Origin of the sequence: Pseudomonas sp. BS3767, from assembly GCF_900099665.1 — a bacterium.
Classification (GTDB): Bacteria; Pseudomonadota; Gammaproteobacteria; order Pseudomonadales; family Pseudomonadaceae; genus Aquipseudomonas; species Aquipseudomonas cerasi.
Map to the genome: position 1 here is coordinate 1 of NZ_FNCX01000006.1, position 115,343 is coordinate 115,343.

Consider the following 115,343-nt stretch of genomic DNA (forward strand, 5'->3'; position numbering starts at 1 on the left):
GCTTGCAGGCAGTTGGAGTCGTCCGGCTCGACGCCGATCACCCTGATCTCCGGGCGCAGGTATTTCACATACGCCGCGATACCGGCAATCAGACCACCGCCCCCGACCGGAACAAAGATCGCATCCAGCTGGCCCGGTTGCTGACGAAGAATTTCCATCGCCACAGTGCCTTGCCCGGCGATGGTGTCGGGGTCGTCATACGGATGGATGTAGACGAAGCCCTGCTCATCGACCAGCTTCAGCGAGTAGGCCAGCGCTTCCGGGAAGGAATCGCCGTGCAGCACCACGGTGGCACCCCGCGAGCGCACACCTTTGACCTTGATCTCCGGCGTGGTGCGCGGCATGACGATGGTCGCCTTGATCCCCAACTCGCGTGCCGCCAGCGCCAGGCCCTGGGCATGATTGCCCGCCGATGCCGTCACCACGCCCCGTGCAGTCTGCTCTGCGGGCAATTGCGCGAGCTTATTGTACGCGCCGCGAATCTTGAACGAGAACACCGGCTGCAGGTCTTCGCGCTTGAGCAGCACCTGATTGCCCAGCCGTTCGGACAGCTGGCGAGCGCCTTGCAGCGGCGTTTCGATGGCAACGTCGTAGACGCGGGAGGTGAGGATTTTGCGCGCGTAATAGTTGAGCAGATCGTGCGGGCCCTGGCTCATCGCATCGCCTCTTCATACGTGGTGCCTGGATACTCGGCGAACGCGCGCGGCAGATCGATAATCAGGTCCAGAGTGGCGAGAAGGGCAATAGAGCGAGGGATGGCGATCATGTCTGACTCCTGATTCGGCAATGGTTGCCCGGGAGACAGAAGAAACCCGCCTCCAGGGCGGGTTTTTTGCAAACGTCGGCTAACCCGCCATGACTGGAATGACGGTAATAATAATCTGGCCGAGGTTGTGCTTGATGAGGTTCATGAGCAGGAGGTTAGGTCGACACTGGCATGCAAGTCAATAGCGCCCGTCCGCTAGAGAGTTGAGGGGAGTGCTGAATCGGCCGCGGTCTTTTTCGTCTGTTTGACAGGAATCAACATTTTTATTTCACATTGGCACTTTAATGTTGATCTTGCGGTCAGTTATTTCAGCTTTGATTATCACCCCCACTCACTCAGCCAAGAGGGCGAAGAAATGGACGAATACCAGGAAGAACTACTTGAATACCGTGCATCGGAACTGGACCCGGTAGAGCCTGCCGACGACGCTACCGAACTGTGAACGGCTTCATGCGCTTTGACGCTGGCTGCGGCGGAACTCTCCCGGAGTCTGCCCGTTCCAGCGTTTGAAGGCGCGTTGAAAGGCTTCGGCAGAAGCGAATCCCAGCAGGTAGGCGATCTCCCCGAACGCCAGTTCAGTGTCGCGAATATAAGTCATCGCCAGATCGCGCCGCGTGTCATTGAGCACTGCGCGAAAGCATGTACCTTCCTCGGTCAGCTTGCGGCGCAGCGTCCAGGTGGGCAGTTTGAGTCTTGCCGCCACTTCCTCCAGATCCGGTTCACTTCCGCCGTTCAATAGCGGCCCCAGCAATTGAATGATGCGTTCACGCAGGCTGCGGGTGCGGGTCTGTTGTTCCAGTTCGCTTTCGCACAGCTGCAACAGGTGCCGCCAGGTACTTGGGCAATGGTCCGGGTTGCGTAATGCCAGGCTGGTCTGATCCAGACGCAGTTGATTGGTCGCCGCGCCAAACACCATCGGGTTATCACTCAAAGCGGCGTACTGCGCGGCATAGTCAGGCGCTTCGAATTCGATCTCGATGCGTTGTGCGCGCAGTTCTGTACCTGCCAGCGTCGAAAGCTGAGCCAGCCAGCCACCTAGAATCGAGTCCACCACAAACCTGTTGTAAGCGTTATAGGGGCTGATCGAATAGAAGCGCATCCAGGCGCCGCCGGCATCCTCGTGGAAACTCGACTGGCCGCGATAATTGGAACCGTACAAGGGCTCAAAGCGAATCAGCGTGCGCGCCGCCTCGCGCACGTTGGGTGCCTGGGCCGCAGTGATACCGGCCAGACCTGCCTGTGCAAAACGACTGAGCTGGCCCATGCGCAACCCCAGCCCGGGCTGGCCGGTCAGTTGGATGGCGGCATGCCCCAGGCGCATGTAGCGCGGGATCGATAGCCGCGCTCGCGCCTGGCTCAGGCGAATCGGGTCAAGACCGTACTGCTCCAGCAGCGCGTCAGGGTTCCTGTCGAAACTGTTGACCGCATCAGTCAGGCTCTGGATGAAACCCACCGACAGATCACCGAGGCGCAGCGTCAGGGTCGGCATCGTCAAAGCCAGAGGTTGATCAGGCGCGCGCCGCCAGTGGCAGCATTTTCCTGCTGCGGCTCGGCGATCGTTTGCCCTGCGTGGCTGGCAAAACTTTGCCCGGCCACGCCCTGATTCCAGAACTGTCCGCGCATGAATACACTGATTCCGGCCTGCGCAGTGCTTTGCGGAGCACGGCCGGTCAATGTCAGGTGATGCCAGGCTTCGCCCTCACTAGGCGTTTCGTTCGGCACGTCGATGTCTGAGTGCCGAGGCTTGCGCCACGGTTGGGACCAGGCGGCCTTGCCGATCACAAAGGCCGGCACCGCAATCAGTTGTGCACCGCTCTGGTTCAGGCGCGCGTAATTCTCCGGGTACCAGCTGTCGCTACCGATCAGCACCCCCAGACGCCCGGCCGGGGTGTCGACCACATACAACGGTGCGTCGCTTGCCGTGTGCACATAACGCCTCTGATAGCGCTCGGCGTACAACTGACGCTGCGGCTGACCGAGCGGCAGGCCATCGCTGCCAAATGTCAGGCTGCTGTTATACAGGGCGCCGCTGCCGACTTTCAGCTGACCGCCTTCGACACTGGGATCGGGCAGCACAATTGAACCGGCTACCAGTGTGACGCCGAACTCTCTGGCCAGCCCGCCAAACAGTGTCTGATAGTCCCGCGCCATCGATCGGGCCTTGATCCGCAGGTGGGCGTCATCCAGACGGTCCCGGCCTTCGGCCCGCAGCACCGCTTTGATGAATTGCAGCGGGTTGCTCCACGACAGCCAGTCCATGGCCTCATCCAGCGTGGCAGCTTGATAGAGCTGATCCTTCTCGCCACTGGCGAACAGCCAGGTGCCGATATGTTCCGGCAGTACCACCACCGTTCGTGGGTTGATCAGGCCATTTTCACGGGCCTGTTGCAGATAAGCGGCGAGCTTGCGGTGCAGTCGCTCAATGTTCTGGTAATCAGTCGGAAACAGCTCGGGCTCGATCCCCAGCAGATTGCCGCGTTCTCCGGGCTGGCCTTCATTGATGGCCAGACGAATGCGCAGATCGGACAGGTAGTGACCCGCCGGGCGTTGTCCGGTCCAGATTGCGTAGCTGACAAGGCTGGCAATACTCAGCAGGACCAGGCAGATGGCGAAGAATTTGCGCATAAAAAGATCGAATGACGGCCATCGGGAAATTGTCGACTAGGGTAGGGCGGCGTCGGGCGCTTGCCAAGTGCCACTGCGCGTTTGGATCAATAACTTGTCACTTTCGGTCATTGAGTGTGTGGCGGGATGCGTCTTTACTGTTGCCCATGAACCAGAGGACCCGCAGAGGTCCTTGCTATTCCGTGATTGACTCGATGGAGCTTCGCCATGACTGCTGCTCATTATCCGCACCTGCTGGCCCCCCTGGACCTGGGCTTCACGACCTTGCGCAACCGCACCCTGATGGGCTCGATGCACACCGGTCTTGAAGAGCGGCCGGGCGGCTTCGAGCGCATGGCGACCTACTTTGCCGAGCGTGCCCGCGGCGGGGTCGGGCTGATGGTCACCGGTGGCATCGCGCCCAATGAAGAGGGTGGTGTCTATGACGGCGCGGCGAAGCTAACCAACGCTGAAGAAGCGGAGCACCATCGCATCGTGACGCGTGCGGTGCACGAGGCTGGCGGCAAGATCTGCCTGCAGATTCTCCATGCCGGTCGTTACGCCTACAGCCGCAAGCAGGTCGCGCCGAGCGCCATTCAGGCGCCGATCAACCCGTTCACGCCGCGAGAGCTGGACGAAGAGGGCATCGAAAAGCAGATCGCCGATTTCGTGACCTGTTCGACGCTGGCGCGCAGTGCCGGTTATGACGGTGTCGAAATCATGGGTTCGGAAGGCTACTTCATCAATCAGTTCCTGGCCGCGCATACCAATCACCGCACCGACCGTTGGGGCGGCAGTTATGAAAACCGTATGCGTCTGGCGGTCGAGATTGTCAGGCGCGTACGTGAGGCGGTCGGGGCACACTTCATCATCATCTTTCGCCTGTCGATGCTCGATCTTGTGGAAGGCGGCAGCAGTTGGGAAGAAATCGTCGAGCTGGCCAAGGCGGTCGAGCAGGCCGGAGCGACCCTGATCAACACCGGTATCGGCTGGCATGAAGCGCGCATTCCGACCATCGCCACCAAGGTGCCGCGCGCCGCGTTCAGCAAGGTCACTGCCAAGCTGCGAGGCTCGGTGAACATCCCGCTGATTACCACCAACCGGATCAATACCCCGGAAGTTGCCGAGCGCATTCTCAGCGAAGGTGATGCGGACATGGTCTCAATGGCTCGTCCGTTTCTGGCCGATCCCGAGTTCGTCAACAAGGCCGCTGCGGGCCATGCCGAACGCATCAACACCTGCATCGGCTGCAATCAGGCGTGCCTCGACCACACCTTCGGCGGCAAGCTGACCAGCTGTCTGGTCAATCCGCGTGCCTGCCACGAGACCGAGCTCAATTACCTGCCCACCCTGCAGGTCAGGAAAATTGCCGTAGTGGGCGCCGGGCCTGCCGGTCTGGCCGCCGCAACGGTTGCCGCACAGCGCGGGCATGAGGTGACGCTGTTCGATTCGGCCAGCGAAATCGGCGGCCAGTTCAATATCGCCAAGCGCGTGCCAGGCAAGGAGGAATTCGCCGAAACCCTGCGTTACTTCCGCAACAAAGTGCAGGAGACGGGTGTTCAGTTGCGCCTCGGCAATCGGGTAAAGGCCGCAGACTTGCTGGGCGCAGGTTTTGACGAGGTGATTCTGGCGACCGGCATCGCGCCGCGCACACCGGCCATCCCCGGTATCGATAACCCCATGGTGTTGAGCTATCTGGACGTCATATTGCAGCGCAAGCCGGTCGGGCGCCGCGTGGCAGTGATAGGTGCGGGTGGCATCGGTTTCGATGTGTCGGAATTTCTCGTGCATCAAGGCGTGGCCACCAGTCTGGATCGCGAGGCTTTCTGGAAAGAGTGGGGCATCGACACGACCTTGCAGGCCCGCGGCGGTGTCGCCGGAGTCAAGCCCGAAGTCCACGCGCCGGCACGTCAGGTGTTTCTCTTGCAGCGCAAGAGTTCCAAGGTCGGCGACGGCCTGGGCAAGACCACCGGCTGGATTCACCGCACGGGGCTCAAGAACAAACAGGTGCAGATGCTCAATGCCGTGCAGTACCTGAAAATCGACGATGCAGGGCTGCATATTCGCATTGGCGAAGACGGCGAGGAAAAGCTGCTGGCGGTGGATAACGTGGTGATCTGTGCCGGGCAGGACCCGTTGCGTGAACTGTATGACGAACTGCTCAACGGCGGGCAAAGCGTGCACCTGATTGGCGGCGCGGACGTTGCCGCAGAGCTGGACGCCAAACGGGCCATCGACCAGGGCTCACGTCTGGCCGCCACCCTGTGACAGACAATGCCTGATTCAGGGCTTCGCGCCGCAGCCTGCTGATCGACGAAGACCCTGAAACGGCTTGTCTGTAGACTGCGGCGCATGATGCTTGACGCCCTCGGCTGGCAACCCACTGCCCCCTTGGAACGCTTGAACCTGCCCTGGCTGCAAGACGCCGGGGTCGAGGTTGCGATTCTGCGCCTGGACCTTATCGATGCGCTGATCAGCGGCAACAAGTGGTTCAAGCTCAGCGAGCACCTGAGCCTGGCAGTGGACTCGGGTGCCGAGGGGCTGATCAGCCTCGGCGGAGCGCACTCCAATCATCTGCATGCCCTGGCCGCGGCAGGCAAGCGCTTCGGTTTCCCGACGGTCGGCCTGCTACGTGGTCATGCCCAGCAGACGCCGACGGTGCTCGATCTGCAGGCTTTCAATATGCAACTGCACTGGCTGGGTTACGCCGGCTATCGTGAGCGGCATGCTGCTGGCTTCTGGTCGACCTGGCAGTCCCGCTATCCCGGTCTTTATCCGATTGCCGAAGGCGGTGGCGGGCTTGCTGGTGCTCTGGGTTGCGGTCGATTGCGGGCAATGCTCGAAGAGCAACTCGGGCATCTGTGTTGGGGCGATTACCACGGATGGTGGCTGGCGGCAGGCACCGGTACCACGCTGGCCGGCTTGCTGTTGGCAGAGGCGGGCGTTCGTCCGGTGTATGGGGCGATGGCTGTGCCCGAGGATCACGGGGTCGCGCAAAACATTATCGCGGTGCTGAGTGAGGCGGCTGGTGCGCAGGCCGACGCCAGTACGTGCCTGCCTCCCAACTGTGTTCTGCTTGATGCCAGCCGCGGCGGTTTTGCCAGAACCGACGCGGCGCTGCTCGATTTCATTGCCGCCTGCGAGGCTCAGAGCGGCATACCCCTGGAACCACTGTACACCGGCAAGGCGTTGCTGGCCCTGCATGATGAGGTGCTGGCCGGTCGTTTCGCGCCCGGCACCCGCCTGGTCTTCGTCCACACCGGCGGCCTTCAGGGGCGGCGCGCGATGGGCCTGTAAACCACGTGGCAGAGCCTTTGGCACGAATTCTGCGCAGTTCGATGGCGAGACGTCGGCCCTGACTACGTGGATGACACTTCTGGAGAGGGGCATCCGGGTCGCTGTCTCGATAATCGATCCATTCCAGATCAAGACGTCGAGGCCAGTCATGACAACTCCTACCGTAGAGCAAGTCGATCCTGCCACGCTGAAAAAAGTCATCGTCGCTGCGGCCATCGGCAACTTTGTCGAGTGGTTCGATTTTGCTGTGTATGGCTTTCTGGCAACGACGATCGCGCTGCAGTTCTTCCCCAGCGGCGACAGCAGTGCGGCGTTGCTGAAAACCTTTGCCGTGTTCGCCGTGGCCTTCGCCTTCCGACCGCTGGGCGGGATTTTCTTCGGCATGCTGGGTGACCGGATCGGGCGCAAGAAAACCCTGGCGATGACCATCCTGCTGATGGCCGGTGCTACCACACTGATCGGCCTGTTACCGACCTATGCTGCGATCGGTGTGATGGCGCCGGTGCTGCTGACCATCATTCGCTGCGCGCAGGGTTTTTCGGCCGGCGGGGAGTATGCCGGCGCCTGTGCTTACCTCATGGAGCACGCCCCGCGCACGCAACGTGCCTGGTACGGCAGTTTCGTTCCGGTCTCGACGTTCTCCGCATTCGCTGCTGCGGCAGTGGTGGCCTACGCGCTGGAGTCATTTCTGTCGACCGAGGCGATGGGTAACTGGGGTTGGCGTCTGCCGTTTCTGATTGCTGCACCGCTGGGGCTGGTCGGGCTGTACCTGCGCTGGAAGCTCGATGAAACCCCGGCGTTTCAGGCGGTCGCTCAAGAACACGCTGTTGCCCATTCGCCACTCAAGGACACCTTGCGCCATCACGCGGCGGCGATGTGCTGTCTGGGCGCATTCGTGTCGTTGACGGCGTTGTCGTTCTACATGTTCACCACCTATTTCGCGACCTACCTGCAAGTGGCCGGTGGGTTGAGCAGGGCAACGGCGCTGCTGGTCTCGTTGATCGCTCTGGCCTTCGCCGCCGCCCTCTGCCCATTGGCCGGTGCCTATTCGGATCGGGTAGGGCGCCGGGTCACGATGGCAACGGCCTGCATTCTGTTGATGATCGTGGTGTTTCCATCATTCCTGATGGCCAGCTCCGGCTCGTTCATCGCCTCGATCATCGGCGTCATGCTGCTCGCCGTGGGCGCAGTGCTGTGCGGCGTGGTAACGGCCGCACTGCTGTCGGAAACCTTTCCCACCCGTACCCGCTACACCGCCTCGGCGATCACCTACAACATGGCCTACACCCTGTTCGGCGGCACCGCGCCGCTGATGGCCACCTGGCTGATCAGCATGACCGGCAGCAACCTGTCGCCCGCGTTCTACCTCATCGTAGTTGCAGCGCTGGCAATGGCCGGCGGCATGGCCCTGCCGGAAACCTCGAAAATCTCGTTGCATGATGTGCCTGTTGCAGGTGAGGAGCCGGTGGTGGGGTCAATTGCCTGAGTGCGGGAGTGGTGCGTTAAAACCCGCAGCCTCTGCTGCAAGCGCTTTTCAACAGCGAAGGAACCCGACGAAGTCGGGCCGGAAACGGAGCTGGGACTTTGCTTGCTTTGGTCCCTCAAAGTAAGGCGCCGTAAGGGCGCAAAGGTGACCTGAGCCAAACACCAATCCTCCTGACATCACAGAACCGCCGTGTGACGCAGAGCGTCACGAACTGCATTACCACGCGGAGCGTGGGAACGAGAATCCGAGTCGAACTTCAATCCGCCTGATGTCACAGAGCCGCTGTGTGACGCGGAGCGTCACGAACTGCATTACCACGCGGCGCGTGGGAACGAGAATCCGAGTCGAACTTCAATCCGTCTGATGTCACAGAGCCGCTGTGTGACGCAGAGCGTCACGAAAGGTATTTCCGTCAGCAAAAACGCAACAAAACGTGGCACAGTCGCCCCGAAAAATGGCACATTGGCGCGCCCCGATACGCGTGACACATCTTGTAATCATCCGTACCGGGCGACCCGCGAACCCTTTTACGGATAAATACCATGGCGACCAGTGCTCCGCCCGCGACGGCGAAGGCCTCGACCACCTCCCAAGCCAGCCCGCTGGTGATGCGCATCATCGGTGCCGTCGCCCTCGCGCACCTGGTCAATGACCTGATTCAAGCCATCCTTCCGTCGATCTACCCCATGCTCAAGGCCAGCTACGACCTGAGCTTCACCCAGATCGGCCTGATTACCCTGACCTTTCAGATCACCGCCTCGCTGCTGCAGCCCTGGGTCGGTTATTACACTGACCGCCATCCCAACCCGCTGGTACTGCCCGTCGGATCGATCTGCACGCTGATCGGCATCGTGATGATGTCGGTGGTCGGCAGCTTCCCCTTGATCCTGCTGGCCGCTGCATTGATCGGCATCGGCTCTTCGACGTTCCATCCGGAAGCCTCGCGTATCGCGCGACTGGCCTCCGGTGGTCGCTACGGGCTTGCGCAATCGACCTTTCAGGTCGGTGGCAACACGGGCACGGCGTTCGGACCATTGTTGGCAGCGGCGATCATCATCCCGTTCGGCCAGGGCAATGTCGCCTGGATCGGGCTGTTTGCGTTGTTCTCGCTGGGGCTGCTGTACGCAATCAGCCGCTGGTATCGCGCGCACCTCAATCTGTTCAAGCTCAAGGCCGGTCAGGCCGCGACTCATGGTCTGTCCAGAAAGCGTGTGATTGCCTCCTTGGCAGTGCTGGCGTTTCTGGTGTTTTCCAAGTTCTTCTACATGACCAGCCTGACCAGCTATTTCACCTTCTACCTGATCGAGAAATTTGACCTGTCGGTCGCCAGCTCGCAGTTGCACCTGTTCCTGTTTCTGGGCGCCGTGGCGGCAGGGACCTTTTTCGGTGGGCCGATCGGTGACCGCATTGGCCGCAAGGCGGTGATCTGGTTCTCGATTCTTGGCGCTGCGCCGTTCACCCTGGCGCTGCCCTACGCCGATCTGTTCTGGACCAGCGTACTCAGTGTGATCATTGGCTTTGTACTGGCCTCGGCGTTTTCCGCCATCGTGGTCTACGCCCAGGAGCTGGTGCCTGGCAACGTGGGCATGATTGCCGGGCTGTTCTTCGGCCTGATGTTCGGCTTCGGCGGCATCGGTGCTGCCTTGCTTGGCTATCTGGCCGACAGCCACGGCATCCTGTTCGTCTACACGCTGTGCTCCTACCTGCCGCTGCTCGGCATCCTCGCGATTCTTCTGCCTCGGACCAAATAATGCTGATAGCAACGCTGATTTTCCTGTTCACCATCACGCTGGTCATCTGGCAACCCAAGGGCCTGGGCGTAGGCTGGAGTGCCGTACTGGGGGCAATCCTGGCGTTGCTGACAGGCGTCGTGCATTTCAGTGACATCGCTGTGGTGTGGGGCATCATCTGGAATGCCACGGCGACCTTCATTTCGCTGATCATCATCACGCTGCTGCTCGATGAAGCCGGTTTCTTTGCCTGGGCAGCGCTGCATGTGGCGCGCTGGGGCAAGGGTAACGGACGCCGTCTGTTTGCCCTGTTCGTGCTGTTCGGCGCGCTGGTGTCGGCCTTGTTCGCCAACGATGGTGCCGTGCTGATCCTCACCCCGATCGTCATTGCCATGATGCTGGCGTTGCGCTTTTCGCCTGCCTCGACGCTGGCGTTCGTCATGGCGGCCGGTTTCATCGCCGATACGGCCAGCCTGCCGCTGGTGGTCTCGAACCTGGTGAACATTGTGTCGGCGGATTACTTCAAGATCGGTTTCAACCGTTACGCAGCGGTCATGGTGCCGGTGAATCTGGCCAGTGTCGCCGCCACCCTGGCCGTGCTGATGTGGTACTTCCGTCGGGACATTCCCGCCGAGTTCGAGCCCGAGCATCTGGACAAGCCGGAAACGGCTATCCACGACCGCGCCACGTTTCTGGCCGGTTGGGCGGTGTTGCTGATTCTGCTGGTGGGCTGTTTCGCCCTTGAGCCGCTGGGCATCCCGATCAGTGCGATCTCGTCAGTGTGCGCAGTGTTGCTGCTGGGCATCGCCGCCAAAGGGCATACGATCAAGACGCGCAAGGTGATGAAAGAAGCACCGTGGCACATCGTGGTCTTTTCGCTGGGTATGTACCTGGTGGTCTATGGCCTGCGTAACGCCGGGCTGACCGATTACCTGGCCAATCTGCTGGACTGGTTCGCGGGCTATGGTATCTGGGGCGCGGCGATGGGCACCGGTGTGATGACCGCGTTCCTGTCTTCGATCATGAACAACATGCCCACGGTACTCATCGGGCTGCTGTCCATCGACGCAAGTCATGCCAGCGGCGCCATCCAGGAAGCGATGATCTACGCCAACGTGATCGGCAGCGACCTCGGCCCGAAAATCACCCCTATCGGCAGCCTGGCCACGCTGCTCTGGCTGCATGTCCTGGAGCGCAAGGACATCACTATCAGCTGGGGCTATTACTTCAAGGTCGGCATCGTCCTGACCTTGCCTGTGCTGCTGGTCACACTGGCTGCGCTGGCATTGCGGTTGAGTTGAGCGGATGACGGGTGTCGGTCCAAGCTGTGTAAAAACTACTGCGCTCGGCAATACTGCTTTAAAAACAGGCGAAAAATGCTCATTTGGAACACCTAGAGTCGGTCGCGACCCCGGCCGTTTTCGCCTGTTTTTGCCTTGTCTTGCCTTCGCTCGTGACGTTTTTACACAACCTGGGCCAGATTCGGCCACAGGTCCGACACCAGAAACAGCCGCTCGGCTTCCTCCCAATTGCCCTCTGCATTTTCCCTGAGGCGCACCAATAGCTGCGCCGGGGCCAGCGGGTCGAGCTCACTCAGCCAGTCGTGCAACTGCTGATCGCTCCACGCCTGGTTGTAGAGTGCCGGCGCCAGCCAGGCATGGCGCGGCAAGGGCTGCCAGCGTCCCGGCTGGCTTTGCGCAAGGAACGACTGCCAGTCACGCTGGTGCAGCCAGCGACCCTTGAGGTGCTGCGGATGAATGCCGGCAGGGGATTGGCATGAGCCTGGCCACGGGTACAACAGATAGCCGCCCAGCCACAACCGTGCATTGAACGCCTCGACCCCCAGCGCTGCCAGCGTCGCCCGGCTTTCCGGACGTGCGGACATTGGCAACTGATGCTGGCTCAGATGGGTCAGCTTGCGGTCCAGCCGGTCCTGACAGCCAGGCCCCAGCCAGTGCGCCGGATCGCGGCCATCGCCGTCCTGCGGCCCGAGGTAGAGCTTGATCGCCAGTTCGACGTGGTGCACGCCTTCACCATCCCGCAACAGCATGTCCAACTCGCCCAGCGTCTGATTGCCAAGCCTGATGGGCAGGTTGGCGGCGATTATTTCCACCCCCGGTGCATGCTGCACGGCGAATTGCCAGAGCCGTTCGTAATAGCGGCCCAGTCTTCGTGTGCTGGCTTGCGCCAGCCAGTCTTCCAGCGGACGGCTGTCGTGGTCCAGTTGCCAGAGAAAATCCGCCAGCTGCTGTGGGGCTTTCACCCAGTCGCTGCCCGCCAGTGGATGGCGTTGCGGCCAGGGTGCGGTTTCAAGCATGGGCGGGGCGAGGATCACCCAGGCAAGGTCGCGCACTTCGGAATGCCGCAATCGGCGGGGGAGATCGATCAGGCCGGGGAATAGAGTCATGCGCCGAGAATAGCGTGAGTCGCCACCGACAGACAGCGTGTTCGGCAAGCGGCCGGTGCGCACGGGTATTTTTTGCTTCGCAGACAACACATGACGTACGACGTGCGACGGGATGATCATCGAATAAAGAAAGGTTATCGAAAACTATCAGTGGCCTTCTCTTTGTGCAAACTGTCATTCATATCCAGTATATTGTTTGCGTCAAACAATTCAGGCACTGCTCAATGATGTTCATTGGCCGGTCTGTCTCAATTGTGGTCACCTGGTGGTGAACGTCATTCAATCAGTCGGTCGACTCGTGGGCTGCCTAATATAGGCAGTCTTCATGCGGCGGATATTCGACTCGGCAAATCGGATGCCTGGAGTTTTCTATGAACGGTGATATGCAGGCCCGGATAAAACAACTGCTCTCACCCGCCATTGCCCGTGTGCAATGTATTGCCATCGTTTGTTGGCTGGTTGTTCTGTCGGTCACGCCGTATCTGCAATTCGGTCTGCCGGAAATGCTGCTGACCCTTGGCCTGCTGGGGGCGTGCGCCTGGCAATACCGCGCGGTCGACTTCAGAGTCTGGCGATGTATGAGCATGACATTCGTGATCATTGTGGCACTGTGCTTTTCAAGGGCGGGCCATTTGCGCACCGGGATGGACATCAACTGGTCACTCTCGGTCGCCGTGATGATTATCCTGTGTTCGACATTGTTAGTGGTGTATACACGGGATTATCTTCTGGTCGCGGTACTCGCCTGGTGTATTCTCTCTCCCGCTCAAGGACTGGACACGGACAGTGTCGCGACTCTGTTCATGACACTGTTCTTTATCACGTCGGTCAGTCTGGGCAGTGTGATGAATCACACTTACACGCGCACACTTCGTACGGTATTGAGTCTGGAACATCAGTTTCGCGAACTGTCGCTGACCGATGACCTGACCGCCATATTGAATCGCCGGGCACTGATGCAGGCACTGGATAAACATGTGCTGAATAACTCCGCGGGTTATTTTCTGATGCTCGATATTGATGACTTCAAAACCATCAATGATCAATTTGGCCACGACGCCGGTGATCAGGCACTTCGCGTGATGGCTGGCTGCCTGCAAAAGACTGTGGGCAGTCTCGCCTTCGGACGCATGGGCGGAGAGGAGTTCGGCGTGATCCTGCCAATGTGCAGTGAAGATGAAGCTCGGGAATATGTGCTGAACCTGCTGGACTGCATCAGAAAATCACTCGCTGTCAGCCCGCTGACCTGCAGTGCCGGGCTGGCCGACATCCCAGCGGCAGTGGACAGCTCGGAAGTGCTCAAGACTGCCGACATCAATTTGTATCAGGCCAAGCGGGGCGGCAAGGACCGGGCATTCTGGCGAGGTGCGCAGATAGGCGGCCATCGAGCGGGCGGCGTCAGTGTGGAATGCGATAAAACCCGCGCTCTGACACGGTAGGCAGGCATCGGACTCTAGCGTGCTGCCCATACCCTGTTGCAAGGTCCGCGAAACCCTTTTTAAACCCCGGTTTGCTGCTGTCAGGCCCTTTCGCCCATAATCACGTTTTTAAAGTCGTATCGAACCCGCAGCAGGAGCCTCATGGAGCAATTTCGCAATATCGGCATCATCGGTCGCCTGGGCAGTGTTCAGGTGCTCGAGACCGTTCGCCGACTCAAGAGATTCCTGCTGGACCGCCACCTGCACGTCATTCTCGAAGAGACAATCGCCGAGGTCCTGCCCGGTCATGGCCTGCAGACCTCATCGCGCAAGATGCTCGGCGAGGTCTGCGACATGGTCATTGTGGTCGGCGGCGACGGCAGCCTGCTGGGCGCAGCGCGGGCGCTGGCCCGGCATAACGTTCCGGTGCTGGGCATCAACCGTGGCAGCCTGGGCTTTCTGACCGACATCCGTCCCGACGAGCTGGAGGTCAAATGTGCCGAAGTGCTCGACGGGCATTACCTGGTTGAAAACCGCTTTCTGCTCCAGGCCGAAGTGCGTCGCCACGGCGAGGCCATCGGTCAGGGCGATGCGCTCAACGACGTGGTGCTGCACCCCGGCAAGTCCACGCGCATGATCGAATTCGAGATCTACATCGACGGTCAGTTCGTGTGCAGTCAGAAGGCCGACGGCCTGATCGTCGCCACGCCGACCGGATCGACGGCCTACGCGCTGTCTGCGGGCGGGCCGATCATGCACCCCAAGCTCGACGCCATCGTCATCGTGCCGATGTACCCGCATACCCTGTCCGGGCGGCCCATCGTGGTCGACGGCAACAGCGAGCTGAAAATCGTGGTGTCCAAGGACATGACCATTTACCCACAAGTGTCGTGCGACGGTCAGAATCACTTCACCTGTGCACCGGGTGACACCATTACGGTCAGCAAGAAACCGCAGAAACTGCGTCTGATCCATCCGTTGGATCACAATTATTACGAGGTCTGCCGCACCAAGCTCGGCTGGGGCAGCAAGCTCGGCGGCGGGGGCGATTAATGCTCGATCCGGCGCGTGGCTATGATCTGATCGGTGACGTGCACGGGTGTGCCCATACCCTCGAGCACTTGCTGGAGCTTCTCGGTTACCGTCTGCAGGCTGGCGTTTGGCGCCATCCCGAGCGCATCGTCATCTTCCTCGGCGACATCATCGACCGCGGCCCGCGCATTCGCGAATCGCTGCACATTGTTCGCGACATGGTTCAGGCCGGTCAGGCGTTGTGCATCATGGGCAACCACGAGTTCAACGCGCTGGGCTGGGTGACGCCGGCCCTGTCCGAAAGCGGTCACCAGTTCGTGCGCGAGCACACCCCGCGTCATGCGCGGCTGATCGGCGAGACCCTGGCGCAGTTCGAGCAGTATCCGGATGAGTGGAGCGAGTTCGTCAATTGGTTCTACGAGTTACCGCTGTACCTCGATGCCGGTCGCTTCAGGGTCGTGCATGCCTGCTGGGATGCGACCCTGATCGATCCGCTGCGTGGCCTGCATGGTACGGGGTGTATCGACAAGCATTTCGTCCAGGCATCGGCAGTACCCGGCAGCTTCGCCAGTAATGTCTTCAATCGTCTGCTGCGTGGCACCGACATGCGTCTGCCGCACGGCCTGACCCTGACTGGCGGTGATGGACTGACCCGCGAATTCTTCCGCACCAAATTCTGGGAGGATGATCCGCAAACCTATGGCGACGTGGTCTTTCAGCCGGACGCCTTGCCCGAAGGGGTTGCCAAGACGCCGCTGTCCACATCGGAAAAAAACGCGTTGCTGCGGTATGGCATCAATGAGCCGCTGCTGTTTGTCGGTCATTACTGGCGCAGCGGCATCCCTGCGCCCATCCGGCCTAACCTGGCCTGTCTGGATTACAGCGCCGTGCTCTACGGCAAACTGGTCGCCTATCGGCTGGACCAGGAAACACAAATCGATCCGGACAAATTCGTCTGGGTAGATGTGCAGCGTCCCGAGGTTTGAGAATGAGTCCTGTAGCTGTCCTGCGCTTGCCGCTGAGCACCGACCTGAGCGGTTTTATCAGTTTGTTGCTGCGCTTGCAGATTCCTCACCGAGTCAGTGAAGAGGCTGGCGAGCAAGTCCTGTGGGTGCCGGACGCGCCGCGACTGGTCGAAGAAGTGCGCGAGTTGTACACGCGCTTCCCCGAAGGCGACGAGCACGTTCAACTGGCGCAAGACACCGTGAACTCCACCTACAAGCCGCCCGGCCTGATCGAGCAGTTACGCAGCAGTCCGGTGACGGCCCTGGTGTTGCTGGTCACCTTGCTGGTGGCCGGCTTGACGCTGCTGGGCGATAACCTTGAGGCCGTCCGCTGGCTGACCTTTCAGGATTTCCGCATCAATGGCGAGTACGCAACGTTTCTGCCATTGTCCGAAAGCCTCGCGTCCGGGCAGTGGTGGCGCATCATCTCGCCCATGCTGATCCACTTCGGCATCCTGCACCTGGCCATGAACGGCATGTGGTTCTGGGAGCTGGGGCGGCGGATTGAAATTCGTCAGGGCAGCCTGTCGTTGCTGTTGCTGACCTTGCTGTTCTCGTCGGTCTCAAATTACGTGCAGTACCTGTTCAGCGGCCCAAGCCTGTTTGGCGGACTGTCCGGCGTGCTGTATGGCCTGCTCGGGCATTGCTGGATTTTCCAGATGCTGGCGCCCAACCCGGTCTATCGCCTGCCGCGCGGGGTGTTGATCATGATGCTGGTCTGGCTGGCGCTGTGCCTGTCCGGGCTGGTGAGCATGCTCGGCTTCGGCGAGATCGCCAACGGTGCGCATGTCGGCGGGCTGATCATCGGTTGTGTCACCGGGCTGCTGGGTGGTGCGATTGCACGCCGCAAGGCCTAGAATTACCCGCTATTTTCTGGAGTGCGCCATGTCGTCTTTTATAGAAATGATCGAAAACATCACCCCGGATATCTACGAGAGCCTGAAACTGGCTGTGGAAATCGGCAAATGGTCCGACGGTCGCAAGCTCACTCAAGAGCAGCGTGAACTGTCCCTGCAGGCGCTGATCGCCTGGGAAGCGCAGAACCTGCCGGAAGACCAGCGTACGGGCTACATGGGGCCGCAGGAATGCGCCTCGAAATCGGCCCCGGTGCCCAATATCCTGTTCAAATCGGATGCTATTCATTGATCGAAATTGGTCGCGGAGCAGTCAACAAAATGTCGGCGCGTCAGGATGACACGTCGTGTGTGCAATACGCTTTTCGCCTGGGCGACACCGAGATAGCAGTCAACCCGCTGATCGGCAAGACGCTGCGTCTGGAGTTTCTCGGCGCCATTCATTGCAGTCATTGCGGGCGCAAGACCAAGTCCAGCTACAGCCAGGGTTACTGCTACCCGTGCATGCTCAAGCTGGCGCAGTGCGACCTGTGCATCATGAGCCCGGAAAAATGCCATCACGACCAGGGCACGTGCCGTGATCCGGCGTGGGGCGAGCAGTTCTGCATGACCGATCACATCGTTTACCTGGCCAATTCGTCAGGCGTGAAGGTCGGTATTACCCGCTCAACGCAGTTGCCGACCCGCTGGCTGGACCAGGGTGCAAGCCAGGCTCTGCCGATCCTGCGCGTAGCAACCCGCCAACAGTCCGGCTTCGTCGAAGACCTGCTGCGCAGCCAGGTGGCCGATCGTACCAACTGGCGTGCTTTGCTCAAGGGTGACGCCCAACCCGTCGACCTCAAGGCCATTCGCCAGGAGCTGTTCGACAGTTGCGGCGCAGGGCTGCTGGGATTGCAAGAACGATTCGGGCTGCAGGCCATCCAATTGCTACATGACGCCGAGCCTGTCGAGTTTCGTTACCCGGTCGAGGCGTATCCGACCAAGATTGTCAGCTTCAATCTGGACAAGAACCCGATTGCCGAAGGCACGCTGCTCGGGATCAAGGGCCAATACCTGATTTTCGACACCGGCGTGATCAATATTCGCAAGTACACGGCCTATCAGCTGGCCGTGCATTAGTAGAAGGATTCCAGCATGCGCACCGAGCAACCGAAAATGATCTACCTGAAGGATTACCAGGCTCCCGAGTACCTCATCGATGAGACGAACCTGACCTTCGAACTGTTCGACGACCACTCGCTGGTTCACGCGCAACTGGTTATGCGCCGCAACCCCGAGCGTGGCGCAGGCCTGCCGCCGCTGGTGCTGGATGGTCAGCATCTGGAACTGGTCTCGGTCAAACTGAGCGATGTCGAGCTGAGTGCTGCGGATTATCAGCTGACCGACGATCACCTGACCCTGCACCCACAGGCTGAAAGCTTTACGGTCGACAGCACCGTGCGCATCCATCCGGAATCCAACACCGCGCTGGAAGGGCTGTACAAGTCCAGCGGCATGTTCTGCACCCAGTGCGAGGCCGAAGGCTTCCGCAAGATCACCTATTACCTCGACCGTCCTGACGTGATGAGCAAGTTCACCACCACCGTCAGCGCCGACAAGCAGGGCTTCCCGATCCTGCTGTCCAACGGCAACCCGGTGGCCAGCGGCGAAGAAGAGGGTGGTCGGCACTGGGCGACCTGGGAAGACCCGTTCATGAAACCGGCCTACCTGTTCGCGCTGGTGGCCGGTGATCTGTGGTGTATCGAAGACACGTTCACCACCATGAATGAGCGGAATGTGACCCTGCGTATCTACGTCGAGCCGGAAAACATCGACAAGTGCCAGCACGCCATGACCAGCCTGAAGAAGTCCATGCGTTGGGACGAAGAGACCTACGGTCGCGAGTACGACCTGGACATCTTCATGATTGTCGCGGTCAACGACTTCAACATGGGCGCGATGGAGAACAAGGGCCTCAACATCTTCAACTCCAGTGCCGTGCTGGCGCGTGCCGAGACGGCGACCGATGCCGCACACCAGCGTGTCGAAGCGATTGTCGCCCACGAATACTTCCACAACTGGTCGGGCAATCGCGTGACCTGCCGTGACTGGTTCCAGCTGTCGCTCAAGGAAGGCTTCACGGTGTACCGCGACGCCGGTTTCTCGGCCGACATGAACTCGGCTACGGTCAAGCGTATCCAGGACGTTGCCTACCTGCGTACTCACCAGTTCGCCGAGGACGCAGGCCCGATGGCGCACGCCGTGCGTCCGGACAGCTTCATCGAAATCTCCAACTTCTACACCCTGACCGTGTACGAGAAGGGTTCGGAAGTGGTCGGCATGCTTCACACCCTGCTGGGTGCTGAAGGCTTCCGCAAGGGCAGCGATCTGTATTTCGAACGCCACGATGGCCAGGCCGTGACCTGTGACGACTTCATCAAGGCCATGGAAGACGCCAATGGCGTCGACCTGACCCAGTTCAAGCGCTGGTACAGCCAGGCGGGCACGCCGCGTCTGGCGGTCAGCGAGTCGTACGATGCTGCGGCCAAAACCTACAGCCTGACCTTCCGTCAGAGCTGCCCGACCACACCAGGCCAGCCTGGCGATCAGAAGCAACCTTTCGTGATCCCGGTTGAACTGGGGCTGCTAGACAGCAAGGGTGGCGAAATTGCCCTGCGTCTGGCGAACGAAACGGCGGCGACCGGCACCTCACGAGTGTTGTCGGTTACTGAAGCCGAGCAGACCTTCACCTTCGTCGACGTCGCGGAAAAGCCGCTGCCTTCGCTGCTGCGCGGCTTCTCAGCGCCGGTCAAGCTGAGCTTCCCGTATGACCGCGACCAACTGATGTTCCTGATGCAGCACGACAGCGATGGTTTCAATCGCTGGGATGCCGGTCAGCAGTTGTCGGTTCAGATATTGCAGGAACTGATCGGCCAGCATCAGCAAGGCCAAAAACTGGTCATGGATCAGCGTCTGATCACTGCACTGGGTACCGTGCTGGCGGATGATGACCTGGATCAGGCGATGGTCGCGGAAATGCTCTCGTTGCCGGGCGAAGCTTATCTGACCGAAATCAGTGAAGTGGCCGACGTTGATGCCATTCACGCTGCTCGCGAGTTTGCCCGTCAGCAACTGGCAGAGGGGCTGTTCGATGGGCTGCTGGCGCGCTATCAGGCCAACCGTGAAGTGTCGAAGGTCACGCCTTATGTGGCCGAAGCCGCGCACTTTGCCCGTCGTGCCCTGCAGAATATCGCGCTGTCGTACCTGATGCTGAGCGGCAAGCCGGAGGTGCTGGCAGCCACCATTGATCAGTTCGATACCAGCGACAACATGACCGAGCGCCTGACTGCGCTGGCCGTGCTGGTCAATTCACCGTTCACTGCCGAGCGCGACAAGGCGCTCGCGGTGTTTGCCGAGAACTTCAAGAGCAATGCTCTGGTCATGGATCAGTGGTTCAGCGTCCAGGCGGCGAGCACGCTGCCAGGCGGCCTGCAGCGTGTGCAGGAATTGATGAAACACCCGGCCTTCAGCATCAAGAACCCGAACAAGGTGCGTGCCCTGATCGGTGCCTTCGCCGGGCAGAACCTGGTCAACTTCCACGCGGCTGATGGCTCCGGCTACCGCTTCCTGGCGGACCTCGTGATCGAGCTGAACGCGCTGAACCCGCAGATCGCTTCTCGTCAATTGGCACCACTGACCCGCTGGCGCAAATACGACAGCGCCCGTCAGGCGCTGATGAAGGCCGAGCTGGAGCGCATCCTCGCCTCCGGCAAACTGTCGGCGGACGTGTATGAAGTGGTGAGCAAAAGCCTGGCTGAATAAGGGTTTGTGCTGTGCCTATTGCCTGAACTGCGTGGGTGATAAAGGCGCTGTCTGCTGATGCGGACAGCGCCTTTTTTGATTTGTGTGCCAATGCTCAAAGCGCTCATCGCAATGCGCCCATCTCGTGGGAGCGAGCTTGCTCGCGAAGGCGATGGTTGCAACGCCTCTGTCCGTGGATTGTACTGGCACCTTCGCGAGCAAGCCCGCTCCTGCAGAGACTGGCGTTTATCCAGTTACCAGCGTTTCAGCCATCCGGTTTTCAGAATTCATCTCGTGTTGTGTAACGACGATAAGAATTCACTCCTGAAAATCTCACATGTGATGCGTATCTATCTTCAGAAACATCTGATACGTTGCTTACCTGATTCACGGCCAGCAGCAAGGGGAAGCGCCAATGCCTCGTAAAACCCAGGGCGATAACGCAACGGTCCCGGCCAAGGTGTCCAAGAGCTCCACTGATTACATGCGTGAAATGCGCCTGCGGCTCAAGGAGGCGGGGCTGGTGAAGCGCGAATTCTGGATCCGGCCGGAAAATGTCGATGCCTTGCGGGGGATCGAAAAAGCTTTAAGACAGCCCTTTCTGGGCGACAGAATAAAACTGGAGGACTTCATGACCGAGAATACCCACTGGACCATCAGCTCTCTGCAGAAGGCACTCAGCGAACTGGAACTGGTGACGAACGGCAAGATCGAGCTCGATGTGACCGAGGGCGATGCTTCGGGAATCAGGCTGACCATGGCCGACTACGGCGACCTGCCGATCTACATCGCCGTGGAAGGCGAGCAGATTCTCGCCGATGCGACCTTGATCGAAGTGAACAAGATCAAGAACGTGCAAGCGTTCAACGACGTTGTCCTGCGCAGCCGCGACCTGTTTCCGCTGTCGTCGGTCGGCATCGAAAAGCTGGGCGGCGGTCAGGAAGTCTACTGCCTGTTCGGTGCACTGAGCGCGGCCTCTTCGCTCACTGTAATCGTGCAGGAAATCCTCACACTCGCGGACAACGTGATCCGTGCGGCCGATGCTTTTGAAGATCATTTCATCTACTGAACAGCGCTGTCAGGCGGAGAACATTCATGACTACAAGTATCTGGAAAAAACTGGTGACCGCTGTTCGTGGCGGCGCTTCCGAAGTGGGCGAGTCGATTGCCGACGCCAATGCCATCCGCATTCTGGACCAGGAAATCCGTGACGCCGAGAACGCGCTGGTCAAGGCCCGCGACGGGCTGATCACCATCAAGGCCAAGCACAAACTCTCGGCGCAGCGTCTTGAAGAACACGCCACCAGCATCGCCAACTGGGAAGGTCGCGCCCTGCAGGCCCTCGATAAGGGTGAAGAAGCGCTGGCTGTCGAATGTGCAAACAAGATTGCCGAAATCGAAGCCCTGCGTGATCAGGAGCAGGAGCTGGCCGATCAGTTCAGCAAGCAGGTCAACCTGCTGCAGGATCAGGTGATCAAGGCCGAGTCGCGAATCAAGAGCCTCAAGCAGCAGGTCGAGATGGCCAAGGCCCGTGAAACCGTGCAAAAGGCTCGCGTTGCAACGGCCACCGCAACCGGCGGTGCCAGCGGCGCCGTGGAAACCGCAGTGGGTTCGCTGGCACGTCTCAAGCAGCGTCAGGACGAACAGGATGCCAAGCTCGAAGCGGCTGAAGAACTGGCCAGCCAGTCCAGCGGCAGCGATCTGGAACGTCGTCTGCAGGATGCCGGGATCGGCGCCAAAAGCGGCGGTGCGCAGGATGTACTGGCGCGCCTGAAAGCCAAAAGTCAGACGCCGGCTCAGTAAGCGCTGCAACAAGGTGGACGAGGGTAGTGCATGGCGTTTTCCCGACGACTCAAGGTCATCCTCGTCCTCTCGGCCGTGTTGATTGCGGTACAGGCAATCAACTCGGTCACCGACAACAGTCTGGTCCATTTCGGTATCATGCCGCGCAGCTTCATCGGGTTGCGCGGCATTGTGTTTGCGCCCTTTCTGCACGGGTCGATTCAGCACTTGCTCAGCAATCTGTTGCCGTTCATTGTGCTGAGCTGGCTGGTGGCGACCGAGGGTGTCAGGCGTTATGCATGGGTCGCCGGGCTGATCTGCCTGCTGGGCGGGCTGCTGGTCTGGAGCTTCGGTCGCAGCAATATCCATGTCGGCGCAAGCGGTCTGATTTTTGGTTTGTGGGCTTATCTGCTGGCGCGTGCGTGGTATCAGCGCAGTATCGCCAGCGTGCTGATCGCGCTGCTGGTGCTGGCCGCTTACAGCGGGTTGGTATTCGGCTTCGTTCCGGTGGCCGGCGTGTCGTTCGAATCACATATCGCCGGTGCAGTTGCGGGCGTTTGTGTGGCCTGGCTGATGCATTCCAGGGCATTGCTGGCGCAGAAGTGAGCCAGTCTAATGCGCGGCGGCAGTGCGCCTGTTGCGCTTGAAGAGCGTTATATATCGTCACCCGTCACTGCAAGGAAATGGATTATGAGTTGGTTCAAACGGGCCATGGGCCTGGAAGCCCCCAAGGCATCAGGCCGGGACGGCGTACAACCGGTCAGCACGGTCAGTCCGCTGGGGCTGGCGTCCGGACGCATGCTGTGCCTGGACAGTTCACTGAAGCTGTTGCTCGACGGTCACTCGGAAGTGGTCGTTCCGGGCGATGAAAAGGTCTGGTCCGTAGGGCATATTGATCTCGGCCAGTCCATGGCACTGCATCGTTTTTACCTCGATAACGAGGACTATTTTCTGCAAGTGGTCAGCGACGGCCCCAATCCGGAGGACGTGCAGGACATCATCCTGTTCGGCTACTACAGCGCCGAGCCGATCACCAGCAAGGATGAATTGCTGCGCCTGACCGGGCCATCATCGAAGATCGGCCTGCCGACCTACGAGCACGATGGCGAGGTCTTCGAGCGGCAATGGGGGACTTCCCCTGGCCAGACCGAGCTGACGCCGCTCGATGAAGACATTGTCAGTCCCGACGCGACTTATCGTGTCAAGCACCTGAGCATGCTGTACGCCCGCGAAACGGGACTGATCAACCGCCGTGAATTTCTGCTGTTTTCCGTAGAGGAAGACGAGGAGGGCAGCATCACGCTCACCACGGCGGTCGGCATAACGCTGCAATCCACTGATATCAACGTTCTTTGACAAGGAAATCCTCATGATCGACGCGCTGCGTATGTCGCTCAATGCCACGGCCGTGTTTGGCTTCGTCCTGTACATTCTGGTGGCGGTCATCCTGTTCGCGCTGTTCCAGTTCATCTACAGCCGGATCACCCCACACAAGGAGTTTGCGCTGATTCGCGAGAACAACAGTGCCGCCGCGCTGGCGTTGGGTGGTTCGCTGATCGGTTTCGCGCTGCCGGCCAGTAACATCATCAGCTACAGCATCAGCATTCTGGACGTGATCGTCTGGGTGGTGATTGCCGCCATTGTGCAGCTGCTGGCGTTCGGCGTTACCAGTCTGGTGCTCAAGGGCCTGTCGACACGCATCGCCAAGGGCGAAATGGCAGCAGCCATCTATTCGGCCAGCGTCGCGATCAGCGTCGGTCTTCTCAATGCCGCCTGCATGACCCCGTCGGTCTGACGGCAGCCTTGAACAAGGAGACTCACGATGAGACGTAGTTCAGTAAAACTGGTACTCGCCGGTGCACTGCCGCTGGCCCTTGCCGGGTGTGGCCCGTCCGAGAAAAAGGACACCGTCAACGCCAAGGCCAACTTCAGTTCGGTGCAGGAATGCGTCGATGCCAAGGTGCCGGTGAATATCTGTTCGGATGCCTACATGCAGGCGCTGTCCGATCATCGCCGCATTGCGCCGACCTATGATGACAAGGCGTCCTGCGACGCGGACTTCGTACCGGATTATTGCCAGGTCACCTCTGACGGCAAGTACATGCCCAAGCTCGGCGGCTTCGAACTGGGCTTTTCCGGGCAAGTGCCGAAAGAGGCACTGGACCGTGCCAATCAGGAAGTCAACCAGTCTGCTCCGGCAGGCATGAGTGGCACCACCGGGCTGATGGCCGGGCTGCTGATCGGCAATCTGCTCAGCAACGGCTTCGGCAATAACCGCTATTACTCGCAGCCCATCTACCAGACGCGCGATGATCGAGGCGGTTATTACAGCTCGTCGCTGCCCAGTCAGATCGATCGCGGCAAGACCTTCGGCCGTTCCACCCAGGCGCAATCCAGCCCGGATCGCAGCTACGGCAGGAGCACCCTGGGGCGCAATCTGGGCAGCTCTGGGTCCGGCTCGTCTTCGGTGTCATCGACCATCTCGCGCGGCGGCTTCGGCAGCCAGGCTTCGGCACGCAGTGGCTGGGGCGGCAAGAGCAGCAGTGGCAGCAGCAGTTTCGGAGGCTGACGGTTCGCGGCATGAAAAAGATCAGCATCGAGGAACGTCCGGACTGGCGCACGACCGCCGAACGTCAAGGCTTCAACTTTCACACTATCGACGGCGAGCGTTACTGGGACGAGCGCGGGTATTACCTGTTCAGCGAACAGCAGATTACCCGCGATCTTGAAGCGCCCACCCGGGAACTTCACCAGCTGTGCATGGACGCCGTGGCGCGCGTGGTGGACAGCGAAGCGCTGCTCCATCAACTGGCGATTCCGGAAGCGTTCTTCGACCTGATCCAGACCTCGTGGAAGGAGGGACACCCGCATCTGTACGGGCGCTTCGATTTTGCCTACGACGGTACAGGCCCGGCAAAGATGTACGAAATCAATGCCGATACGCCGACCAGTCTGATGGAAGCCGGGGCGGTGCAACTGCTCTGGCTGGAAGAGCAGATGGCGCGCGGCGTGTTGCCTGCGCATGCCACCCAGTTCAACTCGATTGCTGAGGATCTGGTTCGGGCCTTTGCCGAGTTTTCCGGCACGAGTCCGTTCTACTTTTCGGCGATGTCCGGTTCCATCGAAGACCGGGGCACTACCGATTTCCTGCGGCGTATGGCAGCACACGTCGGCATCGATGCGAGGCATATCGATATCGAAGACATCGGCCTCGGCGCTGATGGGCGTTTTGTCGATCTGGACGGGCGCTGGATCGAGCGCTTGTTCAAACTGCACGCGTGGGAGCATATCTTTCACGAGGAATTCGGCCAGCACGTGTCAGCCAGCGGCACTCAGTTTGTCGAACCCGCGTGGAAGGCGATTCTCAGCAACAAGGGGATTTTGCCGTTGTTGTGGCAGTTCAACGAAGGTCATCCGAACCTGCTGCCTGCGCATGTCGACCACGAGCCGAGCAAAGCGCTCCCCAAAGGCTGGGTGCGCAAACCCTACTTTTCCCGTGAGGGTGCCAATATTGAAATGCGTACGCCCGGCGATCAGGTCATCTCGGTCGATGGGCCTTATACCGATGCGCCCTACATTCTGCAGGCGTACTCGCCGCTTCCGCGATTTGGCGACAGCTACACGCTGATCGGCTCCTGGATCATCGGCGATCTTGCGTCAGGGATCGGTATTCGTGAAGACGACAGCCTGATCACCAAGGACACCAGCCGCTTCCTGCCACACGTGGTTATCGACTGAGCGCTGCCTGTCGTCACCCGGTGTTACTGGCTTGAAGCACGTAACACTCTTTTTTGTTACCACACGTTCATATACCCGCCAATAAGCCGCCATAACGAGCGGCCTTGTTAGTATGCTGTCTGACAATCAAACAGGCGGTGTCGTTGTTTTTAATTCTGGTCATAACGCGGGAGCACGTCGTTTCAGATCTGTACCTTATATAAGTTGTGATCTGTTCTTTATTGCCTGTTGGCATTCACGTTGCATTACTGTGGGCCATTCCGGGTGCCTGCTTCATGAATGTTTAACAGCGTGTTGTTCATTCTTTTTTATTTTGTGAAGTTTCCTACGGACGTATATCCGATAGACAAACTATTCGCGGGAAGAATACGTGGGTCACTCGGTCTGCCTGTCAAACAACTGTTTATTGGCCGCGCGTCAATAACCGGTGTCGCCCTGACAAAACGCTGTTTATAGCAGAACTATTACAGGCCAGGACGCCATACATGCGTCCCGACGTGGCCATGCAAGGAGAGCCCACATGCTCATGAAACAACTGCTGGGCGGCGCGCTGACGCTGCTGTTCGCGATCAACACCTGCCAGGCAGTCGATACCACGTTGCTCGGGAGTCGTTTGACCCCGCTGGGAGGCGAGATGGCAGGTAATGCCACGGGGACCATTCCGCCCTGGACGGGCGGAATCACCCGGCCCCCGCCCGGATACAAGGGCTCGGGCACTCGGCATGTCGACCCGTATACCGCTGACAAGCCCCTGTTCACCATCACTCACGCCAATATGCAGCACTATCGCACGCGCCTGACGTCTGGGCAGGTGGCGATGTTCGAAACCTACCCCGACAGCTACCGGATGCCGGTATACCCCACGCGACGTTCCGGATCGGCGCCGCAATGGGTGTACGACAACACCCGCCGCAATGCGCAGAAAGCCCGATTGATCGGCGGTGGCAATGGTTTTGTCGATGCCTACGGAGGCATTCCATTTCCGCTTCCGGAAAAGGGCATTCAGGCCGTGTGGAACCACATTGCCCGGTATCGCGGCCATTATGCGGTGCGACGTACTTCGGAAGTTGCGATACAGCGCGACGGCAGTTTCAAGCTGAACACGTCGCGTCAGGAAGTGCTGTTTCGCTTCTATGATCCTGCGGGCAGCTTTGCCAGTCTGGATAACGTGCTGTTCTATTACCTGTCGTTTACCCAGTGTCCCACGCGTATGGCCGGTTCTGCCGTGCTGGTCCATGAAACACTGGACCAGATACAGGAGCCGCGGCAGGCGTGGACCTACAGTGCGCGGCAACGTCGGGTACGCCGCGCGCCGAGTCTGGCTTACGACATGCCGATCCCGGCCTCTGAAGGCTTGCGTACGGCTGACGACACCGACATGTTCAATGGCTCGCCGGATCGTTACGACTGGAGGTTACTGGGCAAACGCGAGATTTATATTCCCTACAACAACTACCGCATTTCCAGCCCCGACATTACCTATCGGCAATTATTGCAGGTGGGTCATCTCAACCCGGCCTATACGCGCCATGAACTACATCGTGTATGGGTGGTGGAGGGCACGCTCAAACCGACCGCGCGTCATGTCTACTCAAGACGCACGCTGTACCTGGACGAGGACAGTTGGCAGGCCGCAATCGTCGATCAGTACGATGCCCGGGGGCAGTTGTGGCGCGTCTCCATGGCGTACCTGAAGAACTACTACGAACTGCCGACGACCTGGTCTGCTCTGGACGTCTTCCATGACCTGCAGGCCCGGCGTTATCACGTACAGAACCTCGACAATCAAGAGCCTGGCACCAGTGATTTCTCTCAACCGGCGCCCAGCGTGAACGCCTTCAAACCAGCGGCCTTGCGGCGCAGAAGCATTCGCTGACCGGCGTCTGGGCAGTCTGCGCGATCAACCGTCGTGATGATCCATCAATCACATTCAGCGCGCTTAACAAAAGATAACGACATGTCGATTGTCAGGCATTTGCAAAGCTGCCTAGGATGGCTGAGCTTCCAGACAGGTAACGCCATAGCGCTGCGGGCGTCGACATCGATACGAGTTGTCCGGCACCCACACCCGATAACAGCCACCTGATAATAATAAGAGCGGAAAAGTCCATGCGTGAGTCTTTCCATCGTCGCACCCGGTTATGCGCGGGCATGTCCCTGGCTGTCGTTGCGTCATCCCTGTTTGCGCTGCCAGCCATGGCCGGTTCCGAGGCGCTAGCCACTGCCGTTGCTGCAGACGCTCCTATTTATGCCATCGAGTCGACCAAAGCCTCTCGCACGTTGTTGCTGGACGTCGCCCATGCGGGTGCGCGGCTGGTCGCGGTGGGTGACCATGGGCATATTCTGCTTTCCGATGATCAGGGCAAGACCTGGAGTCAGGCTCGTGTGCCTACCCGGCAGTTGTTGACGGCCGTGTTTTTTGTGGATGAACAGCACGGTTGGGCGGTCGGTCACGACGCGCAGGTACTGGCCAGCAGCGATGGCGGCAAGAGCTGGAGCAAGCAGTTCGAGGACTTGAAGCGCGAGGCTCCGCTGCTGGATGTCTGGTTCAAGGATCTCGACAACGGTTTGGCCATCGGTGCCTACGGCCTGCTGCTGAGCACGGCCGATGGCGGGCAGCACTGGGAAGATGTCAGCGACCGGCTGGACAACGAAGACCAGTACCACTTGAACGGCATCACTCAGGTCAAGGACGCCGGCCTGTTCATCGTCGGCGAAGCGGGCAGCATGTTTCGCTCCCGCGACGAGGGGCAGACCTGGGAGAAAATCGACGGCCCGTATCAAGGCTCGTTATTCGGTGTGATCGGCACGGCACAGCCGTCCACGCTGCTGGCCTATGGTCTGCGCGGCAATCTGTTTCGCTCCAGCGATTTTGGTGACAGCTGGCAGCCCGTCGAACTGAAGGGTGCGCGCGGGCCGATCGAGTTCGGGCTGGCAAGTGCCACGCTGCTGGCCGATGGCTCGCTGGTGCTGGTCGGCAATGGCGGCAGTGTCATGCGCAGCACCGACGACGGTGAAACATTCGCGGTCTTCAATCGACCTGATCGCATCTCGCTGGCCGGGGTCACTGGCAATTCTCAAGGCAATCTGATTCTGGTCGGGCAGGGCGGCGTTCGCCTCACCTCGCCGACGGGCGCCGATACCACCCAACAATAAGACCTTTCAGGGCGGGGATATTCAGGCATGAACACGCACCAGCACGCGCAAGATCCGGATGACAAGGCAACCTTCCTCGAACGCCTGATTTTCAACCATCGCCCGGCAGTCATCATCCTCTGCCTGCTGGCCAGCCTCTTTCTGTTCTGGCAGGCCACGCAGGTGCGGCCTTCCACCAGTTTCGAGAAGATGATTCCGCTGTCCCATCCGTTCATCCAGAACATGATGGAACACCGCAACGATCTGGCGAATCTGGGTAACACCGTTCGTATCTCGGTAGAGGCCAAGGAGGGTGACATCTTTTCCAAACCTTACATGGAGACGCTGCGTCAGATCAGCGACGAGGTGTTCTACATTCCTGGCGTTGACCGTTCTGGCCTGAAATCGCTGTGGAGCCCGAGCGTACGCTGGACCGAAGTGACGGAGGAGGGCTTTGCCGGAGGCGAAGTGATTCCGCAGAGTTACAACGGTTCGGATGAGAGTCTGGATCTGTTGCGCAACAACATACTCAAGTCCGGACAGGTCGGGCGGTTGGTGGCCAACGATTTCAAATCCAGCATCATTGATGTGCCGTTGCAGGAGTCCTACCCGGATCCGGCAGACCAGGGCAAGTTGCTGGCGCTGGACTATCAGCAGTTCTCGCACCAGCTTGAAGAGAAGATCCGCGACAAGTATCAGGCGCAAAACCCGAACATCAGGATTCACATCGTCGGCTTCGCCAAGAAAGTCGGCGACCTCATTGACGGCCTGTTCATGGTGGTAATGTTCTTTGGCATCGCCTTTCTGATCACGCTGGTGCTGTTGATCTGGTTCACCCGCTGTCTTCGCAGCACCATCGCCGTGCTGATCACCACCTTGATTGCGGTGATCTGGCAACTTGGGCTGATGCACGTCGTGGGGTTCGGTATTGACCCGTACTCGATGCTGGTGCCGTTCCTGATCTTTGCCATCGGCATTTCCCATGGTGTGCAGAAAATCAACGGTATCGCCTTGCAATCCAGCGAGGCCGACAACGCCCTGACCGCTGCAAGGCGGACGTTTCGTCAGCTGTTTCTGCCGGGCATGATCGCGATTCTGGCCGATGCGGTCGGCTTTATCACGCTGCTGATTATCGACATCGGGGTGATTCGCGAGCTGGCCATCGGCGCTTCCATTGGTGTGGCAGTGATCGTGTTCACCAACCTGATCCTGCTGCCGGTGGCGATTTCCTACGTGGGCATCAGCAAGCGGGCGATCAATCGCAGCAAGCAGGATGCGGTGTCCGAGCATCCGTTCTGGCGCTTGCTGTCCAACTTTGCCAGCCCAAAGGTTGCGCCGGTCTCCATTGTGCTGGCGCTGCTGGCCTTCAGTGGCGGGCTCTGGTACAGCCAGAACCTGAAGATCGGCGATCTGGACCAGGGCGCGCCGGAGCTGCGTCCCGATTCACGCTACAACAAGGACAACGCGTTCATTATCAGTCATTACTCCACCAGTTCGGACGTGCTGGTGGTGATGGTCAAGACGCCACCAGAAGGTTGCTCGGCCTATCCAACCATGTCAGCGATCAACGAACTGGCCTGGAAGATGGAAAACACCCAGGGCGTGCAGTCGGCCATTTCGCTGGTGACGGTGTCGAGACAGATGATCAAGGGCATGAACGAGGGCAACCTGAAATGGGAGAGCCTGTCGCGTAACAAGGATGTGCTGAACAACTCCATTGCCCGCGCCGACGGCCTGTACAACAACACCTGTTCGCTGGCGCCCCTGCTGGTGTTCCTCAACGACCACAAGGCCGAAACCCTCGACCGGGCGGTGCATGCAGTGCAGGACTTCGCCAGGCAGAACGACACGCCGGACCTGCAATTTCTGCTGGCCGCCGGCAACGCTGGTATCGAGGCCGCGACCAACGAGGTGATCAAAAAATCCGAGCTGACCATTTTGATTCTGGTCTACCTCTGCGTGGCAGCGATGTGCATGATCACCTTCCGCTCATGGGCCGCCACGCTGTGCATCGTCCTGCCACTGGTGCTGACCTCGGTGCTGGGCAACGCGCTGATGGCGTTCATGGGCATCGGCGTCAAGGTCGCGACCCTGCCGGTTGTGGCGCTGGGCGTGGGCATCGGCGTCGATTACGGCATTTACATCTACAGCCGCCTGGAAAGCTTCCTGCGCGCCGGTCTGCCGCTGCAGCAAGCCTATTACGAAACCCTTAAGTCCACCGGCAAGGCCGTGCTGTTTACTGGTCTGTGCCTGGCCATTGGCGTGTGCACCTGGATCTTCTCGGCAATCAAGTTTCAGGCCGACATGGGCCTGATGCTGACCTTCATGCTGCTGTGGAACATGTTCGGCGCACTGTGGCTGCTGCCCGCGCTGGCACGGTTTCTAATCAAGCCGGAGAAGATGGCGGGGAAGGTGGGCAATTCGCTATTTTCACATTAAGACACACATGAGGTTATCCAGCCTCTTCTTGGTGAAGTGTCTTCGCTCTGTGCCGAACGTTTCGCAACGCGCGGCTGCTTTTATTGATCGGCTTGTGTCAGGTCAAGGTTGCCTTGCCCTGTAAAAGGGGGACAGCGGGATGAGAGAAGGGGCGAAGAATAGAGTTTTTAGGGTGATAGAGTTAAAGTTTTTATGAGACGCCTATCAGAACTATCAAGGTATTGTTCTGTGGGGTGGAGCTGTTAGTGTGCGGCTTAATAAGATGTCGTAAGAAATACTATAATCGCGCACAGTGAGTATCAGTGTGCAGGCAAAGTGCCGGTATTCAAAGTCTGAGAGTTACTTAAGTTGCGTGAAGGGTGGGGCGTAGTTATCATGAATTGCATGGGCTTCTCACTTGAGAAGTAGCCATTTCAAATGGTTCATGGAGTAGGATGATGGCACTTTCATTGCGCAGCGATATGTTTGGCCATGAAAAAAGCACCGGCAGACAAAAGCTGGAATGGGAGTTCGAACAGAGTGCAAGTGAGCGGGGTGTTCATCACTATGCCTATTTTTTTTATCATCACACGCCAGCCTTACAGCAACATGGCTTTGTTCTGGTCAGCGGTCCGGAGGCAGGGGAAAAGAACAGTCATTGTGCGGAGCGGCAGGACGTAGCGGATACGGTTCGGGGCGTTGCTTGCTCTCAGCCACTATTTACCGGGTTACTGAACAGGCCTGTATCATCAAATGACCGTGGCGAAATGATCGACGCCGGTACCACCTCTGACGGGATGACGGCGTTCTACCTCGGCGAAGAGAAGGCATTCAGTTTACTTCGGTTTGCAAATAAAGAAGCCGGAACAGGGAATGCGCAAGGCGAGTACAGTCTTGCGACGGAGGTGAAGTCGCTGGTTCGTGAGTTTCATCATAAGTTGACGGGCCTGGTCATGGGCTTGAATGAATCGGACGAAAACTTCACTATCACGGACCGTGAAAAGGAAGTGTACATCTGGACGGCAATAGGCAAGACCTGTAATGAAATTGCCGTCATTCTAAATATATCCAAAAGAACCGTGGATTTTCACATTTCCAATGTGATCTCGAAGTTGGGTGTCCGAACCAAACTTCAGGCTTGCATACAACTGACCAAGATGGGCATTTTGTAAGGGACGGTGCTAGCCTTGACGACCGCCCTGAGTGGCAGGTCGCAAAGGCCATTAAAGCGTTGAGTGAGCCTCGGCTCTTTGTGCGCGATTCCGATACAGCGCGGGTTCGATCGGAATACTTATTGACAACCTGCAGTGGAACGCGACGGCTACCGGTTATCGCCTGTTGTTGCCTGCGTACCTTCGCGCGTCGACTGCTCGTACCGCGCCTGATGCGCAGTGTTGTGCTGAGAATGACGTTTGTTTTGCAGGCGATAAATGTTCAGTATCTGGCGTATGACCGATTGCCTGTCGCGACGACCCGAGATGATGCCACCCTTGACCTGATTGACTGCAGCATAGCTCGGGTCCTGCAAAAGAACGCAGTGCGCCTTGTACAGATTCCAGTAGGGGATGCCTGCAAACAAGTGATGAGTGAGATGCAGGTTGTCTCCATGCATGCCGATAAACAGCCTCTCCCACCAGGAGGGGAAACGGTTGCGGGTGATACGCAAGGCCTCCCGTTCCTTGCCGAACAATCCAAAATGTTCAGAAACCTCTGACAGCCAACCGATGACCTGAAAAGCCGTGAGGTAAGGAACGAGCCAGAACATCAGGTAACCGTACAGGCCTGTGGTGGCGTAGAACAACGAGAATAAAACAGCGTGTACTGCGATGAGGGTCAGCGCTTTGCGAGGGGACTTGAACAGTGCGCCCAACCGATGAATGACAAGGTAACGCAGGTAGCTGAATATATTCAGGAGCAGCACGGTTTTAAGCAGATGGTTAAACATGAAGTCAAACCGATCTACGGTCGCCTGCAGTCCAGAATCGATATAGTAACGGTAGTCCGGGTCTTTGTCGGCGTCACCGAGATGATGGTGATGCAGGTGCACGTGCGAATGTCGATAAGCTTCGTAATCCTGAAAGATGGGTAAGCCGGTTAGATAGTGGCCAATGGCATAACTTAGGGAACGGCTTTGAGTCAGGGTTAAATGGGCTGCTTCATGAACAAGGGAGGCGAGTGCGCGTTGCCTTGAACCGATAATTAGCACGCTGAGGGGATAAGCATACAACGACCATTGGGTGAGTGCGACAGCGGAAGCAATGACAATAATATCCCCCGACCAACCCAGTAGCCATCGCCAGTTATTCTTTTTGTAAAGACGCATGAGTTCAAATTTGAGTGCATCGTTACAGTGAAATCTTTGGACGGTTTGCATCGTTTACCTCGACAGGTTGTGCTCTGCAATGCGTTGTTATTAGGGCGTTATATAGACTAGGAAGGTTGGGGGGGCTGCGTAAGCTGTTATTTTTCACAGGTAGACGGTTACAGGGTGTATGTGTTTTTTTTGAAAGAAGTCAATCGTCGTTAACAAAATCTCTTGCATCGGTTTTTTTACGAGGTTGATGTCACCTGATTAATATGTTACCTGAGGCCGTCATGAACAGTTTTGAGAAAAATAATACCGCACCGTCACGCTCTCAAGATCTCGCTAAGCGGGCCGGCGTACAGCATATAACCGGTACGGAAGGGCCACTCTCCATGTCTCAGGAACAGGCCTGGTTTCTTGAGACGTTAGTACCAGAAAGTATCGCTTATAATTTTCAGGCCATGCTGAATATTCGCGGCGACCTTGATATCAACGCGCTTGAACTGGCGCTGAGTATGGTGGTTGAGCGTCATCAGTCACTCTCCACTGTTTTCGATGAGGTTGACGGGGAGCCACGGCAAACTATTCAGGACGCCTGGCCCGTGAACATCCCGATCGTTGACCTGTCTGCCAGCAGTGAAGCGGTACGGCAGACCTACATGAATTCTATTATAAAAGCTGAAATAGCCCAGAAAATCCAAGTGGCGAAACTTCCGCTGATTCGATGGGTGCTGTTCAAATTCAGTGACCAATTCCACTCATTGCTGCACATCGAACACCACCTCATTCATGACGGCTGGTCATTTCGGCTGTTTCTCAAAGAGCTCAATCATTTTTACAACGAACAAAAGGGCCGTGTTAATCAAGAGCCCCTTGAGCCGGTGATCCAGTTTATCGATTACTGCCAATGGGAGCGCGACTGGCTGGATTCGGCTCAAGGTCGTCAAGGCCGAGACTTCTGGTACGGTCGTCTTGAAACCTGGCCTGCCTACACGCATTCGCCGTTTCCTGCACCGAAGGGTGGGCAAGCGGCGTTGGATTTTGTCGGCAGTTCCGTGTCGGTACCGTTGCCCGGTGGGTTGATCAGCGCACTTCAGGCGTATGGCTCGAAGAATAAATCCACCCTGTTCGAGACTATGTTTTCACTGTTTGCCTGTGTAGTAGCGGCGCGTTCGGGTCAGACGCAACAACTGATCGGTACCGCCGTCGCCAACCGCGACCTGCCGGGTATCGAAAACACCATCGGTATGCTGGTCAACATGTTGCCGCTGCGCATCGACATTGACGCGAACACGCCCTGGGCACCTCTACTGGCAGCCGTGAAAGAAGAAATCCGCACGGCCTGTTTGCAGTCGCATGTGCCGTTTTCCACCATGGTTGCCGATCTGAGCCCGGAGCGTTTAACTCAGCAGTTACCTTACATTCAGGTTGCTTTCAGTTTTCATAACTCCATGTCCCGCACCCTGGACTTTGCGGACATTGATGTCGAGGTGGTGGAGGGCTTGGCAAACGGTTCTGCGAAATTCGACCTCAATGTCATTTGCGTTTTCGATGACGAGGTTAACCCGGCCGCTGGCGGTCGTTTCATGCTTGAGTACTCCACCGCTGTCGCCAAAGAGGCAGATGTCGTAGCGCTTATGGATGATTTCCTCCACCTGGCAAGCGCCTGGCTCGAGCAACCGGCAGAAAGCCTCGCCAATGTACGCAAGTCTGCTGTCCTTGCCGCAGGCGGTACTTCTGTCAGTCCTGGCGTAGAGTTCTGGAAACAATCTCTCGACCTCGAAGCCTCGGGTCTTCTGGCTGACCATGCGCTTAATCGCGTTGTCAGCGGGCCACTTGTGCGTCATGAAATCCCATTGTCGGATGAAAGCCTTGCACGCCTGTTTCAAGCGTGTGAACAGCGCCGCATTGAACCTGAAGTAGCGCTTTTTTCTATCTATGCCATTGTCATGGCACGTTATGGCGGGCATCAAACCGTCGTGGCTGGTCTGGGTACCGCTGCCGATGGACAGCGTCTTGCCACACCGTTGCCACTCAAGCTGACGCTCACTGCGCACGATACATTTGCCGATGTCTTCCTGCGCACACAACAGCACTGCGAGCAGGCTCGTCAGTGGCACGCATCTTCCGCACAGAGCCTGGAAAAAGCGCTCGATGACAGTGTTGCGGCATCGGGAAGAGCGCCACAGTCATTAATACAGTCGGTATTCTGCAACGGCCTGTCCGCGCGTGCAGAGCAGGGAAGTGCTTCGGGCAGTCTGCATCCGCCCATCGAATTCGTCCTGGACCGTTCCGGCACAAAGGCTTCGTTGTCACTCGGCTATGCCGCTGACCTGTTCACTCAGGAAACAGCGACATCAATGGCCGGGCATTATGTCCAGCTGCTGGAAAAGGCCGGTGAGTCACTTGACGAGACGTTGGCACAAAGCCTGTCGGCCCAGCACCAGGCTGCCATTCAGGCACAGTGTGAGGGGCTTGCTTCGACCTACCCTGAAACGTCCCTGCACGCCATCGTCGAGGCATTTGCGGCTACACAGCCCGAAGCCATCGCTGTGCGGTGCGGGGAGGCAGTGCTGACGTACGCTCAGCTCAATGAGTCCGCCGACAAAATTGCCGACATATTGCTTCGCAAGGATGTGCAGCCCGGTGATGTCGTCGGTATCTGCATGATGCGCTCCGAGTGGCAGGTTGCAGCGCTCTTGGGCGTACTCAAAGCCGGTGCGTGCTACCTCTCGATCGACTGTGCGTCGCCTGCCGAGCGTCGTGACTGGCTGCTGGAAGAGGCGGACGTCAAGTGGGCACTGATCGATGAGAGTGCTCCGCCTCTACGTGATGCAACCTCAACGCTGTTGATCGGGCAATTGTTGACTGAGCAGGATGACCTGCGCGTGTCGCCACTGGTCAAGCCTGTCGTCAGCGCCGATGCTCACTGCTATTACATGTTCACATCGGGTTCCACAGGCACTCCGAAAGCCACTGCCAGTACCCACCGCGCGGTCGTGAGTCTGGTCAAGGGGACGGACTATATCGATATCAATGGTGACGACCGCTTCCTGTTTTTCGCGCCCCTCGCCTTCGATGCATCGACCTTTGAAATTTGGGGTGCCTTGCTGAACGGCGCGCAGTTGGTGGTTCAGCCTGGAGAAGCCGGCGGGCTGGATGACCTGGCACACACACTGGAAAGCCAGCAGGTCAGCGTACTCTGGCTGACGTCCGCATTGTTCCAGGAAATGGTCGATCAGTATCCTCATGCGATGGCTGGCGTCAGACATGTAGTGACCGGCGGTGACGTTGTTTCACCGCAAAGCATGCGCAGTTTTCTGGCACAGTCCACCGGGACGCTCACCATCGGGTACGGCCCTACTGAAGGTACGGTGTTTACCACTGCCTACAGCATGGACAAAGTCGAACAAGTGACTGACAAGCCTCTGATCGGATGGCCAATTGCACAGGCCGATGCCTACATCGTGGATGTTTTCGGGCAGCTTGCCGAGCCAGGTGTTCCAGGAGAGTTATTTATCGGCGGCACAGGTATCACCGGCGCCTACCTCAAGCGTCCGGAACTGAGCCAGGAGCGTTTTGTGACACTGAAGAGGTTCCCCGGCAAAACTCTCTTCCGCACCGGTGACCTGGCGCGCTGGACCCAGAGCCGCGGTATCGAGTTTCTGGGGCGCAGTGACAGCCAGATCAAGATCCGTGGCTTGCGCATAGAGCCTGGTGAGGTTGAGCAGGCGATACGTCAATTGCCTGGTGTCACGGCGTGCTCGCTGATTCTGCGCACACTGAATCTTGATAAGCAACTCGTTGCCTTTGTCAGTCTGGACGGGACCATTGCACTGGATGAACAACAGATTCGTGTAGCGCTAAGGGATCGCCTCCCCGACTACATGGTGCCTTCCGAAGTGCATGTGATCGAGCAACTGCCGGTCAATGCGAGCGGCAAAGTCGACAAGCGTGCATTGCTTGAACTGGCGACTCAAAACGGCCGTGCAAGAGTCACCAGCGAGCGACCGTCGACGGCTCTGGAAAAATCCATTGCCGAGGTCTGGGCGCAAATCCTCAATGTGCCGGAAGTGGGTAGAAACGAAGACTTCTTCTCCATCGGCGGGCATTCGCTGGCCGGCATGCGGATCATGTCGCGGCTGAGCAAGCAATTCGGCAGTCGTCTGTCGCTGAATCTGCTCTTTGAGTATCCCAGCGTCGAGACGCTTGCAGGTGCTATCGAGCGCTCGACCGAGCCGTTGACCGCCTGACCGCCTGACCGCTTACCGGCGCGTGGTGGGTAGTAAAAATACCCCCGCGCGCTTTCTCGCCTCTCAGCCCCCCAATTTAACCCGTCCTCGCAGCGACATCGTTCGCTGTCGAGGTGGAGATGGTCATGTCCCAAAAAAAAACGGTCACTTCAACCACCGGATCCGCTGTCAGGAGTCCGACCCCGGCAGCCCGGGGGTTTCTGAATTTATCGCCTGCGCAAAAAAGCCTCTGGTTCATGCACCAGATGGAAGATGCGAGCGCCACATACAATGTGCCTTTCGCGCTGCGCATTGACGGGGCGCTGGATTGCGCAGCCCTTGAGCGGGCGGTGGACAGTGTCTATCAGCGCCAGACTGCACTGCGCTATCGTTTTCCCTGTATCGATGGGCAACCGGTCATTCGCCTTGTCAACGAGCAACTGTTGACTCGCAAAGTTGACCTGCGAGCCGAGCCGGACAGCGAAGCTGCGCTGAAAGCGTTCGAGCAAAGCGAAGCCCGTTATGTTTTCGATCTTGAGCATGAAGCGCTTCTGCGCGCGACGTTGCTGTACTGTGCGACCGACGAGCATGTTCTGTTGATCAATGTTCATCACATCATTTTCGACGGTTGGTCGATGCAGATCTTCCTCTCTGAAGTGGCCTCAGCCTATTCGGCGCTGGTGCAGGGCAGCGAGGTGAACGTCGAGCCGTTGAACTTCGACTTTGGCGACTATTTAAGTCTGAGCCCATCGAGCGCTGAGCGAGATCCCGATATTGCTCACTGGCAGCAGCGATTGGCCGGTGCGCCTCCGGTATTGCCACTACCGCTGGATGACAAGCGTCCTGCCGTTCAGCGTTACGCGGGGCAGCGTTGTCATTTTCAAGTGCCTGCAGCCGTCTCGGACGCGCTGAAAAAACTGGCCAAGGACTGTCGCGTCACGCCCTATATGGTAGGGCTTGCGGCTTTTTCCGTGCTGCTGTATCGCTATACGCAAGAGGCGGATCTGGTCATCGGATCGCCGATGTCGAATCGGCAATCCGCTGATCTGGAAGGCGTGATCGGTTTCTTCGTCAATACGCTGCCAAACCGGATCGATGCATCGGGTTCTCCTTCTTTCGTCGAGTTGCTCAAAAGAGTTCGCGCCTCGGTGCTCGATACATTCGAGCATGCCCATGTGCCTTTCGATCAGATTGTCGAGGCCATTCAGCCCCCGCGCTCTTTGAGCCATGCGCCGGTGTTTCAGGTGCTGTTCGATATGGCCAACGAGGATTTTTCGGTCGAGCTGGAAAACCTGCGCACTCGCGTTTATACGCTCGACTCCTGCACCGCCAAATATGACCTGAGTCTGACCCTGGCACTGACTGCGCGCGGCATGAGCGGCGCGGTCGAGTATGACACCGCATTGCTGGATGAGACCGCAGTGCAGGGGATGATCGATAGCCTGCTGATCATTATGGAGCAGGTGTCGCGCAACCCGGACGGGGCTATTGACGATTTTTCGCTGTTGTCTGACGAAGCCGTGGAGCAGGCGCTGCGCTTGGCTAATCATCAGCCGGCAGCGCCGCAAGCGCCTTTTGCACCTTTCCATCAGTGGTTCAAATGCAGTGCCGCGCAGTGGGGCGAGATGGATGCGCTGATTTATGCGGACCGTCGATACAGCTATGCGCAACTTGATGCAGAGGCCCGGGTACTGGCGGGTCATCTGCATGCTGCCGGTGTTCGTCATGGTGACCGGATCGCGGTAGTGCAACGCTATGGCCCAGAGGTCATCGTCGCGTTACTGGCGGTGCATCAGGTGGGCGGTATTTATGTGCCGCTCGCAATCGACGATGCGCGTCATGCGGATCTGCTCAAGGACATCGAGCCCAGACTGGTCCTGACGCTGCGCGCCTTTCAGAAGCAACTGCAGGACTATCCGTGCCTGCTGCAGGATGATTTGCCGCAGACCACCGGCACGCTGCTCGAGAGCGAATTCGAGGGGCGCAACACGCAACCGGAAGACATCGCCTACATCATTTTTACCTCCGGCTCTACCGGTCGTCCCAAGGGCGTCAGTGTCTCTCACGGCAGTTGGGTAAGCCTGCTCCAGGCCTTGGAGCAGACTTACGGTCAGACCGAGCCGGGTGTTACTGGCATTTTGCAAATGGCCAATTTCACGTTTGACGTATTCATGAGCGATGTCGTCCGCGCGCTGGCGGTTGGCGCGCGGTTAATCATGTGTCCTCGGCAGAGTCTGGCTGACCCTGAACGACTCTATGAGCTGATCACAGCTGAACGGGTGACGTTGCTCGAGTTCGTGCCTGCGGTCCTGCGGCAGATGATTCGTTACCTGGAAGAGACCGCACGGCGTCTGGATACCCTGCATACACTCACCTGCGGTGCGGACGTGTGGTTTGTCCACGAGTATCGGAAAATGCAGACGCTGTGTGGACCGCATACCAGGGTTGTCAGTGTTTACGGAGTCACCGAGGCAACCTGCGAAAGCGCCACGTTCGAGCCCGATGCAGGGTGGTATGACTCTGAGCGCAGCTTGCCTATCGGCGGTCCCTTGCCTAACACCTCCCTGTACCTGGTCGACGCAACGCTGAATCTGGTACCGCGTACTGTCCCCGGCGAATTGTTGATTGGCGGCGGCGCGGTGGCGTCCGGTTACATGAATCGCCCTGAATTGAACGAGAAGAGCTTCCTGACAGGTTCGTTCTCGGCCAGCGGACGGTTTTTACCTGGCATCGGCAAACAGCGGTTCTATCGCACCGGTGATTTGTGTCGGCACATGCGCGACGGCACCATCGAGTTTTTGGGCCGCAGTGACAACCAGGTCAAAATTCGTGGCTTCCGCATCGAGCTGGGTGAAGTCGAGAGCGTACTCGCCGACCATCCTGATGTGAGTGAATGCGCGGTGGTCACCCGTCAGTCACCAGGTGCCGAGGCCGAACTGATCGGTTATGTGCAAACCCGCGCTACAGCGCAGCAACTCAATGCCTACCTTGGCGAGCGTCTGCCAGGCCATATGGTGCCGCGCCTGTTGGTAGTCTTGCCAGCACTGCCTTTGACCGCAAATGGCAAGATCGATCGCAAGAGCCTGCCTGAGCCCGATTGGGCGCAGGACTCACGCGCTTATGCCGCACCGCGCAACAGTCTGGAAGAACAGCTTGTCGAAGACTGGCAGCAACTGCTCAATGTGCCGCGTATCGGCATTGACGACAATTTTTTCGAGAGTGGCGGGCATTCTCTGCTGGTCACTCAAGTCATTGCGCACATCAAAAAGCGCTTTGGTGTGGCCCTAAGTATTGCAAACCTGTTCGAAGGGCCCACCGTCGCTCAGGTCGCCGAAAAGATCATGCTGAATATGATCCAGATCGCCCAAGGTGCCAATGTCGCTTCCAGGCCTGCCGCGATCGGACGCAGTAGCGGTATCGAGCGCCAACGTCTCTCGTTTGCGCAACGCCGTCTGTGGTTGACCCAGCACAGTGAGCCGGGCACCGCTTACAACATGCCGGAAATATGCCGTCTGACCGGGCAACTGGATATTCCTGCGCTGGAAGGTGCATTGAATCTGTTACTTGAGCGTCATGAAGTCTTGCGCACGCATTTCACCTGCGAGCTTGAAACGTTTGTGGACGCTCAGGGCCTTACGCAGAAAGAGCCGCTGGTTGTGACAAGTCACGCTGACAGCGCGCGCGTACCGTTCAGGCAGCAAAAAATCGCTCGCGAAGCGCTCTCGGTCACACTGGAGCGGGAGGTGCACACGCCGTTCTTGCTGGACAAGGAACTGCCGATACGCGCGGTGCTTCTGCAGACCGCTTCGGATGAATATGTGCTGTGCCTGACCTTGCATCACATTGCCTACGATGGTTGGTCGAGTGCCTTGCTGCGTCAGGAACTGGCAGCATTTTATCGGCATTTGACGCAAGGTGAGTGCCTCAGGCTTAGCGCACTGGAGGCTCAGTATCAGGACTATGCTGCCTGGCAACGAAATCAACTCGAAAGCGGGGCGTTCGAGGCTCAGCTAGACGCCTGGAAGGCTTCGCTTAAGGACTTGCCGCCGCCTCTGGTACTGCCTGTGCGTTCCAGCCCGCGAGCAGGAAATCCGCTGGCCGGCGACTACGTTGCGCTGACTCTTCCTGGCGATTGCTCGGCAAGGCTCGATCAGCTTTGCCTGCGTCTTCAATGCACGCCGGCCATGGTCATGCACGCCGCGTTCGCGCTGCTATTGCATCGCTACACCGGGCAGGACGACATTTTGATCGGCATGCCATTCTCGGGAAGGGACCATGATGAAAGTGCGAACCTGATCGGGTTCTTCGTTAACCTGCTTCCGTTACGGCTGCGTTTGCGAGGCCCTCTGCGTGTGGCGCAGGTTATCGAGCAGAGTCGCCAGGCCCTGCTTGCCGCCGAGGCAAATCATTCGGTGCCGATCGATTACCTGGCGCAAGTGCTCAACCCGCAGCGGCTGCCCGGCAAGCATCCTTTTTTCCAAGTGGGTCTTGTGGTGCAGAGCACGACGGCCGTACCGCTTACCTTGCCGTATGTGCAATCGGAAGAAATTTCTCTTGCCTCCACTGAGGTGAAGCTGGACCTGATGCTGGAGTTGCGTGCTGTTAAAGGCGAAGGGGTGAGTGGGGTATTCAAATATCGGACGTCACTGTTCGAGCGCTCCGTCATTTCGGGCATGGCAGAGCACTTCCAGTGCCTGCTGGAAAATATGCTGGCCAATGCCGAGCAGACCGTTGCTCAGGTGAAGATGCTTCCTGCAACCGAACATCAGAGGCTGATCAGCCAGTTCAACGACACGTCACGCGACTTCGGCGACGGCGATATCGTCAGCCGTTTTGAACAGCGTGTACGTCAGACTCCGCAGGCTATGGCCCTTCAGTTGCAACAACGCTGCTGGACATACGCGGAACTGGACCGGTTAGCCAACGGCATCGCGCACGCGCTGATAAAGAAGGGTGTGCAAGCGGGTGAGCACATCGGCCTGTTCACTGGACGGCATCCCTATCTGGTGGCAGGCATGCTTGGCATCCTGAAGGCGCGCTGTGCCTTTGTCCCCTTGAATCCGCAGGATTCGATGGAAGGTGCGCTGGGCTACATGATCAAAGACGCAGCATTGCGCCGCGTGGTGGGTCATCAAGGCTTGGCACACGAGCTTGCGGCTTTGGGGCTGGAGACGTTGCTGGTCGACGACTTCGAAGGTGCCGAGGGCGAATGGTCTGCTCCGGCCTGCCAGCGTGAGCCTCAGGATCTGGCCTATATTCTTTACACCTCTGGCTCGACCGGGCAGCCCAAGGGGGTGATGGTTTCGCAGCGCAATATCGATAACACCGCGAATGCATTTGCGCGAGCGCTGGAACTGAATGCTCAGTCGCGACAACTGCAGTATTTTTCGCCTGTCTTCGACGGGGTCTGTGGCGAGGTGTTTCCGGTACTGATCAGCGGCGCTACGCTGGTATTTGCCGCCTCTGAACAGCTGCTTCCGGGGCCGGATCTGGTGACGCTTCTGCGCGAGCAACGTATTACTCATCTGCAGATCACGCCGACGGCCCTGCGCTTGCTCCCCCATGCCGAGCTTGCCGAGCTGAAAGTCATTATCAGCGCCGGTGAGGCCTGTCCGGCGAACGTCGCCCAGACCTGGGCAACCGGCAGACGTTTCCTCAATGGTTACGGTCCGACCGAAACGACGGTGTATGCATCTGCCCAGGATTACTGGGATGAACGAGGCGCCTTGGTATTGCGGCCTCTGGACAACGTCAGAATGTATGTTCTGGACCCGTACCTGAACCCTCTGCCCTGCGGTGTACCCGGCGAGCTTTACATTGGCGGGAACGGGGTGGCACAGGGTTATCTGAATCTGGATGAGCGCACTGCGCAAGCGTTTCTTCCAGACCCATATGGTGTTTCACCCGAGGCGCGGCTGTACCGCACTGGCGACTTTGTGGTTCGTCAATTCGATGGAAGCCTGAGCTATGTCGGGCGTATCGATAATCAGGTGAAGGTTCGCGGTTTCCGCATTGAACTGGGCGACGTCGAAGCGCGCTTGAACGCGATAGTCGGGCTTGAGCAGGCGGTCGTGGTCGTTAAACAGGATGACCACGAGCACAAGATCCTGGTGGGGTATTACGTCGGCAAGCCGAGCATTGCACAGGTGCGTGCAGAGCTGGCGAAAGTGCTGCCGACACATATGGTGCCGGAGCGTCTGATCTGCTTGCCCGAACTACCGCTTAGCCGTACTGGCAAGGTCGATCGCAAGGCACTCGAAAACCTCGTTGATCAGCGCGCGCAGGAAGGCACTGCGGTCGGTAAGATGCCGACCTCTCCTGCGGTCGTCAGGCCCGCTGGAAAACGCCTGCACAACAAGGTCAGAAAGATCTGGCAGGAAGTACTCGATTGTCAGGAAATCGATTCGGACGACAATTTTTTCGATCTCGGTGGCCACTCGTTACGCATTGTCGAGACGCAAAAACGTTTGAGCGAGCTTTTGCAGGCGCCCGTGGCCATGACAGACCTTTTCGAATACCCGACGCTGCGTGGTCTGGTCGCTCACCTGGAACGCTTGCATGGGCCGCTGCCGGAGGTTCGCCAAGCCAGCGAGGCATCACCTGCCATTGATCCCGGAAATCGTACGCTGGCGGTCGTCGGCATGGCCGGGCGCTTTCCGGGCGCCGCTGACCTGAGCGAGTTCTGGCAGAACCTCACCGAGGGGGTGGAGTCGACCCTTTATTTCAGTGACGAGGTCATGCTCGCGCATGGCGTAAGCCCTGATCTGCTGGAGCGTGCCGATTTCGTCAAGTGTGGCAATCGTCTCGAGGATGTCGACAAGTTCGATGCCGAGTTCTTCGGCTTCTCACCTCGTGAAGCCCAGTTGATGGATCCTCAGCAGCGCATCTTTCTTCAATGCGCATGGACCGCTATGGAAGCCGCCGGTTATGGCGGTTCTCTGAACGATTTGCGCGTAGGCGTATTTGCAAGCGCGAGCACCAGCCATTACTTGCTTGATCACGTTTACCCGAGGCGCCAGGAGCTGCAACTGGAGAACATCCAGTGGCTATTGGGTAACGGCCGCGATTTCATGGCGTCGCGTGTGGCTTACAAACTCAATCTCGCCGGACCTGCGATTACCGTCGAGACGGCTTGCTCCTCCTCACTGGTAGCGGTCCAGATGGCTTGCGAAAGCTTGCTGCGGGGCGAGTCGGATATGGTGATCGTCGGCGGTGCTTCCGTCGAAGCTCAATACTACGGTTACCAGGCGGCACCGGGCAGCATCATTTCCGCCGATGGCCATTGCAGGCCTTTCGATGCGCAGGCCAGCGGCACCACAGGTGGCAGTGGTTGTGCAGTGCTGGTCCTCAAACTGGCTGACAGGGCAATCGAAGATCGCGACCATATTCATGCCTTGATCAAGGGCGGGGCGGTCAATAACGATGGCTCCAGCAAAGTCAGTTATACCGCGCCCAGTGTTCACGGGCAGGCCCAGGTGGTGAGCGCCGCGCTCGATGCAGCGAATATCAGTGCAGACTCCATTGGTTATATCGAGGCGCATGGCACCGGCACTCGCCTGGGTGACCCGGTAGAAGTCCGTGCGTTGACGCAGGCCTATACCAGCGCTTTGCCAAATTTCACGCCGGGCTTTTGTGCCCTCGGTTCGTTGAAGAGCAACATCGGTCATCTTGACGCGGCTTCAGGTGTCGCCGGGCTGGTCAAGGCCATACTTGCCGTGCAGCACGACGTCCTGCCTGCAAGCCTTAACTTCACGCGAGCCAATCCCGAAATTGATTTCAACGACAGCCCTTTTTATGTCAACACGACGTCCCGACCCTGGCCGGCTACGGCCTCGCCACGTCGGGCAGGCGTCAGCTCCTTCGGCATCGGCGGGACCAATGCTCATGTCATTGTCGAGGAGCCTCCGCAGCCGTCAGTGCGCCCGCATGACGATAGCGATTGCTGGTACATACTGCCGTTCTCCGCACGTACCGCTACAGCGCTGGACCATCAGCGTCGGCAACTGATCACCTGTCTGCAGAACCCGGTGGCCGATATACGCGATATCGCCTTCACGCTGGGAGAGGGCCGCACACGATTTGCCTTCAGGGACAGCGTTGTCAGCCAGAGCATTGCCGGAGCCTTGCACGCGCTGCAGACACCTTCGTCCACAGCGCTCATGGAGCGCAGACAGGACCGTCCGATCGTGTTCATGTTCTCCGGGCAGGGTAGCCAGTATGAGGGAATGTTCAAGGGCCTCTACGGCAGTGAGGCGGTATTTCGACAGACAGTTGACCGCTGCACGGTCATATTGAAGCGTTATGGCGTCGACATTCTGGCCAGTCTATACCCGCCAGCGGGTGGCGATACAGCCAACAGTCTGAGCCGTACGGAAATCGCGCAACCGGCACTTTTTGTGGTCGAGTACGCGTGCGCCCTGTTGTTGCAAAGCCGCGGTATCCACCCGCAGGCGCTGATAGGCCATAGCCTTGGTGAACTGGTGGCAGCCTGTTTTGCGGGTGTCTACAGTCTGGAAGACAGCTTGAAGCTGGTTGTCGAGCGGGGCCGCCTGATGCAACGTCAAGCTCCGGGTGCGATGCTTGCCGTTGGCCTCTCTGAAGCAGATTGCGCGCGCTTTCTGGGGCACGGCGTGGAGCTGGCGGCCGTCAATGGGCCGCTGCAATGTGTTCTTGCCGGTGATTTTGAGGCCATTGCGCGGGTCGAGCGACAACTGGCCGAGGAAGGGCTCGTGGGGCGTGTACTGGATACCTCGCACGCTTTTCATTCCCGCATGATGGCTCCTGCTGCGCACGCGTTGAGGGCAGTTGTCAGCGGGTTCTCTGTTCAGTCTCCGACTATCGCGCTCGTGTCCAACCATAACGGTGGCTGGTTCTCGATCGATTCGAGCAGCCAAAGTGATTATTGGGCGTCTCATCTGCTCGATACCGTGCGCTTTTCTGACGGTATCGCGCTGCTTGCCGACGAACTGGAAGACCCGATTTTTCTCGAAGTCGGCCCGGGCCGTGCTCTTCAGAGTGCACTGAAATCCTATGCTGAGCCCTTGTGCGTGCTTGGTTGCACTCGGCATGCACGGGACAGCCGGTCGGACGAGGCGGCGTTGGCGGAAGGCATCGCGTCATTGTGGAGGCAGGGAGCAAGTTTCGGTTGGGCGCAGGCCGCAGGGTGTACAGACGGCGCACGCGTGCCGCTGCCGACTTATCCGTTTGCGCGGGACAGCCACTGGATCGAGGCTGCCGGGACGGTTTCTTCCGCGCAGCACAAGCAACCGTTGTTCCTGCATTGGCAGCGCGTGCAGGGTAACCGTCGGCAGTTCCGATTGAGCCTGTCGCCACAACTCTGGCTGGTGGACGAACATCGCGTTTTCGAAGGAAAGCCAGTGCTTTCAGGCACCGGATGTGTCGAGCTGGTACGCAATGCCTACGCGCGTATGGAAGGCATCGAGTTGATCGAACTGAGTGACGTTTACTTCCCGACCCCTCTGGTTCTGGAAGATGAGCAGGCCTCGCAAAGCGTGCTGATTACATTCAAGGATCACACCGAGAGCACTGAGTTTTTCCTCGAGTCGGTATCGGACGATGGTAACGCTCCGCAGCAGCACAGAATGCTGCACGCGCTAGGTTTCATAAAACGCCACAACCGGGAGCGCCTCGTACTAAAAGGGCTGATGCAGCTTCAGTCCGACCATACTGACTGTCTTGCCGATGAAGTCGAACATGCGGCATTGAACACGCGTCTCGGCTTGTTCGGGCCTCGCTGGAAGTGCTTTCGTTCGATCTGGCTCGGCCAGGATGAGGGGCTGGCGCTTCTGGAACTGGATCAGGTGTTTGCCGCTGACCTTGAGCGCTTTGCGCTGCATCCGGCGTTGCTCGACATGGCGACTGGTTTTCTCTCGATCATGGAAAACAGCACCCGCAGATTACCGTTCCATTATCAGCGCCTGACTATTCATGCACCACTGCGCTCCCGGCTTTACAGCCATGCACGGCGAGTTCGCAGCAATGTCTATGATGTGCAACTGTTCGAAGTCGATAACGACGGCGGAATCGGTGCTCTGCTGGCCGAGGTGATCGGCTTTACTTTGCGCGATGAGCGAGTGGCACCGGACGCGCAGCGCACCGAGCCCTTGGACTGGTGTCAGGTACCAGCATGGCGGCCGGCATTGCCTCCCAGGGGCGACTCGCCGTTACAAGGGCCCTGGCTGGTTGTCACGCGTGGCGTTGCAGCCGATAACAGCATTCTCGCTGCGCTACCGCCGGACAGTGTCTGCATAGGCGATGCAGGTGATTCTGGCGCTACGATCGCGACAATTGCTCGCGGCGACGCACAGGCATATGGACAGCTGTTTAATACACTGGCGACGCAAGATGCCTTGCCGAGCCAGATCATTTACATGGCCGGTAAGACGCAGCTTGCGGAAGGCGAGCACGCCGCCATTACGCTGTTTTCCGATCTTATGGTGTTGGTACAGGCATACATTCCTCATGCGATAAACACCACTGTTCTGTCAGTGGTGACCGAAGGTGCCTGCCAGGTGGATGACGATGAGCCGGTCAACAGCTGTGTAGCAACCTTGTCTGGTGTGGTTCGTACACTTACTTGGGAGCTGCCGCAGATACGCTGCCGTCATTTTGATCTGCCGCTGGCCAACGCGGCCGAGAATGAGATGCTACTGCTTCAGGTACTCCAGCACATCGATCCCGATCAGGCTTCTCCGCTTGCGCCGACTCTGGCCTTGCGCAAACAGACGTTGCATGAACCTTGCCTGCGAGCGCTGCAAGTCTCGCAACCTTCACTGCACTTCAAGGAGGGCGGGACCTACGTGGTTACCGGTGGTCTGGGCGGCATGGGGCTGGCGCTGGCCAGTCATCTGGCTGCGAAGGTAAAAGCTGTCACCTTAGTCCTGATGTCCCGTTCGGCGACGGTCAAGGATGAGGTCGGGCAAGCGCTGCAGGCGATGGAACAGCAAGGCGCGCGGATTCAACACGTGGCGGTCGATTGTGCTGATCGTGAGGCTTTCACTGCTGCGCTTCAGCAGGTCAGGCTTCAGCATGGGTGTATCAGTGGGGCGATACATGCCGCAGGTGTGCAAGCCAGCGGTCTCATCCAACTGAGCCAGGCAAATGCATGGGCACAGGTGATGGGCAGCAAGGTGGTTGGCACCGATGTGCTGATAGAGGCTTTGCGCCAGGAGCCTGTCGATTTCATATTTCTGTGTTCGTCGCTGGCGTCGGTGCTCGGGGGGCTTGGTCAGGCGGATTACGCCGCTGCCAACGCCTATCTGGACTCCAGGGCGCAGGCCTGTCGTCAGGAGGGCATGCCTGTGGTTTCGCTCAACTGGGATGCATGGGCGCAGGCAGGTATGCGTGTTGCCTATGACAGTGCGCATCCCGAGCAGGCGCCGATTGACGATGTGCGGGGGCTGACCAACGCAGAAGGTTGCCAGTTATTCGAGCTGGCTCTGGCGCAAAACACTGCTCAGATCATCGTGCACAAGGCGCAGGATCTGCAGCAACTGATCGATCAACTGCAGCGCGGCGGTGCGACGTCGGCGGGCCGGGCAACACCGCTGTTCGACTCCGGTGCCGAGCGTGTTGCGCCACGCAATGCTGTGGAGCAGGAAGTCGCGCAGTTGTGGCAAGAGCTGCTGGGCGGTGATATGCCGGGTGTGCTGGATAACTTCTTCGATCTGGGCGGGCACTCACTGTTGGGGTCCCAGCTGATTTCGCGGATTCGTTCGCGCTTTCAGCAGTGCCTGACGTTGGCCGAGTTCCTTGATGAACCGACCATCGAGCGAATCGCCCGTTCATTGGACAGTGTCGCCGAAGATACGCCAATCGACGCCGATGAAGCCGCCGTACGTTACTGTCTGGTGCCGGTGCAGCGAAACGGCGAGGGGAGACCATTCTTTTGTCTGCCGGGCATGGGCGGCAACGTCAATCAGGTGCTTGGGTTGGCCAAGGCCATGGGCGCGCAACGGCCTTTCTACGGTCTGCAATGCCTGGGGCTCGATGGCAAGGCTGAGCCTCACCTCAGCGTCGAGGAGATGGCCGAACACTATATTCGCTGCATGAAGTCGGTTCAGGCGCATGGGCCTTATCTGCTGGGCGGCCATTCACTTGGCGGAAAAGTGGCGTACGAAATCGCCAGACTGCTTGAAGCACGTGGCGACCAGGTGGGTTTGCTGGCGCTGTTCGACTCGGCAGCCCCTCCGTATACGCAAATGCAGGTGCCTACCGATGCTCAGGTGTTGGGTTCGCTGCTGAGTATCTTCGGGCATTACTTCGACAAGCCAATCAAGCTCAGCCGCGAGGAGTTGCAGGCGCTCGAGCACCTGGGTGACGAGGAAAAGATCCGCTATCTGAAGGACACGCTGGAAAGTCACGGGTTGCTGGATGCGCGTGGCGATGAGGGAAGCATTCGGGGGCTGTTCAACGTGTACAAGGCTGCTGCCGCCTTCGGCATGCGCTATGACCCGCCCAAGGTTGCGCTTGATGCCTCACTGGTACTGTTCAGGGCGGTCGACTCGATGCCCTCCGGTATCAACCTGCCCGAGATCCGTGACACGGATGCCTGGGGCTGGGAGTTGTTCAGTGCGGCAAAGGTAAGAACGGTCGATGTCTCTGGGGATCACTTTACTTGCCTGTCCGTCCACGCCCAGCAAATTGCCGATGTGTTGATCGGGCAACTTGCCGAGTGTGATCGATAACCCGTCGTTGCGGAACATGGCGAGCAGGCTCAACGCCTGCTCGCCTGCATTAATCAGTCTGAGGTCTACATATGTCTGGAGGTTACTCAAAAGGTGAAACTCGCCCACCCATGCGCTTCATTCTTCTGATATTGGGGCTCGATGTGCTTGGTATCGGTCTGGCGATTCCTGTCATGCCGACGCTGATCGCGACTATCTGGCCATCGTCTACCGAGCATGTCTCGTTGGCGCTGGGCGTGGCGCTGACACTTTATTCGGCGATGCAGTTTCTGTGCGCGCCGCTGCTGGGGGCGCTGAGCGACTGTCATGGGCGCCGGCCGGTATTGCTTCTGGCGCTGGCCGGCATGTGCCTGGGCAATCTGATGGCTGGCTTCGCCGGCAGCCTGACGGTCTTGCTGATAGGCCGTGCCATCGCAGGAATCACTGCCGCCAATATCGCCACTGCGATGGCCTATATTGCGGACATCAGTGAGGGTGAGCAGCGCACGCATTTCTACGGTGCAGCGGGCAGTGTCATCGCCATAGCGCTTGTTTTCGGCCCGGTCATAGGCGGGGGGCTTGCGTCTTACGGGCCGCACTTGCCCTTTCTGGTCGCTGGCGGCCTGGCGGCAATCAACCTGCTGTATGGCTACATGAGGTTGCCGGAAAGCCTTGCGGCCGAGCATCGGCGCGCCTTCGAATGGCGGCGAACCAACCCGTTTGGCAGCCTGCGAGGACTATGGGGTACGCAAGGCCTGCGCCCGTATCTGCTGGCTGCGACGTGCTCCTGGTTCGCCTACGGGATATTTCAAAGCTGCTTTGTGCTGGCCAATCAGATGCGTTATGGCTGGAGCATGCTTGAAGTGTCGTACGCATTGGCGGCGCTCGCCCTGGGCATGGCGTTCGCGCAGCGCGTACTGGTACGCAAGCTGACGCCAATCATGTCCAACCAGCGGATAATCGTTACCGGTTATGCCTGTTGCTTACTGGGTTATGCTTTCTATACGGCCGCTGCAAGCGTTTGGCTGACGTTGGTGGGAATGTGTTTCCATGCTGTCGGGCTGATTGCCGAGCCGGCGTTGCGTGGTGAGCTGTCGCGTCATGCCAAGGCAGGGCATCAGGGCGAGCTGCAGGGGGGGCTGACATCCCTGCTGAGTCTGGTGGGCGGTGTAGCGCCAGTGATTGGCGCTCTGATCTTTTCGGGTAACGTCGGCTCGGGCGAGCATTTTCTGTGGCTGGGCGCCCCGTTTTTGGTCAGCCTGTTGATGTACGTGCTGGCGATAGGATGCATCCAGAGGGGGAGAACATCAGCCGCCTGAAACGGTTGACCCTCAAGCTGGAAACCCGTCAACCGCCGCCCAGGACTACACTCAGCGCATTGCGCGCATCGTCCAGTTGCACCAGCGAAGCATGGCGTGCGCCCAGTGCGTCGCGGTTCTGGATGGCGGTGAGGATTGCCTTGTGACGAGGCATGGCCAGTTCGTGCAGATTGGGACGCTTGTTGGAGTATTTGAGCGCCTCGCGTAACGCCAGTGACAGCATGTTGCACAGGTGTGCCAGCAGGTCGTTGTGGGTGGCGTCGGCGATGCGGCTGTGGAAGTCGAGATCGGGTTGCAGCAGGTCTTCCGGCGTCGGTGCGGCTTCCATGCGCAGATAGGCTTCGTGGATCGACTCGATCTCTGCGTCGGTGGCATGCTGCGCGGCCAGTGCGGCAACCGCTGGTTCGATGACCGCGCGTACGCTGGTCAGCAGGTTGAAGAAATCATTCTGCGGCGAGCTTTGCATGACCCAGTGCAACACGTCCGGGTCCAGCAGATGCCATTCGCGGCGCGCCTTGACCACTGTGCCGACACGCGGACGCGAATAAACCAGACCCTTGGCCACCAGAACCCGTGTCGCTTCGCGCAGGACCGGGCGGCTGACGGCGTACTCTTCGCAGAGCAGCGCTTCGGCAGGCAGCTTTTCGTCAGGCTTGAAACGGCCGGACACGATTTTCATGCCCAGTTCCTGGACGATGCGCGCGTGCATGCTTTTTCGGTCGGAAGGCTTTCGATAATCCATGGGAACGCAGTGGGGTCCTGGCGGTGATTGCTGGGCATCATACCATCGCGCAACGATTACGGCGGCCATCTGCGTCAGGCGGCCGCCGTTTCGTTCAGTGCGAGTGACGAGGGACTTCGGCGCCCCTGCAACCGACCAGGAAGTCGAAATCACAGCCCTGGTCTGCCTGCATCACCCGGTCTACGTACAGTTGACGATAGCCACCGAGCAACAGCTGCTGCGGTGCCTGCCAATCGGCGAGGCGCGCCGCCAGTTCGGCTTCCGGGATGTCCAGATGCAGACGTCCGCCAGCGCAGTCCAGCTCGATCCAGTCGCCTTCCTTGACCACCGCCAGCGGACCGCCGGCTGCGGCTTCCGGCGCCACATGCAGAACCACTGTGCCGTAAGCCGTGCCGCTCATGCGCGCATCGGAAATACGCACCATATCAGTCACGCCCTGTGCCAGCAGCTTGGCTGGCAAGCCCATGTTGCCGACCTCGGCCATGCCCGGATAACCTTTGGGGCCGCAGTTCTTGAGCACCATGACCGAGTTGGCATCGATGTCCAGATCCGGGTCGTTGATCCGTGACTTGTACATCTCGAAATTCTCGAACACTACTGCGCGGCCACGGTGCTGCATCAGCGCCGGGGTCGCGGCCGAGGGCTTGAGCACGGCACCCAGTGGTGCGAGGTTACCGCGCAGCACGCAAATCCCGCCGTCGGCGCGGATCGGGTTATCCAGCGCGCGGATCACCTGATCCTCACCATAGATCGGTGAGTTGCAGGTGTTTTCGCCGATGCTCTTGCCATTGACGGTCAGGGCATCCGGGTTGGGCAGCAGCTTGGCCTCGTTCATGCGCCGCAGCACGGCGGGCAGGCCGCCAGCGTAATAGAACTCTTCCATCAGGAAACGCCCCGACGGTTGCAGGTCGACGATGGTCGGCATGCCACGGCCCATGCGCGACCAGTCATCCAGGTCCAGATCGACGCCGATGCGTCCGGCGATGGCTTTCAAGTGGATGACGGCGTTGGTCGAGCCACCGATGGCCGCGTTGACCCGGATGGCGTTTTCGAATGCAGCCTTGGTGAGAATCTTCGACAGACGCAGGTCTTCGCGGACCATGTCGACGGCACGCATGCCGGACATGTGCGCCAGCACGTAACGCCGCGAATCCACCGCCGGAATGGCCGCGTTGTGCGGCAGCGAAGTGCCCAGCGCTTCGGCCATGCAGGCCATGGTCGACGCCGTGCCCATGGTGTTGCAGGTGCCAGCCGAACGCGACATGCCGGCTTCGGCGGAGAGGAATTCATCAAGGCTGATGGTCCCGGCCTTGTAGGACTCGTGCATCTGCCAGACGATGGTTCCGGCGCCGATGTCCTTGCCTTCATGCTTGCCGTTGAGCATCGGTCCGCCGGTGACAACGATGGCGGGGATGTCGCAACTGGCAGCGCCCATCAACAGGGCAGGGGTGGTCTTGTCACAACCGGTCAACAGCACGACCCCGTCGATGGGGTTGCCGCGAATCGCTTCCTCAACGTCCATGCTCGCCAGGTTGCGGGTGAACATTGCGGTAGGGCGCAGGTTGGATTCGCCGTTGGAAAACACCGGAAACTCCACCGGCCAGCCGCCTGCTTCGATCACGCCACGTTTGACATGCTCGGCGATCTGCCGGAAATGCGCGTTGCAGGGGGTCAACTCCGACCAGGTATTGCAGATGCCGATGATCGGCTTGCCCTGAAACTGGTGGTCGGCAATGCCCTGATTCTTCATCCAGCTGCGGTACATGAAGCCATTCTTGTCGGCGGTGCCAAACCACTGGGCAGAACGGAGGGTCGGTTTTTTATCGGAGTCAGACATGATCGGCTCTCTTATTGTAAGACTTAATGGCGATACTGCTGGCTAAGGTAAGCCTAAAAAACGCGTATTGGAAGAGTTGTCAGTTTAAATAGTATTACTATATAGTCGGTCGTAGACGAGGGATCATCCTGGCGCATGTGCTGCGTTATTCAGCCCCCAGGCACAGAGGCGATCCCCGCAGGTTCCATAACAAAAACAATGGGAGACCGCCTACATGAGCCAGGAACTGCGGCTTATACGCCGCATTACGTTCAAACTGATTCCTTTCCTTATCCTGCTGTACCTGATCGCTTATGTAGACCGCTCTGCCGTGGGCTTTGCCAAGCTGCACATGGGCGCGGACATCGGTATCGGCGACGCCGCCTACGGGGTGGGTGCCGGACTGTTCTTCATCGGTTACTTCCTGCTGGAGATCCCCAGCAACCTGATGCTTGAGCGCTTCGGCGCACGCCGCTGGTTCGCGCGGATCATGATCACCTGGGGCGCGATCACCATCGGCATGGCCTTCGTTCAGGGGCCGCACAGCTTCTACGTGATGCGGTTTCTGCTGGGGGCTGCCGAGGCGGGCTTCTTTCCCGGTGTGCTGTACTACATCACCCAGTGGTTTCCGGTGCGCCATCGCGGCAAGATCCTTGGCCTTTTCATCCTCTCGCAACCCATCGCCATGATGATCACCGGGCCCGTTTCCGGCGGTTTGCTGGGCATGGACGGCATACTCGGTCTGCATGGCTGGCAATGGCTGTTCATCGTCATCGGCACGCCAGCGATTCTGCTGACCTGGCCGGTGCTGCGCTGGTTGCCGGATGGTCCGCAGCAGGTCAAATGGATGGACCAGGCCGAGAAGGACTGGCTGACCGGTGAGCTGAAAAAGGACTTGGAAGAATACGGCCAGACCCGCCACGGCAATCCGTTGCACGCCTTGAAAGACAAGCGTGTGTTGCTTCTCGCGCTGTTCTATCTGCCAGTGACCTTGAGCATCTACGGTCTGGGCCTGTGGCTGCCGACGCTGATCAAACAGTTCGGTGGCAGTGACCTGACCACCGGCTTCGTGTCATCGGTGCCTTACATTTTCGGCATCATTGGCCTGCTGATCGTGCCGCGCAGTTCCGATCGCCTCAATGACCGTTACGGGCATCTGGCCGTGCTCTATGTGCTGGGTGCCATCGGCCTGTTCTGCAGCGCCTGGCTGACCATGCCGGTGGCGCAGCTGGCTGCATTGTGCGTCGTGGCGTTCGCGCTGTTTTCCTGCACGGCGGTGTTCTGGACCTTGCCGGGGCGGTTCTTCGCGGGTGCCAGTGCCGCAGCCGGTATCGCGCTGATCAATTCGGTCGGCAACCTGGGCGGCTACATCGGGCCGTTCGTGATCGGTGCGTTGAAGGAAATCACCGGCAGCCTGGCATCGGGCCTCTATTTTCTGTCGGGCGTCATGGTCTTCGGGCTGCTGCTGACCGGCATCGTCTATCACGTGCTGGAGCGCAAGCATGTGCTGCCAGTGTCCGACTTCGCGGCGAGTGCCAAGGCGAGATAGGTTTTCAGCGGCCCATTATCTGGAAGGAGAATTTCATGCGGTTAGTACAGTTTGAATTGAGCGACGGTCAGCGCCGGGTCGGTCTGGTCGACGGTGATCAGGTGCGTGAGGTCCAAGGTGTCGAAAGTGTTCGCGAGCTGGCGCTGGCGGCAATCGAGGCGGGTTCGGCTCTGGCGCATCAGGTCGAGCAGCGTGGCGTTGGCGAGACGCACGACTATTCGCAGTTGCTTGAGGAGTTGCGGATCCTGCCGCCGCTCGACCATCCTGATCCGGCGCACCTGCTGGTCAGCGGCACCGGGCTGACCCATCTGGGCAGTGCGTCGGCACGCGACAAGATGCACCAGCAGTCCGGCGACGAAGCCTCGATGACCGACACCATGCGTATCTTTAAATGGGGCGTCGAAGGCGGCAAGCCGGCAGCGGGGCAGGCCGGTGTTCAGCCAGAGTGGTTCTACAAGGGTGATGGCAGCATTGTCGTGCGCCCCGGACATTCGTTTTCGCTGCCGCCCTTTGCCGAAGATGGCGGGGAAGAGCCCGAGCTGAGCGGCCTGTATGTGATCGGTCATGACCGCAAGCCTTATCGCCTGGGCTTCGCCATCGGTAACGAATACTCCGATCACGTCATGGAGCGTCGCAACTACCTGTATCTGGCGCATTCGAAACTGCGCGCCTGTTCTTTCGGTCCGGAGTTGCGCGTGGGCGACTTGCCGCAAAGCCTGTCGGGCACCAGCCGGGTCTGGCGCGACGGCAAGGTGCTGTGGGAAAAAGAGTTCCTCAGTGGCGAAGCGAACATGTGCCACAGCCTGGAAAACCTTGAATACCATCACTTCAAGTACGCACAGTTCCTCAGGCCCGGTGACGTGCATGTGCATTTCTTCGGCACCGCGACGCTGTCGTTTGCCGATGGCGTGCGCACCCAGCCGGGCGATCGTTTCGAGATCAGTCAGGCCGAGTTCGGCAAGCCGCTGGTCAACGGTTTGGCACCGAGCGAGCCGGTGTTTCAGCCGGGCGGCATCGGCAAGCTGTAAGCGCAGTCCCTGTTTGATTGCTCACCGTGCCAGCGCTCGGCGCTGGTACGGCTCTACTTGCGCTCCGACTGTATCTACGCCTGCCTTTTGCCCTATCATTCGCGCTTTTGCTGGCCGGATGAATTTCATGACTACCACACCCACCACACTGCTCGCCGCACTCGAAGCCACCACCATGCTGGAAATCGACGGGCTGCACGCCTGGGACTTCTCTCTGGGCGAGGAACTGAACGTCGAATGCATGGACGGCCGTGAGCGCAAGGTATGGCGCTTCACCAAGGCGCAAGTCGATGCTGCGACCTTCGATGAATCCCTGCAAAGCTGGGTGATCAACGACGGCAACGCCGATCACCGGATCATCTGCCTGGATGCCTTCACCCCTTCCGATGAAGATGATTCTGCGCAGGATTGAGTAAATGCGGGCTGGCGCTGTCATAGACCCCGACAGTGCCGTAACAGGCATCAATAACTTCGATAACAAGGGATGCCCCCATGCCCCATAAATTTCTGCCGTGGCTGGCGATTGCCAGTGCCATGAGCGCATTTACCTTGCAGGCCCAAGCCATGCCCGATACTGAATTGCTGATAGGTTCCTACACGCAAGGCAAGAGTGAAGGGATCTATCGTTTTGCCTTCGACAGCAAAACCGGGATGATCGGCGCCAAGCCGCTGCAAGTGGTCAAAGCCGAAAACCCGTCGTGGCTGACCGTCTCCAGAGACCAGCGCTACCTGTTCGCGGTCAATGAAAATGGTCCCGGACAAAAAGACGTGGTCGGTAAGGTCAGCAGCTTTGCGATCGACCCGAAAACCCGTCAGATCACGCCGATCAATCAGGTTCAAAGCCGTGGTGAAGAACCGACGCACTCCAGCCTGAGCTACGATGGCCGTTACCTGTTCGTGGCCAACTACGCCGTAAACCCCGACCCGGGCGGTGCGCTGACCGTGGTGCCGGTGGGCAAGGACGGCAAGTTGAGCGAAGCCGTTCAGGTGCTGCCGCTGGGTCCTGGAAGCAAGGTCAACAGTGAGCGGCAGATGTCGTCGCATGTGCACCTGGCCGTGCCGACCCCGGATGACAAGTACGTGGTGACCGCCGACCTGGGCGCTGACAAGCTGTTTGTCTATCAGTATGACGCCAGCCAGGCCAAGCCATTGCAGCCAGCCAAGGTGCCGTTCGTGCAGTTGCCGGGCGGCTCCGGACCCCGGCATACCCTTTTCAGTGGGGATGGCAAGCATGCCTGGCTGGTGCTGGAAATGACCGCCCAGGTCGCAGTGTTCGACTACCATGACGGCGGCTTCAAGCAGACCCAACTGGTCGACATGAAGAACAAGGGCGTGGAAGAGAAAAACGGTGGTGGCGCCTTGCACACTTCACCGGATGGCAAGTTTCTGTACGTGACCAATCGGGGTGACGCGAATCAGGTCGTGGTGTTCCGCATCGATCAGGCCAGCGGCAAGCTTGAAGAAATTCAGCGTCGCTCTCTGGAAGGCAAGGAGCCACGCGAGTTCGCTTTCGATCCGACCGGCACGTTCATGCTGTTCGCCAATCAGAAAAGCAACCAGATCGTGACCGTACGCCGTGATCCGCAGAGCGGGAAGATCGGTGAAACGGTGCAGAAATTCGATGCCGATGCACCTTCGTACCTGCGTTTTCTGAACGACAAGTAAGCTGCCCCGGCTCCAGCCCCCAAGATACAAGGGCTGGAGCCGTTATCATTCTTGATGATATGGGTTAGTGCTACAAAAGATTTCTGCTGAACCACCCTCGGGCGTAAGTTTGAGTCACGGCCATAACGGTCAGGACTTCAAACCAGCGTACAGACAGACAAGAGGGGTGACCGACATGAATTTCAATCTTTTCTCCATCATCGCTGCATCTGCTATCTCGGCAAGCGTCGCTCTTCCGGCCAGCGCCAGTGTCGAAGTGAACGACAAGAAAGCCCATGCGACTCAGACGTACACAACCAAATACCTGCAGCAGAGCGCTAATTTCTACGCAGCGCTGGACCACAAATCTGCCCAGTGATTGATCAGCCGTCACGCTTTCGCGAGCATGTTCGCCCACACAGGTCCCTGCGACTTACTGCCCAATGCGTGGCAGACCATGCACGGAATGTCAGGCGAGCCTGTTCGCGAAAGCGCTGGTGGCACAACATTCAGGAGGCGGACGCAGAGCGTCCAGAACGGCATTCCCACGCGCAGCGTGAGGAACGATAGTCAACTGCCGTGCCTCACGTTCCGCGTCGCAGGTCCCTCAGTTGCCCACCTCGATTGTGCTCAATCCATTGCCCTGACGACGTACCTTGATCTGCACCGGGATTCGTTCGTGCATTTCTTGGACGTGGGAAATCACGCCGACCTTGCGGCCCTGCGCCTGCAAGCCGTCGAGGGCGTCCATCGCCAGTTGCAGCGATTCCGGATCGAGGCTGCCGAAACCTTCATCGATGAACAGTGACTCGATGCGCAAGGTGCTGGATGCCATCGAGGCGAGGCCCAGCGCCAGTGCCAGCGAGACGAGGAAGGTTTCCCCGCCGGACAGCGAATGAACCGAGCGTAGTTCGTCGCCCATTTCCGTGTCCATGACCAGCAGACCGAGCATGCTGCCGCCGCGTTTCAGGCGGTAACGGCGCACCAGTTGCCTGAGCTGCGCATTGGCATGGTGGACCAGCAGGTCAAGGTTGTAGGCCTGGGCGATTTTGCGAAACCTGTCGCCTTCTGCCGAGCCGATCAACGAAGCCAGACGTGCCCAGCGCAGGTATTCGCTGTTGGCGTCGGCGATGCGCGTCTGCAGTTCGCTGCTGGCGTTGCGGCGGCGCTGATCTTCACTGAGCTCGGCACGCAGGTCGGCGCAGTGCTGCTCACTGAGCGCCGACTGTTCATGGGCCTGTTGCAGCGATGCTTCCAGTTGCGCACTGTCGGTCAGATCACTGTGTTGCGCCTGATGCTGTTGCAGGCGCTGATCGCGTTCCTGCAGCAATACTTTTGCCTGCTCCAGCGCCTTGTCGGTGCTACTCAATTGCACACGCAGTTGCTCGATATGTGCGTCGTCGTAGGTCAGCAGGGTGTCCAGCGCGCTATCGTCCAGTTGCGGATGCTGAGCGCGCCATTCGCTGATCTGCACATCAAGTTCAGCCAGTTCCTGTTGCAGGGCCTGCTGCTGTTGCTGTTCGGACTTTAGCTCGGCAGCCAGTTGAATCAGTTGATTGTGGATATCCTGCAGCGCCTGCGCCGCCAGACTTTCTGCCTGTCTGGCCTGTTCGATAGTCTGCTCCAGCGCCTGTTGCCATTGCTCTGCGCTGGCGTGGTCGCCCAGCAGACCGGCAAGTGTCTGCTGACTGTTATGCCGTTGCTCGCCGAGCCGGGTGACTTCCTGCGCCAGTTCGGTCTGGCGGTGCACGCGAGTCTGCTGCTCGACCTGCTGCTTCTCGATCTTCTGCTGACGCTCGGTTTGCTCCTGCTGCTCTTCGTGTTGCTGCTCCAGCTGATCGAGACGCTGTGTCACCTGCTGTTCTAGCTGCAGCACGGTCGCCGATGCATCGCTGCGCAGACCTTCAAGCACCTGGGGCGATACCAGCGGCGTGAATGCCGTCAGTTCTTCTTCCAGCCGCTGCCCGTCGACCTCCAGTTGCTTGAGCTGCTCGGCAACATGGCCCGCAGCGCTCTGGCTGGCTTCGCTCGCCGCCTGCAGCTGCTGCTGCAGGCGTGCAGCGTCTTTTTGCAGGGTCAGCAAGGCTTGCTGACGTTGCTCGTCACGGCTGATGACTTCGCTCAGTTGACTCAATTGCTGGCTCAACCAGCTGTCGCGCTTCTCGGCGTCGCGGTCGAGTAACTGGGCGGCGAGGGGATGTGACTCCAGGTCCGGTGCCAGGGCCTGATGGCGCGCGTTGAGCTGTTCGTGCTGACGCAGCAGCTCTTTCTGCCGGGCGATCACGCCACCGACCTGCTCACGCAATTGATTGCGTTGCTCGGTCAGCAGGTCCACGGCTTTCTGCGCGCTGGCCTGCTCGTTGTCGTCGTGTTGCGTGAGGCTTTCGAGCAGCGCCTCTGGCTGATGCCAAGGGTGTTCGATGCTGCCGCAGACCGGGCAGGGCTGGTCGTCCTGCAACTGCACGCGCAACTCCTCGACACTGGCGCTGCGGGCGAGGCGCTGGCGCTCCAGCAGCTGCCGGGTAACGGTCAGGGTCTGCTCGGCGACGGTCAGTTCATCACGAACGCGAAGGCCTTCGCTGTTGAGCTGTTCGCGTTGCTGCTGGGCGCTCTGCTGTTGCTGGGTCAGCTCGGCAAGTTGCCGGTCGACGTCCTGCTGACTGGCCCACAGACGGGCCAGCTCCTCGAAGGCACGCTGCTGTTTGCGGTTGTCCTGCAACAGGCTGCCGAGGATCTGCACCTGTTCGGTCACTGCCTCCACTTCGCAATCGGCTTCGCGGTACAGCAACTCCAGCGCGCTGCGTTGCTCGGTCAGCTGCTGATCGGCAGTGTTGGCACGTTGCTGCAGGGCAGGCAGCTCGCTGTGCCCGTGCTTGAGGCGATTGGCGATCAGCGTGAGGGATTTCAGGCGGTCACGCCACGCGTTCCAGGCCTGAGCCAGTGGCGCCAGTTCGCTGCTGTGCTGCAGTTGCCCGGCAATGCGCTCCAGACGTTGAGCCACCTGCTGTTGCTGATCGAGCAGGGTTTGCAGGCTGGTCTGGCCCTGGATGCAGAGCTGCTCGCTCTGCTGGTGCAGGTCGGACGCCTTGGCCATTTCCTGGGCCAGGTGATTCAGGGTGTTCTGGGCTTCGAAAGCCTGCAGCAACAGCGGTTTGGCGCTGCTGTGGGCTCGCTGGGCTTCCAGCAAACTGGCCTGCGCCTGAGTACGGTGGCTTTCCAGCTGTTGCTGCTGGTCGTGCAGCGAGGTCTGCTGTTGCTGATGCTGGCGAATCTGTTCAGCCAGCGGATCAAGCTGAGCATTCAGCGTGACCCGACGCGCGAAGCGATGACGCTGCAGGCCCAGGCGTTCCAGCTGGCCGAGGGTCTGGCGTGCTCCGCTGTGGTCGTCCCAGACCTGTTGCGCACTGTTCAGGGCTTCCTGGGCAGCGAGCTGTTCGTCACGCAGACGGTGCAGCTCGGTGAGCCACTGCTGTTTGATTTCCAGTTGCCGTTGCTGTGTCTGATGGGTCTTGAGCTGCTGCTGCGCGTCGCTCAGGCGTTGTTCCAGTTCAGCCAGCAGTTCCGGGGCCAGCGGGATGATGTTGCTGGCCTGCGCAGTCAGGGTTTTCAGGGCGTCTTCGGCTTCCTTGCTTTTGCTGTACGCGCGCCGACCTAGCTGGCTGTAGATCGCAGTGTTGGTGAGCTTTTCCAGCAGCTCGCTGCGTTCCTTGTCATCCGCCTTGAGGAACGCGCTGAACTCGCTCTGGGCAAGCATCACGGCGCGGGTGAACTGCTCGAAGTTCAAGCCCAGGCGATTTTCGATCAATTGCTCGAATTCGCGTTTGCTCTGGTTGCTGAGGATTTGCTCGCTGTCCAGATCGGTGAGGGTCTGGCGGCTGGCCTGCAGTTTTTTGGTCGCATTGTCGCGCGCGCGATTGGTTTCCCAGCGCGCGCGATAACGCCGCTGATCGATGCCGATGAAGTCCACCTCGGCGTAACCGCTGCCCGTGCCGCGGCGCAGCAGGGTACGTGGGTCGCTGGTGGTGATGTCGCCATCGATGTCCGGGACCTTGGACTGGCCGATATTGCTCAGCCGCGGAATCGCCCCGAACAGCGCCAAACACAAGGCATCGAGCAGGGTGCTTTTGCCCGCGCCGGTAGGACCGGTGATGGCAAACAGTCCGGCGCTGGCCAGCGGCTCGGCAGTGAAGTCGATTTCAAAGGGGCCGGCCAGCGAGGCCAGGTTTTTCAGGCGAATGGCGAGGATTTTCATGGCAGCTCGCTCTCCTGCTGGACTTCGCGCAGCAGCGTGGCGAAATCGGTCAGCGTCTGCTCGTCGACCTCGCTGCCGAAGTTGTCCTGCCAGGCACGGCTGAACAGTTCCTGAGGCGTGAGCTGGTCCAGTTCGATCAGCGTGGCGTCACCCTCGCTGCCGTCCGCGCTGCCTTTGCCGGCATATTCGGCACCGATGCGTACCAGCCGCACGGCCTTGCCCTGTAGGGCGTTTTCGATCTGGTTGCGCAGGTCCGGCTGGGGTTCATCCAGGCGCACGCGCACTTCCAGCCACGGCTGGCGGTCCGGGTCGGCGAGCAGGTCGATGTCCGGCAGCGCCTTGAGCTGTACCAGCAGGTCGGCCAATGGCGCAGGCCCGAGGCGTTGCAGGTTGACGGCGCGAGGGATGAACAGCGGCTCGACACTGGTCAGCGTCTCGCCGTCGCAATTGATCTCCAGAATCTGGTGCTGATAGCTGATTTCCGAAAAGGACAGCGGGATCGGCGAGCCGCTGTAGCGAATGCGCTCCTCGCCGTTGACCCGCTGCGGTTTGTGCAGATGGCCCAACGCAACATAGGTGATGCTCGGCCCGAACAGGCTGGCCGGCAGGGCTTCGGCGTTGCCGATGATCAGGCTGCGTTCGGAGTCTTCCGAGACCGAGCCGCCTGCCATGTGGGCGTGGCTGATGGCGATCAATGCCTGACCGGGCTGGCGCTTGAGGTCAGCCGCCGCGATCAGCAGCTCATGCACCCGGCCGATGCCACGCAGGTAGTCATCGCCCAGGGTCGGACCGGTGACTTCGGCGGGACGCAGGAACGGCAGCGCCAGGCACCAGGCCTTGATGTCGCCATTGGCGTCCGGCAACGGCAACAGCAGGCGTTCGGCATCCAGCACGCCATCGTCCAGCCACATTACCCTGCCCAGCGCGTGGGTACGCAAGCGGCGCATCAGCGGGGCGGGAAGTTCGATACGCGAGCCGGAGTCGTGGTTACCGGCGATCATCACGATGGTCAGCAGCGGCTGCTGCTCGTGGGCGTTGACGATGAAGTCGTACAGGCGTTCCTGCGCTTTGACCGGCGGGTTGACGGTGTCGAAGATGTCGCCCGCGATCAACAGTACATCCGGTTTACGGTCGGCCAGACGGGCCAGTAGCCAGTTCAGGAAGCAGGCGTGTTCGAAATCCCGCTCCTGGCCGTGCAGGTTCTGACCCAGGTGCCAGTCAGAGGTGTGAAACAGACGCATTGGTTTACCTTGTCGTATAGGGGTGTTGCCTGAGCTGCATCCTTATTTGGGATACAGCGGCGGCAACCCGGCATCACCTGCCGGGTCCTGAATATGTTCGGCGGCGGGCAGCTTGCGCACCGCGCGCCAGAGGTCCCCGCCCAGCCACAGTTTGCCGGTTTCGCTGTACAGCGCACCGTTGAGACCGTCCAGGGCATCGGACAGCGGCACGAAACGCGCGGCCATTTCGGCCAGGGTTTCCGGTTGCTGGCGTGCCCAGGCGTCGAGCGCCTGACGGGTGCCCTGCGGATCATTGGCCAGGCAGGCGCGTTTGAGGTCATCGAGTACGGTACGCGGGCTGGGCCCGGTCTGCACGGCCCGGGCGATTGCCGGCTGTCCACGGGCGCGCCACCACAGGCCGAAACCGAGCAGTGTGGTGCAAAGCAGCAGCAATGTGCTCATCTGCCACGGCCAGACTGGCGGACCGATCACGGTCACGCCGCTCATGTCGTTGTTCACCGGGGTGTCCACCGCCAGACCGGGGTTGCTGCTGATCTGCAGGGTGCGCGCGGGCAGGCTGGTGTGCTCCAGATGATCTTCGCGGGTATTCCACCAGGTCACTTCAACCGCAGGCAGGTCGATTGCCCCGGCGCGGGCTGGCACCAGGGCCTCGCGTTCTTCGCGCGTGCCGATCAGGCCGCGTTCGCTGGGCAGGTTGCGCAGTTGTGGCTGATCCGGGTAACGCCGCAGGCCAGGTACTTCTGTGGGCGGCAGAGGTGGCAGCTGCGCGCCGGCCAGCCCTTCGGCCTTGAGCGTCAGGGTGCGGGTCAGCGAATCGCCGACCTGCGTAGTGCCGGGCTCCGGGCTCCAGCTTTCTTCCAGGTTGATACTGCGTGCCGGCAACCAGGCGACATCGGCCGGGTAGTCGGCAGGCTTGGGCTTGACGGTCAACGGCACTTCGGCGGACTTGACCCGCACCGATCGGCCCGGCTGAGGGCCGAACGGATTGCTGTCCTGGGCTTGCGAACCCTCGGCAGGCGTCTGCACCAGCGTGGCGCTGAACACTTGCGCCGGTATCTTCAGCACGCCGCTCTGCTGCGGGTAGATCGCGTAGCGTGTCTCGATGACCCCGTGGCGCACACCGTTGATCAGCTTTTCGTAAGTGCGCGAGTCACCGAGTTTTTCGACCCGTGCGTCCGGCACTTGCAAGGGGCTCAGGCTGCTGTCGTCGAACAGCGACACCGAGTGGTAGACGCGCAGGGTCAGCACGGCCTGGGCCTGAACATACACGCTGTCCTGATCCAGGCTCGCTTCAATAAAGATCGATGCCAGATGGTTGCCTTGCTCCTGGGGCTCGCTCTGCAGGACCTGCAAGGTCAGCGGCTGGCTTTTCAGCTCGCCCAGTTGCAGCGACGGAATCAACACGCTTCCTGTCTCGCGAGGCAGCAGGGTGACAATCCAGCGCGTCGTTGCCTGGCTGCTGCCATCCAGGGTTTTCAGGCTGTTGAGCTGGCGCGTGTCGCGCACCTCGAAACTGCTTTCCAAGGCGCTCATGTCCGGCTTGCCGAACTGCGTCACATCGTCGGTTTCCAGCGTCAACTCGACGGTTTCCCCGGCGTTGAGGCGCGTGCGGTCAACGCTGGCGGTCAGTTGCGCAGCCTGCAGCGACAAGGTGATCAGGCTCAGCAGCAGGCCGATCAATAAGGTGTAAACGCGACTCATCGGGTCTTTTCCTGATGTTGCTGTTCGTAGCGAAATTTGCGCCGCAACAGTTCGCCCGGATCATCCGGAATCTGCCTCAGCCACTGCTCCAGCTCCTGACGCCGCTCGCCGGTCATGGGGCTGTCGGCGGACTGAAGCGGCGGGCGGGTGGTCTGTTCGTCGTCCGTCGACTCGCCCGAGGTGGCCTGGCCGCTGCTGTCCGGCGGCAGGCTTTCGCTGGTGCCGGGTTGATCCGATCGGGACGGGTTCTGCTCGGCGGGTGATGCGCTGCTATTGGGATCTTGCGACGCCTGCTGACCTTCTTCGCCCTGATCGGCCTTGTTCTGTTCGTCCTGGGCAGGCTTTTGCTCTTCGGTCTGATCCAGCAGACTTTGCACCAGTGCCCGATTGGTTTGTGCCGCAGGGAAGTCAGGCTGCCGGTCCAGAGCCTGCTCGTAGGCATCCAGTGCCGCTGCCAGCTCGCCGTTACGGGCCAGCGCATTGCCACGATTGTAGTGGTCGGCGGCGCTGTTGCCTTCGGCAAACTGCCGGGCGGCGCTGGCGTAGTCTTGCGCCTGGTACAACGCCACGCCTTTCCAGCGCGAGTCTTCGAAGCGTTGCGCAGCTTCGGCTGGCCGGTGCTGTTCCAGCAACCGCTGGCCCTGTTGATCGGGACGCAGCCACAGGTCCTGAAACTCGAACGCCTGGCTGTTCTGCGGAAACATGAATATCAGCGGCAGGCAGAACAGCCAGCCGCGCCGACCGGCCAGTGCCGCGATGAGCAGCAGGGGCAGCAGCAACCAGTGGCCCTGGTCAGCCCAGGTGTCGAGTTGCACGACCTGGCCGTCGCGGCTCATGTGTCGAGGGCTGGCCAACAGACCAAGGCTGCGCAAGTCCTCTTCATCGCCGCGTGCCTGGCGATAGCTGCCACCGACCTGATCGGCGAATTCGTTGAGGCTGGTGCTGTCCAGGCGCGGGACCAGAATCGCACCCTGATCGTCCTTGAGCAGGCTGCCGTTTTCCTGTGTGACCGGCGCGCCTTCGGGCGTGCCGACCCCGAGGATGAGCAGTGGCGGCGATTGCCCGCGCAACGCGGCACGGATGCCCTGACGTTCCTGTTCGCTCAGCGACGAGGTGATCAACAGAATCCGCCCCTGACCCAATGCGCCCTGTTTGAGCAGGTGCAGCGCTTTCTGCACGGCCAGATCGGCGCGCTGGCCGGTCACCGGCATGATCGACGGTCTGATGGCTTCCAGCAGGTTGTGGCTGGTGACCAGGTCATCGGACAGCGGCACCAGGGTATGTGCGCTGCCTGCGTAGACAACGACGGCGGTCTGCGCATCGCTGCGCTTTTGCAACAGGTCCAGCAGCTTGCGTCTTGCCTGTTCCAGACGGGTAGGGGGCGTGTCGGTGGCGAGCATCTGTGGGGTGAGTTCGAGAATCACCACCAATGGATCGACCGGCTTCTGGCTGATCTGTTCGACGCGCTGCCAACTGGGGCCCAGCAAGGCGAAAAGGGCCAGCAACCAGGCGAGCCCCAGCGCGACCCATGGCAGTTTGCTGTTGCTGCCGCGCCCACCGTTGAGCAACACCTCGTGAAAGTGAGTGGGCAGCAGCATTTGCCAGCGTCCGGCGCGTTTCTGCCGGTGCCAGAGTCGCCAGATCAGCAGCGCCAGCAGTGGCGTGATCAGCAGCCATTCCGGGCGAAACCAGTGCGGCCAGAGCCCGCTGATCATCGCGACCTCCACAGGCTTTTGCAGCGCTCACGCCAGTTGATGGAACGCACCGCCGTCAGTAGGCGTTGCAGGGCGTTGTTCGGCCACAACTCACGCAGCACCAGCAGCACACTCAGCAGCAGGGCTGTCGCCAGTGGCCATTGATAAAGCGCTTGCGCCGGACGCGCCTGGGTGGGCTGCTGTGCCACCGGCTCCAGGGCATCGAGGGTGGCGCGGATTTTTTCCAGTTGGTCGCCATCGCGCGCGCGGAAATACTGGCCACCGCTTAGGCTGGCGATTTCCTTGAGTGTCGGTTCGTCCAGATCAAGACTGGGGTTGAGGCCAAGTACGCTCTGCAGCGCGTCCTTGTCAGGGTCCGAGCCGATGCCGATCGGGTAGATTTTCACCCCTTCTTCGGCAGCCAGGCGTGCGGCGGTGATCGGATCGATCTGACCGGCGTTGTTGGCGCCGTCGGTGACCAGCACCAGCGCACGACTGGTGGCCGGACGCATACGCAGACGTTTCAGGGCCAGCCCGATGGCATCGCCCAGTGCGGTGTTCTTGCCTGCAATGCCTATCCTCGCCTCGTCGAGCCAGACCCGCACAGTGCGGCGGTCATAGGTCAGTGGCGCCTGAACAAACGCCTGGGTGCCGAACAGGATCAGGCCGACCCTGTCGCCCTTGCGGCCTTCGAGAAAGTCACCGAGCAGTTGTTGCACCAGCACCAGCCGGCTGACTTCATCGCTTTTCCATTGCATGTCCGGGTAGTCCATCGAGCCAGACACGTCGACCGCCACCAGCAGATCGCGGCCGCTGGCAGCCACCGGCAGCGGCTCGCCCAGCCACTGCGGTCGCGCCGTGGCGATCAGCAGCAACAGCCAGATCAGCAAGAACGGCGCACGCTGTCTCCACACCGGCAGATTGGCTTTGGCGCGGCGACCGCTCAGGCCTTCGAGTTCACTGAGAAAGCTGACCTTGAGCGCGGGCTCGCCGCTGTCGGCCATGGGCAGCAGGGCGCGCATCAGCCACGGCAATGGCAGCAGGGCGAAGACCCACGGCCAGGCGAACTCAAACATGTTTGCGGATCCAGGTATCGACTGCCTGAGTCAGGCCGGTGATGGCCTTGTCGTCCAGTTTGCACTCGGGCTTGTAAGCGCCTTCAACCAGAATCATCCAGCGCGTCAGGCCGGCCGCCGGGCAGCGATTGTCGAGGAACGCCAGCCATTTGCGGCCGTTAAGGGTATGGCTCTGGCTGTGTGGGTAGTGGTTACGGCACAGGCGCTTGAGCAGGCCGTTGATCTGCTGCAGCCAGGCACCGGCCGGCGCGCCGTCGTAGGGTTTCGGCAGGCTGGCCAGTTCCGCCAGCGCGGCGAGGCGAACCGGGTCCAGCGGCTGTTCGCTGCGCACGTTGCGGGCCTTGGCCGGCAGCAGTTTGCGCAAGCGCCACAGACCCCAGCCCGCCACGGGGATCAGCAACAGCAGCAGCCACCAGCCCGGCGCAAGCGGCCAGAAGCCGACGGCTTCGGGCGCAATCAGCGGCTCCAGCTGATCGAGGGGATTCATTTGCGCTTCACCGGACGTCGCGCGTTGAGGTATTCGCGCAGTTGTTCGACGAGCTCCGCCTGGGTACTCAATGGCATGAGCAATACCCGCAGCTTCTGCGCCAGCAACTCCCAGCGCGCCGTGCGCTCCTCGCCCTGTTGTCGGTAGGCGCGGCGCAGTTCGGGGTTGAGGGTGTCGATTTCGAGTTGCGCGCCGCGTTCGGCAAAGCGCAGCAAACCGGCAGCGGGCAGGGCGCGGTCCAGTGGGTCGGAAAGCGGCAGCAACAGCAGGTCGCTGTGCCGTGACAGCAGGCTCAGTTGTTGTTCGGCGGCATCGGACAGGGCGCGCTCGTCGCAGAGGACGATGACCAGACTGCCGGGGCGCAGCACTTCCCGTGCGCGACGCAGCGCAGTGCCGAACGCATCGCGGTCTGGCGGAATCTCGGTATGCAGCGACTGATTGACCCGCACCAGCCGGTTGAGCAACTGCAGCAGGCTTTGTTTGCTGCGTCGCGGCTTGATCTCGTAGTGTTCGTTATCGCCGAACACCAACCCGCCGACTCGGTCGTTGTGTTCCAGCGCCGCCCAGCCGATCAGCGCGGCCGCCTGAGCCGCGAGTACCGACTTGAACATCAGGCCGGAGCCGAAGAACAGCCGTCGGCTCTGTTCCACCAGAATGAAAATGGGCCGCTCGCGTTCCTCATGGAACAGCTTGGTGTGCGGCTCCTGCGTGCGTGCCGTGACGCGCCAGTCGATGCTGCGCACATCGTCACCGGCCTGATAGACCCGCACCTGATCGAAATCCACACCACGCCCGCGCAACTTGGAATGGTGCAGGCCGATCAGCGGGCTGCGTTGGCTCGGGGTGGAAAACAGCTGCACTTCCCGCACCCGATGACGCATCTCGATCAGCTCGCTGAGGCTGACGCGGATGCCCGGCTGGGGGATCAGGTAGGGTTGCATGGGGTCAGGCGACGGCCACGACGTCGAGGATGCGCTGAATCACGCGATCCTGATCGATACCGGCCGCTTCGGCCTCGAACGACAGGATGACCCTGTGGCGCAAGACATCGAACAGCACCGCCTGAATGTCTTCGGGGCTGACGAAGTCGCGTCCGGCCAGCCAGGCATGTGCACGGGCACAGCGGTCCAGCGAGATGGAACCCCGCGGGCTGGCACCGTAGGCAATCCATTCGGCCAGTTCAGGGTCGAACTTGGCCGGGGTACGGGTGGCCATGACCAGTTGCACCAGGTATTCCTCGACCGCATCGGCCATGTACAGGCCAAGAATTTCCTTGCGTGCGGCGAAGATCGCCTGCTGGCTGACGCGACGCTCCGGCTTGGTTTCGCCGTTCAGGGCTTCGCCACGCGCCTGTTGAAGGATCTTGCGTTCGACGGCGGCATCCGGGAAACCGATCTTGACGTGCATCAGAAAACGGTCGAGCTGGGCTTCGGGCAGCGGGTAGGTGCCTTCCTGCTCGATGGGGTTCTGGGTCGCCATGACCAGAAACAGCGGCGACAGGTCGTAGGTGCTGCGCCCGACACTGACCTGCCGTTCGGCCATGGCTTCGAGCAACGCCGACTGGACCTTGGCCGGCGCACGGTTGATTTCGTCGGCCAGCACCAGGTTGTGGAAGATCGGCCCTTGCTGGAACACGAAGCTGCCGGTTTCCGGGCGATAGATCTCCGTACCGGTGATGTCGGCAGGCAGCAGGTCAGGGGTGAATTGAATGCGGTGAAACTGGGCTTCGATGCCTTCTGCCAGCTCCTTGATGGCCTTGGTCTTGGCCAGGCCAGGAGCGCCTTCGACCAGCATGTGGCCGTCGGCAAGCAGAGCGATGAGCAGGCGTTCGATCAGCTTTTCCTGGCCAAGGATCTGCGTTGAAAGAAAAGTTCGCAGCGCAATCAGCGCTTCACGATGTTCCATCGGTGACGGTTCCTGGCAGGGCGAACAGCGGTGTCTGGTGACTGCTGAGCTGGGGGCGATACTTTAATCCATCCAGGCAGGTATCGACTAACGACTACCGCGTTTTTTATTGCATTTAGAGAAGTGCCTGTCATTTATGCAGGTATTGTCCTACATGATCCATAGGTATCCATGTAGGAAGGCTGGCTATGGCCCTCGGAACCACGGCGTCAGAGTCGATAGAAGTCCGCCGCGTTTTCCCACAGCGCCTGACGGGCGCCGCTTTCGCCCAATGCGTCGATCAACAGTTCGATATCGTCAGGCCTGAAGGGGCGGGGTGCGCGGGTCGACGGCAGGTCGGTCCCGAACATCAGGGCATTCGGGTTGGCGGCGTGGATATCCCTGAGCGCCTCGCGCACCGGAAAGTCAACACGCCCGAAACCACAGGCCTTGACCCGAACACCGTGCTCGGCAAGTCGCAGGAGCACGGGCAGCCCTTCGGCACTCAACCCCAGGTGATCGATGCTGATGGCAGGTAGTTTGCGCAGGCGTGTTTCGATGGGCGCCAGTTCTCGCGAGTCGATGTACAGCTCGGAGTGCCAGCCTGCGTGTTCATGGACACGCAAGGCCAGTGCCTCCAGCTGGTCGAGCTGCTCCGAGCCGCCGCGCTTGAGGTTGAAGCGCAAGGCGCGCACGCCTGCCGCGTTCAGGTTGTCCAGTTCTGCATCGGTGACGCTGGCGGGCAATTGCGTGACACCGACGAAACCCGGTCCCAGCAGGCACAGGGCCTGAAGAAGATATCCCTGATCAAAGCCCTGAAAGGAACCGGACACCACCGCGCCGCCCTGAACGCCCAGCGGCTGGACCGTCGCAAGGTAGTCAGCGACACCGAACGGCTCCGGCAGATAGCCGTTATTGGCGATCAGCGGGAAATGCGGGTCGATGATGTGGCAGTGGGCGTCGAAAATGCGGTTCATGACACACTCCTGTTCGGCGAAGTACTCACTCTAGCGCTTTTTTGATCATCAGCTGATTGTGCTGGTGTACTCACCGACGTTTTCGAGAATGACCTGTAACGTTTGGTGAACGTCCTGCAACTCGCCTGCATCGGTGGCGTGGAGAATTTCGTACTGATGGTGGCCATCGAGCTGCTTGGCGTCCTGCGTGTCGATTTCCACCAGCAGGCGCTCGGCACTGAAGGTGACTTTCAGGCTGGACACACTCAGTGACTTGTCGTCGCTGACGGTGATTTCCACTTCGTTCTCGTCCGGGAAGCGGGTCAGGGAAAACAGCATGCCGTTTTCTGCGTGGCAGCAGAGCAGTGCCATATCGTCATATTCGTCGTCGCACGGGTTGGCGATGAGGCTGGCGGTCTTGATTTGCATGGGGGGCTCCGGGTCTGTCCAGGTAAGGCGTGAGTGAATTTTGCCAGTCCCGGGCAAATAATGTCGGGCGATATTGGCACCATCGTGCGCAGTGTATCGCGACCTGATGACCGAATATGTCGCAGCCTCGTAAGCAGTGTGCGCTCAGCTCTCGTTAAGCTGCGTGACGGACAAGTGGTGTACGGTGTCGGGTGCGCGTAGCGTTTTTTCACTCCAATGTACAAATGTGACTACCCTGACACGGCGCGCGTTACTACTTTAGCTTTACACTCGATCAGGTGATGCCCACGCGATTGGATGCAAGGGCACCCCGGTTTCAACACCTTCTTCAAGCCTCCCCAATAAAAGCCAAAGCGGAGTACCACAGATGGCGTTCTTCACCGCAGCCAGCAAGGCCGACTTCCAGCATCAACTGCAAGCGGCACTGGCTCAGCACATCAGCGAACAGGCACTGCCACAAGTGGCGCTGTTCGCCGAGCAATTCTTCGGCATTATTTCCCTCGACGAACTCACCCAGCGGCGGCTTTCCGACCTGGCAGGCTGCACCTTGTCCGCATGGCGCCTGCTGGAGCGTTTCGAACATGCTCACCCGCAGGTCCGGGTCTACAACCCCGATTACGAGCGCCACGGCTGGCAATCGACTCACACTGCCGTTGAAGTGCTGCATCATGACCTGCCGTTTCTGGTCGACTCCGTCCGCACCGAGCTGAACCGCCGCGGCTACAGCATCCACACCCTGCAGACCACCGTGCTGAGCGTGCGTCGCGGCGCTGCTGGCGAATTGCTCGAGCTGCTGCCCAAAGGCACCGCCGGCGACGACGTGCTGCAGGAATCGCTGATGTACCTGGAGATCGACCGCTGCGCCAACGTCAGCGAGTTGAACGTGCTGGCGCGCGAGCTGGAGCAGGTGCTGGGCGAAGTACGCGCTGCCGTCGAAGATTTCGGGCCGATGAAAGCGCGTCTGCACGAGCTGCTGGCCAGTATCGATGCCAACGAGTCCAACACCGACGTCGAGGAAAAAGCCGAGATCAAGGTCTTCCTGCAATGGCTGGTGGACAACCACTTCACCTTCCTGGGCTACGAAGAGTTCGAAGTGCGTAACGACGCCGAAGGCGGCCAGTTGGTCTACGACGAGTCGTCCTTCCTGGGGCTGACCCGACTGCTGCGCCCTGGTCTGACCCGCGAAGAGCTGCACATCGAAGACTACGCGGTGAAATACCTGCAGGAACCGGTGCTGCTGTCGTTTGCCAAGGCGGCGCATCCAAGCCGCGTGCACCGTCCGGCGTACCCGGATTACGTTTCGATCCGGCAGATCGACGCGTCGGGCAAGGTCATCAAGGAATGTCGTTTCATGGGCCTGTACACCTCGTCGGTGTATGGCGAGAGCGTGCGACAGATTCCGTACATCCGTCGCAAGGTCGCCGAGGTCGAGCGTCGCTCCGGTTTCGACGCCAAGGCGCACCTGGGCAAGGAACTGGCGCAGGTGGTCGAAGTGCTGCCACGTGACGACCTGTTCCAGACGCCGGTGGACGAATTGTTCACCACGGTCATGTCGATCGTGCAGATTCAGGAGCGCAACAAGATTCGCGTGTTCCTGCGCAAGGACCCGTACGGGCGTTTCTGCTACTGCCTGGCCTATGTGCCACGCGACGTGTACTCCACCGAAGTGCGCCAGAAGATCCAGCAGGTCTTGATGGATCGCCTCAAGGCCAGCGATTGCGAGTTCTGGACGTTCTTCTCTGAATCGGTGCTGGCGCGGGTGCAGTTGATTCTGCGCGTAGACCCGAAGATCAATCTGGAGATCGACGTCGCCCAGCTGGAAAACGAAGTCATTCAGGCGTGCCGTTCGTGGAAGGACGACTACGCCAGTCTGGTGGTTGAAAGCTTCGGTGAAGCGCACGGCACCAATGTGCTGGCCGACTTCCCGAAAGGCTTCCCGGCTGGCTACCGCGAGCGTTTTGCGGCGCATTCGGCAGTCGTCGACATGCAGCACGTACTGAGCCTCAGCGAAGCCAATCCGCTGGTGATGAGCTTCTACCAGCCACTGGCCGGTGGCCGCCAGCAATTGCATTGCAAGCTGTATCACGCCGATACACCGCTGGCCCTGTCCGACGTGTTGCCGATTCTGGAAAACCTCGGCCTGCGGGTGCTGGGCGAGTTCCCGTACCGCCTGCACCATGCCAACGGTCGCGAGTTCTGGATTCATGATTTCGCCTTCACTTACGGCGAAGGTCTGAACCTCGATATCCAGCAGCTCAACGACACCCTGCAGGATGCGTTCGTGCACATCGTGCGCGGCGATGCCGAAAACGATGCGTTCAACCGTCTGGTACTCACCGCCGGCCTGCCGTGGCGCGACGTGGCACTGCTGCGTGCCTATGCGCGCTATCTGAAGCAGATTCGTCTGGGCTTTGACCTGGGTTACATCGCCACCACGCTGAACAACCACACCGACATCGCCCGCGAGCTGACGCGTCTGTTCAAGACCCGGTTCTATCTGGCGCGCAAGCTGGGTTCCGACGATCTTGACGACAAGCAGCTGCGTCTGGAACAGGCGATTCTGACTGCGCTGGACGACGTGCAGGTGCTCAACGAAGACCGCATCCTGCGTCGTTATCTGGACCTGATCAAGGCAACCCTGCGGACCAACTTCTATCAGGCCGATGCCAACGGGCAGAGCAAGGGCTACTTCAGCTTCAAGTTCAACCCGCGCCTGATCCCCGAGTTGCCCAAGCCGGTGCCCAAGTTTGAAATCTTCGTTTATTCGCCGCGTGTCGAAGGCGTGCATCTGCGCTTCGGCAACGTGGCGCGTGGCGGCCTGCGCTGGTCGGACCGCGAGGAAGACTTCCGTACCGAAGTGCTGGGCCTGGTAAAAGCCCAGCAGGTGAAGAACTCGGTCATTGTGCCGGTAGGTGCCAAGGGCGGCTTCGTGCCGCGTCGCCTGCCGACCACCGGCAACCGCGACGAAGTGCAGGCCGAGGCAATCGCCTGCTACCGCATCTTCATCTCCGGGCTGCTGGACATCACCGACAACCTCAAGGAAGGCGCGCTGGTGCCGCCGGTCAACGTCGTGCGGCATGACGACGATGACCCGTATCTGGTGGTGGCCGCCGACAAGGGCACGGCGACGTTCTCCGACATCGCCAACGGCATTGCCATCGATTACGGCTTCTGGCTGGGTGACGCCTTCGCTTCCGGTGGTTCTGCCGGTTATGACCACAAGAAGATGGGCATCACCGCCAAGGGTGCCTGGGTGGGCGTACAGCGTCACTTCCGTGAACGTGACATCAATGTGCAGCAGGACAGCATCAGCGTGATCGGTATCGGCGACATGGCCGGTGACGTGTTCGGCAACGGCCTGCTGATGTCTGACAAGCTGCAACTGGTCGCAGCGTTCAACCACCTGCACATCTTCATCGATCCGAATCCGGACCCGGCCAGCAGCTTTGCAGAGCGTCAGCGCCTGTTCAATCTGCCGCGCTCGTCCTGGACCGACTACGACACCAGCATCATGTCCGCTGGCGGCGGGATCTTCCCGCGCAGCCTGAAGAGTATCGCCATCACCGAACAGATGAAGGCGCGCTTCGATATCAAGGCCGACAAGCTGACCCCGACCGAACTGCTGCATGCGCTGCTCAAGGCGCCGGTCGATCTGTTGTGGAACGGCGGTATCGGCACGTACGTGAAGTCCAGCGAAGAATCGCATGCCGATGTGGGCGACAAGGCCAACGATGCGCTGCGCGTCGACGGCAACGAGCTGCGCTGCAAGGTGGTGGGCGAGGGCGGCAACCTGGGCATGACCCAGCTGGGCCGTGTCGAGTTCGGCCTCAATGGCGGCGCGACCAACACCGACTTCATCGACAATGCGGGCGGTGTGGACTGCTCCGACCACGAAGTGAACATCAAGATCCTGCTCAACGAAGTGGTGCAGGCCGGTGACATGACCGAGAAGCAGCGCAATCAGTTGCTCGAAAGCATGACCGATGAAGTAGGCCACCTGGTGTTGGGCAACAACTACAAGCAGACCCAGGCGTTGTCGCTGGCAGCCCGTCGCGCTTACGAGCGGATTGCCGAATACAAGCGTCTGATGAGTGACCTGGAGGCGCGTGGCAAGCTTGATCGTGCCATCGAATTCCTGCCTGCCGAAGAGCAGATTGCCGAGCGGATTGCAGCCAAGCAGGGCTTGAGTCGTGCCGAGCTGTCGGTGTTGATCTCGTACAGCAAGATCGACCTCAAGGAAGCGTTGCTGGAATCCCGTGTGCCGGATGACGACTATCTGGCGCGTGATATGGAAACCGCGTTCCCGCCTTCGCTTGGCGCCAGGTTTTCCACAGCCATGCGCGGCCATCGTCTGAAGCGCGAAATCGTCAGCACGCAGATCGCCAACGATCTGGTCAACCACATGGGCATCACCTTCGTGCAGCGGCTCAAAGAGTCGACCGGCATGAGCGCTGCTGCGGTGGCCGGTGCCTACGTGATCGTGCGTGACATCTTCCACCTGCCGCACTGGTTCCGTCAGATCGAGGCGCTGGACTACAAGGTTTCGGCGGAAATCCAGCTGGCGCTGATGGATGAGCTGATGCGTCTGGGGCGTCGAGCCACGCGCTGGTTCCTGCGCAGTCGTCGCAATGAACTGGACGCTGGCCGTGACGTGGCGCACTTCGGTCCGCACCTCGCTGCACTGGGCCTCAAGCTTGACGAGCTGCTGGAAGGGCCTACCCGCGAGATGTGGCAGACCCGTTATCAGGCGTATGTCGAAGCCGGTGTGCCGGAACTGCTGGCGCGCATGGTCGCCGGTACGACACATCTGTACACGCTGTTGCCGATCATCGAAGCCTCCGACGTGACCGGGCAGAACGCTGCCGATGTCGCCAAGGCGTACTTTGCCGTTGGCAGCGCGCTGGACATCACCTGGTACTTGCAACAGATCAGCAGCCTGCCGGTGGAAAACAACTGGCAGGCGCTGGCGCGTGAAGCGTTCCGTGACGATGTCGACTGGCAACAGCGGGCAATCACCGTGTCTGTTCTGCAGATGGCCGACGGTCCTTCGGAAATCGACGCGCGTCTGGCCCTGTGGCTGGAACAGCATGCTCTGATGGTCGAGCGCTGGCGTGCCATGCTGGTCGAACTCCGTGCGGCAAGCGGTACGGATTACGCGATGTACGCGGTTGCCAACCGCGAGCTGCTGGACCTGGCCATGAGCGGGCAGGGCATCACCGTGTAATCGGGCTGTAAAAGTTGTACCCATAAAAAACCCGCATCGAAAGATGCGGGTTTTTTTGTCTGCTCGACGCGTTCTGTAAGTCGATTACAGCGCCGACAGATGCTCGTAAAGAATCGTTGCACCGACCACGATCAGTACGATACCGCCAACGATTTCAGCGCGTTTGCCGACCATGGTGCCCAGTACCCGGCCCAGCATCACGCCGATGGTGACCATGACGGTAGTCGCCAGGCCGATGGCCAGGGCGGCAACCACGATATTGACGTCGACAAATGCCAGGCCTACGCCGACCGCCAGTGCATCGATACTGGTGGCGAATGCGGTGACGGCAAGAATCCAGAAAGAATGCTGCCCCGGCTTTTCCTGCTCTTCGTCATCGTCTTGCTTGATGCCGTTGTAGATCATGTGCAGGCCGAGCACCAGCAGCAGAGTGAAAGCGATCCAATGGTCCCAGCTCTCGGCGAAGCGCGCAGCCACCTGGCCGATACCCCAGCCTATGACTGGCGTGATGGTTTCGATGGCGCCGAATATGAGGCCCGTGCGCAATGCTTCGAGAAAGCGCGGTTTATGCAGGCTTGCTCCTTTACCAAGGGCCGCAGCAAAGGCGTCCGTGGACATGGCAAGCGCGAGAAAGAGGAGGGAAATCGGATTCACGGTTATATCCAGTCGGGCTATGAGTCAACGACGCAACCACACGCCCGACTTTAGGCATGGATGCATCGTTGGTCTCGCCAACCAGAAGGTGTTCGCACCACGGCATGCTGCCGAGAATGTTGATGCGAACGCTCTGTGACCGGAGTCAAGAGCAGGCTACTCCCCAACAAGGGCCGCCACTATAGCCATGTGAATGTGAAAAATATATGTACGTGTTCGATTGAGGGCAAAAAAAACCCCATCGCGAGGATGGGGTTCTTATGGTGCCTGCTTTCGTGCTTACACTTGAACGGCCGGGATGTTGGCGTTCGCAGCGGCTTCACGGAACTCGGCGATCTGATCGAAGCTCAGGTAGCGGTACACGTCCGCTGCCATGGTATCGATCTGGTTGGCGTAGCTCATGTACTCTTCGACCGTCGGCAGACGACCCAGAATAGACGCAACGGACGCCAGCTCGGCCGAGGCCAGATAGACGTTCGCGCCGTCACCCAGACGGTTCGGGAAGTTACGGGTCGACGTCGACACTACGGTCGAGTTCGGTTCCACGCGTGCCTGGTTACCCATGCACAGCGAGCAGCCCGGCATTTCCATGCGCGCGCCAGCCTTGCCGTAGATGCCGTAGTAGCCTTCTTCGGTCAGCTGGTGAGCATCCATCTTGGTCGGCGGCGAGAGCCACAGACGCGTCGGCAGCTGGCCCTTGACCTGATCCAGCAACTTGCCCGCAGCGCGGAAGTGGCCGATGTTGGTCATGCAGGAGCCGATGAACACTTCGTCGATCTTCTCGCCCTGTACCGAAGACAGCAGGCGGGCATCGTCCGGGTCGTTCGGCGCGCAGAGCACAGGCTCCTTGACGTCGGCCAGATCGATTTCGATGATTTCGGCGTACTCGGCGTCCTTGTCGGCTTCCAGCAGCTCCGGGTTGGCAACCCAGGCTTCCATCGCCTGAGCACGACGCTCCAGAGTGCGCGGATCACCGTAGCCCTGTTCGATCATCCAGCGCAGCAGGGTGATGTTCGAATTCAGGTATTCGATGATCGGTTCTTTGGCCAGCTTGATGGTGCAACCGGCAGCCGAACGCTCGGCAGAGGCGTCGGACAGCTCGAAAGCCTGCTCGATGCTCAGGTTGTCGAGGCCTTCGATCTCCAGGATGCGACCGGAGAATGCGTTCTTCTTGCCTTTCTTCTCTACGGTCAGCAGGCCAGCCTGAATTGCGTAGTAAGGAATGGCGTGAACCAGGTCGCGCAGGGTGATGCCAGGTTGCATCTTGCCCTTGAAGCGAACCAGGATCGATTCAGGCATGTCCAGCGGCATGACGCCCGTTGCAGCGGCGAACGCCACCAGGCCGGAGCCGGCCGGGAAGGAGATACCGATCGGGAAGCGGGTGTGCGAGTCGCCACCGGTACCGACGGTGTCCGGCAGCAGCATGCGGTTCAGCCAGCTGTGGATGATGCCGTCGCCCGGACGCAGAGAAACGCCGCCGCGGGTCATGATGAAGTCAGGCAGCGTGTGGTGTGTCTTGACGTCGATAGGTTTAGGATAGGCTGCGGTGTGGCAGAACGACTGCATGACCAGGTCGGTCGAGAAGCCCAGGCACGCCAGGTCTTTCAGTTCGTCGCGAGTCATCGGGCCAGTGGTGTCCTGGGAGCCGACGGTGGTCATCTTCGGTTCGCAGTAGGTGCCCGGACGAACGCCCGCTACGCCGCATGCCTTGCCGACCATCTTCTGCGCCAGGGTGTAACCCTTGGTGCTTTCGGCTGGCTGGTCAGGGGTCTTGAACAGGTCGAACTCCGGCAGGCCCAGTTCGGCGCGCGCCTTGCTGGTCAGGCCGCGGCCGATGATCAGCGGAATACGGCCGCCAGCGCGGACTTCGTCGAGCAGCACCGGGGTCTTCATTTCGAAGGTGGTGATGACTTCGTCGCTGTCGTGCTTGCAGACCTTGCCAGCGTAGGGGTAGACGTCGATCACGTCACCCATGTTGATGTTCGAGACATCGAATTCGATTGGCAGAGCGCCAGCATCTTCCATGGTGTTGTAGAAGATCGGAGCAATTTTGCTGCCGAAGCAGAAACCGCCGGCACGCTTGTTCGGGACGTAAGGGACGTCGTCGCCGAAGAACCAGAGTACCGAGTTGGTTGCCGATTTACGCGAGGAACCGGTACCGACCACGTCACCGACGTAGGCAATCGGGAAGCCCTGACCGCGCATTTCTTCGATCTGCTTCATCGGGCCGATGGCGCCCTGGACGTCAGGGACGATCCCGTCACGGGCCATTTTCAGCATGGCCAGTGCGTGCAGCGGGATGTCTGGACGCGACCAGGCATCAGGGGCAGGGGACAGGTCATCGGTGTTGGTTTCGCCGGTGACCTTGAAGACGCGCAGGCTGATCTTGTCGGCCAGCGTCGGACGCTTCTTGAACCACTCGCCGTCGGCCCAGGACTGCAGGACAGCCTTGGCGTGGGCATTGCCGTTCTTGGCTTTTTCGGCCACGTCGTGGAAGGCGTCGAACATCAGCAGGGTGTGCTTGAGTTGTTCGGCAGCGACTGGCGCGAGGGTGGCGTCGTCGAGCAGTTCAACCAGGGTGACGATGTTGTAGCCACCTTGCATGGTGCCGAGCAGTTCGGTAGCGCGTTTTTTGTCGATCAGGGGAGAAGTGGCTTCGCCCTTGGCCAGGGCAGACAGGAAACCGGCCTTGACGTAGGCAGCTTCGTCAACGCCTGGCGGAACGCGATTGGTGATCAGGTCGACAAGGAAAGCTTCTTCGCCAGCCGGGGGATTCTTCAGCAGCTCGACCAGGCCTGCAGTTTGTTCGGCGTTAAGCGGCTGGGGCACGATGCCCTGGGCGGCACGCTCTTCGATATGTTTACGGTAGGCTTCAAGCACAGTATTAACCCTCATCAGTGGTCCCAAATGGGTGTCCGGGACGCTCATCCAGAAATCGCCCGTACCCACGCAAGGCTTATTGAGCCTTGTTGGCAGGGTAGCGGTGATTCCTAACAGAAGCTGTTTTCAAAGTTTTACGCCTGCAGGGCGGGGGGGAGTGGCGGTCGACACGGCCATTCGTGATGAGGGAATGGCCTGTCGACGCCGCACTGCGGGATTAACTTGACTGTGCTCGTGACGCTTTGAAAACAGCTTCCAACGGACATTGGCGCCTTAAAAGGCTCGCTGATTCTACGCCAAAACTTTGCCGAAGGTAAGTTAGCCCCTACATCTTCGGGGGTGAACTTGCTTAGACAAAGGGCTAACATGAGCCCCTGTTTCGCCTTCCCCAGTCCTGCCTGACATGCCCGATTACATTATCAAAACCCCCTGCGTCGGCCTTTGCTCCACTGTTTACGGGGATCTGGTGTGCCGTGGCTGCAAGCGCTTCCACCACGAGGTCATCCACTGGAACGGCTATAACGAGGATGAAAAAAGAGCGGTCTGGCTGCGTCTGGAGCAACTGCTGGTCCAGGTGATGACTGCCAAGCTCGAAGTCTTCGATGCCGACAAGCTGCGTGCGCAGCTGACCCAGCGCAAGATCCGCTTTGTGCCACACCAGTCCGAATACTGCTGGGCTTACCAGTTGATCGCCCGTGGCGCACGGGTCATCAGCCAGGTCGAGGCCTACGGTTTCGTGTTGTTGCCGGAGTTTCGCGACTGGACGCTGCCGGAACTGCGCGATGCCATCGACCGCGAGTTTTTCCTGCTCTCCGAGGCGCACTATCAGCGCTATATCGCGCCGGGCTTTCTGCGCGACGCATTCGGCGCCTGACAAAACCGGCATGCTTTTGTGTCGCGAGGTACCGTGGCTCCTCGTATAATGCGCGGCCGTGCCTCTCCGTCATTCTGTGAGCCTATGTACCCGATCCCTGAAATCGAAGCCTTTCTGCTTTGCCGCACCCCCGACAGCTGGGTCCAGGCCGCGCTGCGCAATCTGGACATCCTGCTGATCGACCATGCGAACAACGAGAAGAAGGCCGCCGGGGCTGCGTTCCAGTTCATGTTTCAGTACAACGACAAGTTCGACCTGTTGAGCAAGATGTCGCGTCTGGCCCGGGAAGAGCTGCGCCACTTCGAGCAAGTCATCAGCATTATCAGAAAGCGCCAGATCCCCATGGCCAACATCAGCTCGGCCCGTTATGCCGGAGCGCTGCGCAAGCTGGTGCGTAATCACAACCCCTACCGGCTGACCGATGCGCTGATCGTCGGTGCCATCGTCGAGGCTCGTTCCTGTGAGCGATTCGCCGCGCTGGTGCCGCATCTTGACGAAGAGCTGGCCAAATTCTATGGCGGTCTGCTGAAGTCCGAAGCGCGGCACTTTCAGGACTACCTCAAGCTGGCTTACAGCTATGGCGACAAGGCTGATGTCGATGCCAAGATCGAGGAGATCCGTCTGGCCGAGCGTGAGCTGATCGAAAGTCCTGACGAAGAGTTCCGCTTTCACAGTGGCGTCCCTGTCGCCGCCTGATTCCTCTCGCACGTCCGCCCCCCAAAACGACCGCCTTGCCAGCGGTCGTTTTTTTATGGGGATTTAGTAAGCACGCTAATAAATGCTTTGACAACGGCTGCCTAGGCAGTAATATTTTGCAATCACTGCCTAGGCAGCTATCTGGGTCAATCCGTGAAACATTTCAGCCCCGACAATTTCGAATCCAGCCTCATCGGGCTGCTGGTCGGTCGTACCAATGCGCTCAAAGACCGCATGCTCGACAAGTACCTGCTGCCCTATGACGTGACGTTCGCGCAGTTCAAGGTGCTGATCATCATTGCCCAGTTTTCTACCGATACCCCCGTGGAATTGTGTCGGCACCTGTCACTGGACAGCGGTTCGATGACCCGCATGCTCGATCGTCTGGAACAGAAAGGGCTGGTGGTGCGCAAGCGCTCCGCGACCGATCGTCGTCAGGTGCGTCTGGCGCTGACCGAGCAGGGACAGGCGCTTTCCGATCTGTTGCCGCAGATTGGCGCCGACGCGATGAATGACACGTTCGCCGCGCTCGACAGTGAAGAGGTCGAGAGCCTGAAAAGAATTCTCACCAAGGTGCTGGTGGCTGCCGATGACCACATCACCCTGACTCGTTTGAGCTTCAACCCCAAAGCTAAAAGCTGAGCAGCCGACGTGTTGGCAGGCGTGAGCCTGATCGCCGTCGTTCCGTCGCTTCGCTGATTAAAGGTAACTGCCATGGCCACTGCTGCCGCTGAAAACACATCTGCCCAGGCTCCTCAACAGGAGCCGAAGTCTGGCAAGCGCAAGTTCCTGCTGATCGGGCTTGCCATTGTCGTGGTGATCCTCGCACTGGGCATCTGGGCCTGGTACGAGATCTACGGCCAATGGAGCGAAGAGACCGACGACGCCTATGTCAATGGCAACGTGGTCGAAATCACCCCGCTGGTCACCGGAACCGTCATCAGTATTGGTGCCGACGATGGTGATCTGGTGCACGAAGGGCAGGTCCTGCTCAAGTTTGACCCGAGCGATGCCGAAGTCTCGCTGCAGAGCGCCGAGGCCAATCTGGGCAAGGTTGTGCGCCAGGTGCGCGGCCTTTACAGCAACGTCGATGGCATGAAAGCGCAACTGGCCGCGCAGCGTGCTGCGGTGCAGACCGCTCAGGACAACTATAACCGTCGTCGCAGCCTCGCAGCCGGCGGGGCGATTTCCCAGGAAGAGCTGTCGCACGCAAGAGACAGCCTGACCAGCGCGCAGAGCGCCCTGAACAATATTCAGCAGCAACTCAGCACCAGCGTGGCGTTGGTCGATGACACCGTGGTGTCCTCGCACCCGGACGTCAAGGCTGCGGCCGCACAGTTGCGTCAGGCCTACCTGGCCAATGCACGTTCGACGCTGGTGGCACCGGTCACCGGCTACGTCGCCAAACGCACCGTGCAACTGGGGCAACGCATTCAGCCGGGCACTGCAACCATGGCGGTCATTCCGCTGGATCAGTTGTGGATCGATGCCAACTTCAAGGAAACCCAACTGGGCAAGATGCGCATCGGTCAGCCAGTGGAGATCAGCTCCGACCTGTATGGCAGCGATGTGAAGTACAGCGGCACCATCGACAGCCTGGGGGCCGGTACCGGCAGTGCCTTTGCGTTGTTGCCTGCGCAGAATGCCACTGGCAACTGGATCAAGATTGTCCAGCGTGTGCCGGTGCGGGTGCACATCAACCCTGAAGAACTGGCGAAGTACCCGTTGCGTATCGGCCTGTCGACCACGGTTGAAGTCAATCTGCATGACCAGAGCGGTCCGGTCCTGGCGCAACAGCCGCGCAAACAGGCGGCCTTCAGCACTCAGGTGTACACCGAGCAACTGGCTGACGCCGACGCGCTGATCGCCCGCCTGATTCACGAGAACAGTGCGCCCGGTGGCAAGACTGCCGTTCAGCGCTGAACCGCCAATCCGTGAGTCCCGGCCTGCTGGCCGGGGTGTCGCATTCGTCTTCAGGGATTCGCGATGAGCAACAACGCCCCCGCTTCTTTTACCCCGCCAAGCCTGTTGCTGTGCACCATCGGTCTGTCGCTGGCGACCTTCATGCAGGTGCTCGATACCACGATTGCCAACGTGGCGCTGCCGACCATCGCCGGCAATCTGGGTGTCAGCTCGGAGCAGAGCACCTGGGTGATCACCTCGTTTGCGGTCAGCAACGCGATTGCCTTGCCGCTGACCGGCTGGCTCAGTCGCCGCTTCGGTGAGGTCAAGCTGTTCCTGTGGGCCACCATTCTGTTCGTGATGGCTTCGTTCCTGTGCGGTATTTCCCAGTCCATGCCGGAACTGGTGGGCTTTCGCGCGCTGCAGGGCATGGTCGCCGGTCCGCTGTATCCGATGAGTCAGACCCTGCTGATTGCGGTGTACCCACCCGCCAAAAGAGGCATGGCCCTGGCATTGCTGGCGATGGTGACGGTGGTGGCGCCCATTGCCGGTCCGATCCTCGGTGGTTGGATCACCGACAGCTATAGCTGGCCCTGGATCTTCTTCATCAACATTCCCATCGGCTTGTTCGCCGTGCTGGTGGTGCGTACCCAGATGGCCAAAAGGCCGGTCACGACTGCTCGTCAGCCGTTGGACTATATTGGCCTGATAGTGCTGATCGTCGGTGTGGGCGCGCTGCAGATAGTGCTCGACAAGGGTAATGATCTGGATTGGTTCGAGTCGAACTTCATCATCTTTGGCTCGCTGATTTCGCTGGTCGCGTTGACCTTCTTCGTGATCTGGGAAATGACCGACAAGCATCCGATCGTCAACCTGCGCCTGTTTGCCTACCGCAATTTCCGCATCGGCACACTGGTCATGATCGGCGGCTATTCCGGCTTCTTCGGCATCAACCTGATATTGCCGCAGTGGTTGCAGACCCAGATGGGCTACACCGCGACCTGGGCTGGGCTGGCCGTCGCGCCGATTGGCATCCTGCCGGTACTGATGTCGCCCTTTGTCGGCAAGTACGCGCACAAATTCGATCTGCGTCTATTGGCCGGGCTGGCATTCCTGGCGATGGGGTTGAGTTGCTTCATGCGTGCAGGCTTCAACACCGACGTGGATTTCGAGCATGTGGCGATGGTGCAGTTGTTCATGGGCATTGGCGTGGCACTGTTCTTCATGCCGACTCTGAGTATTCTGCTGTCTGACCTGCCGCCCAATCAGATCGCCGATGGTTCAGGGCTGGCAACCTTCCTGCGCACCCTGGGTGGCAGCTTCGCAGCCTCGCTCACCACCTGGATCTGGATTCGCCGCGCCAACCAGCATCATGCCTACCTGAGTGAAAACATCAGCACCTTCGACCCAGCCACCCGCCACGCCCTTGACAGCCTGGGCGGCGCCAGCCCGCAGGCCTACGCGCAACTGGAGCAGACCCTCAACGCCCAGGCCTACATGATGTCCACCGTGGATTACTTCTACCTGCTGGGCTGGATATTCGCAGGACTGATCCTGCTCGTCTGGCTGGCCAAACCCCCATTCGCCGCCAAGGCCGGGCCTGCGGCAGGGGGCGGGCACTAGTTTCTTATGCGCCTATCTGAACCGTGCCTTTGGCCAAACTGCTCTAAAGTGCTTTTTCAACCGCGATGGCACAGACGACGCAGAGTGCGACGTTAGTGACAGCGCGAAGGAACCCGACGAAGTCGGGCCGGAAACAGGAGCGGGGACTTTGCTCACTTTGGTCCCTCAAAGTGAGTCGTCGAGGGGCGAAAAGGTGACCTGAGTCGAACGGCAATCCGCCTGAAGTCGCAGAGCCGCTATGTGACGCGGAGCGTCACGAACTGCATTACCACGCGGAGCGTGGGAACGAGAGTCTGAGTCGGACTTCAATCCATCTGATGTCACGGAGCAGCTGTGCTCTCAGCTGCGTTCCCGAGCAATCAATTCAACAGCGCAGTCGTTTCAGGCACAAAGTCGAACGGGTTCAGGCTGAAACCCTGATCATCCACCTGCAACACCCAGCCCTGACGATCCCAGTCACCCAGCACAATGCGCCTGGCCGCCTGATCGCCAATCTGCAACTTATGAATCGCCGGACGATGAGTGTGACCGTGGACCAACGTACGCACGCCGAACTGCTGCATGATCCGCGGCACCTCGTCCGGCGTCACATCGACAATATCGTTGGCCTTCATACGGGTTTGCGCACGGCTCTCATTACGCAACTTGCGCGCCAGCTTATGGCGGGTGCCCAGCGGCAAATGGCGCAGAATGAAAAGCGTCAGCGGATGGCGCAGATAGCGACGCATCCGGATATAACCTTCATCGCGGGTGCACAGACTGTCGCCGTGCATCAGCAGCACCGGCTCACCGTTCAACTGCACGACGCTCGGGTCACTCAGCAGCGTGCAGCCTGCTGCCTTGCAGAAACCCTTGCCGAGCATGAAATCACGGTTGCCGTGCATCAGAAAAATTCGTGTGCCGCTGTCGCTCAACTCGCGCAGGGCCTTGCAGATCGAAAGCTGGAACGGCGACATCGCGTCGTCACCGATCCAGACTTCAAAAAAATCCCCGAGGATATACAGCGACTCGGCGTCGCGAGCGCGTCCTGCGAGCAGATCCAGAAACGCCCGGGTAATGTCCGGGCGCTCCTGTTCAAGGTGCAGATCGGAGATCAGCAGTATCACTCAACGATCTCGGCTTTCTCGATGATCACGTCTTCTACCGGGACGTCCTGATGGCCGGCCTTGCTGGAAGTTGCCACGCCTTTGATCTTGTCGACGACGTCAGTGCCTTCGATCACTTCACCGAATACAGCGTAACCCCAGCCTTGAACGGTCTTGGCGCTGTGGTTCAGGAAGGCGTTGTCAGCGACGTTGATGAAGAACTGCGCAGAGGCCGAATGCGGCTCCATGGTGCGGGCCATGGCGACGCTGTACTTCTTGTTCGGCAGACCGTTGTCGGCTTCGTTCTGGATGCTCGGGCGCTTGTCTTTCTTTTCTTTCATGCCAGGCTCGAAACCGCCGCCCTGAACCATGAAGTTGCCGATCACACGGTGGAAAACCGTGTTTTCGTAATGACCGGCTTTAACGTATTCGATGAAGTTGGCAACGGTCAGCGGCGCCTTTTCTTCGTTCAGTTGCAGCACGATGTCGCCGTGGTTGGTAGTCAGCTTTACATTAGGCATTTGGGAAGTCGCTCTCTAGTCATGCATGAATGGGCAGATTATGACCCTGACGCGCAGTTTACAGACGAGGTTACATTTTTCAGCGCTTTTGCAGCTTTTATGCCTTCAAATACGCAGTCTGTTGTCAGGGACTTGACAGCTTCGGCTATGATAAGCGCTTTGATTTAGTCGGCCTACCCTGGCCGCGCACGTATGTCCAAGGATCCTATGAGCAAGCCCACTCCAGAACCCGCTGCCCATTCAAAGGCAGGTCCAGCCGTACCGACCAATTTCCTGCGTCCTATCGTGCAGGCAGACCTGGACTCGGGCAAGCACAGCAAAATCGTGACCCGCTTTCCGCCGGAGCCCAACGGCTACCTGCACATCGGTCACGCCAAGTCGATCTGCGTGAACTTCGGTCTGGCCAAGGAGTTCGGTGGCGATACGCACCTGCGTTTCGATGACACCAACCCGGCCAAGGAAGACCAGGAATACATCGACGCCATCATGAGTGACGTCAAGTGGCTGGGCTTCGAATGGGCGGGCGAAGTGCGCTACGCCTCGCAGTATTTCGACCAGTTGCACGACTGGGCGGTCGAGCTGATCAAGGCGGGCAAGGCTTACGTTGACGATCTGACCCCCGAACAGGCGCGCGAATATCGCGGCACCCTGACCGAGCCGGGCAAGAACAGTCCGTTCCGCGAGCGCGGCGTCGAGGAAAACCTCGACCTGTTCGCGCGCATGAAAGCCGGCGAGTTCGAGGATGGCGCTCGTGTACTGCGCGCCAAAATCGACATGGCCTCGCCGAACATGAACCTGCGTGACCCGATCATCTACCGCATTCGTCATGCGCATCACCATCAGACCGGCGACAAGTGGTGCATCTACCCGATCTATGACTTCACCCACGGTCAGTCGGATGCCCTCGAAGGCATCACCCACTCGATCTGCACCCTGGAGTTCGAAAGCCATCGTCCGCTGTACGACTGGTTCCTCGACAACCTGCCGGTGCCGTGCAAGCCGCGCCAGTATGAGTTCTCGCGCCTGAACCTGAACTACACCATCACCAGCAAGCGCAAGCTCAAGCAACTGGTTGACGAGAAACACGTCAGTGGCTGGGATGACCCGCGTATGTCGACGCTGTCGGGCTTCCGTCGTCGTGGCTACACGCCGAAATCGATTCGCAATTTCTGCGAAATGATCGGCACCAACCGCTCTGACGGCGTGGTCGATTTCGGCATGCTCGAATTCAGCATCCGCGACGACCTGGACCACAGCGCGCCGCGCGCCATGTGCGTGCTGCGCCCGCTGAAAGTGGTTATCACCAACTACCCGGAAGGTCAGGTCGAGAAGCTGGAACTGCCGCGCCACCCGAAAGAGGACCTGGGCATGCGCGAGCTGCCGTTCTCGCGGGAGCTGTACATCGACCGCGACGATTACATGGAAGAGCCGCCGAAGGGCTACAAGCGTCTTGAGCCCAATGGCGAAGTGCGTTTGCGTGGCAGCTATGTGATCCGCGCCGATGAAGCGATCAAGGATGCCGACGGCAACATCGTCGAGCTGCGTTGCTCCTACGATCCGGACACTCTGGGCAAGAACCCTGAGGGCCGCAAGGTCAAGGGCGTCGTGCACTGGGTGCCGGCAGCCGAGAGCGTAGAGTGCGAAGTGCGTCTGTACGATCGTCTGTTCCGTTCGCCAAACCCTGAAAAAGCCGAAGAGGGCGCAAGCTTTCTGGACAATATCAACCCGGACTCCCTGCAAGTACTGACCGGTTGTCGCGCCGAGCCCTCGTTGGGCCAAGCGCAACCGGAAGACCGTTTCCAGTTCGAACGCGAAGGTTATTTCTGCGCGGACATCAAGGACTCCAAACCTGGTCGACCTGTCTTCAACCGCACCGTGACATTGCGGGATTCCTGGACCTGATGCTGTACGTTTGAGGGGGAGCACGTGCTTTCTATCTACAACACGCTCACCAAGAGCAAAGAAGTTTTCAAGCCGCTGGATGGCAACAAGGTGCGCATGTACGTCTGCGGGATGACCGTGTACGACTACTGCCACCTGGGCCATGGCCGCAGCATGGTTGCGTTCGATCTGGTGACGCGCTGGTTGCGCTTCAGCGGTTATGAACTGACCTATGTGCGCAACATCACCGATATCGACGACAAGATCATCAACCGGGCGCGGGAAAACGGTGAGTCGTTCGACGCACTGACCGCGCGCATGATCGGTGCCATGCACGAGGACGAGGCGCGCCTCAACATCCTCAAGCCAGACATGGAACCGCGTGCCACCGATCATATCCCCGGCATGCACGCCATGATCCAGACCCTGATCGACAAGGGCTATGCCTACGCGCCGGGTAACGGCGATGTGTATTACCGGGTCGGCAAGTTTCAGGGTTACGGCAAGCTGTCACGCAAGAAGATCGAAGACTTGCGCATCGGCGCGCGCATCGAAGTGGACGAGTCCAAGGAGGATCCGCTGGACTTCGTGCTCTGGAAAGGTGTCAAGCCGGGCGAGCCGAGCTGGGAATCGCCCTGGGGTGCAGGACGTCCCGGCTGGCATATCGAGTGCTCGGTGATGTCGACCTGCTGCCTGGGCGAGACCTTCGATATTCATGGCGGCGGCAGCGACCTCGAGTTTCCGCACCATGAAAACGAAATCGCCCAGAGCGAAGCGGCCACCGGCAAGACCTACGCCAATGCCTGGTTACACTGCGGCATGATTCGCATCAATGGCGAGAAGATGTCCAAGTCCTTGAACAACTTCTTCACCATCCGAGACGTGCTGGAGAAATACCACCCGGAAGTGGTGCGTTACCTGCTGGTGTCGAGCCACTACCGCAGCGCGATCAACTATTCCGAAGACAGCCTGCGTGAGTCGAAGGCGGCACTTGAACGTTTCTATCACGCGCTCAAGGGCCTGCCGCTCGCCGAGCCTGCGGGTGGCGAGGCGTTCGTCGAGCGTTTCAGCGCGGCGATGAACGATGACTTCGGTACGCCTGAAGCGTGCGCGGTGCTGTTCGAGATGGTTCGCGAGATCAATCGTCTGCGTGAGTCCGATGTCGCAGCGGCGGCGGGTCTGGCGGCGCGCTTGAAGCAACTGGCCAGCGTGCTGGGTGTCCTGCAACTCGAAGCCGACGACTTTTTGCGCGCTGGCGCGGAAGGGCGGGTTAATGCGGCTGAAGTGGAGGCGCTGATTCAGGCGCGTCTGGCTGCGCGTGCCGCGAAAGACTGGGCCGAGTCCGACCGTATCCGCGACCAGATCACCGCCATGGGTGTGCTTCTGGAAGACGGCAAGGGCGGCACCACCTGGCGTCTGGCGGACTGATCAAGTAAGGCGGCTGGGTGACGCGAAGCGTCATGAAGTGCATTCCCACGCGGAGCATGGGAACGATAATGACCCGGAAGACTATCGTGCCCATGCTCCGCGTGGGCATGCTGTTCTGGACGCTCCGCGTCCTGTCCTCGATGCGCGGCCTGCCGAGCGTCGAACACTAAACGATCCGCTGTTCCCGCAACCGCTTGTACAGTGTGTTGCGGCTGACGCCCAGGCGTTTGGCCAGCTGTGAAATATTCCCGCCTGCCGCTTGAAACAATTGGCCGAGGTCTTCGGTCGCGTGAAGGCGCGTGGCCGATTCCTGAGTTCTGACCGGGATAGGGCATTCCTCATTTACCTGTGCATCGAGCAGAAAGTCCTCGGGCAAATGGTCAGTGCCGATCGGCTGTTCGTCGGCCAGTGCCAGCGCCACCTGGATCACACTGTTGAGCTGGCGCAGATTACCCGGCCAAGGGTGATGCTCGAATAACTCAAGTACCTCTCTGGAGAAGCCTGCACGCTGATGGGCATCACGGTGCCGCTCCCAGATTCGCTGGATAAGCGCATGCTTGTCAGTCCGCTCGCGCAGGGGAGGAAGTTCGATGCTCAGGCCGCTGATCCGGTAATAAAGATCCTGGCGGAAAAGCCCCGTCTGGACCTGATCGCGCAGGCTTCGGTTGGTGGCTGAAATCAGGCGTATGTCGACCGGATACAACTCGCTGCTGCCCAGTGGCTGAACGCAGCGCTCTTGAAGCACGCGCAGCAGCCGCGCCTGTACCGGCATCGGCATGTCGCCCACTTCGTCGAGAAACAGCGTGCCTTTGTCGGCCTTGCGGATCAGGCCGATGCTGCCCTTCTGATTGGCCCCGGTGAAGGCGCCTCTTTCATAGCCAAACAGCTCGGCCTCGACCAGTTCGGCCGGGATCGCTGCGCAGTTGACGGCGATCAGAGGCTGGCCGGCGCGCGCACTGGCCTGATGCAGGGCTTTGACAAACACTTCCTTGCCGACCCCGGTTTCCCCGTGGATCAGCAGCGGAATGTCTTTTTCCAGCAACCGCTGCGCCTGACGCACGGCTTTTTCGATTTTTGCATCACCCAGGCTGATCGCCTCCAGGTCAAGACTCTGCGGCGCCACGGGTGCCTGAACTGGCTGTACGCTGTGCAGCTTGAGCGGCTTGCGGGTCGGCCGCTTGAGCAGGCACTGAAAGCGATTGTTGCCAAATGCATGCAATGCAAACGGACGCGCTTCGGTCTCGCTGAGCAATTGCAAGATCGGACATTTGAACAGCGTCTCGATGCTGGCGCCGGCCGGAGTCTTCCCCAGCAGGGCGTCGGCACGCCGATTGGCGCACAGGATCTGGCCGCTTTCGTCAAAAATCAGCAGGCCAGCCCATTGGCTGTCGAGGTTGTTCAGACCGGTATTGAAGATCAGCTGGAAGTGGGAATCGCGGAACTGGTCGAGGATCAGGCGGTTTTCCACCGACTGGCTCATCATTTTGACCATGCCCAGCGTGTGCGAGGGTGGCAGGAAGCTGTCACTGGACACATCCAGCACGGCAATGATGCGCCTGTCGGCGTCGAAGATCGGTGAGGCCGAACCGGTCATGAAGCGATTGGCCTTGAGGAAATGCTCGTCCGGTTCGATATGGATGGCCTGTTCGCAGGCCAGCGCCGTACCGATGGCGTTGGTGCCCGTCCCGCGTTCGCTCCAGCTGGCACCGGGCATGAAGCCCTGAGCCTGGGACGATTCGACGAAGCGTTGCGCACCCCAGGACTTGAGCAACTGACCTTGAGGGTCGGCCAGAAGAATCAGGCAGCTGGAGTTGCTGAGAATGTTTTCGTAGACCGGCAGGACCTCCTGATGGGTGGTCTGTACCAGTCCGCGATGGCGCTCCAGCAGCCTGGAAACCTCCGCCCCCGGCAGTTGGCCGAATGAGGGGCGCGTCTGATGACTGAGGCCGAAGTCCCGGCAGCGGGTCCATGAATCCTGAATGATGATGTCGTGAGCAAGCGAAGCGCTGGTTTGAGACATGAGGATGCCTGCGAATGTGACGTATTGTTTTTGTTTTTAGGTCCCGTCGGCGTGACCATCCTTGCCCGCAACGTCCGTCCAGTGTCGTTCAGTTTTGTTCAAAGTCAATGTTCATTTTGTTCAAGTGTTCAGTATTTTCTGTTCATTATTGTTCAGCTGTGAAAGGTGTTTCGTCCCCTGAATACGGGCGAACGCTCTGTTTCGGGCTTCACCGGCGATCCGCCTGAGCTGGCACGAATGTCGCTATCTGCAAACAGTCACGCATTCACCCTTAAGAAAAAAACAACAAAGGGCACGCCATGTCACTCACGCTGGAGCATGTCAGTCGCGCCGTCGATGGCCAGGTCTGGATCGACGACGCCTCCCTGAGCTTTGAGCCGGGATCATTCAACGTTCTGCTGGGGCGCACCCTGTCCGGCAAAACCAGCCTGATGCGCTTGATGGCCGGGCTGGACAAGCCGGACAGCGGGCGAGTGCTGATGAACGGGGTCGATGTCACCCATCGTCCGGTTCGTCTGCGCAACGTCTCGATGGTTTATCAGCAGTTCATCAATTACCCGAGCATGACGGTGTTCGAAAACATCGCCTCGCCGCTGCGTCAGGCCGGTCTGTCCAAAGATGTGATCCACAGCCGGGTGCAGGAAACCGCGAAGATGTTGCGCATCGAAAAATTCCTGCAACGCCATCCCCTTGAACTGTCCGGTGGGCAGCAGCAGCGCACCGCGATGGCCAGAGCGCTGGTCAAGGACGCCGAGCTGATCCTCTTCGATGAACCGCTGGTCAACCTCGATTACAAGCTGCGCGAAGAGCTGCGCCAGGAAATGCGTGAGCTGTTCGCCGCTCGCCATACCATCGCCATCTACGCCACTACCGAGCCCAATGAAGCGCTGGCGCTGGGCGGCACCACCACCATCCTGCATGAGGGGCGGGTGGTGCAGAGCGGCAAGACCCCTGAGGTCTATCATCGACCCGCGACTGTGCTGGCCGCCGAGCTGTTCTCCGAACCGCCGATCAACCTCATGCCGGGCCGTATAGATGGCAATGAAGTCAGCTTCGCCAACTTCGTGCATTTCCCGCTCAACGTCGACCTGCGGGCTGTCGGCGACGGCGAGTATCGTTTCGGCGTGCGCCCCAGCCATTTGAGCCTGGTGCCGTCCAACGATGACGATCTGGAACTGGCGGTCACCGTCGAGCTGGCGGAAATCAGTGGTTCGGAAACCTTCCTGCATGTGCGCAACGAGCTGTTCTCGCTGGTCCTGCATCTGCCAGGCGTGCATGCCTATGACGTCGATGCGGCGATTCGGGTGTACATCCCGACCCACAAATTGTTTGTATTCGATCAGCAGGGCGGCCTGATTCAGGCGCCGGGCCTGCGTATGGCGAGGGTTGCCTGATGGCCGAGATCCGCTTGCAGAACCTTGCGCACAGCTACAGTGCCAAGCCTGGTCCTGACGACTATGCAATTCGTGAGATGAGCCACGTCTGGGAGCAGGGTGGTGCTTACGCGCTGCTCGGGCCTTCCGGGTGTGGCAAGTCAACCCTGCTCAACATCATTTCCGGTCTGCTCAGTCCGTCGCAGGGCCAGGTGCTGTTCGACTCGAAAGTAGTCAATGAGCTGCCCCCGGAGCGTCGCAACATCGCTCAGGTTTTCCAGTTTCCAGTGATCTACGACACCATGACGGTGTTCGATAATCTGGCCTTTCCGTTGCGCAATCAGGGCCTGGACGAGGCGCGGATTCTCATCAAGGTCAACGAAATTGCCGATGTCCTGGACCTGCAGCCGCTGCTGAAAAAGAAAGCGCGCAACCTCAGCGCGGACGAAAAGCAGAAAGTCTCCATGGGTCGCGGGCTGGTGCGCGATGACGTGTCGGCGATCCTCTTCGACGAACCGTTGACTGTGATCGACCCACACCTGAAGTGGAAGCTGCGGCGCAAGCTCAAGCAGATCCACGAGCAGTTCAATATCACCATGGTCTACGTCACTCACGATCAACTGGAGGCGTCGACTTTCGCCGACAAGATCGCCGTGATGTATGGCGGTCAGATCGTCCAGTTCGGCACGCCGCGGGAGCTGTTCGAGAAGCCGTCGCACACCTTTGTCGGCTATTTCATCGGCAGCCCGGGGATGAATCTGATTGACGTTACGCCGCAGCCGGGCGGCGTCGGTTTTGCGGATATTCACCTGCCGCTGCCTGAGTCGTTGCAGCAACGGCTCGCCAATACACCGTGGAAAAGTCTGAAAGCAGGCATTCGTCCCGAGTTCGTTCATGTCTGGGACGGACCTTACGACGATGCGATGTGTGCCGACGTGACCTATGTGGAAGACCTCGGCACCTACAAGATCATCACCCTGAAACTGGGTGGGCAACTGCTGAAGGTGCGGCTGCAGGAAGACAAACCGGTGCCGCAAGGCCAGGCCTGGATCAGCTTTCCGGGGCAATGGCTGATGCTCTATGCAGATGATTACCTGATCGAAGCCGGCCCTGCCAGTGAGGTGTCCCATGCGTAAGGTTCAGAACAACAAGGCCTGGTGGCTGGTGATGCCGGTGTTTCTGCTGGTGGCATTCAGCGCGATTATCCCGATGATGACTGTGGTCAACTATTCAGTGCAGGACATCTTCGACCAGTCCAGCCGCTATTTCGTAGGCACTGACTGGTTCCGGCAGGTCCTGCAGGACCCGCGTCTGCATGACTCGCTGCTGCGTCAGTTCATTTATTCGGGCTGTGTACTGCTGATCGAGATCCCGCTGGGTATCGCGATTGCCCTGACCATGCCGACCAAAGGGCGCTGGTCGTCGTTGTGCCTGATCGTGATGACCATTCCACTGCTGATCCCGTGGAACGTGGTCGGCACGATCTGGCAGATCTTCGGCCGTGGTGATATCGGTTTGCTGGGGTACACGCTGAACAACGTGCTGGGCATCAACTACAACTACGCCGCCAATGCCTCGGATGCCTGGGTGACGGTGCTGGTCATCGATGTCTGGCACTGGACCTCGTTGGTGGCCTTGCTTTGCTATTCAGGGTTGCGGGCGATTCCGGATGTGTATTACCAGGCGGCACGCATCGATCGTGCGTCCGGCTGGGCGATCTTCCGGCACATCCAGTTGCCGAAGATGAAAAGCGTGCTGCTGATCGCGGTGATGTTGCGCTTCATGGACAGCTTCATGATCTACACCGAGCCGTTCGTGCTGACCGGTGGCGGACCGGGCAACTCCACCACATTCCTCAGTCAGACCCTGACCACCATGGCGCTCGGGCAGTTCGACCTGGGGCCTGCGGCCGCGTTCTCGCTGGTGTATTTCCTGATCATTCTGTTGGTGTCATGGGTGTTCTACACCGCCATGACTCACAGCGAAAAGAATTGAGGGGCTGGTCATGAGTCTGCGCAAAACCATACCGCTGTGGATTTACCTGTTGTTTCTGCTGGTACCGATCTACTGGCTGATCAACATGTCGTTCAAGACCAATACCGAGATCCTGGGTGGGCTGACCCTGTGGCCGCAGGATTTCACCCTGGCCAACTACAAGGTGATCTTCACTGACGAGAGCTGGTACAGCGGCTACCTCAACTCGCTGTACTACGTGTGCCTCAATACCGTGATATCGCTGAGCGTCGCACTGCCGGCAGCCTATGCGTTTTCACGCTATCGTTTTCTCGGCGACAAGCACCTGTTCTTCTGGCTGCTGACCAACCGCATGGCACCACCGGCAGTCTTCCTGCTGCCATTTTTCCAACTGTATTCGTCCATCGGCCTGTTTGACACGCACATCGCCGTTGCACTGGCGCACTGTCTGTTCAACGTTCCGCTGGCCGTATGGATTCTGGAGGGTTTCATGTCCGGTGTTCCCAAGGAAATCGATGAAACGGCCTACATAGACGGTTACAGCTTTCCCAAGTTTTTCGTGAAGATTTTCATTCCACTGATTGGCTCGGGTATCGGTGTCACCGCGTTTTTCTGCTTCATGTTCTCCTGGGTCGAGCTGTTGCTGGCGCGCACCCTGACGTCGGTGAACGCCAAGCCGATCGCTGCGGTGATGACCCGCACCGTCTCGGCGTCGGGTATCGATTGGGGGGTGCTGGCGGCGGCAGGGGTGTTGACCATTCTGCCGGGCATGCTGGTGATCTGGTTCGTTCGCAACCATGTGGTCAAGGGCTTTGCTCTTGGTCGTGTCTGAGGAGTCGAAAAAATGGAGTGGATGTCCTGGACACTGCCCACTGCGGCCTTCTTTATCAGCATTGCGCTGCTGCTGGCAGGAATGACCGTATGGGAATTGCGCTCGGCAAGTATCGAGCGCCGCGGTTTTCTGCCGATTGCCACCACGCGTGGCGACCGTCTTTTCATTGGGCTTTTAGGTAGCGCTTATCTGCATTTGCTGGTGATCGGCGCGACGGACTGGAGCATCTGGATCGCTTCTGGGGCTTCCCTGGTGTGGCTGTTGGTGGTGATGCGTTGGGGTTAGAGGGCGGCCGGGCGTGGTTGCCGGGGTGATCCGGTCGGCAGTATTGAAAAAAGCGGGACTACATGAAAGCAACCTGGAGATGACTATGTTCAATAAGAAAAACAAGCTGCAACATAGCGTGACGCTGGCAACCATGATCATGCTCAGCGGGTTGAGCGTGTCGGCATGGGCGGATCAGTACGAAGATGCGGCGAAGAAGTGGGCGGCGAGCGAGTTCAAGCCGAGCACGCTTTCCGATGCCGAGCAGTTGAAAGAGCTGGAGTGGTTCATCGAAGCTGCCAAGCCGTTTCGTGGCATGGACATCAAGGTGGTGTCGGAAACCCTGACCACCCATGAATACGAGTCCAAGACCCTGGCCAAGGCGTTCACCGAAATCACCGGTATCAAAGTCACCCATGACTTGCTGCAGGAAGGTGATGTCATCGAAAAGCTGCAGACCGCCATGCAGTCGGACAAGAGTATCTACGACGGCTGGGTCAACGACTCGGACCTGATCGGTACGCACTTTCGCTACGGCAAGGCCCTGTCTCTGACGGATCTGATGGCCAGTCCGGAAGGCAGCAAAGTCACGTCGCCGACGCTGGACCTGAAAGACTTCATCGGCACCTCGTTTACCACTGCTCCGGATGGCAAGCTTTATCAACTGCCTGACCAGCAGTTCGCCAACCTGTACTGGTTTCGTGCCGACTGGTTCGAACGTCCCGACCTGAAAAAGAAATTCAAGGACAAGTACGGCTATGAGCTGGGCGTTCCGGTCAACTGGTCGGCTTACGAGGACATCGCCAAGTTCTTCAGCGAAGACGTCAAGGAGATCGACGGCAAGAAAGTCTTCGGGCACATGGACTATGGCAAGAAAGACCCGTCACTGGGCTGGCGTTTCACCGATGCCTGGTTCTCCATGGCCGGCAGCGGCGACAAGGGTTTGCCTAACGGTCTGCCGGTGGATGAGTGGGGTATTCGCGTCGAAGACTGCCATCCGGTCGGCTCCAGCATTACCCGCGGTGGCGACACCAACGGCCCGGCGGCAGTGTTCGCTACGCAGAAATACATCGACTGGCTGAAAGCCTATGCGCCGCCGGAAGCGGCGGGCATGACCTTCTCCGAATCCGGGCCGGTGCCGTCGCAGGGTAACGTCGCGCAACAGATTTTCTGGTACACCGCCTTTACCGCCGACATGACCAAGCCGGGCCTGCCGGTAATGAATGCTGACGGCACGCCGAAGTGGCGCATGGCGCCTTCGCCGAAAGGCCCTTACTGGAAGGAAGGCATGAAGCTTGGCTACCAGGATGTGGGTTCATGGACGTTCCTGAAGTCGTCCGACGAGAAAAAGCGTCTGGCCGCCTGGCTGTATGCGCAATTCGTGACCTCGAAAAGCGTTTCGCTGAAGAAAACCATCGTCGGCCTGACGCCGATTCGCGAGTCGGACATCAACTCCAAGGAGATGACCGCGCTGGCGCCCAAGCTGGGAGGTCTGGTGGAGTTCTATCGCAGCCCGGCCCGCGTTCAATGGTCGCCTACCGGCACCAACGTGCCTGACTATCCGAAGCTGGCACAGCTGTGGTGGAGCCATGTGGCCGAGGCGGTCACTGGCGAGAAGACTGCGCAGGAGGCCCTCGACGGTCTGGCCAAGGACCAGGATGCAATCATGACGCGCATTGAGCGCTCCAAGGTTCAGGAAGCCAGCAAGTGTGCGCCGAAGATGAATCCGGAAACCACTGCGGAAGCCTGGTACAAGAAGGCCGAAGAGAGCAACGGCAAGTTCCTCGCGCCACAGCGCAAACTGGCCAACGAGAAACCCAAGGGTGAAACCATCGCCTACGCTGACCTGCTGAAAAGCTGGGAGGCTGGCAAGAAGTAAGGTTTTGTCGAGGTAAAAAAACGGCACCTTGAAGGTGCCGTTTTTTATTGCTGCAGGCTGATCAGTCGTGAAGGGTTTCTGCGGCGTACAGCGTGTTTTCCAGCAGGCAAGCGCGGGTCATGGGGCCAACGCCGCCCGGAACCGGAGTGATCCAGCCGGCGCGGGGCAGGGCGGTCTCGTAAACCACGTCGCCTACCAGCTTGCCGTCTTCCTGGCGATTGATGCCGACATCGATGACGATGGCACCTGGCTTGATCCATTCGCCTTTGACAAGGCCCGGCTTGCCGGCGGCAACCACCACCAGATCGGCACGACCTACATGGCCTGCCAGATCCTTGGTGAAACGGTGGGTCACCGTGACGGTGCAGCCCGCCAGCAGCAGTTCCATTGCCATTGGGCGACCGACGATGTTGGACGCACCGACGACGACGGCATCCAGCCCGTACAGGTCGACACCGGTGCTTTCCAGCAGGGTGATGATGCCTTTTGGGGTGCACGGGCGCAGCAGCGGGATGCGCTGGGCGAGACGGCCCACGTTATAAGGATGGAAACCGTCCACGTCCTTGTCCGGGCGAATGCGCTCCAGCAGCAGCGAAGCATCGAGGTGCGCAGGCAAGGGCAGTTGCAGCAGGATGCCGTCGACAGCGGCATCCTCGTTGAGGCGGTCGATCAGATCGGTCAGTGCGGTCTGAGTGGTCTCAGCGGGCAAGTCGTAGGCCTGGGAGATAAAGCCTACTTCCTCGCAGTCCTTGCGCTTGTGAGAGACATAGACCTGGGACGCGGGGTCGCTGCCGACCAGAATCACCGCGAGGCCCGGCGTACGCAGACCTTGCTGGCTACGTTCGGCGACACGTTTGGCGATCTGCTGGCGCAGGCTGGCGGCGATCGCCTTGCCGTCGATTAGTTTTGCAGTCATGACGCGTGATTAACCATCGAGAGGAAATAAAATGAGCGCGCATTCTCGCATGACATGGCGCGAGGGCAAAGGCGATTGCTTTGTATATTCAGCTAACTCCTTTATCTAGCTGAATTTTTTTCAAAAAAAGGTTGACGACCCCAGGGGCCGTCTATAAGATTCGTCGCACTTGCCGGGCAGAGCCCAGCACTGGTTAAGCTAGCACTGGTTGATTCGGTCAGGCAGAGTTGCAAATCAGCTCGGTGTGATTGAAAGCCTTTTAGTTTGTTATCGCAAGAATACAAATTATATAAGTGCCCGTAGCTCAGCTGGATAGAGCATCCGCCTTCTAAGCGGATGGTCGCAGGTTCGAGTCCTGCCGGGTGCGCCATTTAAGGCAGCTTTGGCACAGCAAGTAAGTTTTATCGTCACGCGCAATATGGTGGGCGTAGCTCAGTTGGTAGAGCACAGGATTGTGACTCCTGCGGTCGTGGGTTCGAACCCCATCGTCCACCCCATATTAAGAAGGGCGCCAGATTCATAGTCTGGCGCCTTTGCTTTAAAAGTCTGAAATGCGGATGTGGTGGAATTGGTAGACACACTGGATTTAGGTTCCAGCGCCGCAAGGTGTGAGAGTTCGAGTCTCTCCGTCCGCACCAGGATAAATGTAGCCGACTATCAGTGTTTCGGTTGCAAAAAGGTACAAAAAGAAAGCCGCCTAGTGCGGCTTTTTTTGTTTTGGCGTATTCGTTCCATCGCCTCGCTGGTCCGTCGGCCCTGTCGCCGTCGGTCGATCGAGGCGTGCTATGCAGATGGATTCGGTCATCGTCCGGTGCAGATGCTTCCTTATATAGGGGCCGTGCCAGACACGTCGCGAGTGATGCGAGGTGTTTTCCTTTCTCCTCCGGCTGCAGGCCGATTCCTTCTTGTTAACCCGCCCTTTTTCAGTAGGGTGACTTCTTGAGTTTGACCCACTAGAATGCATGCCCTTGATTCTGGGGTCGGAAACGGCCGGCTAACGTCTGTGCAACGAGGAATATCCATGCAAGTTTCTGTTGAAAATACTTCCGCTCTTGAGCGCCGCATGACCATTGGCGTGCCTGCCGAGCGCATCGAGACCGAAGTCAACAAGCGTCTGCAACAGACCGCGCGCAAAGCCAAGATCCCGGGCTTCCGCCCTGGCAAGGTGCCTATGAGCGTGATTCGTCAGCGTTACGAGGACGGCGCACGTCAGGAAGCACTGGGCGATCTGATTCAGGCTACTTTTTATGAAGCTGTGGTTGAGCAGAAGCTGAACCCGGCTGGTGCTCCTGCTGTAGAGCCCAAGTCGTTCGAAAAAGGCAAAGATCTGGAATACGTGGCTACTTTCGAAGTATTCCCGGAATTCACCGTTGCCGGCTTCGATAGCATCTCCGTAGAGCGCCTGTCTGCCGACGTGGCCGACAGCGATCTGGACAACATGCTTGAAGTGCTGCGCAAGCAGAACGTTCGTTTCGAAGTGGCTGATCGTGCTGCCCAGAACGAAGACCAGTTGAACATCGATTTCGTCGGCAAGGTCGACGGCGAAGTGTTCGCTGGCGGTTCCGCTACCGGTACCCAGCTGGTGCTGGGTTCGGGCCGCATGATCCCTGGTTTCGAAGACGGTCTGGTTGGCGCCAAGGCCGGTGAAGAGCGCGTTCTGAACGTGACCTTCCCAGAGGACTATCAGAACCTCGAGCTGGCCGGCAAGGCTGCCGAGTTCACCGTGACCGTCAACACCGTTTCCGAGCCAAAGCTGCCTGAGCTGAACGAAGAGTTCTTCAAGCAGTTCGGTATCAAGGAAACCGGTATCGAAGGCTTCCGCACCGAAGTTCGCAAGAACATGGAGCGCGAGCTGCGTCAGGCGATCAAGTCCAAGGTCAAGAATCAGGTCATGGACGGTCTGCTGGCCGCCAACCCGATCGAAGTGCCCAAGGCGCTCCTGGAAAACGAAGTCAACCGTCTGCGTGTGCAGGCCGTTCAGCAGTTCGGTGGCAACATCAAGCCTGACCAGCTGCCGGCAGAGCTGTTCGAAGAGCAGGCCAAGCGCCGCGTCGAGCTGGGTCTGATCGTTGCCGAGGTCGTCAAGCAGTTCGACCTCAAGCCTGATGATGCTCGCGTTCGCGAAATGATTCAGGAAATGGCCTCTGCCTATCAGGAGCCTGAGCAGGTCGTTGCCTGGTACTACAAGAACGAGCAGCAAATGAACGAGGTACGTTCTGTTGTGCTTGAAGAGCAAGTTGTAGATACTGTTTTGCAGAAAGCTAGCGTGACCGACAAATCGGTCTCCTACGAAGAAGCTGTCAAGCCGGTGGAAGCTCCAAAAGCCGACTGATTTCTCTTTTCGTGCGAAAACACCCACAAGCCAGCCTTCGCGCTGGCTTGTGCGTATTCAAGACTCGACTATTTGGGAGTGAATGCAGGACATGTCCCGCAATTCTTATATTCAGCAGAACTCTGACATCCAGGCCGCTGGCGGCCTGGTCCCGATGGTTATCGAGCAGTCCGCCCGTGGCGAACGCGCCTATGACATCTATTCGCGCCTTCTCAAGGAGCGAGTCATCTTTATGGTGGGTCCGGTAGAGGACTACATGGCCAACCTTATCGCGGCGCAACTGCTTTTCCTTGAAGCGGAAAACCCGGACAAGGATATCCATCTCTACATCAACTCGCCGGGCGGTTCGGTGACTGCAGGCATGTCGATCTACGACACCATGCAGTTCATCAAGCCGGACGTTTCGACCATCTGTATCGGTCAGGCTTGCAGCATGGGTGCATTCCTGCTGGCCGGCGGTGCAGAAGGCAAGCGTCACTGCCTGCCCAACTCGCGAATGATGATTCACCAGCCGCTGGGCGGTTTCCAGGGTCAGGCGTCGGACATCGACATCCATGCCAAGGAAATCCTGCACATTCGTCATCGTCTCAACTCGCTGCTGGCTCATCACACCGGCCAGAGCCTCGAAACCATCGAGCGCGATACCGAGCGTGACAACTTCATGAGCGCAGAGCGTGCAGCCGAATACGGCCTGATCGACTCGGTGATCAACAAGCGTCAAATGCCTGCCTAAGCGGCTCAAAATGTGGGGGGTCGGGACAACCGACCGCCTGCGGACTTGAAAAAGCCCGCAATAGCCTTCATCTTGTGTTGCAAGCCTACCGGATTGGATCGATCGAATGACTGACACCCGCAACGGCGAGGACAACGGCAAATTGCTCTATTGCTCCTTCTGTGGCAAAAGCCAGCATGAAGTGCGCAAATTGATTGCCGGCCCCTCGGTCTTTATCTGCGACGAGTGCGTCGACCTGTGCAACGACATCATCCGTGAGGAGGTGCAGGAAGCCCAGGCCGAAAGCAGCGCGCATAAATTGCCTTCGCCAAAAGAAATCAGCGGCATCCTTGACCAGTATGTAATCGGTCAGGAACGTGCCAAAAAGGTTCTCGCAGTAGCGGTGTACAACCACTACAAGCGTCTGAATCAGCGTGACAAGAAGAACGACGACGTCGAACTGGGCAAGAGTAACATCCTGCTGATCGGACCTACCGGTTCCGGCAAGACGTTGCTGGCCGAAACTCTGGCTCGCCTGCTCAACGTACCGTTCACCATCGCTGACGCCACCACCCTGACCGAAGCCGGTTATGTGGGTGAGGACGTCGAAAACATTATCCAGAAGCTGTTGCAGAAATGTGATTACGATGTCGAGAAGGCCCAGATGGGCATTGTCTACATCGACGAAATCGACAAGATTTCGCGCAAATCCGACAACCCTTCGATCACTCGTGACGTGTCCGGTGAAGGCGTGCAGCAAGCCTTGCTGAAACTGATCGAGGGCACCGTGGCTTCCGTTCCGCCTCAAGGTGGTCGCAAGCACCCGCAGCAGGAATTCCTGCAGGTGGACACGCGTAATATTCTCTTTATCTGCGGTGGCGCCTTCTCGGGCCTGGAAAAGGTCATTCAGAACCGTTCCACCCGTGGCGGCATCGGCTTCAACGCCGAGGTTCGCAGCAAGGAGGAGGGCAAGAAGGTCGGCGAGTCGCTGCGTGAAGTCGAACCTGACGATCTGGTCAAGTTCGGTCTGATCCCCGAGTTCGTGGGCCGTCTGCCGGTGCTTGCAACGCTGGACGAGCTGGATGAGGCTGCTTTGATACAGATCCTCACCGAGCCGAAGAACGCACTGACCAAGCAGTATGCCAAGCTGTTCGAGATGGAAGGTGTGGACCTCGAGTTCCGTACCGATGCGCTGAAATCGGTTGCCCGTCGCGCGCTGGAGCGCAAGACCGGTGCCCGTGGCCTGCGTTCGATTCTCGAGGGCGTGCTGCTCGACACCATGTACGAAATCCCGTCGCAAAGCGATGTGAGCAAGGTGGTGATCGACGAAAGCGTTATCGATGGCACGTCCAAGCCGTTGTTGATCTACGAAAACAACGAGCCGCCTGCCAAGGTTGCTCCCGACGCATAAACGCATGTTCATATGCGTGTGAAGTAATACTGAAGGGGGCCTTTTTGGTCCCCTTTTGCATTTTTAGGCTGTTCATTCGTTTTGTATGAAGAAACTGATCTTGGCGGGTCGCGCCTCTAGAGCTTGTTTTTTTCTGACGCTACCCCCATCTTGGCTTCAAGCTAATTCCATCTGTCCCGGCCAATTGGCCGCCGTAGAGGCGAAATCATGAAGACCACTATTGAATTGCCTCTCTTGCCATTGCGTGATGTCGTGGTTTATCCGCACATGGTTATCCCGCTGTTCGTGGGGCGCGAGAAGTCTATCGAAGCCCTTGAAGCGGCAATGACAGGCGACAAGCAGATCCTGCTGCTCGCGCAAAGAAACCCGGCTGACGACGATCCTGATGAAAAGGCTCTGTACAGCGTCGGCACCATTGCCACCGTATTGCAATTGCTCAAGCTGCCCGATGGCACCGTCAAGGTGCTGGTCGAAGGTGAGCAGCGTGGTTCGGTAGAGCGTTTTATCGAAGTCGATGGCCACTACCGCGCAGACGTCTCGCTGATCGACGAAGTCGATGCACCGGACCGTGAATCCGAAGTGTTCGTGCGCAGCCTGCTGGCTCAATTCGAGCAGTATGTGCAACTGGGCAAGAAGGTCCCCGCAGAGGTCCTGTCGTCGCTTAACAGCATCGATGAGCCTGGTCGCCTGGTTGACACCATGGCCGCGCACATGGCGCTCAAAATCGAGCAGAAGCAGGAAATACTCGAGATTATCGACCTGTCAGCCCGTGTCGAGCATGTGCTGGCCTTGCTGGATGCCGAAATCGACCTGCTGCAGGTCGAAAAGCGCATTCGCGGTCGCGTTAAGAAGCAAATGGAGCGCAGCCAGCGCGAGTACTACCTGAATGAGCAGATGAAGGCCATTCAGAAGGAACTGGGCGATGGCGACGAAGGCCACAACGAAATCGAAGAGCTGAAAAAGCGCATCGATGCCGCAGGTTTGCCCAAGGACGCTCTGACCAAGGCGAATGCCGAGCTGAACAAGCTCAAGCAGATGTCGCCGATGTCCGCCGAAGCGACCGTGGTGCGTTCCTACATCGACTGGCTGGTTCAGGTGCCGTGGAAGGCGCAGAGCAAGGTACGTCTGGACCTTGCGCGTGCCGAAGCGATTCTCGATGCCGACCATTACGGTCTGGACGAGGTCAAGGAGCGCATCCTCGAATACCTCGCCGTGCAAAAGCGCGTGAAGAAGATTCGTGGCCCTGTGCTGTGTCTGGTAGGTCCACCGGGTGTGGGTAAAACCTCCCTGGCCGAGTCCATCGCCAACGCAACCAACCGTAAATTCGTGCGGATGGCACTCGGCGGCGTGCGTGACGAGGCTGAAATTCGTGGTCATCGCCGGACTTACATCGGTTCGATGCCAGGAAGATTGATACAAAAGATGACAAAGGTGGGCGTTCGCAACCCGCTGTTCCTGCTTGACGAAATCGACAAGATGGGCAGCGACATGCGTGGCGATCCGGCGTCGGCATTGCTCGAGGTGCTTGATCCCGAGCAGAACCACAATTTCAACGATCACTACCTTGAGGTCGACTACGATCTTTCGGACGTGATGTTCCTTTGCACGTCGAACTCGATGAACATTCCGCCAGCCTTGCTGGACCGGATGGAAGTCATTCGCCTGCCGGGCTACACCGAAGACGAAAAGATCAACATCGCCGTCAAGTACCTCTCGCCCAAGCAGATTCAGGCCAACGGCTTGAAGAAAGGTGAGATCAGTTTTGATGAGGATGCGATCCGCGACATCATCCGTTACTACACCCGTGAAGCGGGCGTGCGCGGGCTTGAGCGTCAGATTGCCAAGGTCTGCCGCAAGGCGGTCAAAGAGCACGCGATGGAAAAACGTTTCGCGGTTCAGGTCACAGCCGACATGCTCGAGCACTTCCTGGGCGTGCGCAAGTTCCGCTACGGGCTGGCAGAGCAGCAGGATCAGATCGGTCAGGTCACCGGCCTGGCGTGGACGCAGGTGGGTGGTGAATTGCTGACCATCGAGGCTGCCGTGGTATCGGGCAAGGGCCAGTTGATCAAGACCGGTTCGCTCGGGGATGTGATGGTCGAATCCATTACCGCAGCCCAGACCGTGGTTCGCAGCCGGGCTCGTAGCCTGGGCATTCCAGCTGATTTCCACGAGAAACACGACACGCATATCCACATGCCGGAAGGCGCCACGCCGAAGGATGGACCGAGCGCTGGTGTGGGCATGTGCACCGCCCTTGTTTCGGCGCTTACGCAGATCCCTGTGCGTGCGGATGTGGCAATGACGGGCGAAATTACTTTGCGTGGTCAAGTGCTGGCGATTGGTGGTTTGAAGGAAAAACTGCTGGCTGCACACCGTGGCGGAATCAAGACGGTGATCATTCCAGAAGAAAACGTGCGTGATTTGAAGGAGATTCCTGACAATATCAAGCAGGATCTGCAGATCAAGCCCGTTAAATGGATTGACGAAGTCCTGCAAATTGCGCTGCAATACGCGCCGGAGCCTTTGCCGGACGTGGCTACAGATCTGGTCGCCAAGGAAGAGAAGCGCGAGTCTGACTCTAAGGACAGAATTAGCACGCATTAAGTCTGGGCAGGCTTCCTTGACAGCTTTTTAGAGCCCTTGTTATAAAGCGGCTCTTTAAAGCAATCACTGGCAAGCCTTCCAGCGCTCGTTTTGCTTAACACCTAAAACTTAGAAACATACTCAATATAGAGATAAGGGGACTTAGAGTGAACAAGTCGGAACTGATTGATGCTATCGCTGCATCTGCTGATATCCCGAAAGCTGCTGCTGGCCGCGCGCTGGACGCAGTGATCGAATCCGTCACTGGCGCTCTGAAGGCTGGCGACTCGGTTGTTTTGGTTGGCTTTGGTACGTTCTCCGTGACTGATCGTCCTGCTCGCATCGGTCGCAACCCTCAGACTGGCAAGACGCTGGAAATCGCTGCTGCTAAGAAACCAGGTTTCAAAGCCGGTAAAGCTCTTAAAGAAGCTGTCAACTAAGCCTCTCTATGCCTTTGCCCGCTGGATCGGGCCTGTCCTGATCCAGTAGCGGAGCGGTGGTGCACTCGGTTGCGACACCGAGGGGTTCGAGCCCTACCGCTTCGTCAGTTACGAGAAGGCGCATCCTCGGATGCGCCTTTCTTCTATCCGCTTTCTACCCACGCTCCGCGGTTGGTTAGTCAGTACAACCGTTTTGGGGGACGCAATGCTGCAGAACATCAGGGACAATTCACAAGGCTGGATTGCCAAGACAATTATCGGACTCATCATCGCCTTGATGGCCTTCACCGGCATCGAAGCGATGTTTACCGCTACCAGCAACAAGCAGAACGCGGCTGAAGTCAACGGCGAGGACATCTCTCAGAATGAGTTGAGCCAGGCTGTCGACATGCAGCGCCGCCAGTTGGCTCAGCAGCTTTCGCAACAGCTGGGCAAGGATTTCGATCCTGCCATGCTGGATGAAAAGCTGCTGCGCGAATCAGCGCTCAAGGGCCTGATCGACCGCAAGCTGCTGCTGCAAGGCGCGGCGGATGCCAAGTTCTCGTTTTCCGACGCGGCACTGGATCAGCAGCTTTTGCAGACGCCTGAATTTCAGGTAGACGGCAAATTCAGCGCTGACCGTTTCGATCAGGTGATTCGCCAGTTGGGTTACAGCCGTCTGCAGTTCCGCCAGATGCTGGGTCAGGAAATGCTCATCGGTCAGGTGCGTGCAGGTGTTGCCGGCAGTGCCTTTGTAACCGACGCACAGGTTGAAGCCTTCGCACGCCTCGAAAAGCAGACCCGTGATTTCGCGTCGCTGACCCTGCCTGCCGATACCTCGGCGGTCAAGGTGACCGATGACGAAGTCAAGGCGCATTACGACGAGCATGCCAAGGAGTTCATGAGCCCTGAGCAGGTCGTACTCGACTACATCGAATTGAAGAAGTCGTCCTTCTTCGACAAGGTGCAGGTCAAGGACGAGGACCTGCAGGCGGCTTATCAGAAGGAAATCGCCAATCTGTCCGAACAGCGTCGTGCGGCACACATCCTGATCGAAGTGAACGACAAGCTGAATGACGAGCAGGCCAAGGCGAAGATTGAAGAAATTCAGCAGCGTCTGGCCAAGGGTGAGGATTTCGCGGCATTGGCCAAGGAATACTCGCAGGACCCTGGTTCGTCCAACAAGGGCGGTGATCTGGGCTACGCAGGCAAGGGTGTCTATGACCCGGCTTTCGAAGAGGCACTGTATGCCTTGAACAAGGATCAGGTTTCGCAGCCGGTGCGTACCGATTTCGGCTGGCACCTGATCAAGCTGCTGGGCGTTGAAGCACCTTCGGTGCCGACCTTTGCCAGTCTGAAAGGCAAGCTGACCAACGATTTGAAATCGCAGCTGGTCGAGCAGAAGTTTGTCGAAGTGACCAAGCAACTGGAAGACTCGGCGTTCGAATCGTCCGACCTGTCCCAGCCGGCACAGGACCTGGGCCTGAAGGTTCAGACCACTGCACCGTTCGGTCGTGAGGGCGGCGAAGGCCTGACGGCCAACCGTGCGGTCATCCAGGCGGCATTCAGCCCTGAAGTGCTGGAGGAAGGCGCCAACAGCAACACGCTGGAGCTGGATCCGGAAACCGTTGTGGTGGTGCGCTCCAAAGAGCACCTGCAACCGCAGCAGTTGCCACTTGAGAGCGTTGCCAGCTCGATTCGCGCTCAACTGGTCAAGGAGCATGCTTCGGCAGCTGCCAAAGCCAAGGGCGAGGCGCTGCTGGCCGGTCTGCGTGAGGGCAAGATTCCTTTGGCTGCCAAGCAGGACGGTCGTGACTGGAAGATGATGGAAGCGGTCACTCGCAGTCAGGAAGGGGTTGACCCTCAAGTGCTGCAGACGCTGTTCCGCATGCCCAAGCCGACAGGCAAGGATAAGCCGGAATTCGCCAGCATCACTGCTTCGGATGGCAGCTTCGTGATCGTCCGTCTCAATGGCGTCAACCAGGCGGCTGCGCCGACTGACGCCGAGAAGGCACAATACCGTCGCTTCCTCGCCTCCCGCGAGGGGCAGCAGGATTTCGCGGCGTACCGTGCACAGCTGGAAAGCAAGGCGAAGATCGAGAAGTTCTAGGCTCGAAACGCGTAAACAAAGAAGGCCGCTCATTGAGCGGCCTTCTTTTTGAGTCCGGAAAAGTGCCGCTCGCAAGGAGCGGCGTTTACCGTATCACTCGTCCATGCTGCCCATCGCGGTGGTGTTGAAGCCGCCGTCGACGTACATGATTTCACCGCTGATGCCCGACGCCAGGTCGGAGCACAGGAACGCGCCGGCGTTGCCGACTTCGTCGATGGTGACGTTGCGGCGCAGAGGGGTCTGCGCTTCGTTGGCCGCCAGCATCTTGCGGAAGTTCTTGATGCCTGACGCGGCCAGGGTGCGGATCGGGCCGGCCGATACAGCATTGACGCGAGTACCTTCCGGGCCGAGGCTGCCGGCCAGGTAACGAACGCCAGCTTCCAGGCTGGCCTTGGCCATGCCCATGACGTTGTAGTTGGGCATGGTGCGCTCTGCGCCCAGGTAGGACAGGGTCAGCAGGCTGCCGTTGCGGCCCTTCATCATTTCGCGACCGGCCTTGGCCAGGGCCACGAAGCTGTAGGCGCTGATGTCATGAGCGATGCGGAAACCTTCGCGCGTGGTGGCTTCGGTGAAGTCGCCATCGAGCTGGTCGCCAGGCGCGAAGCCGACCGAGTGAACGATCACGTCCAGGCCGTCCCACTTCTTGCTCAGCTCTTCGAAGACCTTGTTGATCTCTTCGTCGCTGGCCACATCGCAAGGGAAGCACAGCTCAGGGCCCGAACCCCAGCCTGCGGCGAACTCTTCGACACGACCCTTGAGTTTGTCGTTCTGGTAGGTGAAGGCAAGCTCTGCGCCTTCACGATGCATGGCGGCGGCAATACCGGATGCGATGGACAGTTTACTGGCGACACCGACGATCAGGACGCGCTTACCGGCGAGAAAACCCATGTGTTGTTCCTCTTCAGGTTCAGGTTAATCGACAGCTACCGGCGCCAGGAAGGCGGCCTCCAGCAGCTGCTGTGTATAAGGATGTTGCGGTGCGGCGAAGATATCCTGCGCTGCACCCTGTTCGACCACTTGGCCTTGCTTGACCACCATCAACTGGTGGCTCAGCGCTTTGACGACAGCCAGGTCATGGCTGATGAACAAATACGTCAGGTTGTACTTGGTTTGCAGCGAGCGAAGCAGCTCGACGACCTGACGCTGTACGGTCCGGTCGAGGGCCGAGGTCGGCTCGTCCAGCAAAATCAGCGCCGGCTTCAAGACCAGCGCACGTGCAATGGCGATCCGCTGGCGTTGGCCACCGGAGAACTCGTGAGGGTAGCGGTGCCGGGTATCCGGGTCCAGACCAACCTCCCTGAGCGCTTCGATAATCGCCGTCTGCTGTTCGGCCGCCGTACCCATGCCGTGGATTCGCAAGCCTTCGCCAACGATTTCAGCCACCGACATGCGCGGGCTCAAACTGCCAAACGGGTCCTGGAAAACCACTTGCATCTGCCTGCGCAGCGGACGGATTTGCTGTTGCGACAGGGATTCTAGCGCGTTGCCCTTGAACCGTATGGTGCCCTGACTGCCGATCAGTCGAAGAATCGCCAGGCCCAGCGTCGATTTGCCCGACCCGCTTTCACCCACAATACCCAGTGTTTGCCCTTGCGGCAGGCTGAAACGTATGCCGTCCACCGCCTTGACGTGGTCGACCGTACGCTTGAGCAGGCCTTTTTTGATCGGGAACCAGACTTTCAGGTCCTCGACTTCAAGCAGCGGGGCGCCGGCGGTGTTGGTCGATGGACCGCCGCTGGGCTCCGCGCTGAGCAACACTTGGGTGTAAGGATGTTGCGGCGAACGGAACAATTCTTCGCACGATGCCTGTTCGACGATGCAACCGCGCTGCATGACACATACTCGGTTGGCTATTTGCCTTACCACGTTCAAATCGTGGCTGATCAGCAGCAGTGCCATGCCCAGGCGAGCCTGCAACTGCTTGAGCAGTTCGAGGATTTTCAGCTGTACCGTCACATCCAGCGCAGTGGTCGGTTCGTCGGCAATCAGCAGCTCGGGTTCATTGGCCAGGGCCATGGCGATCATCACACGCTGACGCTGGCCACCTGAAAGCTCGTGTGGCAGCGCTTTGAGGCGTTTGTGTGGCTCAGGTATGCCGACCAGATCGAGCAGCTCCAGCGTGCGCTCGGTGGCGGCCTTGCCAGTCAGGCCCTTGTGCAGGCCCAGCACCTCGTTGATCTGTTTTTCCACCGAATGCAGCGGATTGAGCGAGGTCATTGGTTCCTGGAAGATCATGGCGATGCGGTTGCCACGGATCGAACGCAGTTTTTTCTCTTCGACCTTCAGCAGGTCTTCACCCGCGTAGCGGATCGTGCCGCTCGGGTGGCTGGCGATGGGGTAGGGCAGCAGGCGCAGGATTGAGTGCGCGGTGACTGACTTGCCCGAACCGCTTTCGCCGACCAGCGCCAGCGTTTCACCACGACGAATATCGAAGCTGATGTTCTCGACCACGCGTTGCCGCGAGTCGCCCGTCACGAACTCGACCGCCAGATCGCGGATTTCGATCAGATTGTCATTGTTCATCTTATTTCCTTGGGTCGAAAGCATCGCGGGCGGATTCGCCGATGAACACCAGCAGACTCAGCATGATGGCCAGCACAGCGAAGGCGCTGATGCCCAGCCAGGGCGCCTGCAGGTTGGATTTGCCCTGCGCTACCAGCTCGCCCAGTGACGGCGAGCCGGCGGGCAGGCCGAAGCCCAGAAAGTCCAGCGCCGTCAGGGTGCCGATGGCCCCGGTGAGAATGAACGGCAGAAAGGTCATGGTCGATACCATGGCGTTGGGCAGGATATGGCGGAACATGATTGCGCCGTTCTCCATGCCCAGCGCCCGCGCGGCCCTTACGTATTCCAGATTGCGGCCACGCAGGAACTCGGCGCGCACCACGTCCACCAGGCTCATCCAGGAAAACAACAGCATGATGCCCAACAACCACCAGAAGTTGGGTTGTACGAAGCTGGCAAGGATGATCAGCAGATACAGTACCGGCAGGCCCGACCAGACCTCGAGGAAGCGCTGGCCCAGCAGGTCGACCCAGCCGCCATAGAAACCCTGCAAGGCGCCGGCAATGACGCCGATGATCGAGCTGAGGATGGTCAGGGTCAGGGCGAACAGTACCGAAATCCTGAAACCGTAGATCACCCGCGCCAGGACGTCACGGCCCTGATCATCGGTGCCCAGCAGGTTCTCCCGCGAAGGCGGCGCCGGAGCAGGGACTTTCAGGTCGTAGTTGATGCTCTGGTAGCTGAACGGGATGGGCGCCCACAGGGTCCAGCCATCCTTCGCGGCGAGCAGTTCCTTGATGTATGGGCTCTTGTAGTTGGCTTCCAGCGGGAATTCGCCACCGAAGGTGGTTTCCGGGTAACGCTCGAATACCGGGAAATACCAGTGGCCGTCGTAGCGCACAGCCAGCGGTTTATCGTTGGCGATCAGTTCGGCGCCCAGGCTCAGGCCGAACAGAATCAGGAACAGCCACAATGACCACCAGCCACGCCTGTTGGCCTTGAAGCGTTCGAAGCGACGGCGATTGAGAGGAGACAGCTTCATATCAATGCTTCCTGCTTTCGAAGTCGATGCGCGGGTCTACGAGGGTGTAGGTGATATCGCCGATCAGCTTCACCACCAGCCCCAGCAGGGTGAAGATGAACAGCGTGCCGAACACCACCGGATAGTCGCGGTTGATCGCGGCTTCAAAACTCATCAGGCCCAGGCCGTCCAGCGAAAAGATCACTTCCACCAGCAGCGAGCCGGTGAAGAAGATACCGATGAACGCCGACGGGAAGCCTGCGATCACCAGCAGCATCGCGTTGCGAAACACATGGCCGTAGAGCACCTTGTGGTTGCTCAGGCCCTTGGCTTTGGCCGTGGTCACGTATTGCTTGCTGATTTCGTCGAGAAAGCTGTTTTTGGTCAGCAGCGTCATGGTGGCAAAGTTGCCGATCACCAGTGCGGTGACTGGCAAAACCAGATGCCAGAAGTAATCGAATAGCTTGCCCAGCGTGCTCAGTTCGTCGTAGTTGTTGGAGGTCAGCCCGCGCAGTGGAAACCAGTTGAAGTAGCTGCCCCCGGCAAACACCACGATCAGCAGAATCGCGAACAGGAACGCCGGAATGGCATAGCCGACAATGATTGCCGAACTGGTCCATACGTCGAACTGGCTGCCGTGGCGCGTGGCCTTGGCAATCCCCAGCGGGATCGACACCAGGTACATGATCAGGGTGCTCCATAACCCGAGGGAAATGGACACCGGCATCTTCTCGACAATCAGGTCGATGACCTTGGCATCACGAAAGAAGCTGTCGCCGAAATCCAGCGTGGCGTAGTTCTTGATCATGATCCACAGGCGTTCCGGCGCCGACTTGTCGAAACCGTACATGCGTTCGATTTCCTTGATCAATGCCGGGTCCAGGCCTTGCGCGCCGCGGTAGTTGGAGCCGGCCACCGATACTTCGGCGCCGCCCCCGGCTATCCGGCTGGTGGCGCCATCGAAGCCTTCGATCTTGGCGATCATCTGTTCGACCGGGCCACCGGGGGCGGCCTGAATGATGACGAAGTTGATGATCAGGATGCCGAGCAGGGTAGGGATGATCAGCAGCAGCCGTCGCAGAATATAAGCCAGCATGTTATTGCTCCGCGTTCGCAGGCTTGGCCTGATCAGGGGCTGACGGGGTCGCGGCCACCGGTTTGACATCCGGCCTGGCCCACCAGGTCATCAGGCCGATATCGGAAAGTGCTTCGGCCTTGGGATGGTCGAGGTGATTCCAGTAAGCCACCCGCCAAGTCTTGATGTGCCAGTTCGGAACGACGTAAAAGCCCCACAGCAGCACACGGTCCAGTGCCTTGGTATGGGTGATCAGGCTTTGCCGTGAGTCGGCGTTGATCAGGCCGTTGACCAGCTCATCCACCGCAGGGTCCTTGAGGCCCATGAAGTTGCGGCTGCCCGGGTTGTCGGCGCTGGATGAGTCGAAGTACACGCGCTGCTCGTTACCGGGCGAGCTGGACTGCGGATAGCCAGTGACAATCATGTCGTAGTCCCGCGAGCGCAGGCGGTTGATGTATTGCGACACGTCGGCCCGACGAATCACCAGCTCGATACCCAAGTCGCTCAGGTTGCGCTTGTAAGGCAGCAGAATGCGCTCGAACTCGGTCTGGGCCATCAGAAACTCGATTTTTACCGGGTTGCCCTGCGCGTCGACCATCTTGTCGTCGACGATCTTCCAGCCCGCCTCCTGCAACAGCTGGAAGGCCCGGCGCTGCTGCG

The 115,343-nt window shown here is 59.4% G+C and carries 79 protein-coding genes, 3 tRNA genes and 1 riboswitch (1 of these 83 running past the window's edge); of the genes, 54 read left to right on the forward strand and 28 right to left on the reverse strand.

The window, feature by feature from the left end; translation table 11 throughout:
- The 3 genes from BLR16_RS17660 to BLR16_RS17675 form a co-directional block, all read right to left on the reverse strand.
- The coding region (locus BLR16_RS17660) for a pyridoxal-phosphate dependent enzyme (RefSeq protein WP_143012387.1) at positions 1–656 on the reverse strand (656 nt) is incomplete at its 3' end.
- 558 nt (positions 657–1,214) lie between these two features.
- A complete protein-coding gene (locus BLR16_RS17670; RefSeq protein ID WP_004414173.1) occupies positions 1,215–2,255 on the reverse strand; it encodes an AraC family transcriptional regulator in 1,041 nt (346 codons plus the stop codon).
- A 2-nt stretch (positions 2,256–2,257) separates the two neighbouring features.
- Positions 2,258–3,391, reverse strand: a complete 1,134-nt coding sequence (locus BLR16_RS17675; protein WP_074807877.1) for a carbon-nitrogen hydrolase family protein — start codon at positions 3,389–3,391, stop codon at positions 2,258–2,260.
- A gap of 207 nt (positions 3,392–3,598) precedes the next feature.
- Between BLR16_RS17675 and BLR16_RS17680 the strand changes: the two genes are divergently transcribed.
- The 5 genes from BLR16_RS17680 to BLR16_RS17700 all read left to right on the forward strand — a co-directional run bounded on the left by BLR16_RS17680 (position 3,599) and on the right by BLR16_RS17700 (position 11,184).
- Positions 3,599–5,638, forward strand: a complete 2,040-nt coding sequence (locus BLR16_RS17680) for an NADPH-dependent 2,4-dienoyl-CoA reductase (RefSeq protein ID WP_060708819.1) — start codon at positions 3,599–3,601, stop codon at positions 5,636–5,638.
- Between the two features lie 84 nt (positions 5,639–5,722).
- Positions 5,723–6,667, forward strand: a complete 945-nt coding sequence (locus BLR16_RS17685) for a 1-aminocyclopropane-1-carboxylate deaminase/D-cysteine desulfhydrase (RefSeq protein WP_004414168.1) — start codon at positions 5,723–5,725, stop codon at positions 6,665–6,667.
- Between the two features lie 148 nt (positions 6,668–6,815).
- Positions 6,816–8,153, forward strand: coding sequence for an MFS transporter (locus BLR16_RS17690; RefSeq protein WP_058396659.1), 1,338 nt, complete (start codon positions 6,816–6,818; stop codon positions 8,151–8,153).
- A gap of 542 nt (positions 8,154–8,695) precedes the next feature.
- Positions 8,696–9,904: an MFS transporter gene (locus tag BLR16_RS17695; RefSeq protein WP_054081184.1), complete on the forward strand. Its 1,209-nt coding sequence runs from the start codon at positions 8,696–8,698 to the stop codon at positions 9,902–9,904.
- On the forward strand, positions 9,904–11,184 hold the full coding sequence (locus BLR16_RS17700) for an arsenic transporter (RefSeq protein ID WP_074807880.1): 1,281 nt from the start codon (positions 9,904–9,906) through the stop codon (positions 11,182–11,184). The genes BLR16_RS17695 and BLR16_RS17700 overlap by 1 nt, the downstream gene beginning before the upstream one ends.
- 161 nt (positions 11,185–11,345) lie before the next feature.
- Here BLR16_RS17700 and BLR16_RS17705 read toward each other — a convergent pair whose 3' ends face one another.
- Positions 11,346–12,290 (reverse strand): DUF1853 family protein, encoded by a 945-nt coding sequence (locus BLR16_RS17705; RefSeq protein WP_058415958.1) that lies wholly within the window; start codon positions 12,288–12,290, stop codon positions 11,346–11,348.
- A gap of 371 nt (positions 12,291–12,661) precedes the next feature.
- Between BLR16_RS17705 and BLR16_RS17710 the strand changes: the two genes are divergently transcribed.
- From BLR16_RS17710 to BLR16_RS17795, 18 genes are all read left to right on the forward strand, one after another.
- Entirely contained in the window at positions 12,662–13,729 is a 1,068-nt protein-coding gene (locus BLR16_RS17710; RefSeq protein WP_058396657.1) for a GGDEF domain-containing protein, read from the forward strand.
- A gap of 141 nt (positions 13,730–13,870) precedes the next feature.
- Positions 13,871–14,761, forward strand: a complete 891-nt coding sequence (locus BLR16_RS17715) for an NAD(+) kinase (RefSeq protein WP_003409651.1) — start codon at positions 13,871–13,873, stop codon at positions 14,759–14,761.
- Entirely contained in the window at positions 14,761–15,726 is a 966-nt protein-coding gene (locus tag BLR16_RS17720; protein ID WP_003409653.1) for a metallophosphoesterase, read from the forward strand. The genes BLR16_RS17715 and BLR16_RS17720 overlap by 1 nt, the downstream gene beginning before the upstream one ends.
- A 2-nt stretch (positions 15,727–15,728) precedes the next feature.
- Positions 15,729–16,601 carry a rhomboid family intramembrane serine protease gene (locus BLR16_RS17725; RefSeq protein ID WP_058396656.1) on the forward strand — a complete coding sequence of 291 codons (873 nt, stop codon included), beginning with the start codon at positions 15,729–15,731 and terminating at the stop codon, positions 16,599–16,601.
- 28 nt (positions 16,602–16,629) lie between these two features.
- On the forward strand, positions 16,630–16,890 hold the full coding sequence (locus BLR16_RS17730) for a YeaC family protein (RefSeq protein WP_003368468.1): 261 nt from the start codon (positions 16,630–16,632) through the stop codon (positions 16,888–16,890).
- Positions 16,887–17,717: a DUF2797 domain-containing protein gene (locus BLR16_RS17735; protein WP_161437872.1), complete on the forward strand. Its 831-nt coding sequence runs from the start codon at positions 16,887–16,889 to the stop codon at positions 17,715–17,717. Before BLR16_RS17730 ends, BLR16_RS17735 begins: the two co-directional genes overlap by 4 nt.
- Positions 17,718–17,732: 15 nt before the next feature.
- Entirely contained in the window at positions 17,733–20,399 is a 2,667-nt protein-coding gene (pepN, locus tag BLR16_RS17740) for an aminopeptidase N (protein WP_054081182.1), read from the forward strand.
- A 394-nt stretch (positions 20,400–20,793) separates the two neighbouring features.
- Positions 20,794–21,447, forward strand: a complete 654-nt coding sequence (locus BLR16_RS17745; RefSeq protein WP_003368473.1) for a YjfI family protein — start codon at positions 20,794–20,796, stop codon at positions 21,445–21,447.
- A 26-nt stretch (positions 21,448–21,473) separates the two neighbouring features.
- Entirely contained in the window at positions 21,474–22,181 is a 708-nt protein-coding gene (locus tag BLR16_RS17750; RefSeq protein ID WP_054081181.1) for a PspA/IM30 family protein, read from the forward strand.
- 30 nt (positions 22,182–22,211) lie between these two features.
- Positions 22,212–22,766 (forward strand): rhomboid family intramembrane serine protease, encoded by a 555-nt coding sequence (locus BLR16_RS17755; protein WP_003368475.1) that lies wholly within the window; start codon positions 22,212–22,214, stop codon positions 22,764–22,766.
- Positions 22,767–22,850: 84 nt separating this feature from the next.
- Positions 22,851–23,516, forward strand: a complete 666-nt coding sequence (locus tag BLR16_RS17760; RefSeq protein ID WP_003368476.1) for a DUF2491 family protein — start codon at positions 22,851–22,853, stop codon at positions 23,514–23,516.
- 13 nt (positions 23,517–23,529) lie between these two features.
- On the forward strand, positions 23,530–23,955 hold the full coding sequence (locus tag BLR16_RS17765; RefSeq protein WP_003368477.1) for a DUF350 domain-containing protein: 426 nt from the start codon (positions 23,530–23,532) through the stop codon (positions 23,953–23,955).
- 27 nt (positions 23,956–23,982) lie between these two features.
- Positions 23,983–24,729, forward strand: coding sequence for a DUF1190 domain-containing protein (locus BLR16_RS17770; RefSeq protein ID WP_004414143.1), 747 nt, complete (start codon positions 23,983–23,985; stop codon positions 24,727–24,729).
- An 11-nt stretch (positions 24,730–24,740) separates the two neighbouring features.
- Positions 24,741–25,898: a glutathionylspermidine synthase family protein gene (locus BLR16_RS17775; protein ID WP_074807884.1), complete on the forward strand. Its 1,158-nt coding sequence runs from the start codon at positions 24,741–24,743 to the stop codon at positions 25,896–25,898.
- A gap of 520 nt (positions 25,899–26,418) precedes the next feature.
- Positions 26,419–27,774, forward strand: coding sequence for a DUF1329 domain-containing protein (locus tag BLR16_RS17780; RefSeq protein WP_074807887.1), 1,356 nt, complete (start codon positions 26,419–26,421; stop codon positions 27,772–27,774).
- 233 nt (positions 27,775–28,007) lie between these two features.
- On the forward strand, positions 28,008–29,054 hold the full coding sequence (locus BLR16_RS17785) for a YCF48-related protein (RefSeq protein WP_058396654.1): 1,047 nt from the start codon (positions 28,008–28,010) through the stop codon (positions 29,052–29,054).
- A gap of 27 nt (positions 29,055–29,081) precedes the next feature.
- Positions 29,082–31,472 (forward strand): efflux RND transporter permease subunit, encoded by a 2,391-nt coding sequence (locus tag BLR16_RS17790; RefSeq protein ID WP_074807891.1) that lies wholly within the window; start codon positions 29,082–29,084, stop codon positions 31,470–31,472.
- Between the two features lie 437 nt (positions 31,473–31,909).
- Positions 31,910–32,623 carry a LuxR C-terminal-related transcriptional regulator gene (locus BLR16_RS17795; protein ID WP_054081176.1) on the forward strand — a complete coding sequence of 238 codons (714 nt, stop codon included), beginning with the start codon at positions 31,910–31,912 and terminating at the stop codon, positions 32,621–32,623.
- Positions 32,624–32,772: 149 nt separating this feature from the next.
- On the opposite strand, the gene BLR16_RS17800 is transcribed toward BLR16_RS17795, so the two are convergent.
- The gene (locus BLR16_RS17800; RefSeq protein ID WP_032609993.1) at positions 32,773–33,825 is read right to left on the reverse strand and encodes a fatty acid desaturase family protein; all 1,053 of its coding nucleotides are present in this window, start codon (positions 33,823–33,825) and stop codon (positions 32,773–32,775) included.
- 323 nt (positions 33,826–34,148) lie between these two features.
- Between BLR16_RS17800 and BLR16_RS17805 the strand changes: the two genes are divergently transcribed.
- The 3 genes from BLR16_RS17805 to BLR16_RS17815 all read left to right on the forward strand — a co-directional run bounded on the left by BLR16_RS17805 (position 34,149) and on the right by BLR16_RS17815 (position 51,993).
- Entirely contained in the window at positions 34,149–38,009 is a 3,861-nt protein-coding gene (locus BLR16_RS17805; RefSeq protein ID WP_054081174.1) for a non-ribosomal peptide synthetase, read from the forward strand.
- A gap of 125 nt (positions 38,010–38,134) precedes the next feature.
- Complete coding sequence (locus BLR16_RS17810; RefSeq protein WP_074807897.1) at positions 38,135–50,695, forward strand: hybrid non-ribosomal peptide synthetase/type I polyketide synthase; 12,561 nt, start codon at positions 38,135–38,137, stop codon at positions 50,693–50,695.
- Between the two features lie 110 nt (positions 50,696–50,805).
- Entirely contained in the window at positions 50,806–51,993 is a 1,188-nt protein-coding gene (locus tag BLR16_RS17815) for an MFS transporter (RefSeq protein ID WP_054081172.1), read from the forward strand.
- A gap of 28 nt (positions 51,994–52,021) precedes the next feature.
- Here BLR16_RS17815 and BLR16_RS17820 read toward each other — a convergent pair whose 3' ends face one another.
- Together BLR16_RS17820 and BLR16_RS17825 are read right to left on the reverse strand one after the other, a co-directional pair.
- Positions 52,022–52,735, reverse strand: coding sequence for a FadR/GntR family transcriptional regulator (locus tag BLR16_RS17820; RefSeq protein ID WP_074807904.1), 714 nt, complete (start codon positions 52,733–52,735; stop codon positions 52,022–52,024).
- A gap of 94 nt (positions 52,736–52,829) precedes the next feature.
- Entirely contained in the window at positions 52,830–54,572 is a 1,743-nt protein-coding gene (locus BLR16_RS17825; RefSeq protein WP_004414119.1) for an IlvD/Edd family dehydratase, read from the reverse strand.
- A 214-nt stretch (positions 54,573–54,786) separates the two neighbouring features.
- Between BLR16_RS17825 and BLR16_RS17830 the strand changes: the two genes are divergently transcribed.
- The 5 genes from BLR16_RS17830 to BLR16_RS17850 all read left to right on the forward strand — a co-directional run bounded on the left by BLR16_RS17830 (position 54,787) and on the right by BLR16_RS17850 (position 59,151).
- Positions 54,787–56,100 carry an MFS transporter gene (locus tag BLR16_RS17830; RefSeq protein WP_074807907.1) on the forward strand — a complete coding sequence of 438 codons (1,314 nt, stop codon included), beginning with the start codon at positions 54,787–54,789 and terminating at the stop codon, positions 56,098–56,100.
- 35 nt (positions 56,101–56,135) lie between these two features.
- Positions 56,136–57,128: an AraD1 family protein gene (araD1, locus tag BLR16_RS17835; protein ID WP_004418549.1), complete on the forward strand. Its 993-nt coding sequence runs from the start codon at positions 56,136–56,138 to the stop codon at positions 57,126–57,128.
- A 127-nt stretch (positions 57,129–57,255) separates the two neighbouring features.
- Positions 57,256–57,540, forward strand: coding sequence for a DUF5629 family protein (locus tag BLR16_RS17840; protein ID WP_003368505.1), 285 nt, complete (start codon positions 57,256–57,258; stop codon positions 57,538–57,540).
- An 80-nt stretch (positions 57,541–57,620) separates the two neighbouring features.
- A complete protein-coding gene (locus BLR16_RS17845; protein ID WP_074807911.1) occupies positions 57,621–58,793 on the forward strand; it encodes a lactonase family protein in 1,173 nt (390 codons plus the stop codon).
- Between the two features lie 175 nt (positions 58,794–58,968).
- Entirely contained in the window at positions 58,969–59,151 is a 183-nt protein-coding gene (locus BLR16_RS17850; protein WP_003305416.1) for a hypothetical protein, read from the forward strand.
- A gap of 228 nt (positions 59,152–59,379) precedes the next feature.
- On the opposite strand, the gene BLR16_RS17855 is transcribed toward BLR16_RS17850, so the two are convergent.
- The 10 genes from BLR16_RS17855 to BLR16_RS17900 form a co-directional block, all read right to left on the reverse strand.
- Positions 59,380–63,024, reverse strand: a complete 3,645-nt coding sequence (locus tag BLR16_RS17855; protein WP_074807914.1) for an AAA family ATPase — start codon at positions 63,022–63,024, stop codon at positions 59,380–59,382.
- Positions 63,021–64,265, reverse strand: a complete 1,245-nt coding sequence (locus BLR16_RS17860; RefSeq protein WP_065350287.1) for an exonuclease SbcCD subunit D C-terminal domain-containing protein — start codon at positions 64,263–64,265, stop codon at positions 63,021–63,023. Before BLR16_RS17860 ends, BLR16_RS17855 begins: the two co-directional genes overlap by 4 nt.
- A 42-nt stretch (positions 64,266–64,307) precedes the next feature.
- Complete coding sequence (locus tag BLR16_RS17865) at positions 64,308–65,966, reverse strand: BatD family protein (RefSeq protein WP_024661609.1); 1,659 nt, start codon at positions 65,964–65,966, stop codon at positions 64,308–64,310.
- Positions 65,963–67,681 (reverse strand): VWA domain-containing protein, encoded by a 1,719-nt coding sequence (locus BLR16_RS17870; RefSeq protein ID WP_024661608.1) that lies wholly within the window; start codon positions 67,679–67,681, stop codon positions 65,963–65,965. Before BLR16_RS17870 ends, BLR16_RS17865 begins: the two co-directional genes overlap by 4 nt.
- Entirely contained in the window at positions 67,678–68,736 is a 1,059-nt protein-coding gene (locus tag BLR16_RS17875) for a vWA domain-containing protein (RefSeq protein ID WP_004414102.1), read from the reverse strand. Before BLR16_RS17875 ends, BLR16_RS17870 begins: the two co-directional genes overlap by 4 nt.
- Positions 68,729–69,223: a DUF4381 domain-containing protein gene (locus BLR16_RS17880; protein ID WP_004414100.1), complete on the reverse strand. Its 495-nt coding sequence runs from the start codon at positions 69,221–69,223 to the stop codon at positions 68,729–68,731. The genes BLR16_RS17875 and BLR16_RS17880 overlap by 8 nt, the downstream gene beginning before the upstream one ends.
- Entirely contained in the window at positions 69,220–70,164 is a 945-nt protein-coding gene (locus BLR16_RS17885; protein WP_003318876.1) for a DUF58 domain-containing protein, read from the reverse strand. The genes BLR16_RS17880 and BLR16_RS17885 overlap by 4 nt, the downstream gene beginning before the upstream one ends.
- 4 nt (positions 70,165–70,168) lie before the next feature.
- Positions 70,169–71,128 carry an AAA family ATPase gene (locus BLR16_RS17890; protein ID WP_003342804.1) on the reverse strand — a complete coding sequence of 320 codons (960 nt, stop codon included), beginning with the start codon at positions 71,126–71,128 and terminating at the stop codon, positions 70,169–70,171.
- 209 nt (positions 71,129–71,337) lie between these two features.
- Entirely contained in the window at positions 71,338–72,084 is a 747-nt protein-coding gene (locus BLR16_RS17895) for an amidohydrolase family protein (protein ID WP_074807923.1), read from the reverse strand.
- Positions 72,085–72,132: 48 nt separating this feature from the next.
- On the reverse strand, positions 72,133–72,492 hold the full coding sequence (locus BLR16_RS17900) for a hypothetical protein (protein ID WP_004414094.1): 360 nt from the start codon (positions 72,490–72,492) through the stop codon (positions 72,133–72,135).
- 367 nt (positions 72,493–72,859) lie between these two features.
- Here BLR16_RS17900 and BLR16_RS17905 point away from each other — a divergent pair, with 367 nt between their 5' ends.
- Complete coding sequence (locus BLR16_RS17905; protein WP_004414092.1) at positions 72,860–77,716, forward strand: NAD-glutamate dehydrogenase; 4,857 nt, start codon at positions 72,860–72,862, stop codon at positions 77,714–77,716.
- 84 nt (positions 77,717–77,800) lie between these two features.
- On the opposite strand, the gene mntP is transcribed toward BLR16_RS17905, so the two are convergent.
- The gene (gene mntP, locus BLR16_RS17910) at positions 77,801–78,370 is read right to left on the reverse strand and encodes a manganese efflux pump MntP (protein WP_004414091.1); all 570 of its coding nucleotides are present in this window, start codon (positions 78,368–78,370) and stop codon (positions 77,801–77,803) included.
- A 7-nt stretch (positions 78,371–78,377) separates the two neighbouring features.
- Positions 78,378–78,542, reverse strand: a riboswitch (yybP-ykoY riboswitch).
- Positions 78,543–78,649: 107 nt separating this feature from the next.
- Positions 78,650–81,250, reverse strand: coding sequence for a bifunctional aconitate hydratase 2/2-methylisocitrate dehydratase (gene acnB / locus BLR16_RS17915; protein WP_004414089.1), 2,601 nt, complete (start codon positions 81,248–81,250; stop codon positions 78,650–78,652).
- Between the two features lie 403 nt (positions 81,251–81,653).
- On the opposite strand from acnB, the gene BLR16_RS17920 reads away from it, so the two are divergent.
- From BLR16_RS17920 to BLR16_RS17940, 5 genes are all read left to right on the forward strand, one after another.
- Positions 81,654–82,124 carry a DUF1289 domain-containing protein gene (locus BLR16_RS17920; protein ID WP_002554470.1) on the forward strand — a complete coding sequence of 157 codons (471 nt, stop codon included), beginning with the start codon at positions 81,654–81,656 and terminating at the stop codon, positions 82,122–82,124.
- 84 nt (positions 82,125–82,208) lie between these two features.
- Positions 82,209–82,820 (forward strand): MiaE family protein, encoded by a 612-nt coding sequence (locus BLR16_RS17925; RefSeq protein WP_003368536.1) that lies wholly within the window; start codon positions 82,209–82,211, stop codon positions 82,818–82,820.
- 153 nt (positions 82,821–82,973) lie between these two features.
- Positions 82,974–83,462, forward strand: coding sequence for a MarR family winged helix-turn-helix transcriptional regulator (locus BLR16_RS17930; RefSeq protein WP_003368537.1), 489 nt, complete (start codon positions 82,974–82,976; stop codon positions 83,460–83,462).
- Between the two features lie 72 nt (positions 83,463–83,534).
- Positions 83,535–84,743, forward strand: a complete 1,209-nt coding sequence (locus BLR16_RS17935; RefSeq protein ID WP_003368538.1) for an HlyD/EmrA/EmrK family protein — start codon at positions 83,535–83,537, stop codon at positions 84,741–84,743.
- Positions 84,744–84,785: 42 nt separating this feature from the next.
- Positions 84,786–86,345 carry a DHA2 family efflux MFS transporter permease subunit gene (locus BLR16_RS17940; protein ID WP_256333095.1) on the forward strand — a complete coding sequence of 520 codons (1,560 nt, stop codon included), beginning with the start codon at positions 84,786–84,788 and terminating at the stop codon, positions 86,343–86,345.
- 359 nt (positions 86,346–86,704) lie between these two features.
- Here BLR16_RS17940 and lpxH read toward each other — a convergent pair whose 3' ends face one another.
- Both lpxH and BLR16_RS17955 read right to left on the reverse strand, forming a co-directional pair.
- A complete protein-coding gene (gene lpxH, locus BLR16_RS17950; RefSeq protein WP_058396639.1) occupies positions 86,705–87,451 on the reverse strand; it encodes a UDP-2,3-diacylglucosamine diphosphatase in 747 nt (248 codons plus the stop codon).
- A complete protein-coding gene (locus BLR16_RS17955; RefSeq protein ID WP_003404493.1) occupies positions 87,448–87,951 on the reverse strand; it encodes a peptidylprolyl isomerase in 504 nt (167 codons plus the stop codon). The genes lpxH and BLR16_RS17955 overlap by 4 nt, the downstream gene beginning before the upstream one ends.
- A gap of 207 nt (positions 87,952–88,158) precedes the next feature.
- On the opposite strand from BLR16_RS17955, the gene BLR16_RS17960 reads away from it, so the two are divergent.
- Both BLR16_RS17960 and cysS read left to right on the forward strand, forming a co-directional pair.
- Positions 88,159–89,853 carry a glutamine--tRNA ligase/YqeY domain fusion protein gene (locus BLR16_RS17960; RefSeq protein ID WP_004414076.1) on the forward strand — a complete coding sequence of 565 codons (1,695 nt, stop codon included), beginning with the start codon at positions 88,159–88,161 and terminating at the stop codon, positions 89,851–89,853.
- Positions 89,854–89,877: 24 nt separating this feature from the next.
- Positions 89,878–91,260 carry a cysteine--tRNA ligase gene (gene cysS, locus BLR16_RS17965; protein ID WP_003368543.1) on the forward strand — a complete coding sequence of 461 codons (1,383 nt, stop codon included), beginning with the start codon at positions 89,878–89,880 and terminating at the stop codon, positions 91,258–91,260.
- A gap of 166 nt (positions 91,261–91,426) precedes the next feature.
- Here the strand turns inward: cysS and BLR16_RS17970 are convergent, their stop codons facing one another.
- Positions 91,427–93,280: a sigma-54-dependent Fis family transcriptional regulator gene (locus tag BLR16_RS17970; RefSeq protein ID WP_074807928.1), complete on the reverse strand. Its 1,854-nt coding sequence runs from the start codon at positions 93,278–93,280 to the stop codon at positions 91,427–91,429.
- Positions 93,281–93,579: 299 nt separating this feature from the next.
- Between BLR16_RS17970 and BLR16_RS17975 the strand changes: the two genes are divergently transcribed.
- The 6 genes from BLR16_RS17975 (at position 93,580) to BLR16_RS18000 (ending at position 99,602) form a co-directional block, all read left to right on the forward strand.
- Positions 93,580–94,674 (forward strand): ABC transporter ATP-binding protein, encoded by a 1,095-nt coding sequence (locus tag BLR16_RS17975; protein WP_004414069.1) that lies wholly within the window; start codon positions 93,580–93,582, stop codon positions 94,672–94,674.
- A complete protein-coding gene (locus tag BLR16_RS17980) occupies positions 94,674–95,789 on the forward strand; it encodes an ABC transporter ATP-binding protein (protein ID WP_004414067.1) in 1,116 nt (371 codons plus the stop codon). Before BLR16_RS17975 ends, BLR16_RS17980 begins: the two co-directional genes overlap by 1 nt.
- Positions 95,782–96,648: a carbohydrate ABC transporter permease gene (locus tag BLR16_RS17985; protein WP_002552729.1), complete on the forward strand. Its 867-nt coding sequence runs from the start codon at positions 95,782–95,784 to the stop codon at positions 96,646–96,648. The genes BLR16_RS17980 and BLR16_RS17985 overlap by 8 nt, the downstream gene beginning before the upstream one ends.
- A gap of 10 nt (positions 96,649–96,658) precedes the next feature.
- Positions 96,659–97,459 (forward strand): carbohydrate ABC transporter permease, encoded by an 801-nt coding sequence (locus BLR16_RS17990; protein WP_004414065.1) that lies wholly within the window; start codon positions 96,659–96,661, stop codon positions 97,457–97,459.
- Between the two features lie 12 nt (positions 97,460–97,471).
- Entirely contained in the window at positions 97,472–97,744 is a 273-nt protein-coding gene (locus BLR16_RS17995; RefSeq protein WP_003415748.1) for a DUF2160 domain-containing protein, read from the forward strand.
- Between the two features lie 85 nt (positions 97,745–97,829).
- The gene (locus BLR16_RS18000; protein ID WP_004414063.1) at positions 97,830–99,602 is read left to right on the forward strand and encodes an ABC transporter substrate-binding protein; all 1,773 of its coding nucleotides are present in this window, start codon (positions 97,830–97,832) and stop codon (positions 99,600–99,602) included.
- Positions 99,603–99,663: 61 nt separating this feature from the next.
- Here BLR16_RS18000 and folD read toward each other — a convergent pair whose 3' ends face one another.
- Positions 99,664–100,518 (reverse strand): bifunctional methylenetetrahydrofolate dehydrogenase/methenyltetrahydrofolate cyclohydrolase FolD, encoded by an 855-nt coding sequence (gene folD, locus BLR16_RS18005; protein WP_003368557.1) that lies wholly within the window; start codon positions 100,516–100,518, stop codon positions 99,664–99,666.
- Between the two features lie 293 nt (positions 100,519–100,811).
- Here folD and BLR16_RS18010 point away from each other — a divergent pair.
- The 9 genes from BLR16_RS18010 (at position 100,812) to BLR16_RS18050 (ending at position 110,085) form a co-directional block, all read left to right on the forward strand.
- Positions 100,812–100,888 (forward strand) — tRNA-Arg (locus BLR16_RS18010).
- A gap of 51 nt (positions 100,889–100,939) precedes the next feature.
- Positions 100,940–101,015 (forward strand) — tRNA-His (locus BLR16_RS18015).
- Between the two features lie 56 nt (positions 101,016–101,071).
- A tRNA-Leu gene (locus BLR16_RS18020) sits at positions 101,072–101,156 on the forward strand.
- 383 nt (positions 101,157–101,539) lie between these two features.
- Positions 101,540–102,850, forward strand: a complete 1,311-nt coding sequence (tig, locus tag BLR16_RS18025; protein WP_003315274.1) for a trigger factor — start codon at positions 101,540–101,542, stop codon at positions 102,848–102,850.
- A 91-nt stretch (positions 102,851–102,941) separates the two neighbouring features.
- A complete protein-coding gene (gene clpP / locus BLR16_RS18030; RefSeq protein WP_002552734.1) occupies positions 102,942–103,583 on the forward strand; it encodes an ATP-dependent Clp endopeptidase proteolytic subunit ClpP in 642 nt (213 codons plus the stop codon).
- 106 nt (positions 103,584–103,689) lie between these two features.
- Complete coding sequence (gene clpX, locus BLR16_RS18035) at positions 103,690–104,973, forward strand: ATP-dependent Clp protease ATP-binding subunit ClpX (protein ID WP_003368559.1); 1,284 nt, start codon at positions 103,690–103,692, stop codon at positions 104,971–104,973.
- Positions 104,974–105,180: 207 nt separating this feature from the next.
- Positions 105,181–107,577 carry an endopeptidase La gene (gene lon, locus BLR16_RS18040; RefSeq protein ID WP_003368560.1) on the forward strand — a complete coding sequence of 799 codons (2,397 nt, stop codon included), beginning with the start codon at positions 105,181–105,183 and terminating at the stop codon, positions 107,575–107,577.
- Between the two features lie 146 nt (positions 107,578–107,723).
- Positions 107,724–107,996, forward strand: a complete 273-nt coding sequence (locus BLR16_RS18045) for an HU family DNA-binding protein (protein ID WP_002552737.1) — start codon at positions 107,724–107,726, stop codon at positions 107,994–107,996.
- A gap of 205 nt (positions 107,997–108,201) precedes the next feature.
- The gene (locus tag BLR16_RS18050; RefSeq protein ID WP_004414038.1) at positions 108,202–110,085 is read left to right on the forward strand and encodes a SurA N-terminal domain-containing protein; all 1,884 of its coding nucleotides are present in this window, start codon (positions 108,202–108,204) and stop codon (positions 110,083–110,085) included.
- Between the two features lie 93 nt (positions 110,086–110,178).
- On the opposite strand, the gene fabI is transcribed toward BLR16_RS18050, so the two are convergent.
- The 5 genes in view from fabI to BLR16_RS18075 are tightly spaced (at most 24 nt apart) and all read right to left on the reverse strand, a layout consistent with a single transcriptional unit that may run on beyond the window.
- A complete protein-coding gene (fabI, locus tag BLR16_RS18055; RefSeq protein WP_003368564.1) occupies positions 110,179–110,973 on the reverse strand; it encodes an enoyl-ACP reductase FabI in 795 nt (264 codons plus the stop codon).
- Positions 110,974–110,997: 24 nt separating this feature from the next.
- Positions 110,998–112,608, reverse strand: a complete 1,611-nt coding sequence (locus BLR16_RS18060) for an ABC transporter ATP-binding protein (protein WP_004414034.1) — start codon at positions 112,606–112,608, stop codon at positions 110,998–111,000.
- Between the two features lies 1 nt (position 112,609).
- Positions 112,610–113,629 carry an ABC transporter permease gene (locus BLR16_RS18065; protein WP_003368568.1) on the reverse strand — a complete coding sequence of 340 codons (1,020 nt, stop codon included), beginning with the start codon at positions 113,627–113,629 and terminating at the stop codon, positions 112,610–112,612.
- Between the two features lies 1 nt (position 113,630).
- Positions 113,631–114,704: a microcin C ABC transporter permease YejB gene (locus BLR16_RS18070; RefSeq protein ID WP_004414031.1), complete on the reverse strand. Its 1,074-nt coding sequence runs from the start codon at positions 114,702–114,704 to the stop codon at positions 113,631–113,633.
- Position 114,705: 1 nt separating this feature from the next.
- Positions 114,706–115,343, reverse strand: partial view of an extracellular solute-binding protein gene (locus tag BLR16_RS18075; RefSeq protein WP_003368572.1) — the 3' end only. Its footprint extends 1,219 nt past the window's final position; only the last 638 of its 1,857 coding nucleotides appear in the window; the start codon falls outside the window, past its right edge; its stop codon occupies positions 114,706–114,708.

Coding starts and splice junctions, on each gene's coding strand:
- BLR16_RS17670 (WP_004414173.1), bottom strand. CDS start 2,255: ATGCCGACCCTGACGCTGCGCCTCGGTGATCTGTCGGTGGGTTTCATC.
- BLR16_RS17675 (WP_074807877.1), bottom strand. CDS start 3,391: ATGCGCAAATTCTTCGCCATCTGCCTGGTCCTGCTGAGTATTGCCAGC.
- BLR16_RS17680 (WP_060708819.1), top strand. CDS start 3,599: ATGACTGCTGCTCATTATCCGCACCTGCTGGCCCCCCTGGACCTGGGC.
- BLR16_RS17685 (WP_004414168.1), top strand. CDS start 5,723: ATGATGCTTGACGCCCTCGGCTGGCAACCCACTGCCCCCTTGGAACGC.
- BLR16_RS17690 (WP_058396659.1), top strand. CDS start 6,816: ATGACAACTCCTACCGTAGAGCAAGTCGATCCTGCCACGCTGAAAAAA.
- BLR16_RS17695 (WP_054081184.1), top strand. CDS start 8,696: ATGGCGACCAGTGCTCCGCCCGCGACGGCGAAGGCCTCGACCACCTCC.
- BLR16_RS17700 (WP_074807880.1), top strand. CDS start 9,904: ATGCTGATAGCAACGCTGATTTTCCTGTTCACCATCACGCTGGTCATC.
- BLR16_RS17705 (WP_058415958.1), bottom strand. CDS start 12,290: ATGACTCTATTCCCCGGCCTGATCGATCTCCCCCGCCGATTGCGGCAT.
- BLR16_RS17710 (WP_058396657.1), top strand. CDS start 12,662: ATGAACGGTGATATGCAGGCCCGGATAAAACAACTGCTCTCACCCGCC.
- BLR16_RS17715 (WP_003409651.1), top strand. CDS start 13,871: ATGGAGCAATTTCGCAATATCGGCATCATCGGTCGCCTGGGCAGTGTT.
- BLR16_RS17720 (WP_003409653.1), top strand. CDS start 14,761: ATGCTCGATCCGGCGCGTGGCTATGATCTGATCGGTGACGTGCACGGG.
- BLR16_RS17725 (WP_058396656.1), top strand. CDS start 15,729: ATGAGTCCTGTAGCTGTCCTGCGCTTGCCGCTGAGCACCGACCTGAGC.
- BLR16_RS17730 (WP_003368468.1), top strand. CDS start 16,630: ATGTCGTCTTTTATAGAAATGATCGAAAACATCACCCCGGATATCTAC.
- pepN (WP_054081182.1), top strand. CDS start 17,733: ATGCGCACCGAGCAACCGAAAATGATCTACCTGAAGGATTACCAGGCT.
- BLR16_RS17745 (WP_003368473.1), top strand. CDS start 20,794: ATGCCTCGTAAAACCCAGGGCGATAACGCAACGGTCCCGGCCAAGGTG.
- BLR16_RS17750 (WP_054081181.1), top strand. CDS start 21,474: ATGACTACAAGTATCTGGAAAAAACTGGTGACCGCTGTTCGTGGCGGC.
- BLR16_RS17755 (WP_003368475.1), top strand. CDS start 22,212: ATGGCGTTTTCCCGACGACTCAAGGTCATCCTCGTCCTCTCGGCCGTG.
- BLR16_RS17760 (WP_003368476.1), top strand. CDS start 22,851: ATGAGTTGGTTCAAACGGGCCATGGGCCTGGAAGCCCCCAAGGCATCA.
- BLR16_RS17765 (WP_003368477.1), top strand. CDS start 23,530: ATGATCGACGCGCTGCGTATGTCGCTCAATGCCACGGCCGTGTTTGGC.
- BLR16_RS17770 (WP_004414143.1), top strand. CDS start 23,983: ATGAGACGTAGTTCAGTAAAACTGGTACTCGCCGGTGCACTGCCGCTG.
- BLR16_RS17775 (WP_074807884.1), top strand. CDS start 24,741: ATGAAAAAGATCAGCATCGAGGAACGTCCGGACTGGCGCACGACCGCC.
- BLR16_RS17780 (WP_074807887.1), top strand. CDS start 26,419: ATGCTCATGAAACAACTGCTGGGCGGCGCGCTGACGCTGCTGTTCGCG.
- BLR16_RS17785 (WP_058396654.1), top strand. CDS start 28,008: ATGCGTGAGTCTTTCCATCGTCGCACCCGGTTATGCGCGGGCATGTCC.
- BLR16_RS17790 (WP_074807891.1), top strand. CDS start 29,082: ATGAACACGCACCAGCACGCGCAAGATCCGGATGACAAGGCAACCTTC.
- BLR16_RS17795 (WP_054081176.1), top strand. CDS start 31,910: ATGGCACTTTCATTGCGCAGCGATATGTTTGGCCATGAAAAAAGCACC.
- BLR16_RS17800 (WP_032609993.1), bottom strand. CDS start 33,825: ATGCAAACCGTCCAAAGATTTCACTGTAACGATGCACTCAAATTTGAA.
- BLR16_RS17805 (WP_054081174.1), top strand. CDS start 34,149: ATGTCTCAGGAACAGGCCTGGTTTCTTGAGACGTTAGTACCAGAAAGT.
- BLR16_RS17810 (WP_074807897.1), top strand. CDS start 38,135: ATGTCCCAAAAAAAAACGGTCACTTCAACCACCGGATCCGCTGTCAGG.
- BLR16_RS17815 (WP_054081172.1), top strand. CDS start 50,806: ATGCGCTTCATTCTTCTGATATTGGGGCTCGATGTGCTTGGTATCGGT.
- BLR16_RS17820 (WP_074807904.1), bottom strand. CDS start 52,735: ATGGATTATCGAAAGCCTTCCGACCGAAAAAGCATGCACGCGCGCATC.
- BLR16_RS17825 (WP_004414119.1), bottom strand. CDS start 54,572: ATGTCTGACTCCGATAAAAAACCGACCCTCCGTTCTGCCCAGTGGTTT.
- BLR16_RS17830 (WP_074807907.1), top strand. CDS start 54,787: ATGAGCCAGGAACTGCGGCTTATACGCCGCATTACGTTCAAACTGATT.
- araD1 (WP_004418549.1), top strand. CDS start 56,136: ATGCGGTTAGTACAGTTTGAATTGAGCGACGGTCAGCGCCGGGTCGGT.
- BLR16_RS17840 (WP_003368505.1), top strand. CDS start 57,256: ATGACTACCACACCCACCACACTGCTCGCCGCACTCGAAGCCACCACC.
- BLR16_RS17845 (WP_074807911.1), top strand. CDS start 57,621: ATGCCCCATAAATTTCTGCCGTGGCTGGCGATTGCCAGTGCCATGAGC.
- BLR16_RS17850 (WP_003305416.1), top strand. CDS start 58,969: ATGAATTTCAATCTTTTCTCCATCATCGCTGCATCTGCTATCTCGGCA.
- BLR16_RS17855 (WP_074807914.1), bottom strand. CDS start 63,024: ATGAAAATCCTCGCCATTCGCCTGAAAAACCTGGCCTCGCTGGCCGGC.
- BLR16_RS17860 (WP_065350287.1), bottom strand. CDS start 64,265: ATGCGTCTGTTTCACACCTCTGACTGGCACCTGGGTCAGAACCTGCAC.
- BLR16_RS17865 (WP_024661609.1), bottom strand. CDS start 65,966: ATGAGTCGCGTTTACACCTTATTGATCGGCCTGCTGCTGAGCCTGATC.
- BLR16_RS17870 (WP_024661608.1), bottom strand. CDS start 67,681: ATGATCAGCGGGCTCTGGCCGCACTGGTTTCGCCCGGAATGGCTGCTG.
- BLR16_RS17875 (WP_004414102.1), bottom strand. CDS start 68,736: ATGTTTGAGTTCGCCTGGCCGTGGGTCTTCGCCCTGCTGCCATTGCCG.
- BLR16_RS17880 (WP_004414100.1), bottom strand. CDS start 69,223: ATGAATCCCCTCGATCAGCTGGAGCCGCTGATTGCGCCCGAAGCCGTC.
- BLR16_RS17885 (WP_003318876.1), bottom strand. CDS start 70,164: ATGCAACCCTACCTGATCCCCCAGCCGGGCATCCGCGTCAGCCTCAGC.
- BLR16_RS17890 (WP_003342804.1), bottom strand. CDS start 71,128: ATGGAACATCGTGAAGCGCTGATTGCGCTGCGAACTTTTCTTTCAACG.
- BLR16_RS17895 (WP_074807923.1), bottom strand. CDS start 72,084: ATGAACCGCATTTTCGACGCCCACTGCCACATCATCGACCCGCATTTC.
- BLR16_RS17900 (WP_004414094.1), bottom strand. CDS start 72,492: ATGCAAATCAAGACCGCCAGCCTCATCGCCAACCCGTGCGACGACGAA.
- BLR16_RS17905 (WP_004414092.1), top strand. CDS start 72,860: ATGGCGTTCTTCACCGCAGCCAGCAAGGCCGACTTCCAGCATCAACTG.
- BLR16_RS17920 (WP_002554470.1), top strand. CDS start 81,654: ATGCCCGATTACATTATCAAAACCCCCTGCGTCGGCCTTTGCTCCACT.
- BLR16_RS17925 (WP_003368536.1), top strand. CDS start 82,209: ATGTACCCGATCCCTGAAATCGAAGCCTTTCTGCTTTGCCGCACCCCC.
- BLR16_RS17935 (WP_003368538.1), top strand. CDS start 83,535: ATGGCCACTGCTGCCGCTGAAAACACATCTGCCCAGGCTCCTCAACAG.
- BLR16_RS17955 (WP_003404493.1), bottom strand. CDS start 87,951: ATGCCTAATGTAAAGCTGACTACCAACCACGGCGACATCGTGCTGCAA.
- BLR16_RS17960 (WP_004414076.1), top strand. CDS start 88,159: ATGAGCAAGCCCACTCCAGAACCCGCTGCCCATTCAAAGGCAGGTCCA.
- BLR16_RS17970 (WP_074807928.1), bottom strand. CDS start 93,280: ATGTCTCAAACCAGCGCTTCGCTTGCTCACGACATCATCATTCAGGAT.
- BLR16_RS17975 (WP_004414069.1), top strand. CDS start 93,580: ATGTCACTCACGCTGGAGCATGTCAGTCGCGCCGTCGATGGCCAGGTC.
- BLR16_RS17980 (WP_004414067.1), top strand. CDS start 94,674: ATGGCCGAGATCCGCTTGCAGAACCTTGCGCACAGCTACAGTGCCAAG.
- BLR16_RS17985 (WP_002552729.1), top strand. CDS start 95,782: ATGCGTAAGGTTCAGAACAACAAGGCCTGGTGGCTGGTGATGCCGGTG.
- BLR16_RS17990 (WP_004414065.1), top strand. CDS start 96,659: ATGAGTCTGCGCAAAACCATACCGCTGTGGATTTACCTGTTGTTTCTG.
- BLR16_RS17995 (WP_003415748.1), top strand. CDS start 97,472: ATGGAGTGGATGTCCTGGACACTGCCCACTGCGGCCTTCTTTATCAGC.
- BLR16_RS18000 (WP_004414063.1), top strand. CDS start 97,830: ATGTTCAATAAGAAAAACAAGCTGCAACATAGCGTGACGCTGGCAACC.
- folD (WP_003368557.1), bottom strand. CDS start 100,518: ATGACTGCAAAACTAATCGACGGCAAGGCGATCGCCGCCAGCCTGCGC.
- tig (WP_003315274.1), top strand. CDS start 101,540: ATGCAAGTTTCTGTTGAAAATACTTCCGCTCTTGAGCGCCGCATGACC.
- clpP (WP_002552734.1), top strand. CDS start 102,942: ATGTCCCGCAATTCTTATATTCAGCAGAACTCTGACATCCAGGCCGCT.
- clpX (WP_003368559.1), top strand. CDS start 103,690: ATGACTGACACCCGCAACGGCGAGGACAACGGCAAATTGCTCTATTGC.
- lon (WP_003368560.1), top strand. CDS start 105,181: ATGAAGACCACTATTGAATTGCCTCTCTTGCCATTGCGTGATGTCGTG.
- BLR16_RS18050 (WP_004414038.1), top strand. CDS start 108,202: ATGCTGCAGAACATCAGGGACAATTCACAAGGCTGGATTGCCAAGACA.
- fabI (WP_003368564.1), bottom strand. CDS start 110,973: ATGGGTTTTCTCGCCGGTAAGCGCGTCCTGATCGTCGGTGTCGCCAGT.
- BLR16_RS18060 (WP_004414034.1), bottom strand. CDS start 112,608: ATGAACAATGACAATCTGATCGAAATCCGCGATCTGGCGGTCGAGTTC.
- BLR16_RS18065 (WP_003368568.1), bottom strand. CDS start 113,629: ATGAAGCTGTCTCCTCTCAATCGCCGTCGCTTCGAACGCTTCAAGGCC.
- BLR16_RS18070 (WP_004414031.1), bottom strand. CDS start 114,704: ATGCTGGCTTATATTCTGCGACGGCTGCTGCTGATCATCCCTACCCTG.